Origin of the sequence: Mesorhizobium sp. M0293 (assembly GCF_040321735.1) — a bacterium.
GTDB lineage: Bacteria > Pseudomonadota > Alphaproteobacteria > Rhizobiales > Rhizobiaceae > Mesorhizobium.
Genome location: NZ_JAMYSA010000003.1, coordinates 1 through 114,827 on the forward strand (window position 1 = coordinate 1; position 114,827 = coordinate 114,827).

101 protein-coding genes, 8 pseudogenes and 1 other annotated feature are annotated in these 114,827 nt (G+C 60.2%); of the genes and pseudogenes, 62 read left to right on the forward strand and 47 right to left on the reverse strand.

What is annotated here, in order from left to right:
- The first annotated feature begins 179 nt into the window (after nt 1-179).
- From pyrH to lpxB, 11 genes are all read left to right on the forward strand, one after another.
- Entirely contained in the window at nt 180-902 is a 723-nt protein-coding gene (gene pyrH, locus NKJ06_RS01885; protein WP_082525466.1) for a UMP kinase, read from the forward strand.
- Nucleotides 903-1,005: 103 nt separating this feature from the next.
- Entirely contained in the window at nt 1,006-1,560 is a 555-nt protein-coding gene (gene frr, locus NKJ06_RS01890) for a ribosome recycling factor (RefSeq protein ID WP_013531759.1), read from the forward strand.
- A gap of 34 nt (nt 1,561-1,594) precedes the next feature.
- Nucleotides 1,595-2,329: an isoprenyl transferase gene (locus NKJ06_RS01895; protein WP_352808738.1), complete on the forward strand. Its 735-nt coding sequence runs from the start codon at nt 1,595-1,597 to the stop codon at nt 2,327-2,329.
- A complete protein-coding gene (locus NKJ06_RS01900) occupies nt 2,326-3,141 on the forward strand; it encodes a phosphatidate cytidylyltransferase (RefSeq protein ID WP_352808741.1) in 816 nt (271 codons plus the stop codon). The genes NKJ06_RS01895 and NKJ06_RS01900 overlap by 4 nt, the downstream gene beginning before the upstream one ends.
- A 103-nt stretch (nt 3,142-3,244) precedes the next feature.
- Nucleotides 3,245-4,387, forward strand: a complete 1,143-nt coding sequence (gene rseP / locus NKJ06_RS01905; RefSeq protein WP_352808743.1) for an RIP metalloprotease RseP — start codon at nt 3,245-3,247, stop codon at nt 4,385-4,387.
- Nucleotides 4,388-4,604: 217 nt separating this feature from the next.
- The gene (gene bamA, locus NKJ06_RS01910) at nt 4,605-6,971 is read left to right on the forward strand and encodes an outer membrane protein assembly factor BamA (RefSeq protein ID WP_352627786.1); all 2,367 of its coding nucleotides are present in this window, start codon (nt 4,605-4,607) and stop codon (nt 6,969-6,971) included.
- Nucleotides 6,972-7,046: 75 nt separating this feature from the next.
- A complete protein-coding gene (gene lpxD / locus NKJ06_RS01915) occupies nt 7,047-8,105 on the forward strand; it encodes a UDP-3-O-(3-hydroxymyristoyl)glucosamine N-acyltransferase (RefSeq protein WP_352627785.1) in 1,059 nt (352 codons plus the stop codon).
- A complete protein-coding gene (gene fabZ, locus NKJ06_RS01920) occupies nt 8,098-8,565 on the forward strand; it encodes a 3-hydroxyacyl-ACP dehydratase FabZ (RefSeq protein ID WP_352627784.1) in 468 nt (155 codons plus the stop codon). Before lpxD ends, fabZ begins: the two co-directional genes overlap by 8 nt.
- Nucleotides 8,566-8,578: 13 nt before the next feature.
- Nucleotides 8,579-9,412: an acyl-ACP--UDP-N-acetylglucosamine O-acyltransferase gene (gene lpxA / locus NKJ06_RS01925; RefSeq protein WP_352627783.1), complete on the forward strand. Its 834-nt coding sequence runs from the start codon at nt 8,579-8,581 to the stop codon at nt 9,410-9,412.
- Nucleotides 9,399-10,307, forward strand: coding sequence for an LpxI family protein (locus NKJ06_RS01930; RefSeq protein WP_502905580.1), 909 nt, complete (start codon nt 9,399-9,401; stop codon nt 10,305-10,307). The genes lpxA and NKJ06_RS01930 overlap by 14 nt, the downstream gene beginning before the upstream one ends.
- Entirely contained in the window at nt 10,300-11,475 is a 1,176-nt protein-coding gene (gene lpxB, locus NKJ06_RS01935; RefSeq protein WP_352627781.1) for a lipid-A-disaccharide synthase, read from the forward strand. The genes NKJ06_RS01930 and lpxB overlap by 8 nt, the downstream gene beginning before the upstream one ends.
- A 117-nt stretch (nt 11,476-11,592) precedes the next feature.
- Here the strand turns inward: lpxB and gltA are convergent, their stop codons facing one another.
- Nucleotides 11,593-12,921 carry a citrate synthase gene (gltA, locus tag NKJ06_RS01940; RefSeq protein WP_352627780.1) on the reverse strand — a complete coding sequence of 443 codons (1,329 nt, stop codon included), beginning with the start codon at nt 12,919-12,921 and terminating at the stop codon, nt 11,593-11,595.
- A 184-nt stretch (nt 12,922-13,105) separates the two neighbouring features.
- Nucleotides 13,106-14,530, reverse strand: a complete 1,425-nt coding sequence (gene gltX / locus NKJ06_RS01945; RefSeq protein ID WP_352627779.1) for a glutamate--tRNA ligase — start codon at nt 14,528-14,530, stop codon at nt 13,106-13,108.
- 102 nt (nt 14,531-14,632) lie between these two features.
- Between gltX and NKJ06_RS01950 the strand changes: the two genes are divergently transcribed.
- Nucleotides 14,633-17,092, forward strand: a complete 2,460-nt coding sequence (locus NKJ06_RS01950) for a ComEC/Rec2 family competence protein (RefSeq protein WP_352808746.1) — start codon at nt 14,633-14,635, stop codon at nt 17,090-17,092.
- On the opposite strand, the gene lexA is transcribed toward NKJ06_RS01950, so the two are convergent.
- The 4 genes from lexA to NKJ06_RS01970 all read right to left on the reverse strand — a co-directional run bounded on the left by lexA (nt 17,086) and on the right by NKJ06_RS01970 (nt 22,073).
- On the reverse strand, nt 17,086-17,838 hold the full coding sequence (lexA, locus tag NKJ06_RS01955) for a transcriptional repressor LexA (RefSeq protein ID WP_352627777.1): 753 nt from the start codon (nt 17,836-17,838) through the stop codon (nt 17,086-17,088). The two genes, NKJ06_RS01950 and lexA, sit on opposite strands and share 7 nt — an antisense overlap.
- A 445-nt stretch (nt 17,839-18,283) precedes the next feature.
- On the reverse strand, nt 18,284-19,531 hold the full coding sequence (kynU, locus tag NKJ06_RS01960; protein ID WP_352627776.1) for a kynureninase: 1,248 nt from the start codon (nt 19,529-19,531) through the stop codon (nt 18,284-18,286).
- A gap of 83 nt (nt 19,532-19,614) precedes the next feature.
- Nucleotides 19,615-20,451 (reverse strand): tryptophan 2,3-dioxygenase, encoded by an 837-nt coding sequence (kynA, locus tag NKJ06_RS01965; RefSeq protein WP_027036649.1) that lies wholly within the window; start codon nt 20,449-20,451, stop codon nt 19,615-19,617.
- Nucleotides 20,448-22,073, reverse strand: coding sequence for an AMP-binding protein (locus NKJ06_RS01970; protein ID WP_352627775.1), 1,626 nt, complete (start codon nt 22,071-22,073; stop codon nt 20,448-20,450). The genes kynA and NKJ06_RS01970 overlap by 4 nt, the downstream gene beginning before the upstream one ends.
- Nucleotides 22,074-22,388: 315 nt before the next feature.
- On the opposite strand from NKJ06_RS01970, the gene NKJ06_RS01975 reads away from it, so the two are divergent.
- Nucleotides 22,389-23,219: a hormone-sensitive lipase gene (locus NKJ06_RS01975; protein WP_352627774.1), complete on the forward strand. Its 831-nt coding sequence runs from the start codon at nt 22,389-22,391 to the stop codon at nt 23,217-23,219.
- Nucleotides 23,220-23,265: 46 nt separating this feature from the next.
- Here the strand turns inward: NKJ06_RS01975 and NKJ06_RS01980 are convergent, their stop codons facing one another.
- From NKJ06_RS01980 to NKJ06_RS02000, 5 genes are read right to left on the reverse strand one after another with little or no spacing between them, the layout of a single operon-like run.
- Nucleotides 23,266-24,471, reverse strand: coding sequence for a molybdopterin molybdotransferase MoeA (locus NKJ06_RS01980; protein ID WP_352808751.1), 1,206 nt, complete (start codon nt 24,469-24,471; stop codon nt 23,266-23,268).
- Entirely contained in the window at nt 24,471-24,953 is a 483-nt protein-coding gene (gene moaC / locus NKJ06_RS01985) for a cyclic pyranopterin monophosphate synthase MoaC (RefSeq protein WP_352627772.1), read from the reverse strand. The genes NKJ06_RS01980 and moaC overlap by 1 nt, the downstream gene beginning before the upstream one ends.
- Before the next feature lie 2 nt (nt 24,954-24,955).
- Nucleotides 24,956-25,768 (reverse strand): indole-3-glycerol phosphate synthase TrpC, encoded by an 813-nt coding sequence (trpC, locus tag NKJ06_RS01990; RefSeq protein WP_352627771.1) that lies wholly within the window; start codon nt 25,766-25,768, stop codon nt 24,956-24,958.
- Nucleotides 25,769-25,771: 3 nt separating this feature from the next.
- Nucleotides 25,772-26,782: an anthranilate phosphoribosyltransferase gene (trpD, locus tag NKJ06_RS01995; protein ID WP_352627770.1), complete on the reverse strand. Its 1,011-nt coding sequence runs from the start codon at nt 26,780-26,782 to the stop codon at nt 25,772-25,774.
- On the reverse strand, nt 26,779-28,671 hold the full coding sequence (locus tag NKJ06_RS02000) for a SurA N-terminal domain-containing protein (RefSeq protein WP_352627769.1): 1,893 nt from the start codon (nt 28,669-28,671) through the stop codon (nt 26,779-26,781). The genes trpD and NKJ06_RS02000 overlap by 4 nt, the downstream gene beginning before the upstream one ends.
- 144 nt (nt 28,672-28,815) lie before the next feature.
- Here NKJ06_RS02000 and tpiA point away from each other — a divergent pair, with 144 nt between their 5' ends.
- From tpiA to NKJ06_RS02025, 5 genes are all read left to right on the forward strand, one after another.
- Complete coding sequence (gene tpiA, locus NKJ06_RS02005) at nt 28,816-29,583, forward strand: triose-phosphate isomerase (RefSeq protein WP_352627768.1); 768 nt, start codon at nt 28,816-28,818, stop codon at nt 29,581-29,583.
- Between the two features lie 170 nt (nt 29,584-29,753).
- Nucleotides 29,754-30,221: a preprotein translocase subunit SecG gene (gene secG / locus NKJ06_RS02010; RefSeq protein WP_352627767.1), complete on the forward strand. Its 468-nt coding sequence runs from the start codon at nt 29,754-29,756 to the stop codon at nt 30,219-30,221.
- A 211-nt stretch (nt 30,222-30,432) separates the two neighbouring features.
- On the forward strand, nt 30,433-31,554 hold the full coding sequence (locus NKJ06_RS02015) for a L,D-transpeptidase (protein ID WP_352627766.1): 1,122 nt from the start codon (nt 30,433-30,435) through the stop codon (nt 31,552-31,554).
- A 216-nt stretch (nt 31,555-31,770) separates the two neighbouring features.
- On the forward strand, nt 31,771-33,408 hold the full coding sequence (gene pyrG, locus NKJ06_RS02020; RefSeq protein ID WP_352627765.1) for a CTP synthase: 1,638 nt from the start codon (nt 31,771-31,773) through the stop codon (nt 33,406-33,408).
- Between the two features lie 19 nt (nt 33,409-33,427).
- Nucleotides 33,428-33,973 carry a DUF1697 domain-containing protein gene (locus tag NKJ06_RS02025; protein WP_352627933.1) on the forward strand — a complete coding sequence of 182 codons (546 nt, stop codon included), beginning with the start codon at nt 33,428-33,430 and terminating at the stop codon, nt 33,971-33,973.
- A gap of 75 nt (nt 33,974-34,048) precedes the next feature.
- On the opposite strand, the gene NKJ06_RS02030 is transcribed toward NKJ06_RS02025, so the two are convergent.
- On the reverse strand, nt 34,049-35,506 hold the full coding sequence (locus tag NKJ06_RS02030; RefSeq protein WP_352627764.1) for an NCS1 family nucleobase:cation symporter-1: 1,458 nt from the start codon (nt 35,504-35,506) through the stop codon (nt 34,049-34,051).
- Between the two features lie 332 nt (nt 35,507-35,838).
- Between NKJ06_RS02030 and NKJ06_RS02035 the strand changes: the two genes are divergently transcribed.
- A complete protein-coding gene (locus NKJ06_RS02035; RefSeq protein WP_352627763.1) occupies nt 35,839-36,141 on the forward strand; it encodes a DUF982 domain-containing protein in 303 nt (100 codons plus the stop codon).
- 111 nt (nt 36,142-36,252) lie between these two features.
- Here the strand turns inward: NKJ06_RS02035 and NKJ06_RS02040 are convergent, their stop codons facing one another.
- From NKJ06_RS02040 to NKJ06_RS02070, 7 genes and pseudogenes are all read right to left on the reverse strand, one after another.
- Nucleotides 36,253-36,606: a YybH family protein gene (locus NKJ06_RS02040; protein WP_352627762.1), complete on the reverse strand. Its 354-nt coding sequence runs from the start codon at nt 36,604-36,606 to the stop codon at nt 36,253-36,255.
- A gap of 71 nt (nt 36,607-36,677) precedes the next feature.
- Entirely contained in the window at nt 36,678-37,421 is a 744-nt protein-coding gene (locus NKJ06_RS02045; protein WP_352627761.1) for a ribonuclease activity regulator RraA, read from the reverse strand.
- 23 nt (nt 37,422-37,444) lie between these two features.
- Nucleotides 37,445-38,608 (reverse strand): annotated as a pseudogene (locus NKJ06_RS02050) (mandelate racemase/muconate lactonizing enzyme family protein).
- A gap of 29 nt (nt 38,609-38,637) precedes the next feature.
- On the reverse strand, nt 38,638-39,735 hold the full coding sequence (locus NKJ06_RS02055) for an ABC transporter ATP-binding protein (RefSeq protein ID WP_352808757.1): 1,098 nt from the start codon (nt 39,733-39,735) through the stop codon (nt 38,638-38,640).
- A 10-nt stretch (nt 39,736-39,745) separates the two neighbouring features.
- The gene (locus NKJ06_RS02060) at nt 39,746-40,636 is read right to left on the reverse strand and encodes a carbohydrate ABC transporter permease (protein WP_352627758.1); all 891 of its coding nucleotides are present in this window, start codon (nt 40,634-40,636) and stop codon (nt 39,746-39,748) included.
- Nucleotides 40,633-41,592: a carbohydrate ABC transporter permease gene (locus tag NKJ06_RS02065; RefSeq protein ID WP_352808760.1), complete on the reverse strand. Its 960-nt coding sequence runs from the start codon at nt 41,590-41,592 to the stop codon at nt 40,633-40,635. Before NKJ06_RS02065 ends, NKJ06_RS02060 begins: the two co-directional genes overlap by 4 nt.
- A 77-nt stretch (nt 41,593-41,669) precedes the next feature.
- Nucleotides 41,670-43,148 (reverse strand): ABC transporter substrate-binding protein, encoded by a 1,479-nt coding sequence (locus tag NKJ06_RS02070; RefSeq protein WP_352627756.1) that lies wholly within the window; start codon nt 43,146-43,148, stop codon nt 41,670-41,672.
- 210 nt (nt 43,149-43,358) lie between these two features.
- Between NKJ06_RS02070 and NKJ06_RS02075 the strand changes: the two genes are divergently transcribed.
- The 6 genes and pseudogenes from NKJ06_RS02075 to NKJ06_RS02100 form a co-directional block, all read left to right on the forward strand.
- A complete protein-coding gene (locus NKJ06_RS02075) occupies nt 43,359-44,069 on the forward strand; it encodes a GntR family transcriptional regulator (protein WP_352627755.1) in 711 nt (236 codons plus the stop codon).
- A 56-nt stretch (nt 44,070-44,125) separates the two neighbouring features.
- On the forward strand, nt 44,126-45,292 hold the full coding sequence (locus tag NKJ06_RS02080) for a mandelate racemase/muconate lactonizing enzyme family protein (protein WP_352627754.1): 1,167 nt from the start codon (nt 44,126-44,128) through the stop codon (nt 45,290-45,292).
- Between the two features lie 73 nt (nt 45,293-45,365).
- A complete protein-coding gene (locus tag NKJ06_RS02085) occupies nt 45,366-46,724 on the forward strand; it encodes a mandelate racemase/muconate lactonizing enzyme family protein (protein ID WP_352627753.1) in 1,359 nt (452 codons plus the stop codon).
- A gap of 46 nt (nt 46,725-46,770) precedes the next feature.
- Nucleotides 46,771-47,097: an NIPSNAP family protein gene (locus tag NKJ06_RS02090; protein ID WP_352627752.1), complete on the forward strand. Its 327-nt coding sequence runs from the start codon at nt 46,771-46,773 to the stop codon at nt 47,095-47,097.
- An 8-nt stretch (nt 47,098-47,105) separates the two neighbouring features.
- The gene (locus tag NKJ06_RS02095) at nt 47,106-48,302 is read left to right on the forward strand and encodes a mandelate racemase/muconate lactonizing enzyme family protein (RefSeq protein WP_352627751.1); all 1,197 of its coding nucleotides are present in this window, start codon (nt 47,106-47,108) and stop codon (nt 48,300-48,302) included.
- Nucleotides 48,303-48,784: 482 nt separating this feature from the next.
- Nucleotides 48,785-48,943, forward strand: a pseudogene (locus NKJ06_RS02100) (dimethylsulfonioproprionate lyase family protein); the annotation flags it as partial.
- 122 nt (nt 48,944-49,065) lie between these two features.
- On the opposite strand, the gene NKJ06_RS02105 reads toward NKJ06_RS02100, so the two are convergent.
- Nucleotides 49,066-50,127 (reverse strand): FAD-binding oxidoreductase, encoded by a 1,062-nt coding sequence (locus NKJ06_RS02105; protein ID WP_352808764.1) that lies wholly within the window; start codon nt 50,125-50,127, stop codon nt 49,066-49,068.
- Between the two features lie 4 nt (nt 50,128-50,131).
- Entirely contained in the window at nt 50,132-51,370 is a 1,239-nt protein-coding gene (locus NKJ06_RS02110) for an aromatic ring-hydroxylating oxygenase subunit alpha (RefSeq protein ID WP_352808766.1), read from the reverse strand.
- A 157-nt stretch (nt 51,371-51,527) separates the two neighbouring features.
- Here NKJ06_RS02110 and NKJ06_RS02115 point away from each other — a divergent pair, with 157 nt between their 5' ends.
- The 4 genes from NKJ06_RS02115 (at nt 51,528) to NKJ06_RS02130 (ending at nt 55,754) form a co-directional block, all read left to right on the forward strand.
- The gene (locus tag NKJ06_RS02115) at nt 51,528-52,406 is read left to right on the forward strand and encodes a LysR substrate-binding domain-containing protein (protein WP_352808769.1); all 879 of its coding nucleotides are present in this window, start codon (nt 51,528-51,530) and stop codon (nt 52,404-52,406) included.
- A 246-nt stretch (nt 52,407-52,652) separates the two neighbouring features.
- On the forward strand, nt 52,653-54,209 hold the full coding sequence (locus tag NKJ06_RS02120) for a trimethylamine methyltransferase family protein (RefSeq protein ID WP_352808771.1): 1,557 nt from the start codon (nt 52,653-52,655) through the stop codon (nt 54,207-54,209).
- A 64-nt stretch (nt 54,210-54,273) separates the two neighbouring features.
- Nucleotides 54,274-55,014: an SDR family NAD(P)-dependent oxidoreductase gene (locus NKJ06_RS02125; protein ID WP_352808957.1), complete on the forward strand. Its 741-nt coding sequence runs from the start codon at nt 54,274-54,276 to the stop codon at nt 55,012-55,014.
- Nucleotides 55,015-55,016: 2 nt separating this feature from the next.
- The gene (locus NKJ06_RS02130) at nt 55,017-55,754 is read left to right on the forward strand and encodes an SDR family NAD(P)-dependent oxidoreductase (RefSeq protein WP_352808774.1); all 738 of its coding nucleotides are present in this window, start codon (nt 55,017-55,019) and stop codon (nt 55,752-55,754) included.
- Here NKJ06_RS02130 and NKJ06_RS02135 read toward each other — a convergent pair whose 3' ends face one another.
- The 5 genes from NKJ06_RS02135 to NKJ06_RS02155 form a co-directional block, all read right to left on the reverse strand.
- Nucleotides 55,755-56,549, reverse strand: coding sequence for an SDR family NAD(P)-dependent oxidoreductase (locus NKJ06_RS02135; protein ID WP_352808777.1), 795 nt, complete (start codon nt 56,547-56,549; stop codon nt 55,755-55,757).
- Nucleotides 56,542-57,807 (reverse strand): NAD(P)/FAD-dependent oxidoreductase, encoded by a 1,266-nt coding sequence (locus NKJ06_RS02140; RefSeq protein WP_352808780.1) that lies wholly within the window; start codon nt 57,805-57,807, stop codon nt 56,542-56,544. The genes NKJ06_RS02135 and NKJ06_RS02140 overlap by 8 nt, the downstream gene beginning before the upstream one ends.
- 71 nt (nt 57,808-57,878) lie before the next feature.
- Entirely contained in the window at nt 57,879-59,378 is a 1,500-nt protein-coding gene (locus NKJ06_RS02145; RefSeq protein ID WP_352808783.1) for an aldehyde dehydrogenase, read from the reverse strand.
- 2 nt (nt 59,379-59,380) lie between these two features.
- On the reverse strand, nt 59,381-60,286 hold the full coding sequence (locus NKJ06_RS02150) for a dihydrodipicolinate synthase family protein (protein WP_352808786.1): 906 nt from the start codon (nt 60,284-60,286) through the stop codon (nt 59,381-59,383).
- Nucleotides 60,287-60,299: 13 nt separating this feature from the next.
- A complete protein-coding gene (locus tag NKJ06_RS02155; RefSeq protein WP_352514395.1) occupies nt 60,300-61,004 on the reverse strand; it encodes a GntR family transcriptional regulator in 705 nt (234 codons plus the stop codon).
- Nucleotides 61,005-61,306: 302 nt separating this feature from the next.
- Between NKJ06_RS02155 and NKJ06_RS02160 the strand changes: the two genes are divergently transcribed.
- The 7 genes from NKJ06_RS02160 to NKJ06_RS02190 all read left to right on the forward strand — a co-directional run bounded on the left by NKJ06_RS02160 (nt 61,307) and on the right by NKJ06_RS02190 (nt 68,138).
- Entirely contained in the window at nt 61,307-62,290 is a 984-nt protein-coding gene (locus NKJ06_RS02160; RefSeq protein WP_352808789.1) for a glycine betaine ABC transporter substrate-binding protein, read from the forward strand.
- Between the two features lie 174 nt (nt 62,291-62,464).
- Complete coding sequence (locus tag NKJ06_RS02165; protein WP_352808959.1) at nt 62,465-63,349, forward strand: ABC transporter permease; 885 nt, start codon at nt 62,465-62,467, stop codon at nt 63,347-63,349.
- The gene (locus NKJ06_RS02170; protein ID WP_352808791.1) at nt 63,346-64,395 is read left to right on the forward strand and encodes a quaternary amine ABC transporter ATP-binding protein; all 1,050 of its coding nucleotides are present in this window, start codon (nt 63,346-63,348) and stop codon (nt 64,393-64,395) included. The genes NKJ06_RS02165 and NKJ06_RS02170 overlap by 4 nt, the downstream gene beginning before the upstream one ends.
- Nucleotides 64,392-65,630: a GlxA family transcriptional regulator gene (locus NKJ06_RS02175; protein ID WP_352808793.1), complete on the forward strand. Its 1,239-nt coding sequence runs from the start codon at nt 64,392-64,394 to the stop codon at nt 65,628-65,630. The genes NKJ06_RS02170 and NKJ06_RS02175 overlap by 4 nt, the downstream gene beginning before the upstream one ends.
- A gap of 89 nt (nt 65,631-65,719) precedes the next feature.
- Nucleotides 65,720-66,511 (forward strand): pyrroline-5-carboxylate reductase family protein, encoded by a 792-nt coding sequence (locus tag NKJ06_RS02180; protein ID WP_352808798.1) that lies wholly within the window; start codon nt 65,720-65,722, stop codon nt 66,509-66,511.
- A gap of 21 nt (nt 66,512-66,532) precedes the next feature.
- Nucleotides 66,533-67,174 (forward strand): dimethylsulfonioproprionate lyase family protein, encoded by a 642-nt coding sequence (locus NKJ06_RS02185; protein WP_352808800.1) that lies wholly within the window; start codon nt 66,533-66,535, stop codon nt 67,172-67,174.
- A 13-nt stretch (nt 67,175-67,187) separates the two neighbouring features.
- Complete coding sequence (locus NKJ06_RS02190) at nt 67,188-68,138, forward strand: GlxA family transcriptional regulator (protein ID WP_352808803.1); 951 nt, start codon at nt 67,188-67,190, stop codon at nt 68,136-68,138.
- Between the two features lie 267 nt (nt 68,139-68,405).
- Here the strand turns inward: NKJ06_RS02190 and dddP are convergent, their stop codons facing one another.
- The 5 genes from dddP to NKJ06_RS02215 form a co-directional block, all read right to left on the reverse strand.
- Nucleotides 68,406-69,737 carry a dimethylsulfonioproprionate lyase DddP gene (gene dddP / locus NKJ06_RS02195; protein WP_352808806.1) on the reverse strand — a complete coding sequence of 444 codons (1,332 nt, stop codon included), beginning with the start codon at nt 69,735-69,737 and terminating at the stop codon, nt 68,406-68,408.
- 12 nt (nt 69,738-69,749) lie between these two features.
- Complete coding sequence (locus tag NKJ06_RS02200) at nt 69,750-70,457, reverse strand: cobalamin B12-binding domain-containing protein (protein ID WP_352808808.1); 708 nt, start codon at nt 70,455-70,457, stop codon at nt 69,750-69,752.
- 92 nt (nt 70,458-70,549) lie between these two features.
- Complete coding sequence (locus NKJ06_RS02205; protein ID WP_352514404.1) at nt 70,550-72,199, reverse strand: ABC transporter substrate-binding protein; 1,650 nt, start codon at nt 72,197-72,199, stop codon at nt 70,550-70,552.
- Between the two features lie 59 nt (nt 72,200-72,258).
- A complete protein-coding gene (locus NKJ06_RS02210; protein WP_352808811.1) occupies nt 72,259-73,800 on the reverse strand; it encodes a trimethylamine methyltransferase family protein in 1,542 nt (513 codons plus the stop codon).
- A 257-nt stretch (nt 73,801-74,057) separates the two neighbouring features.
- Nucleotides 74,058-74,966 (reverse strand): LysR substrate-binding domain-containing protein, encoded by a 909-nt coding sequence (locus NKJ06_RS02215; protein ID WP_352808814.1) that lies wholly within the window; start codon nt 74,964-74,966, stop codon nt 74,058-74,060.
- A gap of 137 nt (nt 74,967-75,103) precedes the next feature.
- Between NKJ06_RS02215 and NKJ06_RS02220 the strand changes: the two genes are divergently transcribed.
- Nucleotides 75,104-76,459 carry an NAD(P)/FAD-dependent oxidoreductase gene (locus NKJ06_RS02220; RefSeq protein WP_352808816.1) on the forward strand — a complete coding sequence of 452 codons (1,356 nt, stop codon included), beginning with the start codon at nt 75,104-75,106 and terminating at the stop codon, nt 76,457-76,459.
- 17 nt (nt 76,460-76,476) lie between these two features.
- Entirely contained in the window at nt 76,477-77,349 is an 873-nt protein-coding gene (locus NKJ06_RS02225; RefSeq protein ID WP_352808819.1) for a dihydrodipicolinate synthase family protein, read from the forward strand.
- 655 nt (nt 77,350-78,004) lie between these two features.
- Here the strand turns inward: NKJ06_RS02225 and NKJ06_RS35765 are convergent.
- Nucleotides 78,005-78,373, reverse strand: a complete 369-nt coding sequence (locus tag NKJ06_RS35765; protein WP_502905581.1) for a hypothetical protein — start codon at nt 78,371-78,373, stop codon at nt 78,005-78,007.
- 508 nt (nt 78,374-78,881) lie between these two features.
- Between NKJ06_RS35765 and NKJ06_RS35770 the strand changes: the two genes are divergently transcribed.
- From NKJ06_RS35770 to NKJ06_RS02275, 8 genes and pseudogenes are all read left to right on the forward strand, one after another.
- Nucleotides 78,882-79,652: an IclR family transcriptional regulator gene (locus NKJ06_RS35770; protein WP_502905582.1), complete on the forward strand. Its 771-nt coding sequence runs from the start codon at nt 78,882-78,884 to the stop codon at nt 79,650-79,652.
- Nucleotides 79,653-79,974: 322 nt separating this feature from the next.
- The gene (locus NKJ06_RS02245; RefSeq protein WP_352808822.1) at nt 79,975-80,649 is read left to right on the forward strand and encodes a response regulator transcription factor; all 675 of its coding nucleotides are present in this window, start codon (nt 79,975-79,977) and stop codon (nt 80,647-80,649) included.
- Nucleotides 80,552-82,042 carry a sensor histidine kinase gene (locus NKJ06_RS02250; protein WP_352808825.1) on the forward strand — a complete coding sequence of 497 codons (1,491 nt, stop codon included), beginning with the start codon at nt 80,552-80,554 and terminating at the stop codon, nt 82,040-82,042. Before NKJ06_RS02245 ends, NKJ06_RS02250 begins: the two co-directional genes overlap by 98 nt.
- Nucleotides 82,039-83,142, forward strand: coding sequence for an ABC transporter substrate-binding protein (locus tag NKJ06_RS02255; RefSeq protein ID WP_352808828.1), 1,104 nt, complete (start codon nt 82,039-82,041; stop codon nt 83,140-83,142). Before NKJ06_RS02250 ends, NKJ06_RS02255 begins: the two co-directional genes overlap by 4 nt.
- A 210-nt stretch (nt 83,143-83,352) precedes the next feature.
- Nucleotides 83,353-84,456 (forward strand): ABC transporter substrate-binding protein, encoded by a 1,104-nt coding sequence (locus NKJ06_RS02260; RefSeq protein WP_352808831.1) that lies wholly within the window; start codon nt 83,353-83,355, stop codon nt 84,454-84,456.
- 120 nt (nt 84,457-84,576) lie between these two features.
- The gene (locus NKJ06_RS02265; protein WP_352808834.1) at nt 84,577-86,247 is read left to right on the forward strand and encodes an ABC transporter permease; all 1,671 of its coding nucleotides are present in this window, start codon (nt 84,577-84,579) and stop codon (nt 86,245-86,247) included.
- Nucleotides 86,240-87,304 carry an ABC transporter ATP-binding protein gene (locus tag NKJ06_RS02270; RefSeq protein ID WP_352808837.1) on the forward strand — a complete coding sequence of 355 codons (1,065 nt, stop codon included), beginning with the start codon at nt 86,240-86,242 and terminating at the stop codon, nt 87,302-87,304. The genes NKJ06_RS02265 and NKJ06_RS02270 overlap by 8 nt, the downstream gene beginning before the upstream one ends.
- 122 nt (nt 87,305-87,426) lie before the next feature.
- Nucleotides 87,427-87,848, forward strand: a pseudogene (locus NKJ06_RS02275) (helix-turn-helix domain-containing protein); the annotation flags it as partial.
- 105 nt (nt 87,849-87,953) lie between these two features.
- Here the strand turns inward: NKJ06_RS02275 and NKJ06_RS02280 are convergent.
- Nucleotides 87,954-89,185, reverse strand: a pseudogene (locus tag NKJ06_RS02280) (IS3 family transposase).
- Nucleotides 88,784-88,900 (reverse strand) — a sequence feature (AL1L pseudoknot). It overlaps the preceding pseudogene by 117 nt.
- Before the next feature lie 431 nt (nt 89,186-89,616).
- On the opposite strand from NKJ06_RS02280, the gene NKJ06_RS02285 reads away from it, so the two are divergent.
- Nucleotides 89,617-90,318, forward strand: coding sequence for a Crp/Fnr family transcriptional regulator (locus tag NKJ06_RS02285; RefSeq protein WP_352808839.1), 702 nt, complete (start codon nt 89,617-89,619; stop codon nt 90,316-90,318).
- A gap of 85 nt (nt 90,319-90,403) precedes the next feature.
- Nucleotides 90,404-90,649 (forward strand): hypothetical protein, encoded by a 246-nt coding sequence (locus NKJ06_RS02290; protein WP_352808841.1) that lies wholly within the window; start codon nt 90,404-90,406, stop codon nt 90,647-90,649.
- Between the two features lie 149 nt (nt 90,650-90,798).
- On the opposite strand, the gene NKJ06_RS02295 is transcribed toward NKJ06_RS02290, so the two are convergent.
- Entirely contained in the window at nt 90,799-91,002 is a 204-nt protein-coding gene (locus NKJ06_RS02295; RefSeq protein ID WP_352636240.1) for a CsbD family protein, read from the reverse strand.
- A 379-nt stretch (nt 91,003-91,381) separates the two neighbouring features.
- Between NKJ06_RS02295 and NKJ06_RS02300 the strand changes: the two are divergent.
- A pseudogene (locus NKJ06_RS02300) lies at nt 91,382-91,654 on the forward strand (low affinity iron permease family protein).
- A gap of 489 nt (nt 91,655-92,143) precedes the next feature.
- On the forward strand, nt 92,144-92,338 hold the full coding sequence (locus NKJ06_RS02305; protein ID WP_352808843.1) for a hypothetical protein: 195 nt from the start codon (nt 92,144-92,146) through the stop codon (nt 92,336-92,338).
- Between the two features lie 484 nt (nt 92,339-92,822).
- On the opposite strand, the gene NKJ06_RS02310 is transcribed toward NKJ06_RS02305, so the two are convergent.
- A complete protein-coding gene (locus NKJ06_RS02310) occupies nt 92,823-93,707 on the reverse strand; it encodes a hypothetical protein (RefSeq protein WP_352808846.1) in 885 nt (294 codons plus the stop codon).
- A gap of 392 nt (nt 93,708-94,099) precedes the next feature.
- On the opposite strand from NKJ06_RS02310, the gene xth reads away from it, so the two are divergent.
- The gene (gene xth / locus NKJ06_RS02315; RefSeq protein ID WP_352808848.1) at nt 94,100-94,897 is read left to right on the forward strand and encodes an exodeoxyribonuclease III; all 798 of its coding nucleotides are present in this window, start codon (nt 94,100-94,102) and stop codon (nt 94,895-94,897) included.
- A gap of 85 nt (nt 94,898-94,982) precedes the next feature.
- Here the strand turns inward: xth and ligD are convergent, their stop codons facing one another.
- Nucleotides 94,983-96,755 carry a DNA ligase D gene (ligD, locus tag NKJ06_RS02320; protein ID WP_352808850.1) on the reverse strand — a complete coding sequence of 591 codons (1,773 nt, stop codon included), beginning with the start codon at nt 96,753-96,755 and terminating at the stop codon, nt 94,983-94,985.
- A 432-nt stretch (nt 96,756-97,187) separates the two neighbouring features.
- On the opposite strand from ligD, the gene NKJ06_RS02325 reads away from it, so the two are divergent.
- The 4 genes from NKJ06_RS02325 to NKJ06_RS02340 all read left to right on the forward strand — a co-directional run bounded on the left by NKJ06_RS02325 (nt 97,188) and on the right by NKJ06_RS02340 (nt 99,941).
- Entirely contained in the window at nt 97,188-97,787 is a 600-nt protein-coding gene (locus tag NKJ06_RS02325) for a cupin domain-containing protein (RefSeq protein WP_352808852.1), read from the forward strand.
- A 267-nt stretch (nt 97,788-98,054) separates the two neighbouring features.
- Complete coding sequence (locus tag NKJ06_RS02330; RefSeq protein WP_352808854.1) at nt 98,055-99,299, forward strand: PRC-barrel domain-containing protein; 1,245 nt, start codon at nt 98,055-98,057, stop codon at nt 99,297-99,299.
- 151 nt (nt 99,300-99,450) lie between these two features.
- Complete coding sequence (locus tag NKJ06_RS02335; protein ID WP_352627342.1) at nt 99,451-99,639, forward strand: DUF3606 domain-containing protein; 189 nt, start codon at nt 99,451-99,453, stop codon at nt 99,637-99,639.
- A 92-nt stretch (nt 99,640-99,731) separates the two neighbouring features.
- Nucleotides 99,732-99,941, forward strand: a complete 210-nt coding sequence (locus NKJ06_RS02340) for a hypothetical protein (protein WP_352627344.1) — start codon at nt 99,732-99,734, stop codon at nt 99,939-99,941.
- Between the two features lie 257 nt (nt 99,942-100,198).
- Here NKJ06_RS02340 and NKJ06_RS02350 read toward each other — a convergent pair whose 3' ends face one another.
- The 3 genes from NKJ06_RS02350 to NKJ06_RS02360 all read right to left on the reverse strand — a co-directional run bounded on the left by NKJ06_RS02350 (nt 100,199) and on the right by NKJ06_RS02360 (nt 103,329).
- Nucleotides 100,199-101,116 carry a hypothetical protein gene (locus NKJ06_RS02350; RefSeq protein ID WP_352808857.1) on the reverse strand — a complete coding sequence of 306 codons (918 nt, stop codon included), beginning with the start codon at nt 101,114-101,116 and terminating at the stop codon, nt 100,199-100,201.
- A gap of 452 nt (nt 101,117-101,568) precedes the next feature.
- Nucleotides 101,569-102,603 (reverse strand): YihY/virulence factor BrkB family protein, encoded by a 1,035-nt coding sequence (locus NKJ06_RS02355; protein ID WP_502905583.1) that lies wholly within the window; start codon nt 102,601-102,603, stop codon nt 101,569-101,571.
- A gap of 192 nt (nt 102,604-102,795) precedes the next feature.
- Entirely contained in the window at nt 102,796-103,329 is a 534-nt protein-coding gene (locus NKJ06_RS02360; protein WP_352627347.1) for an inorganic diphosphatase, read from the reverse strand.
- A 138-nt stretch (nt 103,330-103,467) separates the two neighbouring features.
- Here NKJ06_RS02360 and NKJ06_RS02365 point away from each other — a divergent pair, with 138 nt between their 5' ends.
- Nucleotides 103,468-103,710 carry a hypothetical protein gene (locus NKJ06_RS02365; RefSeq protein ID WP_352627349.1) on the forward strand — a complete coding sequence of 81 codons (243 nt, stop codon included), beginning with the start codon at nt 103,468-103,470 and terminating at the stop codon, nt 103,708-103,710.
- A gap of 95 nt (nt 103,711-103,805) precedes the next feature.
- Entirely contained in the window at nt 103,806-104,408 is a 603-nt protein-coding gene (locus NKJ06_RS02370) for a diguanylate cyclase (RefSeq protein WP_352627350.1), read from the forward strand.
- Nucleotides 104,409-104,468: 60 nt separating this feature from the next.
- Here the strand turns inward: NKJ06_RS02370 and NKJ06_RS02375 are convergent, their stop codons facing one another.
- The 4 genes from NKJ06_RS02375 to NKJ06_RS02390 form a co-directional block, all read right to left on the reverse strand.
- Entirely contained in the window at nt 104,469-105,569 is a 1,101-nt protein-coding gene (locus NKJ06_RS02375) for a flavodoxin family protein (protein WP_352808861.1), read from the reverse strand.
- 171 nt (nt 105,570-105,740) lie between these two features.
- The gene (locus NKJ06_RS02380) at nt 105,741-107,486 is read right to left on the reverse strand and encodes a thiamine pyrophosphate-dependent enzyme (RefSeq protein ID WP_352808863.1); all 1,746 of its coding nucleotides are present in this window, start codon (nt 107,484-107,486) and stop codon (nt 105,741-105,743) included.
- 497 nt (nt 107,487-107,983) lie between these two features.
- Nucleotides 107,984-108,208 (reverse strand): hypothetical protein, encoded by a 225-nt coding sequence (locus NKJ06_RS02385; protein ID WP_352808865.1) that lies wholly within the window; start codon nt 108,206-108,208, stop codon nt 107,984-107,986.
- Between the two features lie 66 nt (nt 108,209-108,274).
- Nucleotides 108,275-108,481 (reverse strand): DNA-binding protein, encoded by a 207-nt coding sequence (locus tag NKJ06_RS02390; protein ID WP_352808867.1) that lies wholly within the window; start codon nt 108,479-108,481, stop codon nt 108,275-108,277.
- 247 nt (nt 108,482-108,728) lie between these two features.
- Between NKJ06_RS02390 and NKJ06_RS02395 the strand changes: the two are divergent.
- A pseudogene (locus NKJ06_RS02395) lies at nt 108,729-109,055 on the forward strand (ATP-dependent DNA ligase); the annotation flags it as partial.
- Nucleotides 109,056-109,280: 225 nt separating this feature from the next.
- On the opposite strand, the pseudogene NKJ06_RS02400 reads toward NKJ06_RS02395, so the two are convergent.
- Nucleotides 109,281-109,573, reverse strand: a pseudogene (locus NKJ06_RS02400) (DUF1236 domain-containing protein).
- 1,416 nt (nt 109,574-110,989) lie between these two features.
- On the opposite strand from NKJ06_RS02400, the gene NKJ06_RS02405 reads away from it, so the two are divergent.
- Nucleotides 110,990-111,154 carry a hypothetical protein gene (locus NKJ06_RS02405; protein ID WP_352808869.1) on the forward strand — a complete coding sequence of 55 codons (165 nt, stop codon included), beginning with the start codon at nt 110,990-110,992 and terminating at the stop codon, nt 111,152-111,154.
- 394 nt (nt 111,155-111,548) lie between these two features.
- Here NKJ06_RS02405 and NKJ06_RS02410 read toward each other — a convergent pair whose 3' ends face one another.
- Together NKJ06_RS02410 and NKJ06_RS02415 are read right to left on the reverse strand one after the other, a co-directional pair.
- Entirely contained in the window at nt 111,549-111,749 is a 201-nt protein-coding gene (locus NKJ06_RS02410; RefSeq protein ID WP_352808870.1) for a hypothetical protein, read from the reverse strand.
- A complete protein-coding gene (locus NKJ06_RS02415) occupies nt 111,731-111,958 on the reverse strand; it encodes a hypothetical protein (RefSeq protein WP_352808872.1) in 228 nt (75 codons plus the stop codon). The genes NKJ06_RS02410 and NKJ06_RS02415 overlap by 19 nt, the downstream gene beginning before the upstream one ends.
- Before the next feature lie 860 nt (nt 111,959-112,818).
- On the opposite strand from NKJ06_RS02415, the gene NKJ06_RS02420 reads away from it, so the two are divergent.
- The 3 genes and pseudogenes from NKJ06_RS02420 to NKJ06_RS02430 all read left to right on the forward strand — a co-directional run bounded on the left by NKJ06_RS02420 (nt 112,819) and on the right by NKJ06_RS02430 (nt 114,075).
- Nucleotides 112,819-112,998, forward strand: a complete 180-nt coding sequence (locus NKJ06_RS02420) for a hypothetical protein (RefSeq protein WP_352808874.1) — start codon at nt 112,819-112,821, stop codon at nt 112,996-112,998.
- A gap of 10 nt (nt 112,999-113,008) precedes the next feature.
- A pseudogene (locus NKJ06_RS02425) lies at nt 113,009-113,216 on the forward strand (hypothetical protein).
- A gap of 76 nt (nt 113,217-113,292) precedes the next feature.
- Nucleotides 113,293-114,075 carry a hypothetical protein gene (locus NKJ06_RS02430; RefSeq protein ID WP_352808876.1) on the forward strand — a complete coding sequence of 261 codons (783 nt, stop codon included), beginning with the start codon at nt 113,293-113,295 and terminating at the stop codon, nt 114,073-114,075.
- Nucleotides 114,076-114,147: 72 nt separating this feature from the next.
- Here NKJ06_RS02430 and NKJ06_RS02435 read toward each other — a convergent pair whose 3' ends face one another.
- Nucleotides 114,148-114,684, reverse strand: coding sequence for a GNAT family N-acetyltransferase (locus NKJ06_RS02435; RefSeq protein WP_352808878.1), 537 nt, complete (start codon nt 114,682-114,684; stop codon nt 114,148-114,150).
- Nucleotides 114,685-114,827: the final 143 nt, after the last annotated feature.

Genomic DNA, 114,827 nt, shown 5'->3' on the forward strand with positions numbered 1-114,827 from the left:
CCCGTCCCTGGGCCGGGGGGGGGGGGGGGGTGGCGCCACAACCGCCCCCCCCAGGGGGGGGGGGGCGGCGGGTGCCGCGGCGGCCCCCCTTCGTGTATCGGAACGCCATTGTTTCGGGGTGGCGCCTGCGCGAGTTGGCGGCCACCCGGAACGCGCCACATGCAAATGACGAGGACCAGATGACGGTGAAGCCCCTCTACCGACGTGTCTTGCTGAAAGCGTCGGGCGAAGCACTGATGGGCGAACAGCATTTCGGCATCGACGTTTCAGTGGTGGATCGCATCGCCGCCGATATCGCCGAGGCTCGCGCACTGGGCATCGAGGTCGGTGTCGTCATCGGCGGCGGCAACATCTTTCGCGGCGTGGCCGTTGCCTCCAAGGGCGGTGATCGCGTTACCGGCGACCACATGGGCATGCTTGCCACGGTGATCAATTCGCTGGCGCTGCGCACATCGCTGAACAAGATCGGTGTCGACGCCGTGGTGCTTTCGGCGATCGCCATGCCCGAGCTTTGCGAAAGTTTTTCGCAGCGCCAGGCGACCGCCTACATGAACCAGGGCAAGGTGGTGATATTTGCCGGCGGAACCGGCAATCCGTTCTTCACCACTGATTCGGCCGCCGCCCTTCGCGCGGCTGAAATCGGCGCCGACGCGCTGTTCAAGGGCACTCAGGTCGACGGCGTCTACTCGGCGGACCCGAAGAAAGACCCAAATGCGACACGTTTCGAGCGCATCAGTCATGGCGAAGTCATAAATCGCGGCCTTTCCATCATGGATACGGCAGCGATTGCACTTGCGCGCGAAAACAACATTCCGATAATCGTCTATTCGATCCACGAAAAAGGTGGTTTCGGCGATATTCTAAGGGGCGGCGGCCGCTGCACGGTCGTCGCGGACGATTGATCCGGGGCCTGATCCCGAAAAAGGGGAAGCCGGTTTTCGAAAATCAGGCTCGAACACGGCCCCGAAGCAGTGAACCCGCGTCAGACGGGTCGAGGAGACTAGGATGAGTGGTGAGTATGACGATCTCAAGCGGCGCATGGATGGGGCGATCGCCGCGTTCAAGCATGATCTGGCCTCGCTGCGGACCGGTCGCGCCTCCAGCAACCTGCTCGACGCGATCCAGGTGCAGGCCTATGGCACCACCATGCCGATCAATCAGGTCGCCAACGTCTCGGTGCCGGAGCCGCGCATGATCTCGGTATCAGTCTGGGACAAGTCGATGGTCGGCGCGGTCGACCGGGCAATCCGCGAATCCAATCTGGGTTTCAACCCGATCGTCGACGGCACGAACCTCAGGATTCCACTGCCTGAACTCAACGAACAGCGCCGCAAGGAACTGGTCAAGATCTCGCACACCTATGCCGAGAACGCCCGGGTCGCCGCGCGCCATGTGCGCCGCGACGGCATGGACTTTCTGAAGAAGGCGGAGAAGGACGGCGACATCAGCGAGGACGATCAGCGCAAGCGCTCCGACCAGGTCCAGAAACTTACCGACGAGACAATCAGCACCATCGACCACCTGCTTTCCGATAAGGAAGCTGAAATCATGCAGGTTTAGGGTCTTGGCCATAGGCTGACCCGAAAGCGAGAACATGACAACGCCCGCGCATGTCGCGATCATCATGGACGGAAATGGACGCTGGGCCAAGGCGCGCGGCATGCCTCGTCTTGCTGGCCATCGTGCCGGCGTCGAGGCGCTGCGCAAGACGGTGCGCGCCGCACCCGGGCTCGGTATCTCCTACCTGACCGTCTATGCTTTCTCGTCGGAGAACTGGTCGCGGCCGAAGTCCGAGGTCAGCGACCTGATGGGCCTCTTGAAAATGTTCATCCGCCGTGATCTGGCCGAATTGCACCAGAGTGGCGTGCGGGTCAGGATCATCGGCGACAGGGCAGGGCTGCAGCCCGATATCAGGGGGCTGCTCGACGAGGCCGAATCGCTGACTGCCGGAAATGAATCACTGACGTTGGTGATCGCCTTCAACTATGGCGGCCGCGACGAGATCGTGCGCACTGCGCGCAAGCTTGCATTAGCCGTGGCGCGTGGCGAACTCGACAGCGAGGCGATATCAGCCGAAAGCTTTGCCGCAGCTCTCGACACGCATGGCATTCCCGACCCGGAACTGGTCATCCGCACCAGCGGCGAACTGCGGCTGTCGAACTTCCTTCTGTGGCAGGCCGCCTATAGCGAGCTCGTCTTCCTGCCTTGCTACTGGCCCGACTTCAGCCGCGAGCACCTTGCCGAGGCCTTGCGCGAATTTGCCAGCCGCGAACGCCGTTTCGGCGGACTTGGGGCCCAGGACGTCGCTTCGCGACCGGCCGCGGGATGAGCAATCTCCGGCTGCGCGTCATTTCGGCGATCGTGCTTGCCATCATCACCCTTGGCTTGACCTGGCTCGGCGGTCTGCCGTTCCGCTTGCTGTGCGCCGTGATGGCTGTGGTGATCTTCTACGAATGGACCCGCATGTCGCGTCCGGCCGGGGCCACGGGTCTGGGTTTCCTGCCTGAAGCGCTGCTGGTTGTCTTCATTGGCGCCCTGATTGGCGGTCTTGCCGCATCCTGGCTGCTGCCGCTTGTGGTGGTCATGGTTGCCGCAACGGCGATCGCCGCCTCGGTTCGCAAAGCCGGACAATGGGATGCGAGCGGTCTTGCCTATGCCGCCGTTTCAGGCTTGTCGCTCGCCTTGCTGCGCGATGGCGACCGTTCAGGCCTCATCGCCATCCTGTTCCTGTTCGCGGTCGTCTGGGCCACCGATATTTTTGCGTATTTCGTTGGCCGTGCGGTTGGAGGCCCGAAGCTGGCCCCGTCCATCTCGCCCGGCAAGACACGCAGCGGCGCGCTCGGCGGCGCTGTGGGCGGCATTGTCGCGGGCCTAATCCTCGCCGCCGCTGCCGGTGTCGGCAATCTGGCATTGCTCGGCCTGGTGGCGCTCGTGCTGTCGATTGTCTCACAGGCTGGCGACCTGTTTGAATCCTGGGTCAAACGCCGGCACGACCGCAAGGATTCGGGTGCGCTGATCCCGGGCCATGGCGGCGTCATGGATCGTGTCGACGGGCTTGTCGCGGCGGCTTTCGCCCTATACGTCATTGGCTGGATTTCGGCGACCGCCGATCATCCGGCGCAGGGTTTGTTTCCCGTTTGAGTGGTGTCATTTCCGGTCCGATGCGCGGCGCGCCTTGGATTCGCCCGGATTGGTGTCACAGTCACTGCACACTCTGCGCCGTGGAAGAATTTGAGGGTTTGTCTTGAACGAGATTCTTCACGCGCTTTTCAGCACAGAAGGCTTTGTCCTCGGCACGCTGGTGCCGTTCCTCTTCGTGCTGACCGTGGTCGTGTTCGTCCATGAAATGGGCCATTACCTTGTCGGGCGCTGGTGCGGCATCGGCGTCAGGGCGTTCTCGATCGGCTTCGGCCCGGAACTCTTCGGCTTCAACGACAGCCACGGCACGCGCTGGAAACTGTGCGCGATACCGCTTGGCGGCTATGTCAAATTCGTCGGCGACATGAACGCCACCTCGAGCCAGCCCACGTCGGAAGAACTCGGAACGCTGACGGAGGAGGAGCGCAAGGTCGCCTTTCATACGCAGCCGATCTGGAAGCGCGCGGCGACAGTGGTGGCCGGACCGCTGTTCAATTTCCTGCTGACGATCGTCGTCTTTGCCGTGCTGTTCACCGCCTATGGCCGTTATGTCGCGGAGCCCATGGTGGCCGAGGTGACAGCCGACAGCCCGGCGGCGAAGGCCGGCATCCTGCCCGGCGATCGATTCGTCAGCGTCGACGGCAACAAGGTCGAAACCTTTGGCGACGTCCAGCGCCTGGTCTCGGGCCGCGCCGACGATATCATCACCTTCGTCATGCTGCGCGACGGCAAGGAGGTCACGGTGACCGCGGCGCCGCGGCTGATGGAACAGGAAGACGCGCTCGGCAACAAGGTCAAGGTCGCCGTGATCGGCGTCGTCAACAACAAGGAACTCGGCCAGCCGCGGCTCGTCACCTACACGCCCGTCGGGGCGGTTGCAGCGGCAGTCGAGGAAACCGGACACGTTATCCAGCGCACAGGTCAGTTCCTCCAGCGCTTTGTCGTCGGGCGGGAAGACAAATGCCAGTTGGGCGGCCCGGTGAAGATCGCCGACATGGCCGGCAAGGCGGCGAAATTGGGATTCGAATGGCTCGTACAGCTGGTTGCACTGCTGTCGGTTGGCATCGGGATTCTGAACCTTTTGCCGATTCCCCCCCTCGACGGCGGCCATCTGTTGTTCTACGGGGTGGAGGCCGTCATTCGCCGTCCGGTGTCGGAACGGATGATGGAAATGGGCTATCGGGCCGGGTTGCTTCTGGTGCTGTGCTTCATGGGGTTCGTTTTCTGGAACGATCTGTTTGGGTGCTGAAATCATGAAGAAATTTGGCTTCTGCATGGGCGATGTTGAGACGCCGTTTACCATGCACGGGGATATGAGTGACGCGAAAGCCACGCCGCAGGGTTAAGTAAATACAAATTAACCAGAAGCCTTGCGTGTAGGGAAAATCCGGTTAATACGGTAGGAGAAATTACCGCACGTCCGGTTTTCTCGCCGTGGGGACTACGAGAAAAGGTTATTAAGCCCGATGAAGGCAGCATCCAAGTTTCTGAGCGCCGCTTCCGCGGTGACCCTGTCCGCGGCTCTTGTCGTGCCAGGCGCTCTCGCAGTGCAGTTCGTTGCCACATCGGCGGCCGAAGCCGCTGTCGTCAGCAGAGTCGAAGTGAGCGGCAACCAGCGTATCGACGCTGAGACCATCCGCAATTACATCATCATCAAGCCGGGCAAGGCCTTCTCCAGCTCCGATATCGACAGTGCGGTCAAGGCGCTGTTCGGCACCGGCCTGTTCTCGGATGTACAGATCAACCAGGTCGGCTCGACGCTGGTGGTCAAGGTCGCCGAGTACCAGGTCGTCAACCAGGTGCTGTTCCAGAACAACAAGAAGCTCAAGGACAACGCCCTTGCGGCCGCGGTGCAGCTGAAGCCGCGCGGAACGTTCTCGCAGGCGACGCTCGATGCCGACGTCGAATCGGTCAAGGCTGCCTACAAACGTATTGGTCGCGACGATGTGACCGTGACCACCCAGGTCATGCAGCTTGGCGACAACCGCGTAAACGTGGTCTTCAACATTACCGAAGGCGACCGTACGCAGATCGCGGCGATCAATTTCGTCGGCAACAGCGCCTATTCGAGCCGCCGCCTGTCGGATGTGATCAATACCAAGCGCTCGTCCTGGCTCTCCTTCGTCCTGCGCGACGACGTCTATGACGACGACAAGCTGCGCGCCGACCAGGAGCTGCTGCGCCGCTTCTACTACAATCACGGCTATGCCGACTTCCAGGTTGTGTCCGCTGTCGGCGAGCTTGACAGCGCGACGAACAAGTACACGGTCACCATCACCGTCCAGGAAGGCGACCGCTACACGTTCGGTGACGTCAGCGTCGAAAGCACGATCCCGGAAGTCGACAGCAAGTCGCTGGAATCGGTGGTCGAGACCCAAAAGGGTGACGTCTACAACGCCAAGGACGTCGAGGATTCCATCATCGCGCTGACCGAGAAGGTGGCCGGTTCCGGCTATGCCTTCGCGCAGGTGACGCCTCGCGGCGACCGCAATTTCGAGAACCACACCATTTCTGTGGTCTATACGGTCGACCAGGGTACCAAGGCCTATATCGAGCGCATCGAGATCCGTGGCAACGACCGCACGCGTGACTATGTCATTCGCCGCGAGTTCGACGTCAGCGAAGGAGACGCCTTCAACCAGGTGCTCATCCAGCGTGCGAAGAAGCGCCTGGAAGCCCTCAATTACTTTGACAAAGTCGACATCTCGACGGTGCCGGGCTCGCAACCCGACCAGGTCGTGCTGGTGGTCGACGTGGTCGAGAAGTCGACCGGTGAATTCTCCGTCGGCGCCGGTTATTCGACCGGTGGCGACACGTCCGGTCCGTCGGTCGAAGGATCGATCACCGAGCGCAACTTCCTCGGTCGTGGCCAGTTCATCAAGCTGTCGGCAGGCGGCGGCAAGAATTCGCGCGACTATAGCCTGTCCTTCACCGAACCCTATTTCCTCGGACGGCGCATCGCCGCCGGCTTCGACATCTTCAAGCAGACTAGGGAATACGACAACTACGACAGCGATACCTTGGGCGCGACGGTGCGCTTTGGCCTGCCGATCACAGACAGCATCTCGACCCAGCTAGCTTACAACATCTCGCAAGAGAAATATAAGCTGGATGATGATTGCGTGACCGGTGGCGTTTACGATCCCCTTAAATGTGATGTTTCGACGGCTATCCTGGATGGCATCGAACAAAGCCCGTGGCTCAAGTCGTCGGTCAGCTTGGGGCTGATCTACAACACCATCGACGATATGAAGAACCCGCATGAAGGTATCTACGCCACCACGACGGCCGAATTTGCCGGCGTCGGCGGCGATGCCAAGTATGTGAAGGTGACTGGACGCGGCAGCATCTATCAGACGCTCTCGGAGCAATTCGATCTGGTTGGTCTCGTCTCGGCTGGCGCAGGTCATGTCCAGGGCTATGGCGGCGACGGCAGTTTGCGTATCTTTGATCAATTCCAGAGCACTGACCGCATGATCCGCGGTTTCGAATATGGCGGTATCGGTCCGGCGGACAGTGTTACGGGCGACCATCTCGGTGGAACGACGTATTTCAATGCCTCGGCTGAAGCACAGTTCCCGATGCCGGTCATTCCGGAAAGCTTCGGTCTGCGCGGTGCTGTATTCGCGGACGCTGCAACGCTCTATGGCAGCAAGATCGACACGACCGCCACCCAGACTTCGGTTGGCATGAAGCTGCGCGCTTCGGTCGGTGTCGGCCTGATGTGGGCGTCGCCGTTCGGCCCGATCCGTATCGACTATGCGATCCCGGTCAAGAAGGAAGCGTCCGACGACGTGCAGGAATTCAACTTCGGCATATCGACCCGCTTCTGATCGGCGGTTAACGATGCTCCCGGGTCTTTCAGGTCCGGGAGAAATGTTCCGACCTAGCTGGATATAGCTTCTGGAATGACCGATCCGGTGTTCTTCGCGCCATCACGCCGGTATACGGCGGGCGAAGTCGCGAATCTGACCGGCTCGCTGCTCGTCGATTCCGGCCACTCCGATATTTCGATCGGGGCGCTCGCGCCGGCCAGTGAGGGCGGTGAGAATGCGCTCGTCTTTGTCGACGGCAAGCGTAATTCCGCGCTGATGCCGTCATTGCGGGCGGCCGCGGTGCTGTGCCCGGCGGAATTTGCCGGCAAGGCGCCGGCCGGCGTTGCCGTTCTGGTTCATCCGCGTCCGCAACAGGCCTTCGCGTTTGTCGGGCGCCTGCTGTTTCCGAGGGCGGCGACGCCGGGGCCGATGACGAGTGAAACCGGTGTCTCGCCGCATGCTTATGTCGATGCGACCGCGCATGTCGAATCCGGTGCCGTCATCGAGGCCGGCGCGGTCATCGGGCCGGGGGCTTCGATCGGCAGCGGTACCGTCATCGCGCCCAGCGCCGTCATCGGACAATCCTGCCAGATCGGTCGCGACGGCTATGTCGGGCCGGGCGCCAGCATCCAGTACGCCTTGATCGGCAACCGAGTCATCATCCATGGCGGTGCCAGGATCGGCCAGGATGGCTTTGGCTTCGTCGGCGGTGCCAAGGGGCCCGAACGCGTGCCGCAGATCGGCCGCGTCGTCATTCAGGACGACGTCGAGATCGGCTCCAACACCACCGTCGATCGCGGCGCCATGTCCGACACGATCATCGGCCAGGGCACCAAGATCGACAATCTCGTGCAGATCGCCCATAACGTCCGCATCGGCCGCAATTGCATAATAGCCGGGCTTTCGGGTATTTCGGGTTCCGTGGTCGTGGGTGACAATGTCACCATGGGCGGCGGTGTCGGGCTTGCGGATCACCTGACCATCGGGTCTGGGGCCAAGCTTGCCGCCAGAAGTGGATTTATGAGCAATGTCCCTGCAGGCGAGATCTGGGGCGGTTATCCGGCACAACCAATGGCGGAAGCCATGCGGGAGATAGCCATGCTGCGCAAGCTCGCCAGGACCCGCAAACAGGGCGAGGGAGGCAATGGCTGATATGATCGCGTCGACGACGCTGGAAGCGGTCGACATCATGGGGTTGATGAAGCTCCTGCCGCACCGCTATCCGTTCCTGATGATCGATCGCATCGTCGACATCGACGGCGACGAGTCCGCCGTCGGCATCAAGAACGTGACCATAAACGAGCCGCATTTTCAGGGCCATTTCCCCGACCAGCCGGTCATGCCGGGTGTACTCATCGTCGAGGCGATGGCGCAGACGGCCGGCGCCATCTGCATCCGCAGCTTGGGCACAGAGAAGCCGTCGCTGGTCTATTTCCTGACCATCGACAACGCCAAATTCCGCAAACCGGTCGTTCCCGGCGATCAGTTGAAGATCCATGTCAAGAAAATCAAGAAACGCGGCAACCTGCTCAAATTCGCTTGTGAAGCCATGGTCGACGGCGCCAAGGCGGCCGAAGCTGAGATTTCAGCCATGATGGTCACCAGCGACTGACGAACGAATGCTTATGAAAATCAAGACATCCATCCATGCTTCCTCCGTTGTGGAGCAAGGCGCGCAAATCGGCCAAGGCGTGCGCATCGGACCGTTCTGCCACGTCGGCGCCGATGCGGTGATCGGCGATGGCGTCGAGCTGGTCAGTCATGTCTCGGTGATGGGCGCGACGTCAATCGGCGCCTCGACCAAGGTCTATCCGATGGCGACATTGGGCGCACCGCCGCAGAACACCAAGCACAAGGGCGGCCGCACCACGCTGGTCATCGGCAAGAACTGCACGATCCGCGAAGGCGTGACCATGCATCTCGGCACCGATTCCAGCCGGGGTGAGACGACGGTCGGCGACAATGGCAATTTCCTTGCTTACGCCCACATTGCCCATGATTGCGTCGTCGGCAACAACGCGACCTTCGCCAATGGCGCGACGCTGGGCGGCCATTGCGAGGTCGGCAACAACGTCTATATCGGCGGCCTGACCGCCGTGCATCAGTTCGTCCGTATCGGCGACAACGCCTTTCTGGGCGGCTGCTCGGCGATCGTCGGCGACGTCATTCCCTTTGCAATCGCGGTCGGCAACCGCGCCAGCCTGCGCGGCCTCAACATCATCGGCCTGAAGCGCTCCGGCCTGCCGAGGTCCGAAATCCTTGTGCTGCGCAAGGCTTACAGGATGATCTTCGATCGTTCCCGCACCGTTGGCGAGAACATCGAATTCGCCAAGGCGGAGTTCGCGTCGTCGCCGACCGCCATGAAGATCATCGATTTCATCACCAGTCGCGGCAAGCGGCACTATGCTGTGCCGTCGCTAAAGGGCGGCGATGGCAACGATGTCGATGACGAAGACTGAGACAGAAACAGAAGCAACTGGTCTCGTTCTCGCACCAGGCGCCAGGGTAGGCGTTATCGCCGGCGGTGGTCATCTTCCCGTGGAAGTCGCCCGGGGTCTTGAGGGGCAGCGCTATCCCCCATTCATCATCATGGTCGAAGGCGAGGTCGACCGTGGATCCGAACTCTACAGATACGAGCACGAGAGCCTTGCTCTCGAACAAATCGGCGCGCTGGCTTCGTTGCTGAAACGCCGGAAGATCACCCATCTCGTTCTGGCTGGTGAGATCAAACGCCGGCCAAAACTGACCGACATGCGGCTAAGTTTCGGCCTGCTCGCGCTGGTGCCCATGCTGGTGATGGCGCTCGCCCGTGGCGATGACGGCCTGCTGAAGATTCTGGCACGCGGTCTCGAGGCTCGCGGGGTCAAGATCGTCGGCGCCCATCAGGTCGTACCGGATCTTGTCGCTGTCGAGGGTGTCCTGACCAAGGCTGCTCCCTTGAAATCGGATCGGCGTGATATCGAGGCCGCGTACGCGGCTGCGAAAGCCATCGGCGCGCTCGACATCGGTCAGGCGGCGATCGCCATTGGCGGCCGCGCCATCGCCCTGGAGGGCATCGAGGGGACGGACGGGCTGCTCCGGCGCACGAAGGAGCTGCGCGGCCATGGCAGGCTTGCCGGCAGGACGCGTGGCGTCCTTGTCAAATGCGCTAAACCGGGTCAGGAGCTGCGAGCCGATCTGCCCTCGATTGGCCCGCAGACGATCGAGGCGGCGCATGCGGCCGGGCTGACCGGCATCGCCATCGAAGCCGGCCGATCACTGGTTCTCGAGGGTCCCGAAACCATCGCACGTGCCAATGCACTCGGTCTGTTCGTCATTGGCCTGTCTGCCGCGACGGAGCCGCACAATGGCTGACAGGGCATTGAAGATCGCCATCGTCGCCGGCGAGGAGTCCGGCGATCTGCTCGGCGCCGATATTGTCGAGGCGCTGAAACGCGCAACCGGCCGCGACATCAGGCTCATCGGTATTGGCGGACGCCATTTGCAGGCGCTAGGGCTTGCTTCCCCGTTCGATGGCAGTGAGATTGCCCTCATGGGCTTTACCGCCATCCTGCGTGATCTGCCGCGCTTGATGCGGCGCATCGGCCAGATGGCAAATCTGGTCGCCGGTGAACAGCCGGATTGTCTCATCACTATCGACAGTCCGGATTTTTCGCTGCGCGTGGCAAAGAAGGTGCGCGCCGCCAACCCTTCGATCCCGATCATCCACTATGTCTGCCCCAGCGTTTGGGCATGGCGGCCGGGCAGGGCGGTGACGATGAAGCCCTATGTCGACCATATCCTGTGCATCCTGCCCTTCGAGGTGAGAGCGCTCGACCGCCTTGGCGGTCCGCCTGGAACGTATGTCGGCCATCGCCTGACCCATGATCCGGGCGTGCTCGGCGCCGCGAAGATGCAAGGGCCTGAACGCGACCTGTCCCCCGATCGTGTCAAGACGCTGCTCGTGCTGCCGGGCTCGCGTCGCGGTGAAGTGCGCCGGCTAATCGGTGTTTTTGGCGAGACGGTGTCTGTCTTGCGCGCGCGCGGACACCGGCTGCGGCTGCTCTTGCCGACGGTGCCGCATGTCGCGGATCTGGTCAGGGCCTCGGTCGCCAGCTGGGATGAAAAGCCGGAGATCCTGCTCGAACCGGTGCGCAAATGGCAGGCTTTCGGCAAGGCCGATGCGGCGTTGATCGCGTCGGGAACGGTATCGCTGGAACTGGCGTTGTCGGGCGTGCCGATGATCTCATGCTACCGGCTGGATCCGGTCATGCGCATGGCGCAAGCCCTGATCACGGTGTGGAGCGCCGCCCTGCCCAATCTGATCGCCGACCGGACGGTCGTGCCGGAACACTACAACCAGTATGTGAGGCCGCAATATCTGGCGCGGCAGCTTGAGGCGCTATTTTCCGATACGCCCTACCGCAGCTGGCAAAAGGACGGCTTCGCCGAGGTCGCCAGGCGCATGGCGACCGATCGTCCCTCAGGTGACATCGCCGCGCAGGTGGTGATGCGGTATATCAAAAGAGCGAGTAGCGAGTAGCGAGTAGCGAGTAGCGAGTAGCGAGTAGGAAGAAGGCGGTTCTCACCGCCTCGGTCTATATAAAACTCCCTATTCGCTACTGGCTATTCGCTATTCGCTATTCGCTCTCGTCCCCTGTCACCGCTTGGCGATCGGCACGTAGTCGCGCTCCGGCGCACCGGTATAGAGCTGGCGCGGGCGGCCGATCTTCTGGCGCGGATCCTCGATCATCTCTTTCCACTGCGCGATCCAGCCGACGGTGCGGGCGACCGCGAACAGCACGGTGAACATGGTGGTGGGGAAGCCCAGCGCCTTCAACGTGATGCCGGAATAGAAGTCGACGTTCGGGTAGAGCTTTTTCTCGATGAAATAGGGATCGGTCAGCGCGATCTTTTCCAGTTCCATGGCGATGTCGAGCAGCGGATCGTCCTTGATTCCGAGTTCGCCCAGAACCTCGTGCGCCGTCTTCTGCATGATCTTGGCGCGCGGATCGTAGTTCTTGTAGACGCGGTGGCCAAAGCCCATCAACCGGAACGGGTCGTTCTTGTCCTTGGCGCGCGCGATGAACTCGGGGATGTGGTCGACATGGCCAATCTCGCCCAGCATGTTGAGCGCCGCTTCATTGGCGCCGCCATGGGCTGGCCCCCACAGGCAAGCGATGCCGGCGGCGATGCACGCGAACGGGTTGGCGCCCGAAGAGCCGGCGAGACGAACGGTCGAGGTCGAGGCGTTCTGCTCGTGATCGGCGTGCAGGATGAAGATACGCTCCATGGCGCGCGCCAGCACCGGATTGATCTTGTATTCCTCGCACGGCACGGCAAAGCACATATGCAGGAAGTTGGCGGCGAAATTCAGCTCGTTCTTCGGGTAAATGAAGGGCTGGCCGATGTGGTATTTGTAGGCCATCGCCGCGATCGTCGGCATCTTGGCGATCAGCCGCATGGAGGCAACCATGCGCTGGTAGGGGTCGGAAATGTCGGTGGAGTCGTGATAGAAGGCCGACAGAGCGCCGACCACGCCGCACATCACCGCCATTGGGTGCGCATCGCGGCGGAAACCGGTGAAGAAGCGCGACATCTGTTCGTGCACCATGGTGTGGCGCGTCACGCGGTAGTCGAAATCGTCCTTCTGGGCCTTGGTCGGCAATTCACCGTAGAGCAGGAGATAGCAAACCTCGAGGAAGTCGCCGTGTTCGGCCAACTGGTCGATCGGATAGCCGCGGTGCAAGAGGATTCCGGCGTCGCCGTCGATGAAGGTGATTTCGGACTCGCAGCTTGCCGTCGAGGTGAAGCCGGGATCGTAGGTGAAGGCGCCGGTGGTGGAGTAGAGCGAGGCGATGTCGATGACATCAGGCCCGACCGAACCGCTTCGCATCTTGAATTCATGGGTCTTGCCGGCGAATGCAAGCGTTGCCGTGGCCTCCTGGGTCTTGCCGCCCAAATCCAGTTTTTTCGCAGCTTCGGTCATTGCAAACTCCTTCTTGTTTCCTCATGCCGGCAAAGGCAAATTCTGCAAAGCGACACGTCGAAATCACCGCAATGCGCTTATTCGCCACCGCATTTCAGGAGGGTGCGTGCCAGATTGGGCCAAGGCCTAATGTTGCACTGCGAAACCCGCCTTTCAATGCCAATCTTCTTGGGCCAGTTTGCTCCTAATCGATTTGGTCTGCTATGCGCGCCAGGCTTTCCTCGCGGCCGAGCACGGCAAGCACATCGAACACGCCCGGCGAGGTGCTCTTGCCGGTCAATGCGGCGCGCAAAGGCTGGGCCACGGCGCCGAGCTTGTGGCCGCCGGCCATGGCAACCTCGCGGATCGCGGCCTCCGCTGCAGCCGCTGTCCAGTCGCTCGTAAGCCCGTTCAAAGCTTCGTGAGCGCCGCGCAGGATATTGCGGGCATCGGCATTGAGCACAAGGGCCGCCTTGTCATCGATCGGCAGTGGCCGCGTGGCGAACAGGAAGGCGGCGCCATCGACGAGTTCGACCAGCGTTTTGGCGCGCTCCTTCAGGCCCGGAAGTGCCGCCAGCAACTGCGCCTTGTTGCTGTCGTTCAGGCGCGCCGCCATCGCCGGGCCGCCTTCGAGATAGGGCAGAGTGGCGATGAAGATATCGAACAGTTCGGCGTCGCTCATGCGGCGCATATGCGCGCCGTTGATCGCCTCCAGCTTGGCGAAGTCGAATCGGGCCGCGCCCTTGTTGACATCGCCGATATCGAACCAGGAAATCATGTCCTCGATCGACATGATCTCGTCGTCGCCATGGCTCCAGCCGAGGCGCGCCAGGTAGTTCAGCAGCGCCTCGGGCAGATAACCCATGGCACGATAGGCCTCGACGCCCAGCGCGCCGTGCCGTTTCGACAGCTTGGCGCCATCGGCACCGTGAATCAGCGGGATATGCGACATGGACGGCACGTCCCAGCCCATGGCGTTGTAGATCACCGTCTGGCGGGCGGCGTTGGTCAGATGATCGTCGCCGCGAATGATATGGGTTACGCCCATGTCATGATCGTCGACGACGACGGCATGCATATAGGTCGGGTTGCCGTCCGAACGCAGGATGATGAAGTCATCGAGATCCTTGTTGGGAAAGCGCACCTCGCCCTGGACACGGTCATGGACGATGGTCTCCCCCTCGGTCGGCGCCTTGATGCGGATGGCGCCCTTGGCGCCTGCAGGCGCTTCTGAGAGGTCACGGTCACGCCAGCGGCCATCATAGCGTGGCGGCAGTCCCTTGGCTCTGGCCGCCTCGCGCATCGCCTCCAGCTCGGCTGGCGTGGCATAGCAATAATAGGCCTTGCCCATGCGCACCAGCTCCTCGGCCACCTCGCGATGGCGCGGCGCACGCTCGAACTGCGACACCGGCTCACCGTCCCAGCTGAGGCCGAGCCAGGAAAGCCCGTCGAGGATGGCAGAGGTCGCGGCTTCGTTGGAGCGTTCGCGGTCGGTGTCCTCGATGCGCAGCAGCATCGTGCCGCTCGTGTGCTTTGCGTACAGCCAGTTGAACAGCGCCGTGCGCGCGCCGCCTATATGCAGGTAGCCGGTGGGCGAGGGGGCAAAACGGGTTACGACCTTGTCGGACATGGAACTCTCGGAAAGCATCTGAAGCGGGGTGCGGTTGCGCGGACTTTCGCGCGCCCGGCGTTCATGTAGCATAGGGTGTCGAGGGCGCAAGGGGCAGACCCGATGGCTGGACGAGGCTGGGGCTCGGATCAGGGCGAGGACGCTGCCGTTGGCGTCAGCGAGCGATCCCTGTTTGCGCCTCTGCCAACTCCGCTGCCGACGCCATCGCCCCTCATGCCGGATCCCGGCAAGGCGCCGCTTCAAGCGGATGTCTCCGCCTCCGTTCCAACTGCCGAAACCGGCAGGATCGTACGCGTTCGCCGGCAAATCGGCCGGATTTCGCTGCCTCGCCTGCGCTACAGCGTGGCCGCGGCCGCAGGGCTGGAACTCGACCGTGGCGTGGCCTTCCTGCTGGTGCCGGTCTGCCTGGCGAGCGGAGCGATCGGCTATTTTTCGCTGGCGGCGGAGCCGGACTTCGCAAAGCCTGTCGCAGTCGTCATCTTGGCGGGGCTCTGTGCGCTGATCTCGCGTTCCTGGCCGAGAACCCATTTGTGCTTCATGGCGGCGCTTTTGTGTGTGCTCGGGCTGCTCGCCGCAAAGGTCGAGACATGGCGCGCCGGCACACAGATGCTGGGTTCGGAAATCTCGACGCAGGTGACCGGCCGGATCGTCTCGGTCGACCGGATGGAGAGCGGCCGCATCCGGCTGACCATCGACGTGACGTCGACTGCAAGGCCGAAACTGCGCTATGCGCCGGAGAGGGTGCGGCTTTCGACACGAAAGATCCCGGCGGACATGACCGCCGGCTCCCTGATCACTGGATATGCCAGGCTGTTGCCGCCGACCGGGCCGGTGCGGCCGGACAGCTACGACTTCTCCTTCGACAGCTATTTTGCCGGCATCGGCGGCAGCGGGTTCTTTCTCGGCAATCCAAAACTCGTCGTCACCGACGACTATATGCCGCTGGCAGCCCGCCTTTCCTCGGGGATCGAAAAAGCCCGTGAAGCCATTGCCGATCACATCAGGGGCAGCGTCGGTGGCGCCGAAGGCGAGATCGCCGCGGCGCTGATCGTCGGCGTTCGCGCCGGCATCCCCGATGAAATCAACGAAGCGATGCGGCGCACCGGCATTTACCACATCATCTCTATTTCCGGACTGCACATGGCGTTGGTCGCCGGCACCATCATGGGTTTGCTGCGCGGCGCCTTCGCCCTGTTTCCGGATTTTTCCGCGCGTCGCCCGGTCAAGAAATACGCCGCCGCCGCCGCACTTTTCTCGATCGCCGCCTATCTCATCATTTCCGGGGTCGTCGTTGCCGCCGAGCGCAGTTTCATCATGCTGGCGGTGATGCTGATTGCAGTGCTGTTCGATCGAGCGGCGCTGACGATGCGCAATCTGGCGATCTCGGCGATCGCCGTCATTGTGGTGTCGCCGCACGAGGTGGTCGGCCCGAGTTTCCAGATGTCCTTCGCCGCGACCGCCGCACTCGTCGGCGCCTACGCCGGCTGGGCGGATCATCGTGCAGGAAAGGCGAGACCACCGCCGCCAAAGCGATCGCTGCCCAGTTTCCTGACGCGAAAATTCCTGCTGGCGGCGGGCGGCCTTTCCATGACTTCCATCATCGCCGGCGGCGCCACGGCGCTGTTTGCCATTTGGCATTTTCAGCGTGTGTCGCCGCTCAGCCTGTTCGCCAATCTGGCCATCATGCCCATCGTGACAGTCGTCATGTTTCTGGCCGTCGCCAGCGCGTTGCTGATGCCGTTTGGGTTGGACTGGCCGGCCCTCTACCTGATGGGCAAGGGACTTACGCTGATGATCGCCATATCGGGCTGGATCTCCGAGCGTTCGCCTGTCGATGCGGTCGGACTGATTTCTCAGCAGTCTGTCCTGCTGGTGGCGATTGCCCTGGTCATCGCGACGATGGCGACGACATGGCTGCGGCTCGCGGCTCTTCCCTTCGCGCTTGCCGGCCTGCTGACCGTCTCGGATACGCGCACACCCGACGTGCTGATCTCGGAGGACGCAAGGCTGGTTGCGTTGCCGATCGGCGGTGGCGAACTTGCCGTCAGCCGCGCGCGCCCGAACGAATTCACCGTCGACAACTGGAAACGCGCGCTGACATCCGAAACCATCGTCATGCCGGAGGTGTTCAACGAAGGCGATGGCCAATTCGACGTCAGGGATGCCGCTGAAATGCCGCCGGGAGCGCCGTTCTATTGCACATCAGGCGTTTGTCTCGCCAGGCATCCGTCCGGTGCATTCATTGCCTATGTCGAGGATCGAAAGGACACCTGGAAAGCCTGTGGTTTCGCCGACCTGATCGTCATCAATGACGCGACGGCCTATGACGCCTGTCACAACCCACTGGTTCTCGTCATCACCAAACGGCAACTGGCTCGCAAAGGCAGTGCTGCCGTCTTCTTCGATCGCCAATCGGCGACCACGCCAGCGACAATCAGCTTCGCCGTGGACAGGCCATATCGGCCCTGGCATGTACAACGCAAATTCTCGCGTGAGGCGAGGGGACTGCCGCCCTTCCAGAGACCCGAGAAGCCAGCGGCTAAACCGCAGCCGCCTCAGTAGCGGCGGATCAAACCGACGAGCTTGCCTTGCACCTTGACCCTGTCGGGTCCGAAAATCCGGGTTTCATAGGCCGGATTGGCGGCTTCGAGAGCAATCGAGGCGCCCTTGCGGCGGAACCGCTTCAGCGTCGCTTCCTCTTCATCCACCAGCGCCACGATGATCTCGCCGGGGCTGGCCGTATCGGCATTGCGGATGATGACGGTATCGCCGTCGAAGATGCCGGCCTCGATCATCGAGTCACCCTTGACCTCCAGGGCATAGTGCTCGCCGCCCATGATCATGTCCGGCGGCACCGAGATCGAATGCGTCTGGTGCTGGATGGCATCGATCGGCACACCGGCGGCGATACGACCCATCACCGGGATCGACACGGCGGAGACCACGTCGTCGTCATTGCCGGCCGAAGGCATCCGCGAAGACGCCGGCTTGATCTGTCGGCCAACGCCGCCCTGACCGAGACTAGTCTGACCAAGACTGCCCTGGATGACGCTTGGCGAGAACTTTTTCGCCGCGTTGAGGCCGGGCGCGATCGAGTCCGGCAACCGCAGCACTTCCAGCGCGCGTGCCCGGTTGGGCAGTCGGCGAATGAAGCCGCGCTCTTCCAGAGCCGTGATCAACCGATGAATTCCGGATTTGGAGGCAAGGTCGAGCGCCTCCTTCATCTCGTCGAAGGATGGCGGAATGCCGCTTTCCTTCAGGCGTTCATGGATGAACATCAGCAGTTCGTGTTGCTTGCGTGTCAGCATGGCGGCCCCCAGGGTACCTAAAACCAGAATCAGAAAACAAACCCAGAACAAACACTATCTGTTCCAGTTGTGTTCCGCAACTGTTTAAAGTTTAATGAATTTATTAAGGGGATCGAAATTATTGGCAGCTCGCTGCCGGGCCTCGCCGACGACTGCATCCCGTCACAATGCGCTTGCCGGCATTGAAATTGTTATGGTTAATGGGCTGCCCGCCCATCCCTGGCCCAAGCTTGGCATGAGCTGCCCATGGATCCGCGACGGGGTATTCCCAGCCTTCTGTGCATTCGTCTGCCGTGAACGAAACGAAGCCAAAATGCCAACCTTGGTTAATTTGGTGATGCCAGTGCTGTCCACCAGCGGCGACCGGATTCGTGCGCTGGAAATTCGTCCCTCCGTCATCCCGCCAATAGGCAAGGGCGCGACAACAGTCGTCGGGACGGCTGCGTCAGGTAACGGCCTCCTTGACGGCGAAACGCTGGTCCTTCCATGCACCCGTGCGCAGAATGTCTTCCAGCACCTCAACCGCCAGCCACACATCCTTGTAGCCGACATAGAGTGGCGTGAAGCCGAAACGGATGGTCGATGGCGCGCGGAAGTCACCGATCACCCCCCGCTCGATCAGCGCCCGCATGATTTGATAGCCATGATCGTGAAGGAACGACACCTGGCTGCCGCGCCTGGTCGCGTCGCGGGTGCTCTCCAGCGTGAGACCATAGGCGCCGCACTTCGCTTCGACGAGCTGGATGAACAGTTCGGTCAGCGCGACGCTTTTCTTTCGCAATTCCGCCATGTCGACGTCGTTCCAGATGGCAAGCGCACCTTTGAGCGCCCGCATCGATAGGACCGGCTGCGTGCCGCACAGAAAGCGGCGGATGCCGGTGCCGGCCACATAACCCCGTTCGAAGGCAAAGGGCCGTGCATGCCCCCACCAGCCGCTGAGTGGCTGGCTGATCTCGCCATGGTGGCGCTGGGCGGCATAGATGAAGGCCGGCGCGCCCGGCCCCCCGTTGAGGTACTTGTAGGTGCAGCCGACAGCGAAATCGGCATTTGCGCGGTCGAGCTCGACCGGCAGAGCGCCCGCGGTGTGGCAGAGATCCCAGACGATCAGCGCTCCGGCCGCATGAGCCTTGCGCGTCAGCGCCGCCATGTCGCGCAGTTCACCCGATTTGTAATTGACGTGGTTGACCAGTACCACCGCGACGCTTTCGTCGATCAGTTCTTCAATGGTTGGTGCGTCGACGCCCGCGAGACGCAGCAAGGCGCCATCCCGGGTCGAGGCCACGCCTTCGGCGATGTACAGGTCGGTCGGAAAACTGTCGCCCTCGGCGACGATGGCCAACCGGCCGGGCCGCATCTCCATCGCCGCATGCAACACCTTGTAGATGTTGGTCGACGTCGTATCGCAGACGACGGTCTGGCCGGCCGCGGCTCCGATCAGGCGTCCAAGCTGATCGCCGAGTTCGATCGGCATCTCGAACCATCCGGCCGTATTCCAGGCCCGGATGAGATCCTGGGCCCATTCCTTGGTAGCCGCCTGCTGCAGCTCGCCGAAAACGGCATGCGACGCTGCCCCGAGAGAATTGCCGTCGAGATAGATCACCCCCTCCGGCAGAATGAAACGATCGCGCATGGCGCGCAGCGGATCCGTGGCATCCATCGCTTCGATCGCAGCGAGATCAGGAATTCCACCCATGGTCAGTCAATCCTCGGTTGTTCGCGAAGGGTTTTCCGCCACAAGCGCGTCCCCTCGGTATGCCTGTTCTCATTTCGATGATGTCAGAGCCGGGTGCGGACCGTCCACAGCTCCGGAAACAGCACGACCTCAAGCATCTTCTTGAGGTACGATGCACCCGACGTGCCGCCGGTGCCGCGTTTCAGGCCGATGATGCGCTCGACCGTGGTGACGTGGTTGAAGCGCCAGCGGCGGAAATAATCCTCGAAGTCGACCAGCTTCTCGGCCAGTTCGTAGAACATCCAGTAGCGCTGCGGGTCGCGGTAGATGGTCTGCCAGGCGACCAGGACCTCTTCATTCTCGGTTCGTGTCTCACGCCAGTCCGTGCGCCTGGCGTCGGCACCGATGTCGAATCCGTTGCGCGCCAAAAGCAGCAGCGCTTCGTCGTAGAGCGATGGTTCGGCCAGGATTGCCTCCAGCTTCCCGCTGAGATCCGGCCGATGCTTGTGCGGCCCGAGCATGGCGAGGTTGCGGTTGCCGGCCATGAATTCGATGGCACGATACTGCCAGGACTGGAAACCCGAAGACTGGCCGAGCGCGTCGCGGAACTCGGTGTATTCGCTGGGCGTCATCGTCCGCAGCACATCCCAGGCGTTGTTCAGCTGCTCGAAGATGCGGGCAACGCGCGACAGCATCTTGAAGCTCGGCTCGAGCCGATCGGCGCGGATGGAACGGATCGCCGCGCCGATCTCGTGCAGAGCGAGCTTCATCCAGAGTTCAGAGGTCTGGTGCTGGATGATGAACAGCATCTCGTCATGCGCCGACGACAGCGGCGTCTGGGCCTCCAGCACTTTCTCCAGGTGCAGATAGTCGCTGTAGGACATGCGCTCCTTGAACGACATCTGTGCGCCTTCGGACGCCGGATCGTAGGGCTCGCTCAATTGATTTTCTCCGTGCGCAGCCGGAAGCGCTGGATCTTGCCGGTCTGGGTCTTGGGCAGGGCGGCGATGAATTTCACCGATCGCGGGTATTTATAGGGTGCGATCGTTGCCTTGACATGGTCCTGCAGGCGCTTGGTGGTCAACGCGTCAGGCGCGACGCCCTGCACCAGCACGACATGCGCCTCGACGATCTGGCCGCGCCCGGCATCGTCCGCGCCGATCACCGCGCATTCGGCGACGTCCGGATGCGACAGCAGTGCCGCCTCGACCTCAGGCCCGGCGATGTTGTAGCCGGCGCTGACGATCATGTCGTCGGAGCGCGCGGCGAAATGAAAGAAGCCGTCTTCGTCCTGGGTGAAAGTGTCGCCGGTGAGGTTCCAGCCGTCGCGGACGTATTCCTTCTGCCTGTCATCGGCCATGTAGCGGCAGCCGGTCGGCCCGCGCACCGCCAGCCTGCCGGTCGCGCCGCGCGGCACCTCCCGCATCTCATCATCGACGATGCGCGCCTCGTAACCGCCCACCGGCTTGCCGGTCGACGCGGGCTTCATGTCGCCAAAACGGTTGGAGATGAAGATGTGCAGCATTTCGGTGGCGCCGATGCCGTCGAGAATCGGCTTGCCGGTTTTTTGCGTCCACTCCTCGAAAACCGGAGCGGGCAAGGTCTCGCCGGCCGAAACGGCGACGCGCAGCGATGACAGGTCGGCCCCTTCATCCATGGCCTTCAGCATGGCGCGGTAGGCGGTCGGCGCGGTGAAGGAGACGGTCGCCTTATAGGTCTCGATGATGTGGATCATGTTGGGCGGCGTCGCCTGTTCCAGCAGCGTCGCCGCGGCACCGAAGCGCAGCGGGAAAATGGCGAGCCCGCCAAGGCCGAAGGTGAAGGCCAGCGGCGGCGAGCCGACGAAGATGTCGTCCGGCGTTACCTGGAGGATTTCGCGGGCGTAGGCGTCGGCGATGATCAGGAGATCACGGTGGAAATGCATCGTCGCCTTCGGCACGCCTGTCGTGCCCGAGGTGAAGCCGAGAAGCGCGACATCGTCGCGGCCGGTGTCGACGGCGGTGAAGGTAACCGACTTGTCGAGAGCGGCACGGTCGAGTTCGGCATCATGGTTGGCGGTGCCGTCGAAGCCGATGACCTGTTTGAGGAACGCGCTGCCCTTGACGCAGGCGGTCATCTCATCCATCAGCCTGGTATCGCAGAGCGCGACGGTGATTTCCGCCTTGTCGACGATCTTGGCAAGCTCGCCGGCGCGCAGCATCGGCATGGTGTTGACAACCACGGCGCCGACCTTGGTGGCGGCCAGCCAGCAGGCGACCATGGCGGGGTTGTTGGCGGAGCGGATCAACACCCGGTTGCCCGGCTTGACGCCGTAATTCTCGACCAGCGCGTGGGCCAGCCTGTTCGTCCAGTCGGACAGTTCCTTGTAGGTGCGGCGGCGGCCATTGCCGATCAGCGCGGTGTGGTCACCGAGGCCCTTCTCGACCAGCCTGTCGGTCAGTTCGACGCCGGCATTGAGACGTTCGGGATAGTGAAAGCCGTCGAGCAGGAAATCCGGCCATTGCTCCGGAGGCGGCAGGTGATCGCGTGTGAATGTGTCGATATGCGCTGAAGGCCCAAGCATGTCGCCGCTATCCCGTCTGCTGCCTGGCCAGTGCGCGAGGCGTCTGGCCGGTGTGGTGGAGAAGGTGTCCTACTTTTCCCGAGGAGGCTTCTGCCAGTCGCACCTTGCTCAGACGTCGCCACTCGAAAGGGCTGATGTCTGCAGGTTTGGGGCAGCACAGCGGACCTCCCATTTTGTCGGCTGTTCGTCATGGCAGGATCGCACCAGTCGAAATTTGTTTCAAGCCTAAAATGTTTTGGCTCTGAAGCATTGACGCACGGCATTGCGCTGGCCATTGCTAGCTCAGAAGCGATGCCGTTTTGGTGGAGGGCGCAGATGTTCGAACGTCACGTTGTCGATTGGGACGATGCCTATGCCAATGGCGCGAACATCGCCGGTAGCGACCGCTGGCCGGCCGCGTGGGCTGAGCCGGCGCAAGCATTTCGTGATGCGCTCTCGGTGGAGGGCCGGGCACAGTTCGACATCGCCTATGGTGACGGGCGGCGCAATCGGCTTGATCTTTTCCTTCCCACTGCCGCGCCCAAGGGGCTGGTGGTGGTCATCCATGGCGGTTACTGGCTGGAGACCGACAAGAGTTTGTGGTCGCACCTCGCCAATGGCGCGGTCAGCAGCGGCTTTGCCGTGGCGATGCCGTCCTACACGCTGTGCCCGGACATACGCATTGCCGGTATAGTCGGGGAAATCGGCGCGGCTATCGGCAAGGCAGCGGCAATGATCGACGGGCCGCTGATGCTGACCGGACATTCGGCCGGCGGCCATCTCGCCACTCGAATGGTGACGATATCAACGCCTCTGGCGGCCGATGTGGCGCGGCGCATACGCCATGTCGTTTCGATTTCAGGCCTCCACGACCTGCGTCCGCTCATGCGCACCGGGATGAACAAGGCACTGGCAATCGACGAAGAGGAGGCGCTGGCTGAAAGTCCGGCGCTGCTGCGACCCATGGACGGCGCCCGCATCACCTGCTGGGCCGGTGGTGGCGAGCGCGCCGAGTTTCTTCGCCAGAACGCGCTGCTTGCCAACATTTGGACCGGCCTCGGCGCGGCGACCAGCACCGTCGTCGAGCCCGACCGGCATCATTTCGACATCGTCAACGGGCTTGCCGATCCGGCGCATCCGCTGACACGGGCCTTGATCTCGGAGTAACCAATTTAAATTTTCACAGCTTTATTAAAGGCTTGCCAGAACTTCTTCAGCGCAGCATCAGAACGCTGCAAGCTTCGCCTGCGGCCGCAGCGGGGGCAAACGGCGCCCGCACGATCAGTCCATTGGCGTCGGCCAGCATTCTCAGCATCGAGGAATCCTGGATGCCGAACGGCGTCGCCACCAGCGCGCCGTCATCTTCCCTGACCACGGCACGCACATAGTCCTGGCGCAGATCATTGGCCGGCATTGCGGCGCGCAATCGCGCCGGACGAATGTCCGGGCGATGATCGCGGCCACCGAGCCGCGCCAGCAGCGGCTTCAGGAACAGCTGCGAGCAGACCAGGCTTGCCACTGGGTTGCCGGGCAGGCCGATGCATCTGATGTCGCCGAGGCGGCCGAACATCAGCGGCTTGCCGGGGCGCATGGCGATCTTCCAGAAGCCGAGCGTCATGCCTTCGCCGGTCAGCACGTCATGGATCAGGTCGTGATCACCAACCGAGGCACCACCCAGCGTGACTATGACATCCGCGCCGGCAGTGACCGCCTTTTTCACCAAGGCAGCAATCGCGTCCTTGCGGTCGGCGGCTATGCCGAGATCGAGCGCGCGGGCGCCGACCGATTGTGCTGTCGCGGTAACGCCATAGGCATTGGATGAGATGATCTGGTCCGGCCCAAGTTCGCTGCCGGGCGGCAACAATTCATCGCCGGTGGCGATGATGGCGACCAGCGGCCGTTTTACCACGCTGACCCGTGGGTGGTTCGCCGATGCCGCGAGCGACAGCGCCGCCGGGTCGAGCACGCGGCCTATTTCCAGCAGAACATCGCCTTTCGAAAAGTCGAGGCCGATGCGGCGGATGTTACGCCATTCCGCCGTCGGTTCGATCACTTCGATGTCGCCGCCGCCGAGATCCCGGACATTTTCCTGGATGACGATGGTGTCGGCGCCTTCAGGCAACGGCGCGCCGGTGAAGATGCGCACGGCCTGGGCCTGGCCGACCGTGCCATCAAAGCCACGCCCGGCCGGTGCCATGCCGATCACCGAAAGTCTCGACGGCACCGAAGTCACATCGACAGCGCGGACTGCGTAGCCATCCATGGCGGAAGCGTTGAAGGGCGGCTGGGTACGCAACGCAACAAGCGGTTCCGCCAGCACGCGATCCACAGCCTCGAACAGGGGAACGCTTTCGCCGGCCAAAGGTGCCGCACCCTCGAGCAGGCGCTCGAGCGCGTCGGCGATTGGAACCAGCGCCATCAGGCGCCAGCCTTGTACGCGCCCGACTTGCCGCCGGTCTTTTCGACCAGTCGAATGCCGGAGATGACCATGGCGCGGTCCACCGCCTTGGCCATATCGTAGATGGTCAGGCAGGCGACCGAAGCGGCGGTCAGCGCTTCCATCTCCACGCCTGTCTTGCCGGTGACGCGCGCCAGTGCCGTGACCTTCAGGCCGGGCAGAGCATGGTCCGGCTCGATGTCGACGGAAACCTTGGTCAGAAGCAGCGGATGGCAGAGCGGGATCAGGTCATGCGTCTTCTTCGCCGCCATGATGCCGGCGATGCGCGCGGTGCCGAGCACGTCGCCCTTCTTGGCGTTGCCGGCGAGGATCATTTTCAAGGTCTCGGGCCGCATCGCGACAAAGCCTTCGGCGATCGCCGTGCGTGTCGTCTCCGCCTTGTCGCCGACATCGACCATGTTGGCCTCGCCCTGCGCGCCGAGATGGGTGAGGCCTGATGTCATCGTCAGATCGCCTCGGCCAAAGCCTTGCCTGTCAGCAGCAGGCGGGTCGCCGTGGTGACGTCCCGTTGCCGCATCAGGCTCTCGCCGACCAGAAAGGTGCCGATATCGCTCTTTTGCAGCCTGAGGCAATCGTCATGCGAGAAGATGCCGCTCTCGCTGATCAGCAAGCGGTCGGCCGGCACCATCGTCGCCAGCCGCACAGAGGTGTCGAGGCTGGTCTCGAATGTGCGCAGATTGCGGTTGTTGATGCCGATCAGCCGCGACGACAGCTTTAGCGCGCGCTGCGTCTCGGCCTCGTCATGCACTTCGATCAGCGCATCCATGCCGAGTTCGAACGCCGTCGATTCGAGGTCGCTGGCCAAGGCGTCGTCGACGCTGGCCATGATGATCAGGATGGCATCCGCGCCCCAGGCGCGGGCTTCGTAGACCTGATACGGGTCGAACAAGAAGTCCTTGCGCAGCGCGGGCAGGGTGACGGCGGCTCGCGCCCTGGTGAGAAATTCGGGCGCGCCCTGGAAAGACGGCGCATCGGTCAGTACCGAAAGACAGGCAGCACCGCCCCTGGCATAGGCCTGCGCCAATGCCGGAGGGTCGAAGTCGGCGCGGATCAGGCCCTTGGAGGGGCTCGCCTTCTTGATCTCGGCGATCAGCGCGAAGGCGCCGGATTTGCGCTTCGCTTCGAGTGCGGCAAGAAAGCCGCGCGGTGCGTCCGCGTCCTTCGCTCGCGCCTTGATCTCGGCGAGCGGCACGCGTGCCTTTGCGGCAGCGATCTCGTCGCGCTTATAGGCCTCGATCTTGCGAAGAATGTCAGACACGTTCTATCCGTTCGAAATCTCGACCAGCCTGTCGAGCACCTGCAGCGCCCGGCCGCTGTCGATGGCTTGCGCCGCCGTCACGATGCCGTCGCCAAGCGTCGTCGCCTTGCCGGCCACCACCAGCCCGGCACCGGCATTCATCAGCACTGTGTCGCGATAGGCACCGGCAGCCCCGCCCAGCATATCGCGCAATGCCTTGGCGTTGTAGTCCGCGTCGCCGCCGCGCAATTCATCCTTGCTGTGGCGCGCCAACCCAACCGCTTCAGGGGTCAGGGTGAAGCTGCGTATCTCGCCGCCGATCAGTTCGGCGACCTGTGTCTCGCCGGTGGTGGTGATCTCGTCATAGCCGTCGCCATGGGCAACCCAGGCATGCTCGGCGCCCAGCGCCTTCAGCGTCTCGGCCACCGGCAGGATCCATTCCGGCAGGAACACACCGACCATCTGCCGCTTGACGCCGGCCGGGTTGGAGAGGGGCCCGAGCAGGTTGAAGATGGTGCGAGTGCCGAGTTCGACGCGGGTCGGACCGACATGCTTCATCGCCGGATGGTGCGCGGGCGCGAACATGAAGCCGACGCCCGCCTCGTGGATGCAACGACCGATAAACTCGGGCGATATGTCGATCTTGACGCCGAGTGCAACCAGCACGTCGGCCGCCCCTGTCAGCGATGACAGGCCGCGATTGCCGTGTTTGGCGACCGGCACACCGCTGCCGGCAATGACGAAAGCCGACGCCGTCGAAATGTTGACGCTGTGGGAATTGTCGCCGCCCGTGCCGACGATATCGATGGCGCCGTCCGGCGCGTCGACGCGCAGCATCTTGGCGCGCATGGTGGCGACGGCGCCGGAAATCTCGCTCACCGTCTCGCCGCGTACGCGCAGCGCCATCAGGAAGCCGCCGATCTGGCCGGGAGTTGCGTCACCCGACATGATGATGTCGAAGGCCTCGCGCGCTTCCTCGAAGGAAAGCGCGCTTCCGGTCGCGACCTTGGCGATATGGGTTTTCAGCGCGCTCATCTTGTCGAGGCTTGGGCAACGGCGGCCTGGTCGATGCGAACGTCGTATTGCGTCTGCAGCTGCGCCACCAGTTGGTCGAGCAGGTCGTCAGACATGCCGGAGGTGAAGGATTTCTGCGCATCGTCCGGCACCGAACTGGCATCGGCTCCGGCGGGCTCGAACACTTCGGCGACCTTGTACAGGATCTGTCCGTCGCCGGTGGGCGAGGGGATCAGGCCGGTGCCGCCTTCGCCGACGCCGAACATCGCTGCCGCGCCTTCCTTGCCGAAATCGACATCGTCGGCCTCGCGCTTGACGCCGCGCTTGGTCTGCTTTTCCAGCTTCAGTTCGCCGGCGATGACGTCGAGCGTGGCGCCGGCCTTGAGGCGCTTTTCGAGCTCGTCAGCCTTGGCCGCAAGCCGCTTGGTCGTCTCCGCCGCCGTCCAGTCGGCGACGACTTTCTGACGAACCTCGTCCAGCGTCCGGTCACGAGCCGGCGTAATGGAGGCCACCTCATAGAAAACGAAGCCGTTGTCCGCCGTGGTCAAGGCATCGTTTTCGGTGTTGGGTTCCGCGTCGAAGACAGCCTTGATCAACTCCGGTGATTGCGGCAGGTCCTTAACGATGCTGGCGTCGGGCCTCAGGCCGCTACGGTCGATGGCGTCGATGGTGACGATCTTCAGCTTCAGCTTGGTGGCGGCGTCGGCCAGCGAACTGCCGGCGGCGCGGGCGTCTTCGTAATTGTCACGCACGTCCAGCAGGATGCGGCTTGCCTCGCCCAGCGCCAGGTCCTTGCGGATCTGATCGGACACTTCGGTCAGCGGCTTCACCACCTCTGGCTTGATCTCGGTGACGCGCAGCAGCACCGGGCCAAAGGCACCCTGCACGACCTGGCTGACTTCATTGGCATTGAGGGCGAAGGCCGCATCGGCGACAGCCTTGTCGGCGATCTTGTCCTTGGACAGCGTGCCGAGCAGCGTATCGGCCGGGGTTTTGCCTTCCGCCGTGACGAGCTTGTCGAAGGTTGCGCCTGCCTTGAGCGAATCGAGCGCGGCCTTGGCCGCATCCGGCGTCTTGAAAACAAGCTGCTCGATGGTGCGCAGTTCCGGCGTGGTGTAGCGCGCCTTGTTCTTGTTGTAGTCGTCGCTGACCTGGCTGTCGGTGACGGCGGTCGTATCCATGATGTCGACCGGTTCAAGGCGGACATAGGAGAATTTGCGGTATTCGGGCGCCGCGTATGTCTTCTTGTTGGCCTCGAAATAGGTCGAAAGCACGCTGTCGGACGGCGGCGCGATCGGCTCGACCAGTGCCTTGGGCAGCGTCAAATAGTCGATGGTGCGGTCTTCGCCGCGATAGAGCGCAACCGCCTTGAAGAAAGTGTCCGGAGCCTTGAGGCCATCCGAGACCGCCTCGACGATCTGCTGGCGCACCGCCACCTGGGCACGGTTCTTCAGATAATCCGCCGGCCGCATGCCAATCTGCTGCAGCATGTATTCGAACGTTCTGCGGTCGAACTGGCCGCCCGGGCCCTTGAAGGCCGGGTCTTCGCGCGTCAGCTCGGCCAGCCGGTCCTTGGAAAGTCCGAGGCCCAGTTTGCGTGCCTGTTCGTCGAGAACGGCACCCGAGACGAGCTGCGCCAGCACCTGGTTGTCGACACCGAGTGCCTTTGCCTGTTCGTGGCTGAGACGCTGGCCGAACTGCTGCGACATGACGGCGAGCTGGCGATCATAGGCGAGACGGTATTCGTTGATCGACACCTTGGTGCCACCAGCGGTTATGACCGAATCATGGCCGGCGAGACCGCCCATCAGCCGTCCGGAAACGCCCCAGACCAAAAAGCTGAGCACCAGCAGCACCAACAGCCCTTTCGCGACCCAGGTGCCTGCCGCGCTTCTCAATATACCAAGCATTTTTACTTCCGATTTATGCGCATTTTCGCATGCGCCGAGTCTGAAACAAGCGCAATAGCGCCCTTCCGGTCCACTGTCGATTGCTTTGTGGCCTGATTTTGGTAGTGAGGGCCAGACCCCGATGTCGCCCGGAGAAGCAAACCCATGACACCAGGAATTCGCCCGCTCGTCGCCGGCAACTGGAAAATGAACGGCACCAGCGCCTCGCTCAACGAGCTCAGGATGATCGGCAACGGTTTCATGAGTGGACTCGATGCGGAGACCGAAGCGCTGGTTTGCGTTCCCGCAACCCTGCTTGCCCACGCCGCGGAGATCCTGTCGCGCACGCCGGTGCATGCCGGCGGTGAGGATTGCCACACCAAGGAGAGCGGCGCCTATACCGGTTGCATCTCGGCGGAAATGCTTAGGGATGCCGGCGCCAGCCATGTGATCGTCGGCCATTCAGAATGCCGCGAGCAGCGCGGCGAGGATGACGCGACGGTCCAGGCCAAGGCTTCCGCCGCCTGGCGTGCCGGGCTTGTGGCCATCATTTGCATTGGCGAGACGCAGCAGCAGCGTGAAGCGGGCGCCACGCTCGACGTACTGTCGCGGCAGGTCGACGGCTCGGTGCCGCCAAGCGCCACCCCGTCCAACACCATCATTGCCTATGAGCCGGTATGGGCGATCGGCACCGGCCTGACGCCAACCGCGGCCGATGTTGCCGAAGCACACGCACATATCCGCGAAAAGCTGTCGGAAAAGCTCGGCAGCGTCGCGGCGAAGGTGCGCATTCTCTATGGCGGCTCGGTCAAGCCCTCCAACGCGGTCGAACTGCTCGGCGTCAGGAATGTCGACGGCGCGCTGGTCGGCGGCGCCAGCCTGAAGGCGGCGGATTTTCTCGCCATCGCCGAGGCTTATCGCAATATCGGTTGAAGATATTCGCCACGCTGGACGGGGCTCCCGGCGCTGGAAATCGTTGCAAAGAAGGCGTTGCTTCCCATATTCCGGCCACGGGCTTGGAAATGCCATCAAAGCATTGTATTGAGCCGCCTCCAATTCACCGGTCGTGTCCGCGGCCGGGCAAGGCCTTGCCAGGATAAACTATGGAAACCGTACTGATCGTCATCCATCTCATGGTCGTGCTCGCCCTTGTCGGCGTGGTGCTGCTGCAGCGTTCCGAAGGCGGCGGCCTTGGCATCGGTGGCGGATCCGGCTTCATGACCGCGCGCGGCGCTGCCAATGCGCTGACGCGTGCGACGGCGATCCTGGCAGCGGCCTTTTTCGCAACGTCCCTGACACTGTCGATCGTCGCCCGCTACGGCGAGAAGCCGATCGACATCCTCGACCGCGTGCCGGCGACATCGGATGGTGCCGGCAAGGGCGTGCTCAACCAATTGCCCGGCACGACCACCCCGGCGCCCGCAGGCAACGCCACGCCGACGCCGCCGTCCGGCAACGACGCCGCGGCTCCGGCGACCGCCCCGACGCCGGCACCTGCCGGTTCGACGCCGCCGGCGACCAGCGGCACCACTCCTGCCGCACCGGCGACCCCGCAGGTCCCGAACCAGTAGTCACCGGCGCCTGTAGCCGCGATATGTGGTCGTTTGAACACAGTCGCGGCAAATGCAGCACAATCACGAAGATTCAACCGGGTGAGGCGCGGCCTCCCGCTTGAGGCGTCCGCGCTAATTCGACTATAGATTGCGCGCGGCATTTCCGGCGCCCTTGGGGGGCGCTGGGCGACGCCGTGGGCAACAAGCATAGAACGATCGGATCTTCGCCATGCAGCTTCGCAGCTTCATTTTCCTGGGACTTTGCGCCGCAATCGGCATGAGTTCTCCAGCCTTCGCCGGCGCGCCGGCAAATATGGCCGCACCTTCAGTTGAGAAAACCGGCGCCATCAATGTCGCCGTCAAGAGTGATGCGTCGCAATTGAAGCTTCTGAAGAAGAAGAAAAACCCTACACCGGACGACCTCGCCCAGATCAAGAAGATCGAGGCCAAGATCGTTGCCGACAAGGAAGCAGCCAAAGCAAAGGCGCTCGAAGCCAGGAAACTGGCGATGCGCGCGGCAGCCAAGGCCAAGGCCGACACTGAACGGCAGGCGTTCCTCGCCAAGAAGGGCAAGAGCGCGGCAACCGAAGTGGCCGACGCCAAGCCGGCCAAGAAGCAGGTTGCCAAGATCGTCGAGCCAATCGAGCCAATCGAGCCGATCCAATCGGCCGAGCCGCTTCCGGCCGAAGCCATGAATGTCGCCTTGACCGGCAACAATGGCGAGCTGCGCAGCGAGGTCATCGGCCAGAAACAGCCGAGCGGCGGTGGTCTGTTCGCCGGTCTTTTCGGCGGCACCTCATCCGGCTCGTCGATGAGCTATCTTCCCGAGACGCGAGCTCTCGATCAGGTTCTCGCCAAGAAGGAAGCCAAGAAGCAATTCAAGGTGAAGCCTGAATTCGTGCCGCAAGACGTGGAATTCAGCGGCTATGACGCCGGCACCATCGTCATCGACACCAGCGCGCGGCGCCTCTACCTCGTCGAATCGTCTTCGACTGCTCGCCGCTACGCCATTGCGGTCGGCCGCGAAGGCCTGCAGTTCAAGGGCACGGTAGCGGTCGGCGATAAGCAGGAATGGCCGCGCTGGATCCCGACGCTGGACATGCAGAAACGCGAGCCGAAGCATTATGGCCAGTACAAGGACGGCATGCCCGGCGGTGGCCAGAACCCGCTCGGCGCCCGCGCCATCTACCTCTATGACGGCAAGAAGGACACGCATCTGCGCATCCACGGCACCATCGCGCCGCAGTCGATCGGAACCAGCGCCTCGAATGGCTGCTTCCGCATGATCAACGAACACGTCATGGACCTCTACAGCCGCGTCAGGGTAGGCACCAAAGTCGTCATCATCTGACGTTTTCGTCATCCTGCCGAAAGGGCCGGCTCAGCCGGCCCTTTTGTTTTTCCCTAGGCCTGATCCGGTCCCTATCGAACGGGCCGGGCTTGTTTGACCACGATCTTATCCGAAAACCGGATCTCACTTTTCGGGATCATGGTCCGAGCGCCTTCTTGGGAAAAAACCTTCGCGGCGGTTTTTTCTCTGGCGGAATCAATCCGGCCGCGTTAAGCGATGACTCCCATGGCGCGATATGTATTCATCACAGGCGGCGTGGTTTCCTCACTTGGAAAAGGCATAGCCGCAGCGGCCCTTGGGGCTCTCCTGCAGGCGCGAGGCTATCGCGCACGCATCAAAAAACTCGATCCCTACCTCAATGTCGATCCGGGCACGATGTCGCCGTATCAGCATGGCGAGGTTTTCGTTACTGACGACGGTGCGGAAACCGATCTTGATCTTGGCCATTACGAGCGCTTCACAGGCCGCTCCGCCAATCAGCAGGACAACATCACCACCGGCCGCATCTATAAGAACATCATCGAGCGCGAGCGGCGCGGCGATTATCTAGGCGCCACCGTGCAGGTCATTCCGCACGTCACCGACGAGATCAAGAATTTCGTCCTCAACGGCAATGACGACTATGATTTCGTGCTGTGCGAGATCGGCGGTACGGTCGGCGACATCGAGGCGATGCCGTTCCTGGAGGCCATTCGCCAGCTCGGCAACGACCTGCCGCGCAACAACGCCGTCTACGTCCATCTGACGCTGATGCCCTACATCCCGACGGCCGGCGAGCTGAAGACCAAGCCGACCCAGCATTCGGTCAAGGAACTGCGCGGCATCGGCATCGCGCCCGACATCCTGCTGGTCCGCGCCGACCGCGCCATTCCCAAGGAAGAGCGCAGAAAATTGTCGCTGTTCTGCAACGTGCGCGAAAGTGCCGTGATCCAGGCGCTCGACGTGCCGCATATCTACGATGTGCCGATGGCCTACCACAAGGAAGGGCTCGATTCGGAAGTGCTGGCCGCTTTCGGCATCGATCCGGCGCCGAAGCCGCGCATGGAGCCCTGGCAGGCGGTGTCCAACCGCATCCACAATCCGGAAGGCGAGGTCACCATCGCCGTGGTCGGCAAATATACCGGCCTCAAGGATGCGTACAAATCGCTGATCGAGGCTCTGTCGCATGGCGGCCTGGCCAACCACGTCAAGGTCAAGCTCGACTGGATCGAATCGGAGATCTTCGAAAAGGAGGACCCGACGCCCTGGCTGGAAAAGGTGCATGGCATCCTGGTTCCCGGTGGCTTTGGCGAACGCGGCGCGGAAGGGAAGATCCTGGCGGCGAAGTTTGCGCGTGAGCGAAAAGTGCCGTATTTCGGCATCTGCTTCGGCATGCAGATGGCCTGCATCGAAGCGGCGCGGTCGCTGGCCGGCGTCGAAGATGCATCGTCGAGCGAGTTTGGCCCGACCAAGGAGCCGGTCGTCGGCCTGATGACCGAATGGCTGAAGGGCAACATGCTGGAGAAGCGCCGCGAGACCGGCGACCTCGGCGGTACGATGCGGCTCGGTGCCTATCAGGCTGAGCTCGCCAAAGGGTCCAAGATTGCCGAGATCTATGGCGACACGCAGATTTCCGAGCGCCACCGCCACCGCTACGAGGTCAATGTCGACTACAAGGAGCGGCTCGAGGATTGCGGCCTGGTCTTCGCCGGTATGTCGCCCGACGGCGTGCTGCCGGAAACGGTCGAGTACCCCGATCATCCGTGGTTCATCGGGGTGCAGTATCACCCGGAACTGAAAAGCCGGCCGCTCGACCCGCATCCGCTGTTCGCCAGTTTCATCGAGGCGGCGGTGGAACAGAGCCGGCTGGTGTAGTTGCACAGGCCGGCGGATGATGCGGACTTATGTCTCGCTGCTCTACAGCATCACCCTGGGTGAGGGGCGACGGGTCGTCATGGCCGACCTCAAGGCGATGGCCGAAGTGCTCGGGCTGAAGAACCCGCGCACGCTGGTGGCGACCGGCAACTTGGTCTTCGAGGCGCCGGCAACGAACGTCGCCGATCTGGAACAACGGCTGGAAGTTGCCTTCGAAAAAACCTTCGGCCGCCATGTCGACATCATCGTGCGTTGTGCCGAGGACTGGCTGACGCTTGCCGCCGGCAATCCGTTCCCCGACGAATCCGCCGAGGCAGGCGACCAGGTGGCGGTGCGGGTGATGCGCCAGCCCGTGCCCGACGACGCTATCACGGCGCTCAAATCCTATGTCGGCAAGGACGAAAAGATGCAGGCCGTCGGCGGCGATATCTGGATTGTCTTCTCGCGTGCCACACCCAGTTCCCGGCTTCTGACGGCGACCAGCCACAAGCGCCTGGGTGTCGGCACCTCGCGCAACTGGAACACGGTGCGCAAACTGGCCGAGATGGTGGACAGTAGGCAGTAGGCAGTAGGCAGTAGGCAGTAGGCAGTAGTGAAGCGGTTCTCTACTCCCTAGCACCTACTGCCTACTGCCTCATTTTCAAGCCTTTGCGGTCTTGGCGCCTGCGCCCAAAGCGGCGGTGCGCAGCACATAGTAGATGATGCCGGCGATCGCCACGCCGAAGAACCAGCCATAGACGCCCCACCAGGATGGCAGCCAGTTGGTGAAGTTCGGCAGGATCGACGAGAAGATGGCGCCGATGCCGGCGGCGATGAAGGCGTTGACATGCCAACCGCCCTGGAAGCGGAACTCGCCGTCCTCGCGATAGAGCGCCTCGACGTCGACCTCACCCTTCCGGATCAGATAGTAGTCGACCATCATCACGCCGAAGATCGGCCCCATCGTCGCGCCGATGACGTTGACGAAGGAAGCGGCACTGCCTTCCCACGGTGCGAAGGGATAGAGCACGAGCGCGATGACGGCTGCGATATAGCCGCCCTTTTTGAAGTCGATCTGCCTGGGAAAGACGTTGGAGAAGTCGAAGGCCGGCGAGACGAAATTTGCCACAACGTTGATCCCGAGGGTTGCCACGGCAAAGGTCAAGGCTGCGAGCGCTGCCAGGAACCAGCTGTCGAATTTCGCCGAGATCTGGTCGGGATGCAGCAGCACTTCGCCATAGACGTCAAAGGCGGCAATGGTGGTGACACCGGCGACCAGCGAAAACAGGATGAGGTTGATCGGCAAGCCCCAGATGTTGCCCTTGCGCAGCGATGCCTTGTCCGGCGCGTAGCGGGCGAAATCGCAGAAATTGAGATAAAGCGCGGAAAAGTAGGTGACCCAGATCGCCGCCACCGCAAACAGCGACGTCCACGATCCCGGCGTGCCCGGCACGCCCGCGTCCTTGGTCTTGTCCAGCAGCACGTCCATCGGGATGTCGCTGGTGAAGGCAAATCTCCCGGATTTGACGCAGAGATAGATCGCCAGGATCAACATCATCACCCAGACCGCCGGTCCTGCCCAATCCTGGAAGCGGCGCACCGTTTCCATGCCGTTCTGGATGATCAGCAGTTGCAGCGCCCAGATGACCACGAAGCAGATCACCTCCAGGCCGGTATGGCCGAGGAAATGCGTGTTGGCGTTGAAATCGGCAAACCATTGCGAGCGGATCAAAAGCGCCACGATCGCGCCGGAGGCGGCGGCAGTCTGTGCGCCATACCAGAAGCAGGCGACCACCGCGCGCACCAGCGCCGGTATGTTGGCGCCCCAGATGCCGAAAGAGGCGCGGGCAAGCACGGGGTAGGGCACGCCGGTCTTCACGCCGGCATAGCCGACCATGTTCATCAGCGCGTAGATGACCAGCGAGCCGATGCCGATGGCGATGATGAAGTTGACGAAACCGCCGCAGAACAGAAACAGGCTGGCAGCCAGGTAGTAACCCCAGAGGCTGTGAACGTCCGACGTCCAGACGTTGAAGATCGAGAATGGTCCCCAGTTTCGAACTTTGGCCGGAGCCAGATCCTCGTTGTACAGATCAGGTGAAGCACCCTGTATTGTCATTGCAATGTCCTCCCCTTGATGACCACGCACTTTCGCGCGTTGGCCGCGCAGGTTAAGCCTGACGCGGGGGAACCGACAAGCAACCTATTTGCCGGCTTTGGCCTTAAAGATATTCAATGAGAACTGCGATTATCGACGGGCGCGATGGTGGGCCGCCTGCAACGGTGATTCGAATTCCGTCGATTTTGTCGCGAGAAACCAGGGCCGAAGGCTGACCGTTTCTTGGCCCCCAAGCTTTCTTATGCCGAATCTTCTTTTTTCTGGAACCAAACGCCCATTCGGGAGTTTGGTGGGGTTCGATCGAGCGCATTGCGGTCGACCGGGAGGAAACGATGGATCAGTTGCATTTCTTTTCGCCCGTGCGGATTTCGCGCGGGGAAGGACACCCTGTGGAAGAAATCGATAGTGTTGCCGAAGCCATGATGTTCTTGCGGAAATGGCCGACGGGACGGCGCGGTCCGGTTTATCAGTGCGCGCTGAATTGTTGCTCGGCCGCCTTGTCGGGCCAGATGTCGGCCGAGGAAGCAAGGAAAGCGTTCACTGGCTTTGCCCGCATCACGCGTCTTCTCGATGATGACATGGCGTTGCCGGTGCCCGGCGAAAGCACGGCAAGCGTGCACGCGCTGCGGCGATAGACGCCTGTTGCCTTGACTGTTTTGCAAGATCTCGCGCTGTTGCGGCGCGGTCTTGTTTTGCGATGCGCTCCGGAAATGACGGACATCCACAGTTCGGCCGGGTCAAACGCCTCAGGTGACGGAATAGCGGTCGATCACCCAAAGCCAGCTGCCATCGCTTTGCCGCCGGGCAACTTCGCTGGTGACGTCACCGCCGGGAAGACGGGTCGATGTGAGGGCAAGATCGCCGCAAATGAGCGCCGGCTGCTGCTCGCCCACGGCGAACTTTCGTCCCGACGCGGCGATTTCAAGATAGTAGCCGCGAATGGCCTCCCTGCCGCGCAGCAAGCGTCCGCCACCACAGTCGACCACCGCATCCGGTTCGAACAGGGCGGTCATGCCGTCGACGTCGCCTGCATGCTGCCGCGAAATCAGCAACGGCTCCAGTTGCTGGGGGTCGTAGACGGGCTTTGTCTCGGCGTTCATGCACCGACCTCCGCTGATCCGCGAACGAAAATCCTGCCGCAAACAGGCGCCCGTGCCCGGGTGATTCCAAGTCAATCCACCAGGCGATTGGTTTTGCGCCACTCCTCATATTCGCCGCGGGCATCATCATGCAGCGGATAGTAGCGCTGCAGTGGCGCACCCTCCAGGAGCCTCATTCGCGAGAACTCCTCCCAATCGTGATGCTTCTGCGATTCTTCGATTACCTTCGTGGCCATTGCGACGGGAAGCACCACCACCCCGTCGTCGTCGGCGACGATGATGTCGCCGGGGATCACCGTGACACCACCGCAGGCAATCGGAACGTTGACGGCGTTCGGATAGATGCTGGTTTGTACATGGTAGTTGGGCGTCCAGCCGCGCAGCCATAGGGGCAGATCGAGCTTTTCAACATTGGGCCGGTCGCGCATGCATCCATCGATGACGATGCCGGCGCCACCTCTGCCCTTGAAATACGTCGACATCATATCGCCGAAGACGCCCGAACTCATGTCGCCGCGCGCGTCGACCACGACCACATCGCCCGCCTGCGCATGATAGAGCACGTGCCGGTGCAGTTGCGTCTCCGGATCGGCATATTCGCCCTCGGTGAACAGGTCCGGCCGCTGCGGCATGAACTGCAGCGTCAGCGCCGGCCCGACGATCGACTTCCCGTGGTTCTGCGCCACCGGACCGACCATGTGCGGATTGCGGAAGCCCATATGCCCAAGCGTGCCGGCAACCGTCGCGGCGCCGATCTCCCTTAGCGCATCAATCAGGTCTTTGGGCGGCCGCGTGATGTTGGAGGTGTGCGTCATTATGGACTCCGGTTGAAATGGAACTACCAGTTGGTGACAGAACCGTCGCGGCGCTTGAGGTGAGGCGCTTCCCAGAAACGGAAACTCTCCGACTGGACCGCCGCTTCGTTGACCTCGACGCCGAGCCCCGGCAGATCGCCGACCGGATAATAGGGGCCGTCGAGCCGTGGTTGCACGGGGAAGAAGTCGGAATTGTCGAAGCCCAGCTTTTTTTCGGGCTCCCTGGTCTCGAGCCACGCGAAGTTGGGTACCGCGGACGCCAGATGCACGGTGGCGGCAGTGCACACCGGACCAAGGGGATTGTGCGGCATCAGATCCACATAGTGGGCCTCGCTCCAGCCAGCGACTTTCATCGCCTCGGTAAGCCCGCCGACATTGCAAACATCGAGCCGGTTGAACTGGTGGATACCGCGCTCGATGTAGGGCAGGAACTGCCACTTGCTGGCGAATTCCTCACCGATGGCAAAGGGGATGTCGGTCATCGTGCGCAGGGATTCGTAGGCCTCCGGTGTCTCGTCCCGTATCGGCTCCTCGAGGAAATCAAGCACGCCGCGGCCGAGCTTGTTGCAGAAGCTCGCCGCCTCTGCCACCGACAGCCGATGATGATAGTCGAGGCCGAGGACGACCTCGTCGCCCAGCGCCTCGCGCGCCTTGTTCAGCATCTTCGCGGTAGCGCCGATCGACTCGCGGGGCTCGAAGATGTCCCCGCTGTTTTGCCCGACGGGGAAGAAGCGGATCGCCTGCCATCCCTGCGCGCGCAGTTCGCTGGCTCACTCGATGGCAACATCGCCCTCGGCCTCATCTCCGGTCGAGGCGAAGGTAGGGATGCGGTCGCGCTGCTTGCCGCCTAGCAGCTCATAAACCGGAACCCCCAGCGCTTTGCCCTTGATGTCGTGCAGGGCGATGTCGATGGCGGAAATCGCCGCTTGCAGAACCCGCCCGCCTTCGAAGTACTGGCTGCGATAAACCTCCTGCCAGATCCGGCCAATCTGCATCGGGTCGCGTCCGATAAGAAACTCGCGGTAATGCTCGACCGCACCGGCCACGGCTTTCTCGCGACCGCTCAAGCCGCTCTCGCCCCAGCCGAAGATGCCCTGGTCGGTCTCGACCTTGACGAGCATCTGGTTGCGCGTTCCTATCCACACTGGATAGGGCTTGATCGCGGTGATCTTAAGCCTCGTAGTCATCCGGCCCCATCCCAAACGACCCCATCTTCTCAGTCGGCCTTGAGGGCCATTTCAGTTTCGCCGTCGAACAGATGCATCCGCTCCTGGTCGAACTCGAGCCAGATCCGCTCGTCGGGGGCGATGGCAATGTTCGGCGGCACGCTGACGTTGACGATGGCGCCGGACAGGAGCGCCTGCACGAAGGTGACGTCTCCGGTCGGCTCCACCGTGTAGGCCTTGGCCGGGACGCTGCCTGGCACCGCGCTCTTGAGGAGCTTGATCGTCGAGTGACGTGCGCCCAGCACGACTTTCCTGGTCGTTGCTCTTGCAACCTTCTGGGCGTTGCGCGGCGAGAGCTCAAGACTCCAGCCCTCCGCGCCAGTCAGAACGGTGTTGCCGTTTGCCGTGGATGCCTCCAGCGGAATGAGGCTCATTGCCGGGCTGCCGATGAAGCTGGCAACAAACATGTTCACCGGATGGGCAAAGACCTGCGCCGGTGAATCGTACTGCTGCAGCAGGCCGCCGTTCATCACCGCCATCTTGTCGGCCATGGTCACCGCTTCAAGCTGGTCGTGCGTCACGTAGATGATCGTAGCCTTGAGGTCTTGGTGGAAACGCTTGATCTCCGACCGCATCTGCACGCGCAGTTTGGCATCGAGGTTGGAGAGCGGCTCGTCCATCAGGAACACAGCGGGGTCGCGGACGAGGGCACGGCCGAGCGCCACACGCTGCTGCTGCCCGCCCGAAAGTTCGCGCGGCTTGCGCTCGAGCAGGTGCGTCATGTCGAGCACTCGCGCAGCTTCCTTGACCTTCTTGTCGATCTCGTCCCGGGGCAGTTTGCGCATCTGCAGCGGGAACGCCAGATTCTTGTAGACCGACTTTTGCGGATAGAGGGCGTAGTTCTGGAACACCATTGCGATGTCCCGGTCCTTGGGGTCGAGATCGTTGACCACTCGTTCCCCGATGACGATGTCGCCCGATGTGATCGGGATCAGCCCCGCGACGAGATTGAGCGTGGTTGTCTTGCCGCAACCTGAAGGGCCGACGAGCGCGACGAACTCGCCGTCGTTGACCGTCAGCGAAACGTCGTTGACAGCCTTGAAGCCGCCGTAGGTCTTGACGAGATCTCTGAGGACCACGTGGGCCATCGGCAACTCCCTAGTGCTTGACCGCGCCTTCTGTAAGGGCGCGTACGAAGTATCGTTGCAGGACGAGGAACAGCACCACGACGGGCACGCTCATCATGAAGCTGGCCGCCATCAGGCCTGGAAAGTCCGTGGTGTTTTCCGAGAAGAAGCGCTGGATGCCGACCGGCAGGGTCAATTGATCGTTCTTGGAGAGGAAGGTGTAGGCGTAGATGTACTCGTTCCAGGCGCCGATGAAGGAATAGATCGCGGTGGCGATGATCCCCGGCGTCGAGAGAGGCATCACGATCAGGATGAAGGCCTGGAAGCGCGTCGCTCCATCGATGCGTGCCGCCTGCTCGAGCTGCACCGGGATGTTGTCGTAGAACCCCTTCAGCAGCCAGATCGCCAGCGGCAGGCCGAAGGTGAGATAGGTGAGAACCAGGGAACCGTGCGTGTTCACCAGCCCGATCGCCCGCATTAGGATGAAGAGCGGCACGAGAAAAATCACCGCCGGGAACATGTTGCGCAGCAGCACGGCGAAGAACAGGAAGTTCCGGCCCGGAAAACTGAAGCGCGAAAACGCATAGGCCGCCGGGACAGCCACGATCACCGAGAGGATTGTCGTCATGGTCGAGACGAAAACGCTGTTCCAGAAGAAGCGCAAGAAGTCCTGGCCGACGCTGTTTTGCGGATCGAGCAGCTTCTGGTAGCTGGCGAGGGTAGGCTCGTCCGGCCACCATTGCGGCGGGAATTGCGTCGCCGCGAACCCTGACTTGATCGAGGTGATCAGCATCCAGATCATCGGCAGCGCGGTGTAAAGCAGCATGAACACGAGGAAGATGCGCCCGGCCCACCGCCATCCGTCGACGCGCATACGGCGACGGGTCCGGCCTCGAGGGGCTGTCTCGGCAATCGTGCTCATGAGCTCCCTTCTTTCCGCTCGTTGCCGCTTAACGCACGGACGTAGAAATAGCCCAGCGTCATCAGCATGAGGAACAGGAGCACCGAATAGGCCGATGCAACGCCCCAGCGCTGCCGGCCGAAAGCGAGTTCATAAATGTGCGTGATCCAGATATGCGATGCGTTCGACGGCCCGCCACCGGTCATGATCCACGGGATGATGAAGGAATTGAAGTTGGCGACAGCGAGCAGCAGGATGGTCACCGTCGAGACGTTGCGCAAGTGCGGGAAAGTGACGTGCCAGAAGCGCTGCCATGCATTGGCCCCGTCGACTTCCGCGGCGCGCAGCAACTGCTCGGGGACTGTCTGCAGGCCGGCCATCATCATGATCATGGCAAACGGAAACTCGCGCCAGATATTGACGACGATCAGTGAGGGCAGCACCGTAGAGACGTTGTCGATGAAATTCGGCGGCCGGTCGGCCAATCCGAGGCCGACCAGCACCGCGCCGATGATCCCGAAGTCCGAATGGTAGATCCACTTCCAGATATAGGAGGCGGCAACCGCGCTGATGACCCAGGGAATGATCAGGATAGCGCGCAAGACGCCGCGGCCGACAAAGTCGCGGTGAAGCGCCAGCGCGGCGCCAAACCCCAGGACAAAGGAAATAAGAGTGGATCCCAGTGTCCAGATCAAAGTGTTCCAGGTGACCTTCCAGAACACCTCGCTGGTGAGGATGGTCGTGTAGTTGTCGAAGCCGATGAAACTCTTGTCGCGCAGCTGCAGGCCAGGCGGCGTCTTGAAGAACGACAGCTCGACCGTGTAGTAGATCGGATAGGCGATGACGATGAGCATCACGGCGATCGCGGGGAGCACGTACGCGTAGTCCGCTCGATGCTTCCATATCTTCCGCGGCACGCCGGACCTACCGGGTTGCAATCTTCGGCGAGCCTCGGTCTTGCCGGTCACGATCGTCACTGTGGCGTGCCCTTATTCTTCGGAACGAACCGGCTGCACGAGCGGCGCAGCCGGTCAGATGGCAGCTCAGGCGCGGACTAGAGTCCGCCCATCAGGTCCTTCACCTTCTTGGCCGCGTCGTCCGCCGCCTGGTCGACGGTCATCGCTCCGGTCAGGGCATTCTGCAGCATATCCGGGACAATGATGTTCATGATCTCGGGGGACTGCGGCAGCGCGGGGAACGGGATGCCGTATGGCAGCATCGAGGTCGTGACATCGAGGAACTTGATGTTGTCCAGACGTTCTTTCATCCATTTGGTCTTGAAGCCGTTGAGGTTGCCCGGATTCGAGCCGGCATACGCCATCTTCAGCGACCATTCGGGGCTGGTCCACATGCAGATGATAGCCTTTGCGGCCGGCTCGTCCACCTTGCCGCCTTCGACGTATTCAGGCTTCAGGATGTGAATGTTCGAGCCGCCGAACACGACGGCGCGTTTGCCGTCGGGGCCACTCGGAATGAGGCCGTAGCGCATGTTGTCGATGACGGTCTGCGCCTTGTCCTTGTCGGTGCCCGTCGCCTTCTTCTGCAGGTCGAGCATAACGTTGTAGTCGGACGGGTGCGAGATCATCATGCCGAGCTGGCCGGCGACGAACAGGGGCTGATTGTCGGCCTGCTGGTTGGTGAGCGCCGACACCGGAACCGACTTGTCGCGAACATACATGTCGTACGAGGCTTGCAGCGCCGCCTTGCTTTGCGGGCTGTCGAGTTCGACCTTGTCATAAGTCGGGTTCGCCGCCGCTTCGTCGAAAACGCCGCCGCCATAGGCCCACAGCTGCGGCATGAAGCGATACGGCGTGTTGCCGGCGTTCTTGCGAGCCACGAGACCGTAACCCGCGATGCCGAGCTTGTCGTGGATCTGCTTGGAATACTTGACGACATCGTCCCAGGTTGCCGGAGCCTTGTCCGGATCGAGGCCCGCACGCTTGAAAATGTCGGCGTTCCAGATGAACGCCATCGTCTCGTTGTTGGTCGGGATGCCGTAGGTCACGCCCTCCCAGGTCACGGCCTTCATGGCGCCGGGCCAGAAGTCCTCGGTCGAATACCCCACATCCTCGGGTTTGAGCGGCTGCAGATAGCCCTTCGAAGCGAACTCGGTGCCACCGAGGATTTGCAGTCGGACCGCCATCGGCGCGGCATTGCCCAGGAGCGCCGTGCGGAACTTGTCTAGAAGATCGTTATAGGTGAGAGCTTGATCCTCGAGCTGGATGTTCGGATAGGTCTTGCGGAAGGTCTCGAAGAAATCCTTGTAGTATTGGCGCAGGAGGTCGGGGTCGCCCTCGAACACGCCCTGATACCAGAAAGTAAGTCGCCCCTTGTAGTCGAGCGGGGTGATCTTGGCGCAATCGGCCGCCGTGTCAAAATCCTGTGTGCCTGCGATGGAGCGCACATAGTCCGGCGACCACTTGCTTAAATCGACCGGCGGCGCGCCCAGCGCCGACGCAGACATCAGCGATACCATTAATGCAGTGGAGACAGTGCCGCGCAGGACGGCACCGCCGAGTGTAATCCTCGTCATAGGTATCCTCCAGGTTCTCTCCCATGCCGCTCAGCGTCGAGGCAAGCGGTCCTTGTTCATTTGATCGCGGGATGTCCTCTATGTATCCTCTTGATCGTTTTATACGTTTTCAGATCGCAGATTTGCTGTCAACGCGATAAATCGTACATTGTTTGTGTAAATCGTGCGTGATATCGAACAAAGTGTGTATTGACTTTAGGGGAGCCGGCTTTGGCCGAAACAAGCGATTTCAAAGCAGAGCCACCCATGGGGATTGACCCCATTGGTGCCTCAAGCGAGGGCGCCTCGCTTTATGAACTGATCCGGGAAGACATCATCGAGGGACGGCTCGCCGCCAACGAGCGGCTTGTGGTCACCGATCTCGCCCGGCGTCACGGCACCTCGACCAACCCGGTGCGCGAGGCGCTGCAGCTGCTGCGTGGGGAAGGCTTCGTCACCTTCGTGGCCAACCGCGGCGCGCGCGTCCGCCCCATAGATCAGGATTTTGTCCGCGACATCTATGAGATCGGTGTTCTGATCGAGCCAGCCCTGACGCGATGGTTCGTGAGCATGGCGACCAGCGAGGATATTGCCGAACTCGAACGTATCCAGGGCCTGATCGAGGAGAACAATTTCGCCGACACACTCCGGCACAGTGAACTGGATACCGCCTTCCACACCGTGATGTACCAGCGCCACTATAACCGCCATGCCGCCGAGCTTTGGTGGAAGCATCGCGAAGTGTTGCGAGCCGTGAGCCGACGTTTCAATTTCACGCTCGCGCGGCGGGCTGCCATCCTGCGTGAGCACCGTGAACTCATCGCGCATATAAAAGCGGGAAATGCCGACGAGGCGGGTGAACTCATTTCCCGCCATGTCGAGGGTTCCGGCCGGCACGTTCTCGAACAGATGCGTGCGCGCAATGCCGCTCGGGCCGGATAGGAGATCCGGTCCAGGACCCAGGTTGCCCCCGCTGATTTCAGGCAAAGGTAGTCGAGATGAAAATCACAAGCGTTCGGCCGTGGCTGATCAAGTCCGCTGCATCCTATTGGGGAGAGTTCCTGTTCGTCGAGGTGACAACCGACGAAGGGGTGAGCGGCTGGGGAGAGATCACCACCACCACAAGGCTCGCCAATCGGGCCCTGTGCACGATCCTGCGACAGATCGGTATCGCTGTGACCGGCGAGGATCCGGCCCGCATCGAGCACCTCTGGCACAAGATTTTCCGCAGCTTCACCTACATGGGAAGCCGCGGCGCCGCCGTCGAATGCGTGAGCGCCATCGACATTGCCCTCTGGGACATCCGGGGCAAAGTACTCGGCAAGCCGATTTACGAGTTGTTGGGCGGACCCGTCCGCGATGAGATCGTGCTCTACACTCACCCCAACCAGTCCAAATTCACCAGCAAGGAGGCTGTGGTCCGCGAAATTCGGGACATCGTTGAGTCCGGCCACACTGCGCTCAAGTTTGATCCGTTCCCCCATCAGGGCCGCATGGCGGACGGCTCGTCCCGCGAACAGCGGGACGGCTACCTTGATGGCAGCATGACTCGAAAGGACGAGCGCGAAGCCGCCGAACTCACCGCTTTGATCCGCGAAACGGCGGGGCCCGATGTCGACATCCTCATCGATGCGCACGGCCGCTTCGATGTCCCCACCGCCATTCGCCTCTGTCGCAGTCTCGAGGAAGCCGGCCAGATCGACTGGTTCGAGGAGCCTTGCCCGCCTGAGAGCCTCAACGCCCTCAAGCAGGTGCGTGAGAAGGTCGGTGCCGCTATCTCATGGGGTGAGCGCGGCCACACGAAGTGGGATTTCGTGCCGGTGCTCGAGAACAAGCTCGCTGACTACATTATGCCTGACGTTACCTGGACCGGCGGCATTACCGAACTCAAGAAGATCTCCGCCCTGTGCGAAGCCTACTACATCCCGGTCTCGCCGCATGACGCCGCGGGACCGGTCAACGTGGTTGCGGGAGCGCAGGTGATGATGACCGTTCCAAATTTCTACAAGCTCGAAACGTCGGAGTGGAACCTGGGCAAATACGATCATCTCATCGACAGACCGCTCGACGTTTCGAACGGCAGCCTCAAGCTGACGTCGAAGCCTGGTCTCGGTGTCGAGATGAACCGCGACTATCTGCAGGCCCACGAGATAGAGCTGGGCTAGCAATGCTCTGTGCCGGCCCAGCCTGTGCCGCACCAAGCCCGCCGACCAGAAAGAGGAAGAAAGAGGATAAGCCATGCCGAAAACAGGTCGAGCCGACGAGGCGCTCAACCGGGTGAACATCAACTCCAAACCGTCCGACCTGCGCATCACCGACCTGCGCGTCGCCGAGATCGTCGGCGCGCCCTTCACCTCGGCGCTTATCAAGATCTACACCAACCAGGGCATTGTCGGCTTGGGCGAAGTGCGCGATGGCGCCAGCGCAACCTATGCGCTGATGCTCAAGAGCCGGTTGCTGGGCGAGAATCCCTGTGACATCGACCGACTGTTCCGCCGCATCAAGCAATTTGGCGGCCATGGGCGGCAGGGTGGCGGTGTCTCGGCAGTCGAGATCGCGCTTTGGGACCTCGCCGGCAAGGCCTATGGCGTGCCGATCTACCAGATGCTCGGGGGGCGGTTCCGCGACAAGGTGCGGGTCTATTGCGACACCGATGCGGAGAAGCCCAGCGGCACCGAGACCGGCAAGCGGCTCAAGGCGCGGATGGATCTCGGTTTCACCTTCCTCAAGATGGACCTCGGGCTGGCGCAGATCTCCCACATCCCAGGCGCGGTGGTCGCGCCGGCCGGTGTGCTCGACGGTTTCCGCACCCATGCAAGCCGCGGCCGTGCGCGCACGCTGGACGAACGCCGGGCGCGCAATGCCGCCTATGACGCGCAGAACGTGCCGCATCCCTTCACCGGCCTTCACTTCACCGAAAAGGGCATCGACCTGCTCGATCAATATATCCACGAGGTTCGCGAGGTGATCGGCTACGAGATCCCGCTCGCCATCGACCATGTCGGCCACATCTCGCTCCAGGACGGCATCCGTCTCGCACGACGGATCGAGAAATACGCACCAGCCTGGCTCGAGGATGTGATCCCCTGGCAGTACACCGAGCAGTATCGGCAGTTGCAGCAGGCAACGTCGGTGCCGATCTGCACGGGCGAGGATATCTACCTCAAGGAAGGCTTCGAGCCGCTGCTTAACTCAGGCATCTCGGTCATCCACCCGGATTTGCTTACCGCTGGCGGCATCCTCGAGACCAAGAAGATCGGCGACGCGGCGCAAGACCATGGCGTTGCCATGGCCATCCACATGGCGGAAAGCCCGATCGCCGCGATGGCCGCCGCGCATGTCGCGGTGGCCACGGAGAACTTCATGGCGCTCGAATATCACAGCGTGGAAGTGGACTGGTGGGACGATATCGTCACCGGTCTGCCCAAGCCGCTGGTCAAGGACGGCTTCATCATGGTGCCGGACAAGCCCGGTCTCGGCATCGACGACGTCGTCGACGAAGTGATCAGCCAGCACCTGCAGCCCGGCGTCACCGGCATCTGGCAGCCGACCGATCACTGGGACGATGAATATTCCTGGGACCGCACCTGGAGCTGACTCTACACCTCTCCCTCCGAGGGAGAGGTGAACAGAAGGATCGACCATGATGTACGAACTTCGAATTTACGACTGCCTGCCGGGCCGGCTGCCGGCGCTGCTCAAGCGTTTCAACGACCATACCTTGGCGCTGTGGGATAAGCACGGCATCCGCCAGGCCGGGTTCTTCACCACGGTGGTCGGCGAAAGCAGCAATCGACTGACCTATTTCGTCGCCTGGGAATCCCTTGCCGAGCGCGAAGTGAAATGGAAGGCCTTCACCACCGATCCGGCATGGCTCAAGGTCCGCGACGAGTCCGAGCGTGATGGCCCGATCCTGGCCAATATTTCCAGCCAGTTTCTCGCGCCAACCGCCTTCTCGTCGGTGAAATAGAGGACATCATGAAGATCACCGATCTCCGGTGCGCCGTCATCGGCAAACATCCCATCGTCCGCATCGTGACCGACGAAGGCCTTCATGGCCTGGGCGAGGCGGAGTACACCAAGCCTTACCTCAAACCCTGGGTCCTGCATTTCCGCGACGCTCTGATCGGCGAGGACCCGACCGACGTCGAACGCTGCATGCTGAAGATCCGGCAGCGCGGCTCGTTCAAGCCCTATGGCGCCGCCGTCAGCGCCATCGAGCACGCGCTCTGGGACATCGCCGGCAAGGCGGCCGGCGTTCCCGTCTACAAGCTGCTCGGCGGCAAGGTGCGCGACAAGGTGCGGGTCTACAACGGCTCCATCCGTAAAAAGAGAACCGGCGACAAGCCCGAGGACTACGCGGCCGATGTCAAATGGATGATGGATCGGCCCGAAAACTTCTTCATGGTGAAGCAGGGCATCAGCTTCCACTCCAACATGAAGACGAGCGTGCCCGACTTCCACTACGGCGTTCGCCAGCCGCCGACCTATCACGGGGCGATGGACCAAGGGCAGATCAGCGAGCGCGGCATGGCGCATATGATCGAATGCGTCATCGCCATGAAGGAGGTGCTCGGCGACCAAGTCTCCCTGGCCCTGGATTGCGGCCCTGGCTGGTTTCTGCCGGACGCGATCCGCTTCGCGCAGGCAGTCGAGAAATACAATTTGATGTGGCTCGAGGACATGCTGACGGGCGACTACGTGCCATGGGTCAATCCGCAGGCTTACCGCGAACTCACGACATCCACGTCCACCCCCATCCACACGGGAGAGCAGATCTACCTGCGTCATAACTTCAAGGAACTGATCGAAACACAGGCGGTCCGCATCATCGGTCCAGACCCCGCCGATATCGGCGGCATCGCCGAGCTCAAATGGGTGGCCGAGCATGCCTACATGCACTCGATCATGATGGCGCCGCACGGCACAGCGAATGGGCTGCTGGGCCTCGGCGCACTGATCAATGTCTGCGCAACCTTGCCCGCCAATTACATCGCCTTCGAATATCCCAGCGCTTCCGACCCTTGGTGGGAGGATATCGTTATTGGCCTGCCGACGCGGATCGTGAAGGATTCGATGATCGACTTGCTCGAAGCTCCAGGATTGGGCCTCGACATCGATGCCGCAGGCGCGAAGAAGTATCTCAGGGAAGAGGATGCCGGTTTCTTCGACTGAATAAACTGTCTTCGTGTGCACTATGTGTGCAGTGAGAATTTCGATATAGCCAACTGGCTTTCCGTCGCGGTGGCGTAATCGTAAATTGGGCCTCGTTTGGACGGGAGCCTTTTGCCAAATTGGTCAGTCTTTCCAATTGGGTATTGGGTCGACTGAGATCAAAAAAGACAATGAAATTGAGATGATAGACAACAAACTTGCCATAGCCCCCATGATGGACTGGACAGATGTATGAAGAAAATCAGCTAGTTAAGTGATGATGTGTGCAAAAATCGCACACGAAAGTTCTGCTTCTCTTCTTTTTTCGTTCCCACGAAAGGGTCGCCGACAGCCCTGTTAGAACGCTCTTTTGCCGACGATATTGACCGCCCCATTGCGGACGTTCGCTGCGATATCCGGGATCTTTATTGGCCGATGCGGCGTACAATTTGCCTGGGGTTCCTGGAAGCTTTTCGAACTTTGTGGGTCGCGCCCCAGCCCGAATTGCGCATGGCGAGTTCAAGCAGGCTGGTAGGGATTGGTTTTCGCCCGGCATCGGTGGATCATTCTACAATCCGCCAGGCATCAAACACGCGATGAGATCGCTGGAGACGCCGTTGTTCGCTTTCTGGGCGCTGCTGGTGGAACAAACTCATCATTGATTGGCGTTCCGGGAGCAACCCTATGGAGCTGTTCGTCGATGCCTTGGCGCCATCCATCTTCGATTGAGCGCGGAGCGCCGCGCATCGAAGATGCACCGGATCGAGGATCGATCGAATGCTTTCTATGCGGCGACGCTCACACGACCGATCGGGCGAGAGCAGCAGGCAAGGATATAGCCATCGGCGATGTCCTCGTCCGTGATGCCGCCATTGTGCACCATGTGCACCTGCCCTTCGGTCTTGAGGACCTTGCAGGTTCCGCAGATTCCCATCGAGCATCCTGAAGGGATCACCAGGCCCGCAGAGCGTGCTGCTGCAAGAAGGGTATCAGTCTCGGCGCATTTCGCTGTAACGCCAGACGAGGCGAAGATGATCTCAGCCTGATTCTCTTCGTTTGGCACCACGTCGTCAGGTACGTCCTCGGCCTGCTCCGGCTCTGCCGCGAAGCTTTCCTGATGGTAGCGACTCATGTCGTAGCCGAGACCGGCAAGCGCCTCGCGCACGGCCCGCATGAAAGGCTCAGGTCCGCAGCAGAACACCTCGCGCTCCAGATAATCCTGCGCCATCAAGCCCAGCATGATCTGGTTGAACATTCCGCGATAGCCGGTCCAGGACCGGAAGGGATCTGCCTCTTCGACGACCCATTTCAGATCGATGCCGACGATGCGCGACGCCATAAGTTCCATCCTGTCGCGCAGAATGATGTCGGACGGGCGGCGCGCGCAGTTGATGAAAACAATGTCCGGCTCGCGCCCGGAATCGTAGAGCCAAGTGGTCATCGCCACCATCGGTGTGATGCCGGAACCGGCCGAGATGAAAAGGTATTTCTCGACCGGATGATGGACAATCGAGAATTTTCCAGTCGGCCCTATAGCCTTGATGCGCGCGCCTTTGCGCAAATTGTCGAGCATCCATCTGGTGCCGATCGACCCTTCCTGCGCCTTGACCGTGACGGTCAGGGCAGTCGGACGCGAAGGCGAAGACGATATCGTATAGGTGCGATAGGCCGGCCCGCCAGGAATTGGCAATTCCAGGGTGACGAACTGTCCCGGTTCATGATTGAACAGCGCGCCTGACGGACTCTGAAAGCTGAAGGTCACGACATTCGGCGCTTCCGGAGTACGGGTGACGCATTCCAACTCTTCTGCGTCGGTCCAGAACGCGAGGTTTTTGAATGCGCTCATCGGGTCATTCCGCTGCAACTTGACGGGGCGCAAGCGCGCGCCCAAGCCAGGCTGCATACCAGTCGACAAACTGCGTCACGCCGCTTTCCTGCGCGGGCGAATAGGGGCCAGGGATATAGGCCGGCGATAAGATTCCCAGCTGGTTGTTTTCGACAATCTCGCGGTCTTCGTCATTGGTAGCGATCCAGACCTCGGTCAGGCGCTTGAGGTCGTAGTCGACACCTTCGACCGCGTCCTTGTGCACAAGCCAGGTGGTGGTGACTTCGGTTTCAGTGGCGCCGATCGGCAACACCCGGAAGGTGAGAGAGTGGTCCGGCAGGAAGTGGTTCCATGTCGAGGGATAATGGAACATGAGGAGCGAGCCGGCGTCGGGCGGCGCAACCCGGCCAAGGTTCTTGGCGACGGCCGCCTTGCCGTCCATCGTATAGCTCACCGCCTTTTCCTGAAGCGGCATCCGCGCCACGCGGTATTGCCCGTCGCCAGCGAGTTGGAACTGCGCCGGCGCCCCGGCGCCAGCGCAACGGTCGAAATGCGCCTGAAGCTTCGCCGATACCCTCCCATCAGCCTGAACGCCAGCGACTTCGGGATCGAGCGGGAATGAGCGGCACAGCGCCGGATGATTACTGCTGCAATGATAGCATTCGCGGTTGTTCTCCCACACCAGCTTCCAATTGCCTTTTTCGATGATGGTCGACGTGTACGCGACTTTGGAATCCGTAAGGTCGTGGATTTCGAGATATGGCTGAGCCATCTGGGCGAAAGCATCGAAATCAGGATGAGTGGTGGACAGGCAGACGTAGATCAGGCCGTCGAAATTGCGAAGATTGACGGGCTTCAAACCATGTTTTGAGGCATTGAAATCCGGGCCCATGTCATTCGCCCAGATCAGCTTGCCATCGAGCTCATAGGTCCACTGGTGATAGGGACAAACGAGCTTGGCCACCTGGCCTTCGCGCGCCTTGCAGATCAGCGACCCGCGATGCCGGCAGGAATTATGAAAGGCGCGGATTTCGCCATCGCGGCCTCGAACCACGATCACCTCGTAGGCACCCACGCGCATCGTTACATAGCTACCAGCTTTGGCAAGCTGGCACGCGGGGGCTGCGTAGAGCCATTCCTGGTAGAAGATGTGCTCGAGGTCGAGCTGGTAAATCGTCGGCGATGTGTAGAACGGCTGTTCGAGCGCATAGCCCGAGACGCGACGTGCTAGCAACTCTTGGATGGTCGGCGAGGCGGCGTTCATGCGGAAATTCCATGGATAGCAGGCTTATGTGAAATGAAATTTTCTGGCTTGAACGCCTTTTGCGCAACAGCAGTAATTTTCAGCACGAGTTAGTTCATCTAATGTCTTGCACGCCGCGAGCTCCCATGAGCCAACAAGCGGTTCCGAAGGGGTTGTGATGCCAAGACCGTACGATCTCTCCTCGGTGACCGCTCTCATCTGCTTCGAGGCGGCTGCCCGAAATGCAAGTTTCAAGAATGCCGCTCAGGAATTGAACGTGACACCCGCGGCCATCAGCCACCAAATCAAGGCGCTTGAGGGTGACCTGGGATGCAGCCTGTTCCTGCGCAGGAGCCGCGGTGTCCAGTTGACCGAGAAAGGGGCGTTCTTGTTCGTTGCGGTGCAACGCGGCCTTGAGACGATTTCCGACGCCGTTGGTCACATGCGTGATGGGCCGGAAGCCGCAGACGTGACCATCCGGATAACGACGGCCGTCAGTTCGCTGTGGCTTACACCGAAGATTTCTACCTTCTGGAAAAGCCATCCCACCATCACTGTCTCACAGATCGTCAGCGACGTGCCTGGAGCAGCCATCCGTTGCGATCTAAGTATTCAATACGGCGATGCGCAGGAGAATCTCGAAGAGTGCCACAAACTCTTTCACGATCGCATCGTCGCGCTGGGAACGCCAAAATTCGCCGCTGAGCATGGCATTGGCCGAGTGGAGGATCTGCTCAAGGCACCTTTGATTCATACGAATAACGAGGAAACCGACTGGGAGAACTGGCCGGATTGGTTTCAAGCGCTTGGACACACCATCCCAAAGGGCCGAAGGTTTTCAGTCAACAACTACATGATTGCCCTCCAGGCCGCTCAGGATGATATCGGGGCGGTGTTGGGTTGGGATGGATTGGTCAAAAGTCTGATGGATCAGGGACGGCTGGTCGCACTTGTGCCCGACAATATTCCATCGCCCAGGGCATTTTATCTAAAAATCCATCCCAGGGCAGGCCCGAAAGCCCGGCTCTTCGCGGACTGGCTCGTAAAGAGCACATAGCGGTTTACCAAAAATGTTTCTGCGCGGGACCGAGAAAGGCTAGCGCTACGTGGTGCCATCCGCGCGCACTTGCGTTGAGTGATAATGCTCCCGATGGCTGCCGAGCCCACAAAGGGTCGGGCTCGCGCTAGTTGAGCTAAACGTCGGTGTGGCAGACTTGCATGTCGCATTCGGCATGTTCAGTTCCGTTTTGTGTAAGGCTCGGTGGCCAACGAGTGTCAGTGTGCAGCCATTCGGGGATTTGACATGAGCAACACCGCAACGTCAGGCAGAACAAGATCAGGAGGTCGTGCAGCGCGACAAATCCTGCGTACAACCCCCGACTTTCAAATGCTGCCCGGTTTGACCCGTGGGATCCCCGTCTGTGAGGTTATGGATGGATCCCAAGTCGAGAAGATCGACAATGCGTCCATGCACATCCTCGAAAACATCGGCGTGCTTTTTCGCGATCCGATCGCGCTGGACGATTGGAAACGCGCCGGCGCCAAGGTCGAGGGAGAGATGGTCTACCTCGACCGTGGATTGGTGCGTGAACTCATTTCCACCATCCCGTCGGATTTCACCTACCACGCGAGAAACCCCGCCAACAATGTCCGTCTCGGCGGACGGCATTCGGTCTTTGTCCCGATGACGGGCGCCCCCTATCTGCGCGACCTGGATGATGTTCGGCGCAATCCCATGCTCGAAGACCTGGCGATGTTCCACAAGCTGAGCCACATGATGCCCGCTCTGCATTCGTCGGCTCATCACATCGTGGAACCTTATGATCATCCGATCAGCCAGCGGCATCTTCGCATTACCTATTCGTCGATGAAACATTCCGACAAGATGTTCATGGGAATGACGACGAGCGCCAAGAATGCCGAAGATGTGATGGATATGTGTGCGATCCTCTTCGGCGAAGATTTCATGGAGACGCATCCCGTCACTACCGGCAACTGCAACGGAAATTCCCCGCTGGTCTGGGATGAGGTCATGCTGGGTGCAATGCGGGCGTTCTGCCGGCGCAATCAACCGGTGCTGTGCTCTCCGTTCGTGCTCGGCGGCGCCAACACGCCAGCCTCCGTGCCTGCGACCGTCGCACAGCTTAACGCCGAGGCACTCTCGGCGCTGGCGTACACCCAAGTCATCCGCAAGGGGACGCCGGCGATCTATGGCCACTACCTGTCGACCGTCAGCATGAAATCCGGCGCCCCGATGGCAGGCACGCCCGAGATCTCCCTAATGAACTTCATGATAGGGCAAATGGCGCGCCATTATAACCTGCCATGGCGCACATCGAGCCATCTCGGTGGGGCCAAGACCTTCGATGCGCAAGCCGGCTATGAAAGCGCAACGACGATGTCGGCGGTCCTGCATTCGGGCGCGAACTACATCTGGCATTCTGCGGGTTGGAATGAGGCGGGGATGCACTGCTCGGTCGCAAAATTCGTCGTAGACGCGGAGCAATGCGCCATGGCCTATCGAATGGCCGAGGGACCTAAATGGGACGATTTCGATCAGGCGCTAACCGCGATTCCCGATGTCGGACCGGGCGGGCACTATCTGGGCCATCCTCACACATTGGAGAATTTTCAAAAAGCGTACTTCATGCCCGAACTCTTTGACAACAACTCGGTCGAGCAATGGCAGGCGGAAGGCGCCCTCGACACCACGAAACGCGCCCTGAACCACGCTCGCCGGCTGCTGTCGGAGTACCAAGAACCCAAGCTCGACGAGGCCAAGGACGAGGCGCTGCGGGACTACATCGCTCGTCGCGAGCAGGAAATCCCGGCAGCCGATGAACTCAATCAAAGCTACTAGTTTTCTGATGGCTGGCGAGTGTCTGCGTTGAAACGACAATGCAAGAGCGGCTGAACTGTTGCTCATGAAGAAAAGGAAGGCTGTGATGAAGGGTAAAGTAGCGTTAGTGACCGGCGCGTCAGGCGGTATCGGGTCGGCGGTTGTGCGCGCCCTTCGCGCGCGCGGTGTGAAAGTCGCGGTCGCCGATCGAGATGTCTCGGCGGTCGAAGCCGACGCCCATTTTCCGGGCGATCTCCGCGACGCCGCCTATTCCGGCGCACTTCCAGAAGCTGTCGCCAAAGCCCTCGGCGGCCTTGATATCGTCGTCAACAATGCAGGCGTCATCACGCGTGGCAAAGTCACTGAAACGACAGACGCAGACTGGTCGCTGTCCCTAGGTGTCAATGTCGAGGCGCCGTTCCGCATCAGCCGCGCCGCGATTCCGCTTATTGCCAAAGCCGGCGGAGGCGCGATCGTCAACATCTCTTCCTGCTGGGGCGTACGACCCGGCCCGAACCATGCGGTCTATTGCATGACGAAGGCGGCCATCGCATCGCTGACGCAATGCATGGCAATCGATCACGCGCCGCAGGGCATCCGGATCAACGCCGTTTGCCCCAATGAAGTGAACACGCCGATGCTGCGCACCGGCTTCTCGATCCGCGGCCTTGACCCGGATACTGCAGTTGGAGAGCTAAACAAGACCGTACCGATTGGCCGCATCGCCGAACCGGAAGACATTGCCGATGTGGTGGTCTTCCTCGCATCCAACGAGGCGCGCTACGTCTGCGGCGCGCTTGTTGAAGTGAACGGAGCGAAGTTCTGAGTATGGGCCGCTTCATCGGGAAGGTGGCGCTCGTCACCGGCGGACGCAGCGGCATCGGTCGCGCCATTGCGCTTCGCCTGAGAGAGGACGGCGCGCGCGTGTTCACCGCACAGCGAGGCGATCATGCCGAGTTCGAAGCGATGACCGCCGACTTCGCCGACGGCGGAGCCCCTGAGGCAATTATCGACGACGTCGTCGGTCGCGCCGGGCGCCTCGACGTGCTGGTCAACAATGCCGGCATGATGCAGGAAGCCCGCGTCGAAGACATGTCGCTCGCCGACTGGGAGCGAACCTTGCGCATCAATCTGACCGCGCCGTTTCTGCTGATCAAGGCAGCCCTGCCGCACCTTCGCGCCGTGAAGGGTAGCATCGTCAACGTTGGCTCGATAGAAGGTCTCGGCTCCAACCCGAAGCACGCCGCTTACTGCGCGTCGAAGGCTGGTCTGCATGGGCTGACCCGTGCCGTGGCGGTCGATCACGGCGGGGAGGGCATTCGTTGCAATGCAGTGGCGCCGGGCTGGATAGACACCGACCTCAATGTTGATTTCATCAACAGCATGCCCCACCCGGTCGCCTTTCGCCGCGACATCGCCCGAATTCATGCCGTCGGGCGCACCGGCAAGCCGGAAGAGGTTGCAGCCTTGGTCGCCTGGCTGGCCTCCGAAGAGGCGGCCTTTGTCACTGGACAAGTCTGGACAGTGGACGGCGGCCGGATGGCGAAGCTCAGTCTGCCACAGTGATTAGCGGGCGCCGAGCGTTGCGCCGCCGTCGATGACGATGTTTTCCATGGTTATGTGGCGGCTACGGCTCGAAAGCAGGAACAGGACGAGATCGCAAACGTCCTCCACCTCGGCCATGCGGCCGAGCGGGATGCCAAGGCGGTAGCGTGTCGGGTCACCCTTCAAGACGCCTTCTCGACTGCCTGTTGTCGTCTGAAAATGTTGCTGCATTTCGGTGTTCGTTGAGCCCGGCGACACGATGTTGCAGCGAACGTCATATTCGGCCAGCTCCAATCCAAGACACTTCATCGCATGGATGATGCCGGCCTTCGAGGCCGGGTAGGAGCCGAGCCCCATGCGCGCCGCAGTGCCTGAATTCGACCCCAATGTTACGATGCTGCCCGCATGTCGCGATGCCATATGCCGCGCGACCGGAAGCGTGACTTCCAGTGTGGAGATCAGATTGAGATCGATAACCCGACGCAGGCTTTCAGGGTCGCAATGCAGCAGACTGCCTGTCTCCAGCATACCGGCGGCATTCACCAACCCTATGATATTGGGATCGGTATCGATCCAGGTCGCCAGTCGAGCACCAAAGGCTCGCGCGTCGCGAAGATCAAGAGCTTCGGCAACCAACCCGGGTGCGGCGTCGCCCACACCCGCAGCGAGCGCCTCAAGCTTCTCTTGAGACCGTCCTACCGCGATCACTCTTTTGCCCTCGCGCAAGGCTGCCAGAGCGATCGCCTTGCCGATACCCTGGGTCGCGCCGGTGACGATGATCGTGCCTGTTCTCTGCATCGGATTGGTTTTATTCATCGCGCGCTTTCCATTCCTTCCAACGCAGCAAGAAGTTGGCGCCAATCTGGCGAAACGGTTGCGGTGGTAGTTTCTTAGGGCGCGCTTGGGCCGTAAAATAGTCCGTGACAATGCTGGTCTGTCCGCAGGCCAGTTCGGCTGCGCCAATGCCGGTCAAGGTTCCGCGCGTCGTTCCAAGACCGTTCTGGACGCAGCCGGAATAGACGCCGTCGTCGACCTGGCGCATCACGGCAACGCCGTTGAGCGTCAAGCATAGGTGTCCGGACCACGCATACTCCATGGTCATGCCCGCGAGGCTCGGGAAGCGCTGATCAAATTTGCGCTGCATGACTCTGGCGGCGCGCTGGAGGTCGGCTTGCGTCGCCTCGCAGTTCGGCCTCAGCACTGCGCAGGTGCGTGTCACGACTCGGTTTCCGCCCTGGCCGAGGTCGATGCGACGCACGGTGGTGCCCATGGGATCGGAAGGTGTAACCCCCCAGCGTGGCTGGCCGCCGAGGCTTTTGAGCGCTTCAGCATCCAGTTCGGGTGTCATCACGGCGAACAGAAATATCTGCATTAGCCGGTCTTGCTCGAAACCGAAGCTCTCCAGATGGCCGTTGACGGTCAGGATCACACGCGGGGTGCTCACCGAGCCGGTTGGCGCAATCACGCGCCAGCATCCGCTCTCGCGCACGAAGCCAATGACCGGGCTGTTCTCGAAGATGGTGACGCCTTTGCTCACGAGACCAGCACCGAGACCGCGGACGTATCCGGCCGGCTGCAGCATCACCGTACCGGGCGTGTAAAGCCCGGAAACGTAATGCGACGAGCCGGTGACCTCACGCATGGCCCGTTCGCCGAGCAGTTCGCTCGGCTCGCCGAGCTTTGTCAGGTGGCTGGCGTAGCTCCTGTTGTGTTCATCTGCAGCGGCGCTCGCTGCACCGTTGATCTTGCCAGCTGGGTCAAAGAAGTTCCGGTCTATGCCGTATTCTTCGACGGCATCGCCTGCATAGGCGATGGCGTGGCGATTGAGCCCGATCATTGCGCGGTCGTCGCCGTCGCCGGAATAATTGTCAGACTGCACTTCGTGCGGCAGGTCGATCATGAATCCTGAATTACGCCCGGTGCCCCCCTCGGCCAGTCGCCCGGCTTCGAGAACAGTGATACGCGCTCCCGGCTGCAACTCTGTCAGCCGCCTTGCCGCTGACAGGCCGGCGAAACCACCGCCGATGATGACGAAATCGGCGGTGCTGTCGCCCTCTATTCGCGGGAGCGACACCTGTGGTCCAAGGATGGCGTTCCAGGCCGCCGGTCCTAGACGTACCGGCAAGCGCCGCGCGGAGTATGAGCTCAATCCACAGCCTCGTCGGCGTCGTCGGTAAGGTCGACCCAGATGGTCTTGATACGAGTGTACTGATCGTGCGCGTGAATGCCATTGTCACGGCCACCGAAGCCAGATGACTTGAACCCCCCGAAGGGTGTCGTGATGTCGCCTTCGCCGAACGAGTTGACAGTCACGGTGCCTGCTCGAATGGCCCGGGCGCCGCGCAACGCGCGCTTGACGTTGCTGGTGAAGATCGATGCAGCCAGGCCGTATTCCGTGTCGTTGGCCAGCGCGATCGCCTCCTCGAAGCTGGCAACCGTGAGTACCGAAAGTACCGGGCCGAACACCTCCTCGCGAACGATCCTGGAGCTCGTGTCTGTGACGTCGATGATCGTGGGTTCGACAAAGCCGTCCTTGGCCTTGCCGCCGAGAAGCACTTTTTGCCCCTTCTCAAAATAGGAACATACCTTATCGAAGTGCGCCTTCGAGACCAACGCGCCGACGCGATTTTCCGGATTGAGCGGATCGCCCATCGGCCATTCCCGAGCGTGCGCCACCACCCGTTTCATCAACTCGTCTTTGATGCCGCGCTGGACGATAAGACGTGAGGCCGCGCTACAGTTTTCGCCCATGTTCCAGAACGCGCCGTTGACAATGTGGGCGGCGACACGGTCGAGATTCTCGGCATCGTCGAGAACCACGGCCGGATTTTTGCCACCCATCTCGAGGGTCACCTCCTTGAGATTGGAGTCGGCCGAATATTGAGGGAATCGCCGTCCTGTCGCGGTCGAGCCGGTGAAGGACACCATGTCTACATCCATATGGCGTCCGAGAGGTTCACCAACTTCGGCGCCGCCACCTGGCAGCACATTAAATACACCGGCGGGTACGCCCGCTTCCATCGCGAATTCGGCAATTCGCAGTGCGGTCAGCGTCGTTTCCTTGGCCGGCTTGACGATGACGGAATTGCCTGCCGCAAGTGCCGGACCGATCTTCCACGCCAGCATCAGCAGTGGGAAGTTCCAGGGCAGGACGAGGCCCACGACGCCGATCGGCTCCCGAACGATCATTGCAATATGGTTGTCGGAGGTTGGAGACACCTGATCGTAGATCTTGTCGATAAGCTCCGCATGCCACTGCAAGCAGTGGATCGTCTCGGGCACGTCGACGTTCTCGCAGTCATAGATTGTCTTGCCGCTGTCGAGGCTTTCGAGAACCGCGAGTTCGCGGGCGTTGCGCTTTATAAGCTTGGCCATGCGGAGCAGAATCTGCTTGCGTGCTGTCGGATGCAGGCGCGACCAGCGACCGTCCTCAAAGGCGTCTCGTGCTTTCTGGACGGCGAAGTCCACGTCCTCGGCGGCGCATGCCGCGACCTTGCCAAGGACTTTTCCAGTCGCCGGATTGGTCGTATCGAAGGTTTTTCCGGAGATCGCGGGCCGAAAGCTGCCGTCTATGAAGGCCTGGGTCGGGAACTCGATCTTGGCGGCAAGCGCTGCATATTCTTCGTGTGTGAGAAGATTGCCCATTGTCATGCCTCCGCCTGGATTTTCGAGATCGTCCGCTTCAGTACCTGGACGACCTGTTCGAGCTCGCGCATATCATCCCTGTTCAGCGCCCGCAGGGGCGGCCTGGGCGGGCCGGCTTTGAAGCCGGCCATCTCGCAGCCATACTTGATGCACTGAATGAACTTGCCGCCTTGTTCAAGCACGCGCATCAGTGGCAGCATGGCCGACATAATGCGTCGGCCCTTGGCAAAGTCACCGTCGATTGCGCAAGCCTTGTAAAGCGCGATGTGTTCTTTCGGCAAAAAGTTAGAGCCGCCGCAGACCCAGCTGCGCGCGCCCCATGCGAAGAATTCAAGCGCCTGGTCGTCCATCCCGCACGACATCTGAATATGCGGATAGTCTCGCGCCAGAAGATGGACGCGGTTGATGTCGCCGGAACTTTCCTTGATGGCGCAGAAATTCCGGCTCCGCCCCACCCTGTCGAGAAACTCTTCGCCCATGTTGATGCCCATGCGGCCGGGATAGTTGTAGAGCATGATCGGAAGGTCGGCCGCGCGGTCGATGGCAAGCGCATTCAAAGCATTCTCGCGTTCCGTTGGGACCGAATAGGGAGGCGAGCCGATCAGGATGGCAGAGGCGCCGATACTCGCTGCGGTGTCGGCCATCGTGATCGAATCGGGTAAGCGGATCGCGCCGGTGCCGATGATCAGTTCTACCCGATCTCCGATGACCTCCTTGGTAAGCTTGGCCATCTCGATCCGTTCATCCATGGTCTGGGCGTAGTATTCGCCGGTCGATCCGCCATTGATGATGCCTTGGACACCAGATTCGATCAGATGCTCGACCATCATGACAAAACCATCCCGATCAATCGAACCGTCGTCGTGATGCGGAGTGATGACAGGTGTGTAAATACCCTCGAACTTCATAATTCCCTCACTTTCACTCGGCGACGGGTGCGCGACCCAAAGGAATCTGGATGCTGGGCACGCGGACAAAACTCTCGATTTCTGTTCGAGACAATTCCCAGTGCGCAATCGCTAGGGCGGCGGAGCCGTCAGAATCGGCAGCCTCGATCAACTCGATGAATTCATCGTGCTGGTCGGCGGCTATGGCGCGCTGCGCTGCCAGTGCCGGATTGCGCGGATTGTAGAAGGTCATGCCGATGCGGGTGTGGTCGATCAGCAGCCGCCGCAGGCTTGGTATCAGAAAATCATTGTCAGCCATCTCGCCAATCACCGCATGGAAGCGTTCGTTCATAAGGGCTCTACCTGCGGTGTCTCCATCGCGGATGGCGGCACGAAAGAGCAACTGGATATCCTTCAGTCGCATCACTTGTGCCGGCTTGGCATTCTCCGCAGCCAGCCGCGAAACAGCCGAATAGATCATCGGTGCGGCAACGAAGAAGTTGCGCAACGTCTTGTGCGTCATCGGGGCAACTTGAGCTCCGCGATTTTCGTGCAAGACGAGATAACCTTCTCCGGCCAGCTGGCGCAGCACTTCGCGAAGCGGCGGGCGCGAGATTGAATAGGCATCGGCCAGTTGCGTCTCGTCGACGTAAAGACCGGGTTCCAGGTCTTGAGTCAAAATTCGCCGCCGCAGCGCATCCAGGCAGATCGCTTTCCTGCTCCGATTGTCCTCTTCCATAGCCCTCGCTCCCGATCGCCTCGACGCGAACCTTAGTGAAGGTTCTTTGTAGCGGTATAAAATACATATTGTCTACAGCTTCGTTTTGTGTTTTTTAGCGCAGGTAAGATCGCCAAGACGGGCGACTGGGAACTGGGGCCGATCATCCTGCTGCGATTCCAGCTGGCGACCATTAGCCACGTTGTGATCATCAAATTGCAGTGTGCTAACGCTCTATACCAGCAAGACGAGAGTGCGTTAGAATATATCCAAGAGCATTCTTGTCGGATTGCTACATTCATGTCACTGCAGAGGAGAATAAAGTGAAGAATATACTTCTTTCAACGGTCGCCATCGCTGCAACATGTTTTGCTGGGTCAGCTTATGCAGATTGTGGCGATGTTTCATTGGGTGAGTTTAGCTGGCAATCCAGCCAGGCCATGACGAATGTCGATCAGGTGATTTTGCAGACAGGCTATGGCTGCAACGCGACCGTCGTAGCCGGTGATACCGTCCCAACCATCACCGCAATGATTGAAAAGGGCCAACCGGATATCGCCTCTGAGGCGACACCGAGTCTGCTTGGAGCAGTCTACACGGATGGGGAAAAGGAAGGCCGGATCAGCCAGGTTGGCACGGCAATCAGCGACGGTCAGGTTTCGGGTTGGTACATTCCGGAATATTTCGCCAAGACGCATACGGACATTAAGACAGTCGAGGATGCCATGAAGCATCCAGAACTGTTCCCCTCGAGCGAGGACTCGTCGAAGGGCGCTGTCATCCAGGGCCCGCAAGGCTGGGGCGACACCGTTGTCACCGCTCAGCTCTTCAAGGCTCTAAATAACCCCAACTTCGTCATGGTGCCGACCGGATCGGCCGCTGCTCTCGATGGTGCTATTTCGAAGGCATATGAGCAGAAGCAGGGCTTTATCACCCAATACTGGGCGCCTACCTCCCTTCTCGTCAAATACCCAATGGTGCGCCTCGAGATGGCACACGATGAAGCTGAATGGGCACGCTGCACCTCCAAGCAGGACTGCCCAGACCCGAAGCCGAACTATTGGAAGCAGGCCGAGATGGTCACGTTGGCAAGCAAGTCGTTTTCGGATCGCGCCGATGCGGCTGTCAAAGACTACTTGGCCAAGCGCAGCTGGAACCAGGCAGAAGTTAGCAGGGTGATGGCTTGGATGACCGATAACCAGGCAAACGGTGCCGATGGTGCCAAGTGGTTCCTGAAGAACATGCCGGAAGTTTGGGAGAAGTGGGTTCCCGCCGAGGTCGCAGCGAAGGTCAAGGCCGCTCTTTAAAACCTGAGACTACCGGAAGGCCCCAGCGACTTCGGGGCCTCCCGGATCGCAGGCGTCGTCCCATGGACCAAAATGCCCTTTGCCCGTGCGATGGACAAGGCGGAACTTAAATTCGCCGCCGCCGATCCGGCATGCACGGTTTTGGCGCAAGGTGGCGCAGAAGGGGGAATAGAGATGGATTGGCTGTTCAAGTTCCCTCAGGTAAGTCCCGAGGCTCTTCTCGCTATCAAGCGCGGCATCGACGGTTCTCTCAAAGCGCTGACTCGCCTGTATGGCCAGTCTATCGAGAACTCTTTCTATCCACTGCAGCGCATACTGACTTTCTTTGAGAACGTCATGACAGGTGCGCCGTGGCCTCTTATCATTTTGGTGCTCGCCGGCATCGCTTGGTTTGCGTCCCATAAAGGGAGCGTGGTCGCGGGAGTGGTCGGCACGCTGATCGCTATCGGTCTACTGGGCCTCTGGCACGATGCGATGCTGACGATCTCGCTTGTTTTCGCCGCGACGATCTTCTCCATCGGTATCGGCATTCCCCTGGGCATCATGATGAACCGCTTGGAGCGTTTCGGCGGCGTCCTTAAGACACTCCTCGACGTCATGCAGACCATGCCACCCTTCGTTTACCTCATTCCCGTTGTCATGCTGCTCGGCATCGGCCGCGTGCCCGGTTTCATTGCCGTCGTTATCTATGCCATCCCGCCGATCATCCGCCTCACCGACCTTGGCATCCGGCTTGTCGATAAGGAAGTGCTCGAGGCGGCCGACGCCTATGGCTGCTCACGTTCCCAGAAGCTTTGGAAGGTTCAGTTTCCACTCGCGATGCCCACCATCATGGCCGGTATCAACCAGACCATCATGATGGCGCTGGGTATGGTGGTCATCGCCTCTATGATCGGCGTGCAAGGCCTTGGGCTCAACGTGCTTCAGGCCATCGCCAACCAGTATTTCACACAGGGAATATTCAATGGCTTCGCTATTGTCGGCATCGCCATCATCTTCGACAGGATCAGCCAGGCATATGGTCAGCGGCTGCAGAAGCACCGAGGCGGCGCGGCATGAGCAGCAATGAAACTTCGATCGAGATTCGTGATCTCTACAAGATATTCGGGCCTTCGCCTCGGCAGTACGTCGATTCGATTAAGAACGGTCTGACAAAGACCGAACTGAGCAAAGTCCATGGGCATATTCTGGGCCTGAACAATATCAATATCTCAATGCCGGGAGGTAAGATCCAGGTTGTCATGGGCCTTTCGGGGTCAGGGAAGTCGACTCTGATCCGCCACGTCAACCGGCTGATCGAACCAACCTCCGGTTCCATACTTGTTAACGGGCGCAACGTCCTGGACATGCCGGAAACGGAGCTGCGTGAGTTTCGGCGCAACCACACGGGCATGGTTTTCCAGCGGTTTGGCCTGCTGCCGCACCGCAGCGTCATCGACAACGTGACGTTCGGGCTGGAAGTGCGCGGGATGGATAAGGCCAAAAGCCGCGAGATCGGCATGCGCTGGATCGAACGGGTCGGTCTCAATGGGTTTGAAGCGCGCTATCCCAATGAGTTGTCGGGCGGTATGCAGCAGCGGGTCGGACTCGCTCGCGCCCTGAGCAACGACGCCTCCATTCTGCTGATGGATGAAGCCTACTCGGCTCTTGATCCGCTGATCCGAACCGACATGCAGAAGATGTTGCTGGAACTGCAAAAGGAACTGAAAAAGACCGTGGTGTTCATAACTCACGACCTCGACGAGGCACTTCGGCTTGGCGATTCGATCGCGATTCTACGTGACGGGGAGATCATCCAACAAGGTGACAGCCAGCGTATTCTAATTCACCCCGCCGACGACTACATCAAGCGCTTCATCAAGGATGTGAACCGCGCGCGTTACCTGAAGGTTGACGCGGTGATGGAGGCGCTCGGACAATCCGACACCGGTTCAATGCCAAAGTTGAAGTCCGGTACCACGCTCGAGGTCGCCGCCGGAGAACTGACGAGTTCATCCTTCGATACGGCTATCATCATTGATGACAGTGATCGCCCTATAGGAGCGGTTTCCCTACGCCTGATCACGGCAGCCATCTCATCGGAAGGCGAGGCGGAGGTGAAATGACCGGGATCCGCCATCCGATTGTCGGGGGCAATACGTCAGACAATAAGCTCGGGAAGCTATCCGACGCCGCCATTGCCGGCAGGGAGACAAGAGCTTCAGCCGGCACAAGGCAGCACGCTCAGCAAGCCAGGATCGAGCAGCCTGATTACAATCTTGTGCGTCAAAAGTCCCTCGAACCAGGCTTGGCACGATCGCAGACGCCCCAACGTTTTTTGTTCGCTTTGGTTGATGACTTCACGCATTTCGCGTTTTCATGCGCGAGCGAGCCGCTTCGTCTGGCCAATCTTGTGAGCGGAAAGCAACTCTACACATGGTCGCTTGCCTCGGCGGACGGAGCATCAGCTAAAAGCTCCAACGGTTTCGAGACCAAGGTGCATCACAGGTTCGATAGGCTTCCGGCTTGTGACATGCTGTTCGTGCTCTCTGGAATAGACATGCAGCACAAAGATATCCGCCTGCTGGTCTCGGCAGTAAGACGGGAGCGCGCCCGCGGCGTGCAAATCGGGGCCTTGTGCTCGGGTGCACACATCCTGGCCCGGGCCGGCCTTCTGGACGGTGCGCGCGCGGCAATCCATTGGGAGTACCATGACAGTTTCCGCCAGGAATTTCCCCAAGTAGACTTGGTCCGCAGCGTATTCGTCGCGGACGAAAGGTGCATCACCGCGTCAGGCGGCACTGCTGCCACGGATTTGATGCTTCACCTGATTGAGAGGAAGCATGGCCGAGATCTCTCGATCGCCGTGGCCGAGCAAATGGTTTACAGCGGCGTTCGCACCGCCAACTCTGTACAGGGCTTCTCGCTACAGGCGCGCAGCGGCATCCGAAGCAGGCATTTGATCGAGGCCATTCAGATCATGCGCGAGCGAATCGAGGAGCCGCCGTCTGCCGCTGAGATCGCCCGCCGCATCGGAATCACGCCTAGACAAGTGCAGCGTCTCTTCGAGAGGTACCTCCAAACGACACCCAAGAAGTATTTCTTGGAAATCCGGCTCGAGCGCGCGCGACATTTGATCCTGCAGACGGAAACCGCTGTAACGGAAGTTGCCTTCGCTTGCGGGTTTGCGAGCCACGGTCATTTTTCCAGGCTGTACAAAGCCACCTATGGGGAATCGCCGTTTGCGCACAGGCAGGGAGGGCGGCTTGTCCGTCGTCAGGAATGGCCGATAACGCGCAGCCGGGAAGTATCTGAAGAGTCCAGTCGGCACGGCCTCCAAAGGCAGTTTTCCGGTATCTGATCAGCTTGCTCCACAGCAACCAACCTTGGCGTGGCTCGCTAGAAGATTCCGACGCTCGACATCTGTAGGCCGGAGAGGGAGATTTGCACGTGAGCATCGAAGCGCGCATAGGCATCATTGGCGGCAATGGCTGGCTCGGGAGCGCCATAGCGCAAGCAGCTGTTTCCAGCGGGTCGATTGATCCGACCCGCTTGACGTTATCTGGACGATCAGATCGCCTCGTGGACATTCCCGGTACAATGTGGACCCATGACAACAAAGAGTTGGTCGAACGTTCAGACGTAGTAGTTCTTTCGGTTCGCCCAGATCAATTTCCAGGAGTGCTCATTGATGCCCGCGGCAAGCTGGTGGTGTCCGTAATGGCCGGCATTTCGGCGCAGACGATTGCTGACGGCACGAATACGCACGAGATCGTCCGGTCCATTCCCAATGCTGCCGCCGCGGTCCGCCGGTCGTTTACCCCGTGGTTTGCAACGGCTTCGGTCTCGGCTGAAAACAAGAGCGTGGTCCACCAGCTGTTTGAGGCTTGCGGGGAGTCCGCCGAGGTACCGCTTGAATTCCACGTCGACTATTGTGCGGGTATGACAGGCACCGGTGCGGCTTTTCCAGCTCTGCTTGCCGAAGCGCTCGTAGCACATGCCGTCAGCCAAGGGCTTCCGCCCGATTTTGCCAAACGCGCCGCCAAAGGTTTGGTGGCCGGTGCCAGCCAGCTGTTTGCTAGCGGCGATGTCGACCCGGCAGACATCGTCAAAGAAATGATCGACTATCGCGGCCTCACCGCCGCGGCGTTGCAAGCCATGCTGGATGGAGGGTTCAACCATGTCGTGGCAAGCGGACTGGAGGCCGCCGCCGCTAAGGCTGCGACAATCATTCGTAATTGAAGCACGAGGAGAAATCAGGATTTGGAAAGCCGATCGACATTGCTGGAAACGTTCGTGGCGGCCCTCGATGCGGCGTTTGCAGTTGCCCCCATGGAGGCGGAAGCGGAAGCCTCAGTCGCCCGAATTTTTGAAGCACTTCGCGTAGCGGGCACAAGCGGCACCGTACAAGGCACGCGAATCCCGGTTTGCCGGCATCTTGGAAATGCCTATTCCTTTGGGCGGTCAGGATCAGCGCAGCTCGCTCGCGTCACGGATGCATTTGCTGCGTTAGAGCCAAATCTGAAATGGGCTGTGCGGCCAGCAAGCGGGCCTTTTGCCAGCGAGAACTGGTCGACTGGTCACGCAAACTCGATGATCATCGGGCAAGGAGGTCTCGAGCAACGCAAGGACGTCGCCATCGGCGCTTCGCTGCTCGCCCCCGATGTTCGATACCCTGATCACAATCACGGGCCTGAAGAAGTGTACCTCATCTTGTCACCAGGCCGTTTCCAGCACGGCAATTCGGGTTGGTTCGAGCCGGGTGTCGGTGGGACACTCTACAACGAACCGAACATCCGGCACGCTATGGCGTCAGACAACGCTCCATTGCTGGCTTTCTGGTGCCTATGGGTCGGCAGCCAGCCCCCTGCTGACCTTGGCGGACCGGTTAAGTCGTCGGAATAGAGATACTTATCGCATGACCAAGAGATTTGCATTTTTGCTGGTTCGGGATTTCACGCTTTCGCCCCTCTCGCTGTTCATCGACACACTGCGTCTGGCAGGCGATGAAGGGGACAGGAGCCGTCGGGTCGAATTCGACTGGCAGATCATCGGCGATCATGGCCTGCCGATCAGGGCGAGTTGCGGCGTCGAATTGCTCCCTGGCAAAACCTCGGGCAGACCCGAGGATTTCGACAACATTGTCGTGGTCGGGGGCCTTCTCGACAAAAGCCGCGGACTAAGCTCCGATGGTGAGCAGTTTCTTCTTCGCGCTGCCGAGAAGAAAATACCGTTGACCGCGCTCTGCACCGGAAGTTTCGTCCTTGCCCGATATGGCTTGCTGGATGGATACAAAGCAACCGTAAGCTGGTTCCATATCACGAATTTTCGGACGTCATTTCCCCAAGTCAACGCAAACGCCGACACTCTTTATTCGGTCGATCGTGATCGCGCGACCTGCGCTGGAGGGACGGGCGCGGCCGATCTGGCAGGTTTCTTCGTTTCCCAATTGATCGGCCAGAAGGCCGCGGAGAAGGCGGCCAAGATCCTCGTCCTTGACCGTATCCGCAGCACCCGCGATGTCCAACCACTTGGCGATCTATTTCCAAATGCATCGAGCCGGGTGGTAAGACGAGCTTTGCTGTTGATGGAGAGCAATCTGGAAGAGAAAATGTCTGTCACAGACATAGCCGGTCGGGTCGGTTGCTCCCGGCGGAAATTGGAGAGGCTCTTTGCGGCTGAACTCGAGCTGAGCCCGATGGCGTCCTACCTTGCCCTGAGGGTGCACTGCTCTAAATCCTTGCTTGAAAATAGCGATCTGCAGATTGGCGAAATCGCGTCCAAATGTGGCTTCACGAACGCCGGACATTTCAGTCGCGTTTTCCGCCAGCACACCGGCGTTAGGCCGACTACGATCAGGAGCGGCTGATTTGTTGCCTGCTTTGACAGAGGCCGTGAGTAACCGTGACGGGCCAAGCACAAGACCGCCCGTGCGGCTGGCTTAGGGCACCTCGTGAGGCGCCTGGAGAACGGCGGCGTGACTGTCCCGGTCGTGCCGACAAGCGGGATACCCATAGTCAATCCGCCATCAAGGGTTCGATCGTCGCCTGTCATGGGGTTGGTCGTCGAATAGCAGGAGGGCGATGCTTCGGCCGCCAAACTCACCGACATCGAAACCAGACCTGGAGACAGCGGCTCAACTGATCAATGCAGCGTCGAAAGGACACCTCGTGAGCTTCTCGTACCCGTCCTCGGTTATCAGGACCTGCTCTTCGAGTTTTACGCCTTCACGGCCCCCGACGGCACCAATATAAGCCTCTACGCACAATGTCATGCCTGGCTCGAGGATGTAGTCGAACGCTCCCGGAATGAAATCTTGAGGGTAATAGATCGCAGGATATTCGTCACACAGCCCGATACCATGCATCATGACCCCGTATCGTTGATCTACGAATTCTTCAGGTAGTTTGTGGCCGCGCTGGGTGAGCTCAGTGAAGGCGATGCCTGGCCGCAAAAGTTCCATGTTGGTCGTTATGTGCTCAAGAGCTATGGCGTGAAGTCTGCGTTGTTCATCGCTGGGGCGCCCATCACCGCAAAACCACGTTCGCGAAAAGTCTGCGCACATACCATATGGTCCCACCATATCGGTATCGAAGGCAACCAGATCTCCTGCCGCTATCCTTCGGGGTCCTGCTTCCTGCATCCAGGGATTTGTCCTCGGGCCAGAAGTGAGTATTCGTGTCTCGATCCATTCGCCTCCGCGCGCGATGTTTTCTGCATGGAGAACTGACCACAATTCAGTTTCTGCAATACCTGGTCGCAAAAGCTGGCGCATTTTCGCAACCGCGATTTCGCACGTTGCCAGGGAGCAGCGCATGGCATTGATCTCGTCGATACCCTTTACAGCCCTTGCATGCTCCATGAGTTGCATACCGTTGCAGATCTCGATGCCGGCGGCGTCCAGTGCGCGCAAGCCGGGGATCTCGATCTTATCGACTGCAAGGCGGCGGTTCTTGCCCCCATGCGTTCGCAACAACTCATCAATTTGCCCTGCAAAACTCTTGGCAACGGCTTCCTCCTGATCGCCAGCCGCGAAATAGTAGAAGCCCGCACCGTCCATGCGAATCTCGTTCACCAATAGCAGATGCTCCGAAAGGTGCCCGCAGCGATGGAGGTCCCAAAGAACAACATAGCCATCTGCTGAAACAAAAACGGCCCGTGACGGATTGTGCGTGATCCAAAGATGCATGTTCGAGGAGTCAGTTGCATATCGGATGTTCAGTGGATCGAAGCATAGCACGCCGGCGTAGTCCCGCTTGCGTAGCTGGCTCACGATCCGTTGGAGGCGCGTGCTTCTCATCCGATCGAGGGTGGGAGCCGAGAGACCCAATGCAGCCCACTCGGCAAACGCGATGTCCGTCGGTCCTATTTCGACACGATCATTGTCGTCGATGCTCCCATCAGGCCTTCGCGCGATCTCTCCCCTAGTAGGATCGATTTTGTGACTGATGATCGAAAACGAGGACATGTTGGCGAAGTCTCATGGGTTCGGCAACGAATGCCTGTGCCTGTGCTTGCGCTTCATGAAATCCTTGGCCGTCTCGACCGCTACCGCCGCATCGCGGCAATAGGCGTCGGCGCCGACGGCCTTGCCGAATTCCTCGTTGAGCGGCGCGCCGCCAACCAGCACGACATAGTCGTCGCGAATGCCCTTTTCCTTCATCGTGTCGATAACGACCTTCATATAGGGCATGGTCGTGGTCAGCAGCGCCGACATGCCGATGATGTCGGGCTGATGCTCTTCAATCGCTGCCAGATATTTCTCGACCGCATTGTTGATGCCGAGGTCGATGACGTCGAAGCCAGCGCCCTCCATCATCATGCCGACCAGGTTCTTGCCGATGTCGTGGATGTCGCCCTTGACGGTGCCGATCACCATCTTGCCCTGCTTCGGCGCGCCGGTGGCGGCGAGCAGTGGGCGCAGGATGAACATGCCGGCCTTCATCGCGTTGGCGGAGAGCAGCACTTCGGGAACGAACAGGATGCCGTCGCGAAAATCCTCGCCGACGATGCGCATGCCTTCGACCAGTGCCTCGGTCAGCACCTTGTAAGGCACCCAGCCACGCTTGATCAGGATGTTGGTGCCTTCCTCGATCTCTTCCTTCAACCCGTCATAGAGGTCGTCGTGCATCTGCTGCACCAACTCGTCGTCGGAAAGCTCGGAAAGGATGATCTCGTCGTCGGCCATGTCGGGTCGCCTCACGCATAGTTCAAAGGAGGTCGGCACCCCATGCTCGATGGCGCACCGACCAGGCTTCCGGTTGGAGCCTTGGGAGTCTGCTAGGCTGCCAGCCAGACTTTCTGCAAATCCATCTGGAAAGTCTGATGGATTGCATAATTCTGAACTTTTTTGTTCATGTGACCAAAGAGGCTTTGCCAGAACGGCTGGATGATGACCCCAGAATCCTGCAGCACGTCTTCGATGTCCTGCATCAGTTCCTTCCGCTTGGCGGCGTCGCTGACCGAGAACGCCTTTTTGAGCTTGGCATCGAAGTCGGCGTTTGCGTACGCAGTCTCATTCCACGCCTCGCCAGTGCGATAAGCCAGCGCCAGGACCTGCACCCCGAGCGGTCGCATGTACCAAACGGTCAGCGAATAGGGATACTTCGCCCAGTCGTTCCAGAAAGTCGAACCCGGAAGCACCGTGCGCTTGACCTTGATGCCGGCCTCTCGAAGCTGCGCCGCAATGGCGTCACCGGTGTTTTTCTGCCAGTCTTCGTCGATCGAAATTAGTTCATGCTCGAAGTCGGCATGTCCGGATTCAGCAATGAGTTTCTTCGCGCCCTCGACGTCCCGGCTCTTCTTGGGCAAGGCATAATATTCCGGATGGATCGGCGCGACGTGATGGTTTTCGCCGACCGTTCCCCGTCCTGCATAGCCGAGTTGAAGGATGGTGTTGTTGTCGACCGCCATCTGCAGCGCATTACGGACCTTCTTGTCGTCATAGGGTTTGTTGGCCGTGTTGGTGCGGCACACCAGCGTCGTTGCGGTGGCGACCTCCGATTTGACCACGTCCATCTTGTCCAGAATGTCGATGAAGTCAGCCGGTGTCTCCATATTCACATCGATCTCACCGGAGTCGAAGGCTGCCACCGTTGCCTGGAAGTCGGTGCCATAATCGATGAATTGCACTCCATCCAGCAGAGCTTCGCCGCCCCACCATTTGCCATTCTCCCGCCGCTTGACTTCAGCCTTGCTGCCGACCGCGTAGGATACCAGTTCGAAGGCGCCCGTTCCGATCGGCTTTGCGACCGGGTCGGCGCCGCCGGCATCGAAACTGCGATGGACGATCAGTCCAGGGTAGTCGGTGAAATTCGCGATGATGGCGATGTCCGGGTCGCTCAGCTTGAGCTTGACGGTATGGTCATCGACCTTGACGATCGCTCCATCTCTCGCCTTGCCGGTCTTGGTATCGATCAGTCCCCCGACGCGCGCGGCCATCGAATTGCCGGAGACGCCCTTCTCGCACCAGCGGGTGATGTTGAGGACTACGTCATCGGCGTCGAAAGCGTCGCCATTGTTCCAGGTCACGCCCTTCCGGACATGGAAGACATATTCGGTGGCATCCTCATTGACCTCCCAGCTTTCCAGCAGGACAGGTTCAAATGTGAATTCATGTGTGTAGCGAACCAGCGGTTCGAGCCAGCAGCGAGAAATGTTGGCAAGTTCAACCCAGTCATAGGTACGTGGGTCTTTCTGCGCCTTGACCGGCATGGACACGCGCAGAGTCCCGCCCTTCTTCGGCTCGGCCGCGCGTGCGGGCTGCGGCAATGCCACGCCGATCAAGCCGTAGGCCATCGCAGCCGAGGCGCCGAACGTGCTTGCAAGCGCGAGAAACTCGCGCCGGTCCATTTGTCCGGCTTTGACGTCGCTCGCCATCTTTTCGATGGCAGCCGGAACGTGATTCCCATTGCTTCTGAACAGTCCCATTTTCTTCTCCCTTGTTAGTGTTTCCCGGATATTGATCGCGTGGGTTCTTGGGCGGATGCCTAGGCGAGGCTTGGCGAGATTTCCTCCTGGCGATGCGCCACGAATGCATCGAGTTCCTCGCGCACGGCTGGATCCATCTGCGGCTGCTCGTAACTCGCGATGATCGATGTCGCTTTCTCACGGCAGCGCTGCGCCATATCCTTGGAGCCTTTGACCTTCCACTGCTCATAGCTGAGGTAATCGAGGATCTCAGGCGCGAAGAATGCGTCCTTAAAGCGCTTGAGCGTGAAGGAATCTCCGAGATAGTGGCCGCCGGGGCCGATGCGCCGCACTGCCTCGAGAGCGTCGTCGAAATGCTCGAACGAAATCCCCCGCGCGTATTTTTCGATCAGCAGGTTCTGTTCGGCATCGGCGACAAACTTCGCCATGCAGCATACGAGGCCGGCCTCATCCCAGCCGCCCGCGTGCATCATCAGGTTCGCGCCTGCGCTCGCCCCCGACATGTAAGCGATCGCCGACTCGTATCCGGACTGAGCATCAAAGGTCTTGGCGGACGACTGGGATGCAGTCGTGCGCCACGGCAAACCATACCGCCTTGCCATCTGGCCGATGACGGCGTTGATCAAAGTGACTTCGGGCATGCCGGACATCGGGGCGCCGCTGCGCATCGACACCGAGACTGAATATTGCCCATAGATCATTTTGGCGCCGGGCCTGACCAATTGGGTGTAGGCGAGGGCTGCGAGTGCCTCGGCGTTCAACTGGGCGATTGTAGCCGGGATGTCGGCAGGGGTGTTTGCGGCGCCGAGCACAAAAGGCGACAGCAGGACGACCTGGTTTGCCTCGACGAAAGCGCGGAGCCCTTCCAGCATGGTCGAATCCCAGACCAGCGGCGAGTTTCCCGATACGTGACCGAGCATCACCGCATTCTGATCCATAAAGGCCTTGCCGTGAACGATCTGCCCCATGGCGATCGAGTCCTCGGCTCGCTGTTTCCCGGTCGTCAGACCGAAGAAGGGCATGTTCGTTTCCACCAGGCTCGAATGGTTGATGTGCAGATGGCGCCATGGAACGGCGATGTCGGTCGGCTCACAGGTGAACCCGCCGGCGATATGGAACCCCGGCAGCATCTGGGTCAGCCGGTTCATGTCCCGTAGATCCTCGATAGTGGATGCGCGTCGCACACCCTGAAGGTCCCGGACGTTTGGCGCGCCTTGCATGGCGCCGAAGGTCATTGTGTCTGGCGCGATCTCGAAACGCTGTGACGGATCGCGAGATGTCATCTCAAAACGGGATGGCGCCTTGGAGATGAGATGCATCAGCATCTCGCCATCGAGGCGCACACGTTGGCCTTGGACGTCGGCGCCCGCCTCCTTCCATTGCCGGATCGCTGTTTCATCGCGGAATTCGATTCCGATCTCGCGCAAGATCGCCAACGAAGCCTGGTGAATGCGCTCAAGCTGCTCAGCCGTGACGGCCTCCACTGGCCGAATGCCGTACCTGATGGTCGAGACGCGAGGCCTCTTCTCTGCTTCCCGGGCGGCTACGACCGACGCGCGTCCTCCGCGGCGCCGGATTGCGGGAGTATCAGTGTCCATCATCACGTTTTCCCAGAGGGCGCAGAGGTCGCCGTCAAAAGAGCCTTTTGCGGTCCGCCTACGGAACGCGGCCTGCTCATTGACGTTGATGATAGGGTTCGGCGAACGCCCTGAGGACTCGCAAAAGGTTTCGCTGGCGTTAAACTCAGTTTATACCTGGGTCGACGGCGCAGCGTACCGGTTACCGGGTAAGGACAGCCCGAAAGGCGACCCAGCGGGGGTATGTGCGGGGGCACCGAGGCAGGGGCGCCGGTAGCCGTCTAAGGGCGCAGTTCCTTCGACTGAGCGAGGAACCAGTCCACAAGAACCTTGCACCTCTTGTTTTTGCCGGCATCTTCATTTGACAAGAGGAAGAAGGCGCGGTCGGTCTTGATCTCGGTCGCGATGGGCCGAACCAGCTGGCGGTTGTTGAGCAGGTGTTGGGCGGTCAGGGACCATCCCAATGCGATTCCTTCGCCGGCAAGAGCTGCTTGAAGCGTCAGCTGATAGTCATTGAATACAATGTTAGGCTTTGTCTCGTTGGCATCTCCGCCTGCAAGCGCGACCCATTCCGGCCAGCTCATTCGCTTGCGAAAGGCATCGGACGAATGAATGAGCTGGTGTCGAACCAATTCATCGACGCTCTTTGGAGCGGCATGCGCCAGAAGATATGCGGGGGAGCAGACGGGAAAAATGATCTCGTCGCATACGAACCAACTATTCGTACTGTCAAAATCCCGTGGCCGCACCCATACGGTGACGTCCACTTCGTGATCGGGCTCGATATCCCGATCGGTGGCGACAACCTTGATCATCACGTCCGGATGTTCTTCCTGGAAATGATAGAGTTGAGGCGCAAGCCAATGTGCGGCGAGGGATGTAGACGCAGCAAAAGTGATGTACTTCTTTCCGCGATCGGAGATGGTCTCAAGCCGCTGTTCCAGACGGCGGAAACTGGTGCGCACCTCATCGTAGAGTTGCCTGCCAGTCTCCGTCAGCTGCACGCCTCGATTATCACGGGCAAAGAGCGTGGTTCCGCAATGCTTCTCGAACGACTTGATCGAGTGCGAGACGCTCGGTTGCGTCACGTTGAGTTCGCTGGCTGCGTTTTTGAAACTCAGGGTTCGGGCAGCCGCTTCGAAGACAAAAAGCGAATGCGTCGAGGGCACCAGGTTACGAAGCTTTGACATGAAGCAGGTCTATATCAGACGCTATATTTTCCGTCTACGAGATACCCGCCAAGCGGTCTATTCAAACAGGGAAACAATGCGACCGCCGATTGTTGCCAAGCCTTCGTCATCGGTCGCCTGAACCCAGCGAGTTGGCAGTGAATTCGTTCAACCAAACAATCACGAAAGAGCGCAAAGTCGTTCAGCCGCCCCATCCCGAACCGACTATGTCCGGCTGGTACACTACGGCAGGACCGGAGTTGGCGCTGGTGCCGCAAGAAGGCGACGTTGCGTGTGACTGCCTGGTGATTGGCGGCGGCTGGATGGGGCTGCACGCGGCCCGCCGATTTGCCGAACTCAACCCGCAGTCTTCGGTTGTCCTGGTAGACGCCGGCCGCATTGGGAACAATGCATCCGGACGGTGCATGGGTTTCGTCATCGATCTCGCGCACAATCCTCGGAAGCGCGATTTCGTCGAAGACGTCAAAGGGAACAATGAAGAGCTGTTCGTTAACCTGGACGGCATCGCCTACATCCGAAGCGCCGTCGAGGAGTATGGGGTCGATTGCGACTGGGACGCGCAGGGAAAATACCACAGCGCCGCGACCGCTCACGGTGTGGAGGACCTGCACCGCTTTTCGGAGGCGCTGGATAAGCTTGGGCAGAATTACAGCTGGGTCGAGACCCCGGAAATCCAGGCGATCACCGGCAGTAAGCACTACATTAAAGCCTTGCATCATCCCGGCACCGTCTTGGTCCAGCCTGCGAAGTATCTCAAGAACGCGACAAGAAACCTGCCCGCGAACGTCACCGTTCACGAAAACACCCCCATAGTGGCGGTGCAGTTCGGTGCGCCGAAGCACATCTGCGAAACCCCCGCCGGAACGATCAGGGCCTCGAAGGTCATCATCTGCGCGTCAGGCTATCTGACCAAGTTTGGTTTCTTCGACAACTGCGCCATACCGCTCTACACATTTGCAAGCATGACTCGACAGCTGACGCCGAGCGAGCTTGCGCGGGTGGGAAACAAGAACGCCTACGGACTTATTCCAGCCAACAGCTTCGGTACGACGGTTCGTCGCACGATCGACAACCGGCTTTTCCTTCGCAACGTCTATTCCTATGCGACGGACTTCAAGACCACCACGCAGGACGTGATGAGGGCCCGGGTGCAGCAGCAGATCGCGCTCGATCGGCGGTGGCCGGAGCTCTCCTCGATCGGCTTCGAGGCCAGCTGGGGCGGCCTTTTAACCCTCGCGCAAAATGGTGGAATGGTCTTCGGCGAGTTGGCGGAGAAGGTCTACGGCGCCGCATTCTGCAACGGAACAGGCGTCGCGCGAGGAGCGGCTTTTGGCAAGGCCGTAGCCGATCTGGCGTCAGGGAGATCATCGCCGGTAGTCGACATCCTGAAGACGCGCGCACGTCCCAGCAAGCCGTATCCCAGGCCTGTCACAGCGATAGGCGTTCGCATCCTAACCGCGGTCCGTTTCCGACAGGCCGGCGCTGAAGTCTAGATACAACGAGAGAGATCATGGCGGACCTGAAGGGCATAAATCTAGCGATGCAGACACCATTCGATGAGAATGGCGCGATCAACTACGAGGTTTTCGAGGAGCTGATCGAGAAGTATGTCGCTGCGGGCGTTCACGGGTTGGTGCTTGGCTCAGGGACCGGGCAACACCCCTATCTTACCGAGGCTGAGTGCAACCTCCTTTACGAAGTCGGCACAAAGCGAATAGCTCGCCGCTGCAACGTCATTTGCCAGACCTCCGCTTTGAATATGGACGAAGTCGTCAGAAGGTCGCGTCACGCGGAATCGATCGGTGCCGACGCACTGATGATCCTACCTCCCTACTTCGAAGGGCCAGGTGACGAGAATGGAATCTTCGATTTCTACAAGGCAATCGACGACTCGGTCGGCGTGGACATCGTCGGCTACAACATTCCGCAGGCCACCGGCATTTCCGTTTCACCCCGGCTGTTTGAGCGTCTGAGCCAGTTGAGGAATTTCAATTATATCAAGGACAGCGCCGGCGATCTCACCGTGCACCAGGAATATCTTCAGACCGAAGGCGCTGTTTTGAACGGGTGTGATACAACGACCATTTATGCTCTCATGGCCGGCGCGCGAGGCGTTATCTGGGGGGCGGCAAACTACATGCCGAGCGAGGCTGTCCAGTTGTACGACTTGCTGATGGCAAGAAATTATGAACAAGCCTTCGCGCTCTGGCAGAGGATCCTGCCGTCGTTGCTTTTCATTTGGCGGGCACCCTACACGCCGTCCGTTGTAAGGGCGGCACAATTGCGTGGCTATGGAACCGGCAATGTCCGCAGGCCGCTTTCGAAGCTTTCTTCTGACCAGGAAGCGGCGCTCCTGCATGCGCTTGAGCCCTTGTTAGCTTAGGAGCTGGCAATCGCCAAGTTTGACCTTCAGACCTGACGTAAGCCCGTCCCTCTGGATAGGCAGGGCGCGGATCAATTCGGCCGGCAGCGCGCCGCTCGCGGCGCCCGTGGGTCACTGAGTACGATACGGGAAAACTTCTGATTTGGCCCACGAGCAAACCAACAAATCAACGTTCCTTCTACATCCTCTCGCGCCTGCCATAACCATTGATTTCGGTATTCAAAGGCGGGGAGGGCGGTCCTGTGCCTGTGCCTGTGCCTGTGCCTGTGCCTGTGCATTGTCTCCTATTCCGGCCCAGTCGACAATCGAGCTCCAAGCATTGTGTCGCCTCGCTGGCTACTCCGGAGTAGCCCTAGACCAACCGCTTTCGTGTGCACTATGTGTGCAATGAGAACTTAGATATAGCCGGGTGGTCTTCCGTTGAGGCGGAATAATCGTAAATTGGGCTACATTGGGGCGGGTGTGTCAGGCCAAATTGCTCAGTCGTTCCAACCGGGTATTGGACGGACTGAGACAGAAAAACGATAATGAAATTAGTATGTTAGGACACAAAGTTGCCGCTGCGCTTATGATGGAATGGACGGATAGATAAGTAATATCAAATAGTTGTTGGCGACTGTGTGCAAAAATCGCACACGAAAGTTCTGCTTCTCTTCTATTTTCGTTCCCACGACGGAGCCGCCGGCAGCCCTTTCCGGACGCTCTTCTGCCGACAACATTCACCACTGCAATTCGGATATTCGCTGGGATATCCGTGAACCGCATTGTCCGCCGCGGACCGGCGGACCCAAACTGTCTCTGATGCAAAGTAGAGTCGCGCTCGCCTCAGGGCGATGCCCGAGTTACCGCAGGTCTTGGCGGTCTCGGTGCCGGCGCCGGCCGCGACCTGTTCGCCGGCGGACACATTACGGTTCTCGAAGGTGTATTTGTCGACGTAGTTGGGGTCGAACTTGTTCCACCACTGGGTGGCATAGAAGAAGTTGGCGTAGAAACCGATCAGCACCAGCAGAGCGAGGCCAACCACCGCCTTCCGGATCCAGCCGCGCTGCGTATACCAACGCCCTGCCCAATAGGAACGGCCACAGGATCACGCCGATGGCGAGGCCGATGCCGCGGCCGATCCATTGGAAGATGCGGGTGAAGAAATTCACGATCAGATCAAGCATGGCTCACATCACCCCTCGGTCAGTCAGGCCATAAGGGCGCGTGCGAAACGCCACCTTGTCCTTCAAATATGTGGTTTTCAGAACGTCGCGCTGGATAGACCATCCTTCCCAGTTTTGGAGCCGCATGGTTATCGGCACACGATACCTCGCTTAGCCACTTCGCACGCGACCGGCAATTCCGGGTGGGCAGTAAGCTCTATTTCCCTCGATCGAGTAGGATTTTCACCTACCGACAGGATAATACGCAGAACGAGGAAATGGCACTTTGTCTTTCTCCGGGGGGAGGTACTCTATGGCTGAACTCCAGCACGAGGTTCGCAGCGTTCACCATGGTGAGCAAGCCGGGGACGTGACGAGGGCCTGACAATGCAACAAAGCTTTGGCGTTCGAAGGAACAAACGAGTGAATCATCAAGCGATAGAGCAAGGTGACACAAGAGCGGGAGGGGTCGAAGCTGTCGATCGCGCGCTTTCGATCCTCGGGTGCTTCACAGAGCATGACGAGGGTTTAAGCCTGGCCGAGATATCGTCTAGAACAGGCCTCTACAAGAGCACGGTCCTTCGGTTAACGGAATCCCTTGTCCGGGGTGGCTACATTGTTCGCATGTCGGACAAGCGCTTTGCTATCGGCCCTATGCCGATGATATTGGGCTCATTCTACCGTCGTCGTTTTAAGATAGAGGCATTCGTTCGGCCTCTCCTTTTGAGCCTAGTTGAACAGGCGGGTGAAAGCGCATCTTTTTTTCGAAAGGAGGGAAATCACGGAATTTGCCTATTTCGCGCAGACTGTCGCCATTTGATCCGGGATCAAATCCGAGAGGGCGATGTGCTTTCGCTTGACCATCACGCAGCTGGCCAAGTGCTTGCTCGGTTCAGTACCGCTAAGCCTAGGACGCGAACAGCTCTTATGGCGAAGATTCCGTTTATATCGCTCGGGAAGGGAGATTCCGAAACAGCTGCGATGGCCGTACCGGTTTTTTCAGGCAGCGAGGGCATGATCGGAGCGTTGGCTGTTTCTGGGCCGCTGACCAGATTTACGCCGGAAAAGTTGGTCAGCATCAGACCGCTTTTGCTGGATTTTGGCGAACGTCTATCGATATCCCTTGCGAGTAGCCAGTATTTACAAGCGCGCTCATAGAATGGTCGTCACTAGCGCGCGTTGAGCCCAAGGCAGGGGAGCAGCAGTTGGGGCGGATTGGTGGCCTTCTTGCCTTTGGCCCGGTTAAGCGTGATGACAAGGCAGCATTTTGTCGTCACGACAATCCGGGATCCTGTCTCGCCTGATACGCATCGTCGGCTGACAGTGTACGCGCAGATCAATATGAACGCAGACCACCTGGCGCAGCCAGTCGTTCGGATGATTGGAAGCTTGAACAGAAGATTTCCGCAGATGATGTCAAGCGCCTCTCCGCAAAGAGGTGACGCTTGATAGGCGGCTGCTTCCGTGCAAATGCTCCGCCATGCGAATTCTCCTCGTCGAAGACACGCGCGACGTTGGCGAGGCGATCAGCCGCCGCTTCGAAACGATTGGCCATGCAGTCGATTGGGAGACGGACGGCCGAGTTGCCGCAGAAATCCTCGATTTCACCTGCTACGATCTCGTCATCCTCGACGTCATGCTGCCCAGCCTCGACGGGTTCGAAATCGTTCGAAGGCTCCGGCAGGCAAGGAATACGACCCCGGTTCTGATGTTGACGGCCCGTTCCGAGATAGAGGACCGCGTTGGCGCGCTCGATCTCGGCGCCGACGACTATCTGGTCAAACCGTTCGATTTCCGCGAATTGGAAGCGCGCGCCCGTGTTCTGCTGCGGCGGAAAAGCGGCGAGGCGACCAACATCGTCCAGTGCGGCGATGTCGTGCTCGACCGAGCCAGCCGCTCGGTCCGGGTAGGCAGGCGCGAGGTGCAATTGAAACGACGCGAAATGACGTTGCTTGAGATACTGGCGTCGCGGCCAGGCCGCGTCTTCAGCAAGGATGAACTTATCGATCAGCTTTTTGGGTTTGACGAGCCGGTCAATCAGAACGCGATCGAACTTTATGTCGGGCGGCTGCGCAAGAAGCTGGAAGGCGCCAAGGCGCAGATCGTCACCGTGCGGGGCGTGGGATATCAGCTGGCTTCCGATGATACCGGCTGAGCGTTCCCTTTTCACGCGCCTGGCGGTCCGTATCTCGCTGCTGTTGGGCCTGGGCACGGCACTTCTGGTGAGTGCGGCGTGGTACTACGCACGAACCGCCGCCGATGACGCTTATGACCGGCTTCTGCTTGGTGCGGCCATCCAGATGGCAGACAGCCTTACGGTCGAATCCGGTTCGCTTAACGTCAACTTGCCGGTATCGGCGTTTGAGCTCCTGGGCCTCGCCAGCCGCGACCGCATCTTCTATCGCGTCATCGACCCGTCCGGCACGACACTGACAGGCTATGCCGATCTGCAAGCAGATGTTGATCTGGCAGCAATACATGATGTCCCGGTATTGGAATCGGCGCATTATCGCGGCGAACCGGTCCGCATAGCGGTGGTGGCGCGCGCTCTGTCAGATCCCGCCGTATCCGGTTGGGCGCATGTCATCGTTGGGCAGACCACGGAAGCGCGCCGTGCGCTCGCGGGGGAACTGACGCTCAGGGCGACCGTCCTGCTGGTGATCATGAGCATATTGGCATTGGCTGGAGCGATGATTGCCATTCGCTACTCGCTGCAACCTGTCAAGCATCTCGGAGCGACGCTCCGCCGTCGCGATCCGCAAGACCTGACGCCGGTAACGGTTGTCGTCCCGCGGGAATTGCGGCCTTTCGTTACATCCATTAATCATTTCATGAGTCGGCTCGACGAGCGTGTGAAACTCCTGCAGCGTTTCATTGCCGACGCGGCGCATCAGATCAGGACGCCGCTGACGGCGCTGACGGCGCAGCTCGATTTGTTGAGCCAGGCCAAGCTCGACAAGTCGAGCCGCCAGCATCTCGATCGCGTGCAGCAGCGCGCCGGCGAACTCGCACGCCTGACCAACCAGCTGCTCAGCCACGCCATGGTCATCCATCGTGCCGATTCCGTGCAGCTTCAGCCGAACAATTTGGCAGATGTCGCGCGGCGCGCTTTCCGTGCGGCGGTTCCGATAACTATCGATCCGGACATCATAGCCTCTTTCGAGGCGCCTGACGACGAACCGGTCGTACTTGCGGACGCCGTCAGCCTACGTGAAGCGATCGTCAATATCATCGACAATGCCCTGCGCCACGGAGTGATGTCGCGCCTTGAGGTCCGGGTACGCCGCGATGGTACGCGCGCCCATGTCGAGGTCGAAGATGATGGACCGGGCATTCCGTCGGGCGAGTGGGAACGGGTCACGCAGCGCTTCGAAACGTCCAAATCTCACGAAGGCAGTGCAGGTCTGGGTTTCGCCATCGCGTCGGAGGTGGCGGCGGCTCACGGGGGCGCGCTGACCTTCCGCGAGAAAAGCGAGGATGGCGGGAAGCGCACGCAAGGGTTCACCGTCACCTTGACGTTGCCCATAGCCAGAGAGAAGGCAGGATGATAGCGATAGCATTGCGGGCATTCGCTTTAGTGGCTGCAATCCTTTTGTGCGTCGATCAGGCGGCAAGAGCTGCTGAAGGAAGCAGTGCATTTTTCGCTTCGCCACAGCCGGAGAAGGATCGACTGTCGATCCACGCCGCGACCGATCTGGCGGCGATGGAACCCCTGATCCGGGACTTTCAGTCCGTTTTCCCCAACGTTGCAGTCGACTATGTTGAATATGTCACCAACGACTTGCAAAAGAGTGCCAGCGAAGCCTGTCGGACGGGCGCGGTGCTGGGCGACATCTTGTTGTCGCCGTCGGTCGACCAACTCGTGAAGCTCGCCAATGACGGCTGCGCGGCGCCGCACGTGTCGGCGGAACCCGCGCATGTCGCCGACTGGGCAAACTGGCGCGACGAAGTATTCGGCTTTACCTACGAACCGGCCGTCTTCGTCTACAACGCCCGCCTCGTGCCGTCCGGCGACGTACCGCGCACCCACATCGAACTCGCCGATCTTCTCAGGCGGCGGATCGATTTCTATCGCGGACGGGTCGGAACGTTCGACATCCGACTTTCGGGCATCGGCTACCTATTGGCGTTCAGTGATGCGCGGCAGACGACGGCGGTCTACGGTCGGCTTCTGGAAAGCATGAGCCGAGCAGAAACGGTGGTGCGTTGTTGCACTGCGGAGACCCTTCAGGACGTTGCAAACGGAAGTCTATATATAGGCTACAATATGATCGGGTCATACGCCTACGCGGCGGCCAGGGGCAATTCCGACTTGAGGGTCGTTGTCCCGCGGGACTATGCGCTGATACTCAGTCGTGGCGCGCTCATTCCGAAGACGGCACCGAATATGGACGTTGCCAAACGATTTCTCGACTACCTTCTGTCAGCCCGGGGCCAGAAAGTCGCCAGGGATAGCGCCTTCTTCTTTGCCGAGAACGGGCAGTTGCCTGAGGGAGCGGACGGCCCGGAAACACTTGGCGAGTCAGGTATCGCGCGCGCCATACACATCGGCCCTGCGTTACTTGCCGTACAGGACGAGGCGCTGCGCCGCCGCTTCATCGAGGATTGGAGCAAGTCCATGATCGATGCGCAGGGCCAGCGACCGTGACGCGCAGGATGCCGCCCCAAAATCTCAACAATCCGGCAATACGTCGATGTGGCCGATCCGGCTGTCGTCGAGAATCTGATCATGACCGTCGGGCCTGGTCGGCTGAGCAAACCGCGACATCGCCGTGACAGGTTGGTGACAGGTCAGGATGATACTCGCCTTTTGTGCCCGGAGGAGGTACGATTTAGGCGACTTTGGAGGAGACCCCCTATGAAAAATCGTCTTGCGACGATGACGGCCGTGCTTTCGCTGTCAGCCGCTTTCGCAACGCTTGCCGCCGCTGCCGAGATCCCCGCCGGTTATCCGGACAACTACAAGGATCTGGTGGCCGCTGCCACCGAAGAAGGCCACCTCAGCATCTATTCGACGACCGACGCGGCACTGGTCCAGCCCCTGCTCAAGGACTTCGAAGCAGCATTCCCCGGCATTGCCGTCGAATACTCCGACCTCAATTCCACCGAACTCTACAATCGCGTCATTGCCGAAACCGCTTCGGGCCAAGGCACGGCGGATGTCGCATGGTCTTCCGCGCCGGATCTGCAGATCAAACTTGCCGCAGACGGCTATGCGCAGGAATACAAATCCGTGGAGGCGGCTCACGTTCCGGCCTGGGCGTCCTACAAGGACATGATCTATGGTATTACCGCCGACCCGGTGACTTTCGTATACAACAAGCGTCTCGTGCCTGAAGGCGATGTTCCCACAAGCCACGCCGACCTGCTCAAGCTGATGACCGGCAAGACCGCCGATTACGACGGCAAGATCGCGTCCTACGATCCGGAAAAGTCCGGTGTCGGCTTCTATTTCTACAACCAGGACGCCAAGATCTGGACCGATTCCTGGGCGCTTAACAAGGCTTTCGGCAAGGCCCATATCAAGCTCTACAGCTCCGCCGGCTCGATGATCGAGAAGGTCACGTCTGGCGAACATTCCATCGCCTATGGCATCTTCGGCTCCTATGGCCTCGCCAAACATGCCAAGGACGAGAACCTTGGTGTGATAATCCCCAAGGATTATGTTTTGGTGACCACCCGCGCCACGGTCATTCCGGCGGAAGCCAAGGATCCCAATGCCGCGAAACTATTCGTCGACTATCTGCTGTCGGCGCGCGCGCAGAAGCTGATCGCCGACGACATCAAGCTCTATGCCGTTCGTGATGACATTGAAGGGGCAACCACGCTGGCGTCCATAAAGGCCGCTGCCGGCGAAAACGTTCACCCGATTGCGCTCGACGACAAGCTGCTCGAAGGCCTGGACGAGACGACACGGCTGGCTTTCCTCAACGAGTGGCAGAAAGCCATGAAGGGCGAATAATCACCCGATTGGGAGTGCCGCCACAGTCGACTCTTCCGCTTTTCTTGCTGTTAAGAATCATCGGAACGGCGCGCTTGCGCTCTTGCTAGCGGACGGCCCCCGGCTTTGTTCGAGGCGATCATGCCCTTCCGTATCTTTCGTGTCAGCACCAACCTTCTCGCCATCCTGGTGGTGCTGGCACCGGTCACCCTGATCATCTATCAGAGCTTTCTGTCCGCCCCGTTCTTCCAGAAGACCGCGCACCTGTCGCTGAAGGCCTATAGCTTTATCCTTGCGGATGCGGATTTCTGGCTGGCGCTAACGACTTCGCTCAAGCTCGCGGTGGGGATGACGGTGATCGCCGTTCCAGTGGGAATCCTGCTCGCGTTCATCATCGTGCGTACCGACGTGCCGGGCAAGCGCTGGCTGGAGCCGATCATCCTCATCCCGGTGTTCATGTCGGCGGTGGTGCTGGCCTTCGGCTATGTGATGACGTTGGGACCAGTCGGCTTCGTCTCGCTGGCGGTCAAGTCGGTGATTGGCTACGTGCCCTGGAATGTCTATTCGGTGACATCGATCGCGATCATCGCCGGGCTCACTCATGTCCCGCATGTCTATCTCTATGCATCGGCGGCGCTGCGCAACGTCGGCGCCGACCTCGAAGAGGCGGCACGCATCGCCGGCGCCGGCCCTTGGCGCGTCGCCGCCAGCGTGTCGCTGCCCATGGTAATGCCGGTGGTGCTTTATGCGGCGGTTCTGGTGTTCTTCCTCGGTTTCGAACTTTTCGGCCTGCCACTGGTGCTTGGCGATCCGGAAGGGGTGTTGGTTCTCGCCACCTATCTCTACAAGCTCACCAACAAGCTCGGGGTTCCTTCCTACCAGTTGATGGCCGTGGTGGTGGTGGCGATCATCATGATAGCGCTTCCGCTGGTGGTGCTGCAGCGCTACATGCTGCGCAACGCCAGCCGCTATGTGTCTATCAAGGGCAAGGGCAGCCGGCACAACCCCATCCGGCTGGGCGCACTTCGCTGGCCGGCCTTCGCGCTAGTGGTGGCCTGGTTCGCGGCCACGGTGATCATACCGGTGGGGGGCGTGGCAATTCGCTCGCTGGTGACAAGCTGGGGCGTTGGGGTGAACATCTTCGAGGTGCTGACGTTGGATCACTATCGCGATCTCGCTGACTATCCGAATGTCGTCAGCGCCATTGTCAACACGGTCGGTGTTGCGGTCATCGGCGGCGCAGCTTCGATCGCGGCCTATACTGCCGTGGCACTCGCCGGTCACCGCTCGAACGCACCCCTGACCAAAGTTGTCGACTACGTGGCCATGATACCGCGGGCGATGCCGGGCATTGTGGCTGGCCTGGCGATGCTATGGATCTTTCTGTTCTTCAAGCCGATCGCGCCCCTGCGTGCCACGATGATCTCGGTGTGGCTCGCCTATACCATTGTCTGGTTCGCCTATGGCATGCGGCTGATTTCCGGAACACTCCTGCAGATCGGCAAGGAACTCGAGGAAGCCGGACGATCAGTTGGCGCCAGCGAAGGCCGGGTCGCAAGGGACATCACGCTGCCGCTCATCCGTGGCGGGATGTTCTCGGCCTGGCTGCTGATCTTCCTGATCTTCGCGCGTGAGTATTCGACGGGCGTCTATCTGCTCGGACCGGGAACCGAAGTGATCGGCTCGCTCATGGTTTCCCTGTGGGGCACCGGCGCGATCGATCTGGTCTCGGCTCTCGCCGTCATCAACACCGCCATTATCGTGACCGGTCTTGCCCTCGCGATGCGCTTTGGAGTCCGCCTCAATGACTGACATCATCATAGACGGCCTACGCCTCAGTTACGGCACCCTCGAGATCCTGAAAGGTGTGTCCTTCTCGGTCGAACCGGGCCAGATCGTCGCCTTGCTCGGTGCCTCCGGGTCCGGCAAGACGACGCTCTTGCGAGCGGTCGCTGGTCTGGAAACACCCAACCGCGGCAAGATACTGCTCGGTGACAAGGCGCTTTTCGATGCCGGGCAGAACATCAATCTGGCGCCGGAAACGCGCGGTCTCGGGCTGGTATTCCAGTCCTATGCGCTATGGCCGCATCGGACGGTGTCCGAGAATGTGGGTTATCCCCTGAAGCTACGCAAAGTGTCCCAGGCAGATGTTGCGAGCCGCGTCCAGAGGGCTTTGGACGGCATCGGCCTCGGCAAACTGGGCGAGCGCTATCCGCATCAGCTCTCCGGCGGACAGCAGCAGCGCGTGGCGCTGGCCCGTGCGCTGGTCTATGAGCCGAACGTGATTCTGCTCGATGAGCCGCTGTCCAATCTGGACGCCAAGCTACGTGAAGAAGCGCGGATCTGGCTGCGCCGCCTCATCACCAATCTCGGGCTATCGGCGCTGTGCGTCACCCATGATCAGGTGGAAGCGATGGCGCTCGCCGACCGCATCCTGCTGCTCAATGGCGGCCAGATCGAACAGGACGGAACGCCCAAGCAAATCTACAACAAGCCGAAGAGCCTGTTTGCAGCAGAGTTCATGGGCGCCAGCAATCGGCTTGACGGCGTGGTCACCGCCATCAACGGCAACCGTGCGGAAATTGTCGCGAACGGCATCCATCTTGTGGGCAGTGCTCAGCAGGAGCTGACCGTCGGCGCCAAAGTCACCGCACTCGTCCGGCTTGAGCGGGTGACGTGGTCCGGGGAGGACGGCCCCGGACGTATCGCCATGGCCTGCGTCGAGAGCCTTTTCCTTGGCGATCGGCATGAAGTCATTTTCGAAAGCAATGACCTGACCATCCGAACCTATTCCCGGGACGCCGTTCCGTCCGGCCAATACCATGTCGAGTTCCCGTTCGAGGATCTGATGGTCTTCGCGGCGGAATGAGGGAGCCGAGCTCTGGGCCCGACCAGGTAATCTGCTGCGGGCATTGACTAGAGTGGTTCAGATTTTGACTGAATCTGTGGGATTCCCGTCGGAGTTATTTTGTGATTCAAGATGCTGGCTGGATCGGAGGCCAGCATCTCACGACGGCTCCCATTTCAAACGATCTTCGTGAGCGTGTTGTTGGAGCAATCGAGGCCGGCGAGAGTTGCCGTTCGGTAGCGGCTCGTTTTGGCATTGCGGTCTCGCCGGCGGTTAAGTGGTCGCAGCGCTATCGGGCGAATGGGTCCGTGGCGCCGGGTAGATGGGCGGCCACCGCAAGCGCGTTCTGGAGCGCACCGGGCGTTCATCGTGGAGCGGATCAACCAGACGCCGCATCTGTCGCTACACGGCCTGAAGGACGAACTTGCGGCACGTGGTGTGAAGGTCTCGCACGACACGGTATGGCACTTCCTGCGGCCTGCGGCGCGAGGGGTTGCGGTTCAAAAAAACGCTGTTCGTCCTTGAGCAGGCTCGCGCCGACGTCGCGCGGCGACGGCAGCGCTGGGCGAGGCAATGCGCAATAATAGAACTTGCTAAATGCATTGCCTTTGACAACCCGCCACAGCTAGGTTGAACCGCCCCGGGTTTTCCGGAGGCCGTTTCGTTTGAGTCACGCGGCTATGGCTGGTTCATCCAACATGGCGTAGTAGCGTTCCTCGGCTTCGGCCGGCGGGATGTTGCCTATGGGCTCCAGCAGCCGGCGATTGTTGAACCAGTCGACCCATTCGAGCGTGGCGAACTCGACGGTCTCGAATGAGCGCCAGGCTCCGCGCCGATGGATCACCTCGGCCTTGTAAAGACCGTTGATCGTTTCGGCGAGAGCATTGTCGTAAGAGTCGCCGACACTGCCCACCGAAGGTTCGACGCCGGCCTCCACCAGGCGCTCGGTGTATCTGATAGAGACGTATTGGCTGCCTCTATCGCTGTGATGGATGAGCCCGCCTCCCTGCACGGGCCGCCGATCATGGAGAGCCTGTAACAGAGCGTCCAGAACGAAGCTGGCATGCGCCGTCCGGCTCACCCGCCAGCCGACGATCCTTCGCGCATAGGTGTCGATGACAAAGGCGACTAGACGAAGCCCGTCCAGGTCGCGACGTAGGTGAAGTCGGAGACCCACAGCATGTTCGGCGCCGGGGCATGGAACTGGCGATTGACGTGATCGAGAGGGCATGGTGCCGCTTTGTCGCTCACCGTGGTGCGGATCGGCTTGCCGCGGAGGATGCCTTCGAGGCCCATGGCCTTCATCAGGCGGGCAATCGTGCAGCGGGCGACGTCAAAGCCCTCGCGTTGCAACTGCCGCCAGACCTTGTGAACGCCGTAGACGCGGAAGTTAGCCTCGAACACGCGTCGGACCTCATCCTTCAAAGTCTCATCCCGCTTCACCCGAGCCGACAGCCGGGAGGGATCGATGCGCTTGACGACATGGTCGTGGTAGGTCGACGGGGCGATCGGCAGCACCTTGCAGATCGGCTCGACCCCATGCGCCTGGCGGTGATCGTCGATGAACGCGATCATGGCTTGAACCGGCGGTCGAGCTCCGCCTGGACAAAATACGCGGAAGCCTTGCGAAGGATCTCGTTGGCCTGGCGAAGCTCGCGGTTCTCGCGTTCCAAAGCCTTGAGTTTCGTCGCCACATCCGTAGGCACACCGGCTCGCACGCCACTGTCGCGCTCGGCCTTCTTCACCCACCTCGTGCAGCGTCTGCGCCGTGCAGCCGATCTTGGCGGCGATCGACGAGACCGCCGCCCACCGCGAGGCATGCTCGCCTTCGTGATCCAGAACCAGCCGCACCGCAAGGGCTCGGACCTCGGGAGAGAACTTGTTGGTCGTCTTGCTTGTCACGGCTCCACCTTCTCAGGAGTTGGAGCCTCCGATCAACCCGGAGCGGTTCACTGCAGAGTTACCGCCTCTTTGGGCGCTCCACGCCTCATAGCCCCATAAACCTCCCGTCCGTCGAACTCGGTGCAACGTCGGTATCAGGCTCAAATGGAGGCCGCCAAATTATTAGGAGATGGTCCTAAATAATGGAGTCGTTTCCGGGACACAGGCTCGATTGGGTCATTAAAGCGGGCAGTTCTCTCCGGCTCGCAACGAGATGCCGCTATCCGCGTAGAGTCCGCCGAGCCCCCACGACAATTCCTCGCCAGCGCAATACGCCGACGGATCTTTTGCCAATCACGCATTTGAAGCCTATGCTCTCGTTATCGGCCGCCAGCACTTCGGACGCAGCCGACAGTAAGAGGAACGTGCTCTTGCCCGTCAGGGAGAGAGCCATGCCCCAATCCCTTCTTCGCAACCATGTATTGAAGACCCTCTCCCCGGAGGATTTCGCGCTCTTACAGCCGTCCATACATCACGTCGAACTGGGCATCAAAGCCCAGCTTGAAGTCTCATATCAGCCGATCGAGCGTGTGTATTTTCCTGAGATGGGCATCGCGTCGGTGGTCGCCACGATGACCGGTGGGCGGCAAAGCGAAGTCGGCATCGTCGGCCACGACGGCATGACAGGGGTTGCCGTTATCCTCGGCCAGGACAGGTCTCCCAATGAAACTTATATCCAGGTCGCAGGTAATGGCTGGATCCTCCCGGTTGAAAACCTTCGCTCTGCGATTGCAGAGAGCCAATCCCTTCGCGAGTCACTGCTTCGCTACGCCCACGCCTTCCTCGTCCAGTCGTCCCGGACGGCACTGGTCAACGGCCATTCGAAAATCGAGGAGCGGTTGGCCCGCTGGTTGCTGATGGTCCAAGACCGCGTCGAAGGAAATAGGATCTACCTGACGCATGAATTTCTGGCGACCATGCTTGGCGCTCGGCGTCCCGGGGTTACCACCGCGCTCCAAATGCTTGAATATCGGGGGCTGGTTCACGCCAAGCGCGGCGAGATCACGATTGTTGACCGCGTTGGAATGATCCAACTCACACATGGTGCTTACGGCGAGGAGGAGCAAAGTCATTTCGGTCTGGCATCCGCCTGATTGTTCGGGATCGGACAAAACCTTGAAGGCCACCGAATTCATGCTGTAAATCGTGTTGGTCAGGGTTTCAGGGAGGAAATTCTCGATGACCAACACTTTTCACACCGTCACGGTTGAAAGGGCGGCCGAGGCCTATGTCCTTTCCAGGGGCAAGGCTCGGTTCTTGTCCATCGCACAGGCAATCCGCGCCATCCGAACACTCATGCCAGCATGCAGGGCTACCGACGGCGAGTTGGAGGAGCTATTGGCGGTGGCATCCTTCATTCACGGTATACCCGTCGCTTTCGATGCAAAAACAGCCGATGGCGTAGAAACACGGCTCCATTCGTAGGCCAAGACCGCAGGGGTCTTCTCACACCTGCATCCTGACTACGAGGGCCAGCAGCGGCAGCGTAGCTGCGACTGGAAGCCGACGTTCGATCGCTGAAAGTAACGAAAAGGGCGCGGACCGCGCCCTTTAATTGATCAGCTCAAGTTGCCCTACCAGCCTTGTCGGGCATACCAGTCGTCGACGTCTCGACGCACGCGATCCTTCTCAATGCCGTAGCGCTCCTGGATTTTGCCTTCGAGTTGATCGCGCTTGCCGGCGATACGGTCGAGATCATCATCAGTGAGCTTGCCCCACTGTTCCTTGACCTTACCTTTGACCTGCTTCCAGTTTCCTTCGACCCGGTTCCAGTCCATGGTGGCGACCTCCTTCGTTTCTCCCGTGGAAAAACGGTTGTATGGCCGTTGAGGTTCCGCTCCACCAGAAACAATCCGAGACGCTGGCCGGCGCCCGGTGGGGGGCATAGGACCTAAGTCCATCGTAAAAACGCAATGGTCCTACCCACAACGTTGCAGGGAACATGCCTAGTCCAAGGTGTTGTTCTCCGGAAAAATTTGGAGAAATCAGATGGATGGAGTTTTAGTCAAGCGCGCTGATTGCTCTCAACGGTCTTGGCAAAGCGTTCGCTGACTTTTCCCGGGTTCGTAGAGGCAGGCTTGCAATGGCGGGATTGGAACGAACCAATTCCTTTTCCTTGCGGCCGACTTTCTTTCCCGGCCGCCGGGTTTCTATGTGATGCTCATAGCCATGGTGCTTTGCACTGCGCTTGTACCTTTCGGCCTGACAAACGTGGTTACCTACGCCCTTTCGGTTGCGGCCATAGTAATCACCGGGGTTGTGCTCCTACAAGGTTATCGCGACTCCGCTGCGATACACGCCAACTCGACGAGATCATCGTTGCACTGAGGAAACCAGAATGATGTTGTTGGGTTGGAGCACGCCGACCCGCAGGAGATCACGGAAAAGCTTGTGGAACTCGAAGAAGAAGCGGCCCAAACGTTACAATAGATGGAAATGATGGCCAACGACGTTAGGCGGGAGCTTAGGTAGGCCGCTGACCGTGATCGCGGAGACATGTCGCGCGGCGCCGGCCGAGAGCGGCCGCGTCCAGGAATAAGCCGGGCAGGGGCCTCAGCGGCCGTCGACGCATTGGGTCAAGCCTGTCTGAATCCGGCGTGTGAAGGATTTGCACGGCGAGATTTGCGCCAATGCCTCGCTGCAGGACTGGACATTGAGAGAGATTCGTAGCCGGGACGAGGGTTGATGGTTTCGGCACGCCTTTCGCGACCGGTGATTGGCAACAGGTGGCAACTGGGCCACGCCTTGTTCAAGGAAAGCCGCGGGCTATTGCCGAGGCTTGCGATCGGTACGCAACCGTACATGGTATTGAACCCAGGATCTGACGGATTACAATCCCAATGTCACCGGGCAAGGATACTGGGGCATCGGTGATTGAGAGATGGTTGCGCTCCCGCCCTTAGATGGGAGGTTTGCATCATGGACCAGGGTCTTGAAGCTTGCCGCGTGTCGGCGCTCGATAGCGACATCCTGCGAAGCGCTTTCCATAAAGCGATCATCGAGGAGAATATCCCTGAAGCTCGATGGCAGGAATTTGCTTCGCTAATGATCCGTGAATTCACCGGCGTGGCGATGGTCGATCCCGACTTGCTGGATTGGATTGTGAGGAAGTAGGCGACAACTGAAAGAAAATACAGTTGCCGGAAGGGCGATTGCGGAGGGCAGAGCTCCATCCTGGCGGCGCTCCAAACGCCGCGTTGTGTCGGTCGGATGGGCAAGGGCTGCACGTTCTGATCGACGCAAATATGGTGATACCGCACTGAACGGAACATTAGCAGTCTCTAAAGGTTGTTGCCTGGCGGTAGGGTGATGCCCTCCATCACCCCTGGCGAAGATCGGCTTTGGTTCCCAGCTGTTCGTAACGAGCCCTGTCGGCCCTGGCCCCACTATCCAATCGTCCGGCGCTGTCGTGCCGACAAATCTCGACGATCCCCGCTTGTGTAGCACGGAGGCTTATCGGATGTGGGGCCCTTGTCGCTCCTACTCGTGCGCGCCCGATATCGGCCGAGGCGCGGCTGCCTGTTTAGCGCAGTCAGCCGTTCCAAAGGTTCGGCGACGCCAGTAATTCACCAATACAAAACGAATGCGAGCGCGGTATCTATCCCGCGCGACTTCGCCTCCTCCGCTCTCTACTGCGGGCATTTCGACGAGCTAGTCTAAGTTCAGCAAGGGTTGGTCTCCACCAGCCTCTGAAGCGTTCGGTCGGCCCGGCGGCTGACCGAACAGGCCATGTGCTCACGAGTTCGGCCAGGGTTGCCGAACGCCACTTGCCCCAAACGAAGTCGCCACTCGCAGGCATGGCATGGGGATAGAAGGCGGCTGCGTCTGATAGCTCAACGAGCTCACCGGAAATTTCAGTGAAGACGACTATCCCGTACTGCACGGTTGCGAAAGCGCGGCCCAAAGTAGGTAGATCCTGAACTGGCAACGGATAGCGATGGCGCCGGCGTTCACCAGCCCGCTGTTGTGCGGCTCTATGGGCTTCCGTGTTTCTGGTGGCCGCAAGTCGCCGTTTCCTTTCCTCCGGTTCGGCGTGCTGCGCAGCCCGTTCGATGTTTGGCCATCGACGCCGGAGCGCTTCATAAGAGCGGAATGGAACTCTCCAGGCCCGCAACGCATCGTCCCAGCTCGCCCACGGGACAGCACGCAGTTCTTCAAGCACCGTCCTGGAGTAGGGCGTGCGAACGCGCAGATCGTCCGCGATTTCCAGATACCGGCTCGATATTGGGTCGAAGGCGAAGGCATCTCGTCCCTTGCTGTCGTCATGGGGCGCCCGCATCGCCGCCTCTTGCTCCAGCCACCGGTCGATCCGCCGGGCCGCGGTCTTGCCGGGCACGAACCAGCTCTTGCGCTCGTCGCTCCATCTGGCACGCGGAAAAGCTTGCTGAAATCGCTCGACCGCCATTCGATCGTACGAAAAGCCGGCTTCGGCACCAATTGCATCCTGTTTGTGCGGCGCAGGAGGAACGTTGGAGTCCGTCATTGTGCATCAACCGAGTTCGCTGCATGGAACGCGGCGCTGGGCCAAAGGTTCATCAGCCTGGCAAGTCCGCAGGAATATGGCGCCTGAAAGATGCCAATGCTCAAGACGTGTGTGAAACTTTCCCCACGCTCGGCAGTTAAGCAGGGTCCGAGAGGATCAACGATGTCGAAATCAGACGAGAGAGCGGCTAAAGCCGAGCGGCCGAAAAAGGCTCGTTCGCGTCCCATAAAAGGGGAGGACGCAGAGGTGAGACATGTCATCGAGACACATGATCTGTCACCAGCGCAGGCGCGGGAGTTAGTACGTCGCTACGGAAATGACTGGCGAAAGATTGACGAGGCCGCCAAGTCCTACAAAGACCACTGAGGATCAACAGTCTGTTGAGAACTCGGATGATCCGCATGGCAACCTTCAACTTGAACGGCGTGAACGGTCGCCTGCCCGTCCTCGTCAAGTGGCTCGGTCAGACCGACTATGACATCGTGTGCCTTCAGGAATTGAAGACCTCGGACGAGAAATTTCCCGTCGAAGCCATCAGGAACGCCGGCTACGGCGCCATCTGGCACGGGCAAAAGTCCTACAATGGTGTGGCAATACTCGCCCGGGGGAGGGAGCCGGTGGAACGTCGACGCGGCCTGCCAGGCGATCCCGACGACACCCACAGCCGGTATATCGAGGCCGAGGTGGATGGGCTTGTGATTGGCTGCCTCTATCTGCCCAATGGCAATCCTGCGCCCGGCCCGAAATTCGACTATAAGCTCCGTTGGTTCGACCGTCTGATCAGCTATGGCCAGCTACTGCTCAGGGAAGGTGTCACAAGCGTTCTTTGCGGCGACTACAATGTCGTGCCAACGCCGATTGATGCCGTGGTACCAAGACGTTGGCTAGGCGACGCAGTCTACTTTCCGGAGAGCCGTCAAGCCTACGCCGAAATGGTTGGTAACGGCTGGATCGATGCCATTCGCCGTATCCATCCCGAGAAAGGCATCTACACCTATTGGAACTTCTCCTACCAGGGAGGTTTTGATCGGAGTTCCGGCCTGCGGATGGACCATCTCCTCGTCAGCCCATCACTTTCGACCAGGCTACGGAATGCCGGCGTCGACGCTGACTTGCGAGGTTGGGAAAAGCCGAGTGATCATGCGCCAGCCTGGATCGAGCTCGACCTCTCCGGCCGGTCGTTGACATGACCTGTTGTTCAGCGGGGATCGCCAGGCGTCTTCGCCAAAGCGCGAATAAATTCCCTGAGGGAACCTCGTCTCATACCCTTCATGCTCATGCTGCTTTTCTGGCGGCTGCCCTGAACGGACGGTCGACGGTGAAGGCATCTGGACGGATGGCAGCCTCAACCTGGCTCCAGGTCACCGGATGCGCGATTGGGAAACCGGGTCGCGCCCGTGGGGAGAAGGCGCCGACCGCAGTGTTGCCGCGCCCATGGCGAAGATCGGCCATGAAGAGGCGGCCCCTTCGAGCTGCCGGCGCGGCAGACAGCAGATAACGATCAGAATGCGCTTCAGCAAGCCGCTTGGCGAAGGACCGGGCAAGGAACCGGGCGTCGTCGTGTGTGATCTTCGTCTCGAGTGGGGCCATCAAGTGAATGCCCTTGCCGCCGGTCAGCTTTGGCCAGCTCTCCAGCCCTGCCGCTTCCAGGAAATCGCGAAGCGCCAGGGCGGTCTCGATCACGTCACCCCACTCGACGCCCTCGCCGGGATCCAGGTCCAGAACAATGCGATCGGCATGTTCGATATCGTCAACAGTGGCGTTCCAGGGGTGCAGTTCTACAGCATCCATCTCCACCAACCCCAGCAAGCCGGCAAGGTCGTCCACCCACACGCGCACACCTTCGCCACCCTCGCGCTTTTGAATGCACAACTGATGCACGGCTGCTGGGATCTCCGGCAGCCCACCCTTGTGGTAAAAGGTTGCGCCATGAGCATGGCGGACCAGCTTCAGCGGTCGACACCCGAGATGGACGAGGGCGTGATCACCAACCCTCTTCCAATAGCGCGCAAGCTCTTCCTTGGAGGGCGAGACCGCATCGGGCAGAAGTTGCAGGATGTTCTCGCTGGAAAAACCATGTTCTCGGGCTGGCCCGCGTCGCTTTGATGGGGCTGGAGGCTTGGCCGGGATCGGCACGAGGTCTTCTCGCAGCCCCTTGAACACTGCCTCGCGCAGCAAGCCGCGATCAGTGATGCCGCTGAATTCAACTTCAGCCAGAAGGTCGGGTCTGACCCACGTCGCCTTGGGCTTCACGATGGGCTCTGACAGAGGCGACTTGCTGATGATCAGCGCATCAAGCCGCTCGCGAACACGTTTTGCCGCGCTGAGCGTGAAGCCGCTCCGGGCCTTCCCGGCATAGAGCAGTCGGTCGCCCTCGCGACGGCCTATGTAGAGCGATGCGATCCGGCGCGGGTGAGCGCCCAGCTTTTCGACGAAAGCGATGATGGGGAAGGTGTCGCTCTTAGTGCACTTCACTTTGAGCCAGCTGGTCTGGACGCCTGAGCGGTAGGCAGCATCGGTGCGCTTGGAGACAATCCCCTCCAGCCCCATCCGGCAAGCATGTTCAAACACGTCCGTGCCGCTCACCTCCAGATGCTCGGCGTAGGTCAGTGTCGGCGCAGCGTTCTCCAGCAGCTTCTCCAGGGCCGCCTTGCGCTTCACCAGTGGCTGCTGTCGGAGATCGCGCCCGTTGAGGTGCAGCAGGTCGAACGCGTAGAAGATGAGCCTGGGCGAATTGGGATTGCCCAGCTCCCGTTCCAGGGCTTGGTAATCCGGCAGGCCGGTGTCGCCGAGAACGACAGCCTCGCCGTCGATGATCGCCGCCTTCACCGGCAAACCCGCCGCCGCTTGAACAATTCGTCTGTATCGACGCGACCAGTCGTAGCCGCGCCGCGTGAAGGCTCGCGCTGTGCGGTTCTCAATGATCAGCTCGGTGCGGTATCCGTCATACTTGATTTCGTGAAGCCATTGGCTGCCTTCGGGCGCGTTCGCGGCAAGCGTCGGCGATTGAAACTCAACGAAAGAGAGCCCGTCCGCGGTCTTACTCATGCACCCTCCGAACGGCGATTCAAGGCGCGGAGCAGCAATAGGTTCCGGGTATTTTAGCAAAATTGCATGTTGGCGGTTTGTGTAGCCGTTGGATTTCCCACCAATGATCTAGCCACGCACAATGCAGGCGGGCACCCGACCGCGCCTTGCCAGCTGGCAACCTCAAGGCGCTTGGCGCAAACCACGAAACCTTCAGCACGTATGCTGGCGGCCACCTCGTGGAACGAAATTCGATTGCGGGACATGTTAACCGTGAGGCGGGATGATCGTCGCTCCCGAAAAGTGAAGCGTTTTTCTGACATCGCGACTTGGACCAAGGCCATCCGGCAAAAGGAACAAAGTGCGGTGCCGCTGGTTGAGATTTGTCGAGACCAGAGCGGAGGCAGTCCTCACTGCTCTGTCTGGCTCCTACAATCCAGCGCGAGGATAGCCGTGGGTATTCTTGAAAGCGTGAAGAAGGCGGCCGAGCTGGCGACGGGTATTGGCCGACCGAGAACGCAAGAGCTCGCCGAACTGGTGAGGTTGAAAAAACCACTCGAATTTCGGTTCAAGGACGATGGCCTCGTGCCGAACCATCCGTTCTGGCCATTTGTCGTCTATCGTGGCGCCGTTAAGCCGCTGGAGCAATTCGACGTCGCGGCTGTGCTGGAAGAGCTTTTCGAGGCGAATGGCTGGCGTGACAGTTGGCGTGACGGCATCTATCACTACCTTCATTACCATTCCCGCATACACGAGGTGCTTGGGGTTGCGCGCGGAACCGGCAGGGTTCGGTTCGGAGGCAAAAGGGGCCGGATATTATCCTTGAAGGCTGGCGACGTGGCCGTTCTTCCGGCGGGCACCGGACACCAATGCCTCTACGAGAGTGATGACTTCCTGGTGGTCGGTGCCTATCCGGCATCGGGCACTTATGACGAATGCACGACAGCCCAGGAACATGAGCGGGCATTGCGAACGATTCCCAGAGTTGGCCGTCCACGGAAGGATCCGGTCTATGGAAGCAAAGGCCCGCTGCTGTCAGTATGGAAAAAATGAGGACGAAATGCGCTACGTTGAGACGCGCACGAGCGACGCTGTAGAGGTGCCGCATCGAAGGTCGTTCCGGGCCAGCGGCCCCTGCCGCGCGTGCACATTCCGTGATCTTGCACCCGCAGAGTACTGCAGACCTCGCGCTTTTGCATGTCACCGCACAGCGACACAGGAACTAGAGCCCGGGTGACAACGTTTTGAAGGCAGCATACGCCGCGTTGATGTCGTCGGAGACGAGCGGCGTGCATTAGTCAGGCAAAAGGAGAGACTTACATGTTTCGCAATCTTTTAGCCACGACAGCGCTTGCGATGCTGACCGCCACGGGCGTTTATGCGCAGCAGGCTACGACGCCGAAACCCGCGCAGGCACCCGCTACGGAGGCGCCGTCTTCGCAGGTAACGCGCACTGACGGCAGTTTGGTGACCAACATCATCGGTGAAACAGTCTATAATGGAACCGGCGATGATGCCGAAAACATCGGCAAGGTTAGCGATATTGTCTTTGACACCAATGGTCGGGCGAAATCCGTCGTTATTGGCGTCGGCGGCTTCCTTGGGCTCGGCACCAAGGAAGTTGCTTTCGATTATGGCAAGCTTCAATGGGCCGAGAAGAACGGCGATCGTTGGCTCGTCGCCCAGACCACCAAGGATGATCTGAAGGGCCAGCCAGACTTCGACCGTGTGGCTTTGGAGCCTGCTGCAGCGAATAAAACTCCGCCTTCGACGTCGACCGATACGACGCAGAGCGTGCCGGTGGCTATGCCAGTTCTTGCAACCGCCATCACAGGGAAAACAGTCTACAATGGAACCAGCAACGACGCCCAGAACATCGGCGATGTGAACGATATTGTTCTAGCCAAGGACGGCAAGGCGAAGTCGCTCATTCTCGGAGTCGGTGGCTTCCTCGGGATTGGCGAAAAGGACGTCGCCTACGATTTCGAGAAGGCGCAGTGGGCTGAAAAGAACGGCTCGCGCTTTGTGGTCGCACAGACCACGAAGGAAGAGCTGGAGGCACAGCCAAGTTTCGACCGCAAAGCCTATGATCCAGCGCCGGCGACCACCGCATCCAATGAAGTTGCGCCGGCCCCCACCGCTACTGTGCCGGCAGCGCCGTCCACCGACTCCGCCCAGAAAGCGCCGGCGCCCGCCGACCAGACCACAACCGGGTCTATCGACAAATCGACGTTGACCGAATCGCCGATAGGAGAGATTCGGGTCGAAGATTTCGTTGGAACGACCGTCTACGGCGCCAACGACGTCAATGTGGGCGAGATCGGCGACGTCGTGCTGAATGGGGACAAGACGGTCGATGCGGTCATCATCGACGTCGGTGGTTTTCTCGGTGTCGGCGAGAAAGAGGTAGCGGTCGGCATGGACAATCTCAAGTTCATGACCGACAAGAACGGCAGGCGTTACCTGTACACGACGTTCACCAAGGAGCAGCTCGAGGCTCAAGCGGCCTATGATAAAGGCACCTATGTGCAAAAACGCGACGAACAGCGCATGATCTTGCGCTAACCCGTCAAAGCCCGCATCGGCAACGATGCGGGCTTTGTCGTATCAGAAGTTCCCAGCGGCCGACCAAGTCCGCGAAGCAACTAAGGGTCTGGCGGCGCGTTGAGTTCGGGAACTTTATCGAGGGGACAGAACCTTCAAGGGAGACGCCGAGATGGCCGACGATAAGAGCAAGCGGGATTTTCGCGACAGAGACAGGCTGGCGGGCGACGAGGAGTATGAGGTTGGTTATGTCGCCAGCAAGTTCGGCCTCACCATCCCGCAGGTCCGCGAACTTGTTGCCAAGCATGGGAACGACCGTGAAACACTTGAGCGCGAGGCAAAGGCGCTTGGCACGCGATAGCGCGAGACCAACAGGCCAAGGGCAGGTTGCCCCAGTTATGAATCAGATCGCGCGCGCCCGGTTGGCCCTGTGCATTTTGGGAGGTTCTTCTGATGTCCGTCCAGTGTCGCGTTTCGGTCGACGATAGCCAATTCATCGACAATATTACATTTCAGGTGGTGCCACGTATCGGCGAGAGCATTTCGATGTCGCTCCACGGAGCCTCCGCCAATCTGCGCGTTTCGCGGGTGTTGCACTTACCTGAAGGTGAATCCCCCGACGGTTCGCTCATTGTCTTGGAACTCACCAGCAAGATTCTCTGATTGTGCAGTGACCGAGACTCGCGTTCACGATTCAGATTCCTCTGCACCGGTGATCAACTTGCCACTCTGCTTTCTTGCTTGGCGGTCCCATATCGCTCCGGGATACGCCCCAGCAGCTGGTCGCGATTGCCCGTCAATTCGACAAAGATCTCGTCAGTGAGGACGCCTCATTGCTCCTTGGGATCATCTCATTGGTTCGACCGGCGGTGAATTGACCCGTGAGGCCAAGCCTGCCGCCGGCCGATGCGATCCAAACTTCAACGGGTCAGAATGAGAGCCTCCTCGTCGTCGCGCTGCTTGCCACCGAACGCTGCTGCAACGCTCGCTATGAAGGCGCCGATAACCATCGACAATGCGCCTATAAGCGCGAAGGATGCAGTGGCTTTCCTTGCTGTATCGGCCGCCTGCTTGGCCTTGACCTTGGCGTCGTCGACTTTGGCGATCACCGCATCCACTCGGGTCTTCGCATCGGCGTCCGACAGGCCTGTGCGGGCGGCGACGAGTTGCGCCAGATAGGCCTTGTCCTCAGGCGATACTTCGCCATTTGCCGCCCCCGCTAACAGGATGCGCGTTGCTTGTTCCGTAGCGGTGGGGCTGCTCTGTTCATTGGCCGGCGCTGCGGCGGGGTTCGCCGACCGGAATAGAGAATCTACAAAATAGCCGGTCCAGGTGCCAGAAGATGGGGCATCTGTCGCGGCCGCACTGGCAGCTGCCGTCGTTGCCCCCATCGCGGCGCCTGACGCCACTGAGGATGCAGCCTGCACACCCGTGCCCAGCGCCGCTGCAAGAGCCGAGCCGAGCACGCCGGCAACAAGCAACGTTGCCAGCGCCCACGCAAGAAAACCGTGTGCAGTGTCACGAAAATAGACTTCGTCGGTGTGGACATTTACCCACTTGGTGCGCAGCCGACCGGTGAGATAGCCGCCTACGCCCGCTGATAGCCATTGAACGATGACAAGCCAGGCAGCCGCCGAAACCGCGAAGGTTGTGGTCGAAGCGCTCGATCCAGTCCAAGGCGAAACCATGGTCAGTCCTAGACCGGAGCCGACCAGCATCAGAATAACCGTCAGCGTCGAGGCCGCGAATGCGCCCGCGACGATCGGCCCCCAGCTGACAGCCGATGAGGATGATTCAGAGACCGGCGTGATGTCTGTCGATGAAAGCACGGTTGCCATCTTCGCCCCCTACCGCGCAAAAAGCATAATCAGAATGATGATTGGGATCGGAACCCCGAGCAACCATAGCAAAATACCTCGGCCCATATCGACCTCCTTTAAGGTGCTGAGACGAAGTAACAATTCTCCATGAAGGCTTTCGTTCCAGAGCTACCGCTGTGCATGATGCGGCAGCTCTTCTGAGGGGCCACGATGCGAGACTGTCCAGGCACGGAACTTACTCGACTGGCGGCAAGCCGCGCGTTGTCGTAACTTGTCCCTCCGATGACGTGCGCAAGTTTACTCCGCGCCTGCCTCCTGCCTCGCATCGCGCCGCATTTGACAGCCGGATCCCTCGCGATCATTCTGGCTGTTGCCGCCCTGCGCCGGCAGAACCCCTTCAGCCGTAAAAGCTCCGGCGCCTGCAGAACCTGCCCCGACGTCGGCTCTCGCGCCTGCACCAGCTCCATATCTTACTGGCGGCGGCGACCCAGCATAAGAATGGTCATCAATGCACTCACGCACGCCATGGCTATCAGAGCGACAACGCCAGAAGCGTTGACGTCTTGGTCTGCCTGCAATGGCACGACGTTTTTTGCGGGCAAAGCGTTATGAGCCACCGGAGCCAGATCGGACCTACTGCCGTGACGAACAGAATAGGCGCGAGTGAACTCCGCACCGAGCAGAAAAATTTGCGACGAGTAGTAAACCCAGAGTAGTATGACGAGGAGTCCACCAGCGGCTCCGTACGAAGACGCGATCGCGCTCGTGCCGATATACCAGCCAATCAGCGACTTTCCGAGCGTGAACAAGGCGGCGGTCACTACAGCACCAATCCCGACATCGCGCCATTCCAGGGTTCGATCGGGCAAAACTTTGTAGATAGCAGCGAACATCACTGAGATCAGGACGAACGAAACGACGGCGTTGATCACCCCGAGGACGATTGTGCCGAACGGCAGCTGAGCGTTTATGATGTTACCCAGCGCCGAGATCGCTGCGCTCGCTACAAGAGATACGAGCAACATAAAACCAAGTGCGGCGACCAAACCTAGACTTGCCGCACGTGCTCGTACCAGACGCGACAACGACATGCCCTGCGGCTCGACCCTCCATATTATGTTCAAAGACTGCTGCATTTCGCCAAATACACCGGAAGCGGTCACGAACAACGTGACCATGCCAATGACCGCCGCCCAAGCCCCGGATGGCTTGCCAGATGCGCTCTCGAGCGCGGTCTGAAGGAGACCTGCGCTTTCTGGACCCATCAGCCCCGAGATCTGCGCAGACAAAGCTAGTTGTGCAGCCTCATGGCCGAAAGCGAGACCTGCGATAGCGATCACAATCAGCAGGATTGGAGCCAGCGACGTGGTGGCGTAAAAAGCCATTGCAGCGCCATGACTAAGGGCATTGTCGTTGACAAAGCCAACTATGCATTCTCGGGCCAAATTCCAGGCATCTGCTATCGTGGATGGCATTTGAAGGCTGTGAGTTGCGATGGCGTCCACTTAGCAATGCTCGAAAACTTCCGATGTTCCGATGGGCGAGCATCAGGTCCGTTTTTGACGGTGGCCCACTCAACGAGGCCGGGCTTGTCACGTTCATAGGGCGCCGCTGCGGCGGACCAGCTCGGCGACAAAAGCATGAGCGGTCCGTCCAAAATCAGGCCCCGTCAATTTCGTGAATGATAGCTGTCCTTCTCAATCTCGAGCGGCAAAGGCCTTCATACCTTTCTTGATGGCCCTGCGAGCTTCGTCGGCATTCTGCCATCCCTCGAACTTGACAGTCTTGCCCGTCCCAAGCGCCGACGACAGAAAGAACCATTCGATTTCGCGCCGCAGTTTGTCGGGAACATGATCCGCCGCGACCGCTTCGTCAGTAGCATCCGCCCTGTGGGGACAGAAGATATAGCGATCGTTGCGCAACACCTCGCCGCCCACGTCCTTCTGCTTGACGCGCAATGCGCCAAGCAAATTGCATTTGATGACCACGCCAGGGGCAGTAGCGGCCTGATGAATGACAAGCCCATCGAGAGGATCTCCATCTTCACCTAACGTTGAGGGGATGAAGCCCCAGTCGTAGGGGTAGATCATTCCAACCGGCAGAGGACGGACGTAGCCGAAAACCTGCCCTTCCGGCTCGAAAGCCAATTTCGCCGTCGCGCCACGCGGACTTTCGATTACCACTCTGATGAGGCCCTTCGTGGTTGTTGGTAGCTTTAGATAATTAGGCATCAAGAGCCTCTCTCTTTCGGTTCGATTGCAACGCTCGAGGGGAAGCAACCACCGCCTTGTGTCGCCGACTTGGCACGCGATGGAACTTCAGAACGCGAAGAATGTTCCGAGGACTTGAGGCTGTTGAGGAGGTTAGGCATGACAAAGGCTGCCCTGCACGTACTGAAAGGCGTGGGCTATTTGATCTCAACGGTGAGCGTGATTCTGCTAGCCATCGTAAGTTGGTCGAGCGCTTCAAACAGTCCTGTGCTTACTGCCTGTTTGCTCGGCGGCGGCGCGTCATCCATTGTTGGGATGTTCTGCCGTTGGCTGACATACGAAATTGAGAAGCGCCGAGAGGACACGCAACAAGACGGAACAGGTTATCCTCGCTGGCGTTAGTTCGCCGGCGCAAGAGAAGCCCGCCTGTCATGGTCGTCACTCCCCTTTGAGTTGGCTCACAACGGGGTGAACTCGGCTGTTCCGGAGATTCAAGGATGCTGTCTGATCCGACCGTGCTGATTCTGATGTATTTCGTGCTGCCGCTATGGCTCATCGCAGGGTTTGCCGATTGGCTGTGCCACCGCGCCTCGCACATCGAATCGACCACCGGTGCCAAGGAATCGCTCATTCATCTGCTGATGTTTGTCGAAGTCGGTATACCGTTGCTGGCGGCGATGTTTCTGGAAGTCAATGCGTTGATTATCGCAACGATGCTGGCGGCTTTCGTTGCGCATGAGGCAACGGCCATGTGGGACGTCAGTTATGCGACCACGGCCCGAACCGTTTCGCCCGTTGAGCAGCACGTGCACAGCTTTCTGGAGATGATTCCGCTGATTGGAATTGTCAGCGTGGTCTCGCTTCACTGGGGGCAATTTCGGGCGTTGTTCGGTTTCGGAGAAGAACCTGCTCGGTTCGAGTTTGCCTGGAAACCCGAGCCACTGCCCGTGAGTTATATTGCGACGATTATGATCCTCGTTCTTTTGTTCGAGTTGCTCCCTTACCTGGAGGAATTTGTTCGCGGCCTTCACGCCAACGGGTGGAGACTGATTCCCTACAAGGCGCGCCGCGCCAAATCGGGATCTTCAACAAGGCGCTAATTCATTTCAAGCAATTCATTTGCTTTGAGCCACCCCTGCAAAAGCTACCGGATTGGCCAACTATTTTTCTCTCGGCTCCGCGAAATCGCTGCCAGCTATGAAAAGACTGCCTTGGCGCTGGGCGTTGACGGCCTGAGCCAGCGTTCTTGCAGCATTTCGGACCTCGTCTTGAATGTCTTTGTCCGCGTCCAGCTCAAGATGGCTCGTGGCGTAGGGCTTCCAATAGCCAATATAGCGGTCAACCTCTGCCAGTGGACCGGCCGGCGCCAGTTTCATGAATCGCAACCAATCCGATATCGAATGTCGGACATTCTCCACACCATCGACGTCACCATGAACGACCACAGAGAAGAATCGGCCTTGCAGGTGGCGCGGATAGTTCCACCCGGCCATTTCGATCGCCTTCGCTTCATCTGCGTGTTTGCCGTGGGTGGCTGTCGGGTCCGGATTTCCCCCGTCCGCGCAGACCAGGCGATCCATCATCAGCTTCAGGGGGGAGGTTACTTGATACCAATTGACCGGAGTGACGATCATGATCCCATGCGCCGCAACCCACATCGGATAGATTTCAGCCATCCAGTCCTGCGTTTGACCGAGTGAGTGGTTTGGATAGCAAGAACACGGCCAATGGCACAGCGGAGCCGCAGTCGAGAAACATGCCTTACAGGGATGGATCTTGCGCCCGTATTCCGAAGCGAGGCGGGATAGGTCCAATATCTCAATTTCGAAATCGCCTTCGCTCAGGATCGCGTCCCGGGACAGTTCGACCAGCCGGTAGCTCTTCGACATTTCCCCAGGACAGGTATGCTCGCTGCGCGAGGACGCATTGATCAGCAATATCAGAGGCTTTTTGGAAGGGGCGTCATGACTTGCCTGCGCGGCTTGAATGGCATCGCGCGCCGCTAACCAGTCTACCGAAAGCTCGTAGTCAGGATCGGTAAATCCCTTTCCGGCTTTCCTGGTGATTGGGCTCTTACGGGACTCGGCATAAGCCTGCCACGCGACTTCGGCAATCTTAGACAATTCGGGGTCGAGGCCGCGAAATGCCGGATCTTCAAACTGGCCCAGATATCGTGTTTTGAATTCTTCTTCTTCTAGCTTGGGACTTGGCATGCCTTTGCGCGGCAAAGGTGCGTTAGGTTGTTGACCGGACGTTTTCATCGAGAACCAGAACCTTTTGAACGCCGTTAGCAGACACGGAGGAAAACGCGCTGGAAGGGTTATGGTTCGCGCCCACCGGTCGCCGAGCGTCCAAAAGACGTCAGGCTGTTAGCGGCGGCCGTCGGGCGATGCGCCCACGTCGGAAATGAGCGGTGACGTGCGTCCATTCGGTCAGCCCATCATCGTCTTCAGAGGCTCCTGGGCGAGGTTTGTTTCTATCTCCTGTCGACCCGGTGTTTCTTTCAGCGCGGTGCGCATGTTCTTGCGGTACTCCTCTGGCATGCGCGGCGGCAGCATGGGCTCATAGGCGTCAACGACCGCCTCAATGATCACCGGACCTTCGGCTGCGAAAGCTGCGTCCAGAACTCCCTCAACATCCTCGGGCCGGGTAACGCTGTAGCCGATCCCACCCATCGCCTGTGCGGCCATGGCGAAATCGATTGGCTGCAGTTCGCAGGCAAATTGCGGGTTGCCGAGAAACATCATCTGTTCCCACGCGATCTGGTTGAGCATATTATTCTTGATCACCAGAAGCTTGAGCGGAATCTTGTAGCGCACCGCCGTCGAAAATTCGCCAAGCTGCATGGCGAGGCCGCCGTCGCCAACCACTGCGAAAACCGGTCGGCCCGGAAAGGCAATGCCGGCCGCGATCGCATATGGCAATCCGCAGGCCATGGATGCCAGCGAGCCGGAGACGGCGAAGTCCTGACCCGCCTTGATATCGATGTGGCGGGCGGCAAGTTCGGTATTCTGGCCCGAGTCGGTGGCAAGGATGGCGTTTGCTGGCATGCGGTCGCCGAAGGCCTTCACCACGCGTTGCGGCTTGAGCGGTACGTCGTCCTTGCTTTCTGCTTCGGCCATCATGCCGCGCCAGCGCCGTACACTTTGCTGCGCCTGTTCGAGAAATGACCTGTCCGTTTTCTGCGTCAACCTTTCATTGAGCAATTGCAGCGTGACGGCTGCATCGCCGACGAGGCCAGCCTCGACGGGATGGCGCAGACCTATGCGCTGTGCATTTCGGTCGACCTGAACCCCGCGCGCTTTGCCTGGCTTAGGGTAATATTCAATGTAGGGAAAGGTCGAGCCGACGATCAGCAGCGCCTCGCATTGCTCCATTATTTCCTGGGAGGCCAGCGTACCCAATATTCCGATGCCGCCGACGACGTTCGGATGTTCGTCTGGCAGCACGGCTTTGCCCAGGAGGGCCTTGGCAACGGGCGCAGCGAGCAGCTTCGCGGTTTTCTCGAGTTCCGCCTTGGCATTGAGAGCGCCACGCCCGGCAAGGATCGCCACTTTCGAGGCTGCATTGAGAATGTTTGCCGCGAGATCGAGTTGGGCTTCTTCGGGTTGCTTGCTGCCTTCGAACCACCGGTTAGGCGTGTGCCTTGGAAGATTGCGCGGTGAGCGCTTCGCCGATGTCTGTTCCTGCACGTCGCTCGCTATCGAAAGATGAGAAACGCCGCGCCCGGCAAGCGCGGAGCGGCAGGCCAGGCCGGCAACGTTTTCCATGTGCGCCGCATCGGCGACATGAGCGTTGAAGACGCTGACGTCGTTGAAGACGCGGGTCAGATCGACATCCTGCTGCGTGAAGGTCTCGATCAGGTCATGGAACTGCATTCCGGTTACGGCGAGGACCGGCACCTGATCGAGCTTGGCGTCGTAGAGGCCGGTCAGCAGATGGGTGCCGCCCGGTCCGGAAGTGGCGAGACAGACACCGAGCTTGCCGGTCCATTTTGCATAGGCCGTCGCCATGAACGCCGCCGACTCCTCGTGCCGCACCTGAACAAAACGGATTTTGTCCTGTCTGGTGCGCAGCGCCTCCATGATCCCGTTGATGCCGTCTCCTGGAAGACCGAAGATCACGCGCACATCCCATGCGATCAGCGTGTCGACAAGTATATCGGCAGTGTTGGGCATCGTAACCTCCTCTCGTGTTGATGTGCTTAGCTTGGCCGGCTCTTGCGGCGAACGGCGCTTCGCTTCCAGCCGTTCGAACGCACAGGCGTGGACACCTCGCTACCAATGGCCCGAACGGTGGACGGGCCGGGTTGTTCCATAACGGCAAGCAATCGCGACGGGGTCTCGCTCACTGGATCCGGAATTGCTTCTCGGCGTCCGAGCTTAAGAGCAGCTCCGAGCCGATAGTCCCACTCCCACCTATCGATTGCGACGTGGAGCCAGAAATCGGGATCGTTCAATCCCTTTTTGGGAACCTGTGGCATGTCAAGCAGATATGAGGATGCAAACTGGCTCCCTGGAGGGGACTGCTTGACAGCCGCAACCATCCGCCAAGTTTCGGGCTCGCTGGCGGGCTTCCATCTGGCGCGATAAACTGACCCTGCAGACATAAGGGATTTAACATGACACGCGCACTATCGATATGCTTGCCACACTCAACGCGGGGATGGCGGTAATCATAACGCTTGGCGGCGGTGCGGCCGGCTGGAACAAGCTTCACGAACAAGGGGCGAGTCGGATTCGTCGGGATTGTAGTCGGTCTGCTTATGGGGTTTCTGGTGGCGGCTGCCGTCTGCGGAACCTTGGCAACCCTGATCCTGATCGAGAACCACCTTCGGAATCTTGTGGCTGAAGCCGCCGAACTGCGGCGCACTTGCAAGGTTTGAAGGCGGAAAATGCAAGCCGGCTCCCCTGGGAGGGCTTGAACGAAATCGCCGTAAGCAAAACCCGCCATGGCGCAGTGGCGGTCACTTGGTCGGCCTAGCCTTCTCATCTTTTGGCGGTGGCGCCTTCGCCGCCTTCTTGGTCGGTATCGGAGAGGCACCCTCTCTTGGGTGGGCTTCCCTAATCACCTTCTTCAACACGTGGTCAAAAGCTTGCTCTGACTGGTCGGTTTCGCGTTCGCGGGCTGATTCCTGGAAGTTGTCAATTTGAGGCTTTTCTCTTGCGCTCATCGCAGTTTCCTACGACGTCGATTGAAATTAGATCCTGAGCTACGCTTTAATATTCGGAGCCGGCGGCTTCAACGTCGTCTGCAGCTGCAGTCTCTCGATCGCGGCGATTGGTGCATGCGTTTGAAGTTCGTCGCGCCCTTTGATGCCGACCTTGGTTGAGAAGCCTCCCCGAGGGCGCGGGTTGGATTCACGAGGTGAAGTTTGACGGGTACCGTTCGCAGCTCATTATCGATGAAGACGGCACCCGATTTTCCCACGCACGGGCCACGACTGGACGGCGAAATATCGCGACTTAGGGACGGAGGCCAAGAGTGCCTTGGCGCCGAAAGCGCTATCGTCGACCGGCAAGATCATCGTGCTGAACGAGGCGGGACTGTCGGACTTCGGCGAACTGCGCAAGGTGCGGCAGCATGATCTCTATTTCGTCGCCTTCGATCTGCTCCACCTGATTGGCCACGATCTGCGCGACGTGGCGCTGGAGGAGCGGCGCGAGATCCTGGCCAGCATGATCGACCCCGGGCGTATCCAGTTCAGCGAGGCGCTGCCGGTCGCCCAAGTCGATTTATCACTTTTCGAACAGGCCGGCCTCGAAGGCATTGTGTCGAAGCGCCGCGACAGCAAATACCATAGTGGACCGGCGCTATGTTGGCAGCGCCTTCATCGCCTTGAACCGGGAAATGCCCGACCGGCTGCGGAAATGCGTCCAAGAAACCCAGGGACGGCGCCCAAGGGCATGAGGCGGCCGACGATGCAACGAGCCCGCCGCCCATGTGGCGGCGGGCTTCAGCCGAAAGATTGGTCAGTCGTAAACCTTGATGATCTTGCGAGTGCCTGGATCCACGAGAACCGTCCGATTGTCGATCACGACATAGCGGTATTTGACGTTGGGCACTTAATGCAACTCGACTGTGTCGGGCAGCGTGCCGATATTGAGTTCCACGCCGGGAACCTTCACCGATGCCAACGGCTGCTTCTTCACATATGGATGACCGTATCCTGTTCGGGCGTGATGATCACGTCCTGAGCAGCGACCGCGCCGACACCAGCGAAGAGCAACAACGCCGCAGCGGCGCCCGAAAGATGCATTCTCATGATTTTCTCCTCTTGCGGCCGGCGCACCACGACATCGTCCAAGCCGACCTCCAAACCGAACTTGGGGCAACGTCAAACGTTCCGGGTTGAGGCTTCGGTCGGGCGGGGGGCAGGACTTAAGTCTGAGCCTAAAACGCAATGGTCTTACCCATAATGTAGCGTGGAACAGCTTGCTTCCAAGGTTATTGTTTCTCCGGAAAGTTCGGAGAAAACAGATGGATAGAAGTGTTAGGCCAGGCTCGCTGGTTGCTCGCACCGCTGTTCGCGACCGCCGTCACCTTTCTGATAGGATTCGCGCTTGGCTGACATATTTGCAGATCGGCGCAGCTACGTCCTTTCCTGTGCTGATAGGGTTCACGGGCCGCACCGCGGTTAGCGAATCCTCAATTTGTAACGGCGCGAGGCCTGCCTTTTCCGGCCGCGCGCCTTAAGAGTTGGTACCACTAGAGTCTGTGTAACACTGGGAGGCTTTCTATGGATCGGCGATCCTTCTTGACAGCAATGTTTGGCATTGCAGGGGCAGCGGCCTTTGCAAGCGCGGTTCGGCCTATCGACGCAGTGGCAGGTGTTCCAGGGGCCAAAAGCGGCATTCTCGATGAACTCGACGGGCCAGACTCACCGACCTTCGATGACGAAGGTACTCAGGCGGAAGTGGAGCCGGTCTACCATCGGCGCTACCACGACCCAGATTACGACCCAGATTACGACCCAGATTACGACCCAGATTACGGCCACTATCGCCGCCGCCACCGCCGCCGGCGGGGCTGGAGAAGGGTCTGCCGTAGTTACTGGCGACATGGTCGCCGGCGCGTCCGGTGCTACCGCAGGCGGGCCGGGATCGTGTTTCGGTTCTAGTAGTCTAGCCCGTGGATTCTTGCGATTGGGGCTCGACCCGACGGCATCTCCTCGCGGCTGCCGACCAGAGCTAGTTCCCAGGGGCTGGGCAGGGACCGTCGCCTCGCAAATGGGGCGGCGGGCCCTCCATCGCAGGGGTATGGAACATTAGCTATCTCTAAAAGTTTCTCGCTTGCGGCAGGAGATGCTCATCCCATCTCTGCCGAAGATCGGGATACGCACCACCCGATCGGCCCGCGCTCTCCCACAGAGGCGCGGGCTTGGCCTGTACAGCCGCGGAGCGACCTCGGCCGTTCGTCACGCGTTAGCTAATATAGATGAGCCCGCGTCATCCAATTGATGGATGAAATTCAACATGGGTCGGTGCTCCTTTGATGCATGGCGCGCAAGACGACTCTCGTAGCTATTGCTATCCTCGCGATCAGCTCGGCTATGTCGAAGCCAAGGACCGTAAGGTCGAAACTGCGAACCTCAGGACGTACGCCAATTCGAAAGCGCTGGCATGGGGAGAACGCCCGCTGCACGAGATGCCGAACTACGGCTCCCGCATCGGGTGTGATCATGGCGCTGGTCAAACTCAATCGGTTGGACGAGTCGCGGTCGGCGGCGCGGCGGCTGATGGAGGCGTTCCCGACCTACACGCTCACCCTGCAGAGACAGATCAACCCGTGGCTGGAGAAGGTGTTTGCCGAGCGTTACGTCGCGGCGCTGGGCGTGCCGGAGTGATCGTCGCGGTTGTCGCCAGCAAAAGTCTCAATGGCCTCATTGCGGCATGGCCAGCAGCGGCGGGTTCCGGTCAGCGCATCCGCCGGCATGCTCAGTTGCCGGCGAGGGCCTCCCGCCAAATCGTGTTTCCGCCATCAATGGCAATGTGTAGGGCTCCGGATTTGCCGACGGCCACCGGCTGACCGGCTTCATAGAGATGGCGCCACGGTGAGGGCCGACAATCCGCGCCAACGATAACGACATTGAGGTGCCTGCCCTGCGGTCAGAATAGATGTTCCCTGCGTGTCGATGGAATTGCTGATCGAATTGATGCCCATTTTTAGGCGTCTCCAGATTCAGCCGTGATCACTGGCCGGCTGACCGGCACGAGGCTATCGTCGGCTCATGCTGCGTGTCACGGGCCTCCCGCCATCGAGCCCACGCCCACCATAACGAGCGCGTCGACGTCAATCTCGCCATTGATGACTATTGTCTCGTCGTGCCGTCGAACCTTGAGTTTGGACGGGTTTTCCGCCGCCTGCCTTTCGAGTTCCTCTATCACCCCGGCGATAGCCTTCGCCTCGAGGGGTTGCCCTTTCATAACGCTGGCACCCATTTCCAGAACACTCCTTCCTTTCGCTCGGGATAATGCTTGAACTCGCATTCGAAGCGACGCCCATAAGATGCGGCGGCCGCGAGCGCCTCGCCGGAGGGCGGATTCATCCCGGTACGCGGCCCGAACCAATCCTCCAAGAGATCATCAGGCACATAGGCACCGATCCTGAGTGGCAGGTGTTGAAGCACCAAATCCATATCCGCTGGCATAAGTCCGGTCCGTGAATCTGCCTCTGTCATCAACCTCAACCCTTGGAGGCTAGGAGTGTTCCCGATCAGCGTCGGACAACAGATGCCGGCTCGTTCCGGTCGCGCTTCTCCCGCCGGCGCTACCAACTGGCTCCTCGCCAGTTGAGGGTCGGTTATAGCTGCCCCTCCGGCCCTGACAGGAAAGCTGAGATGTCGAAGCTTCAGCGATCTTGGTAGGGACCGGAGAACCCAAGGAGGTCCTCCTGCGAGAACCTAAGAGGCAACACATAGTTTAGCGAACGGATGATCATCCGCTGTTGGTCGAGTTCTTGTAGGTAGGTGATTATCGCAGGCCGCTTGCGCTTCGAGCTGCTGCTTGGTGAGCGCTTTCCCTTCTTGTCCGTCATGAACAACTTGACGTTGTCCATGCCAAGCGCGCCCCCCTTCTCACCAATGCCCAAGAACCTCGCCGACATCAATAATGACAACGTCGACCTTCTTTTCGCCGTTTAGCACTACGTCGCCGATCTCACCGACAGGATGGGGTCAGCTTGGCGTGCGGTGCAGCTTGGTCTTGCTGCCATTCAACCGCCCTCTCACGATTTGGAGGCATGCCCGGCTTTGCCCTTGCGCTTGGTCGACGCCATGCCGTGCCCTTGCCCGCCGGCGCACGCGTGGCGATGCCCAAGCGATCGTTTCAGGAAACGCACTCGCCCATTCCCCGATGTACGTCATCACCAGTTCCACTGTGCGAACCCTACCCAACCCGGGCAGCTCCTTGGCCAGTCTCTCATCAAACTTGATCGGCGAATGGAGGAAGAGGTCGCACTTCGCGGAACAATCGACCATGCTGTCGGTTCTTCTCCAGAAGGAGTTCAGCCATGAGCAAGAAGTTGCCGCCGGTCCCGGCCGAAAATCGGAGTCCCAAGGGCGTCGGCGAACACAAGTCGGTTCGGCTTGATGAGCCGGGCAAGCGCCAGGCTTCCAACCCCGAGAAGCAGGGTCAGCAAGGCAATATCAACGTCAACACAACCCATCAGATCAATCAGCAAGATCGTTGAGGTGCGAGAGATGTCCACGTCCAAGAAAACGCCCGCGAGCATCCGGCAGGGCGGCCCCGGTGCTTCGCACGAGAACGCCAAGGCTCCGCTCGAGATCAACAAGCCGCTCGCGGATTCGGACCAGCGCAAGCGCAGGAGGCGGCGGCGAGCGTGACAGCCACCATACACATGACGCAGAAAAGAAAGGTGGTGGCAGCAGGCCTGCCCACCAAGGTTGAGGAGAATTGAAGGGCGGTCGGAAGGCTCTGAGTTGCATCTCCGTCTGGGATCGCTAACTCACCGCGCTACCAACTCATGAAATTGCTCGCGTACTTCCCCGCGCTCATTCCGGCTGAACCTTCGATCGCGGACAAAGAGTCCTCGCTTGTCATAGTATTTGGCCAACACGTCTATCAGGACCAAGACCAAGGAGCGGATCGACCCCCGACCATGGGCGGACCGGAACAGATTGAATGGGAGGCGTGGTTCGAGATTTTTGACGCCCGCCGACTGGCACTTGTAGTGGCTGATGACAGGCCTGGCGTGGATGTCGACTTTACGAGAGACCTCGACGTCACGGCGCCGGAGATCGATCAACTGCTCTTTCCTGGTGGCTATTTCAAGGAGTTCATTTTCTTCCACGAGGTCTCAAGAACACTGATACTCACCGACACGTTCATTAACATCGAATTGGACCTTGCCGAGCCATGGCGAACGACCGTCAAGCTTGCCGAATGTATCATCCCAACGGCCAAATATTCTTCGGCATGCGCCTGCCGCTACTCGTCCAGCGACGTAAGGCGAACGCGGGGATCGGAAATCCAATCATGGCGACCGCGGCGGATCGTGCTCAACCACGGCCGCTGCTTTGATACGGATGCTGACAATGTCGTCGGAAGGGTCTTCGGAGCATCGAGCCGACCCCCGGCCAGCCTCGGTCACGTCACTACCGTTCATTCGCAGCGCGACTCATTAGCTGACTTTCAGCCACTCGGCCTAATCGATGCTTCTCTGCTCTTCATTCAGAGGACTTCTACCGCAAGCCCTGACCCGGATCAGCCATCGCGGCCGAGGCGCGCTTTCCCGTCATTGCATTGATGTGCGTCAAGGCCTCCGTCTGCCTCGCAGCTACCGTCCGCTACTGCTATGAATGCGAGCCCGCCGATCCAGTCACAATGCCTTCCTCATCCTCAACAGTGGCACGCCCGCTCCGCCTCTGCTGTCGACGACTTCTTCAACCGCCTCAAAGCCGCAGGCCCGATAGAGCGGTTCGCCGGCCATCGTTGCCATAAGCTCGACACTTGTGAAGCCCTCGCCGCGGGCGGCATCCTCGCACAGCGTGAGGACGAGACGACCCACGCCTCGGCGAATGAAGCTGGGATGCGTATACATGGCACGCACGCGCGCAGCGTCTTTCGTCGGATCAAGCAGCGCTGCATCGCGCCCAGGTGAACGGTCGCCGCCGTAGAGGGTTGCGCGCCGACTCCATCCGCCGCAACCGGCCAAGACGCCATTTTGCTCGACAATGAAATATGTTCCATCATCGACGAGTTGCGTATCGAGCCCCATGATCGATCGGCTCGAAGCGATCTGTTCCTCTGTGAGAAACGGCTTCTGAAGCTCGCCGATGGCTGCATTCATCAGTACAGCCAGCGCCGGCATATCGGCACGTGTCGCCAACCGGTGCTCAAGGCCGATCTTCGGCATTCTTCGGCATGTCCAGTGCAAACCGCTTTGAAGTTAGCACAGATCGTCACGATGATGGGAAAAAACCTAAGGCATAGCCGGGTCGAAGTTTCGCTCTTCGCCGCCATCTGGCCACACGGCGAGAGGCGACGTCGGAAGCAGGC

Bases quoted from the DNA above. Each gene is read 5' to 3' on its own strand.
- kynU (WP_352627776.1), bottom strand. From the start codon at position 19,531: ATGGGTGGAATTCCTGATCTCGCTGCGATCGAAGCGATGGATGCCACG.
- NKJ06_RS02215 (WP_352808814.1), bottom strand. From the start codon at position 74,966: ATGTCAAAGCTTCGTAACCTGGTGCCCTCGACGCATTCGCTTTTTGTC.
- pyrG (WP_352627765.1), top strand. From the start codon at position 31,771: ATGACTCCCATGGCGCGATATGTATTCATCACAGGCGGCGTGGTTTCC.
- tpiA (WP_352627768.1), top strand. From the start codon at position 28,816: ATGACACCAGGAATTCGCCCGCTCGTCGCCGGCAACTGGAAAATGAAC.
- NKJ06_RS02350 (WP_352808857.1), bottom strand. From the start codon at position 101,116: ATGGCAACCGTGCTTTCATCGACAGACATCACGCCGGTCTCTGAATCA.
- NKJ06_RS02045 (WP_352627761.1), bottom strand. From the start codon at position 37,421: ATGACGCACACCTCCAACATCACGCGGCCGCCCAAAGACCTGATTGAT.
- fabZ (WP_352627784.1), top strand. From the start codon at position 8,098: ATGGCTGATATGATCGCGTCGACGACGCTGGAAGCGGTCGACATCATG.
- NKJ06_RS02360 (WP_352627347.1), bottom strand. From the start codon at position 103,329: ATGCCTAATTATCTAAAGCTACCAACAACCACGAAGGGCCTCATCAGA.
- NKJ06_RS02310 (WP_352808846.1), bottom strand. From the start codon at position 93,707: ATGACGGACTCCAACGTTCCTCCTGCGCCGCACAAACAGGATGCAATT.
- NKJ06_RS02145 (WP_352808783.1), bottom strand. From the start codon at position 59,378: ATGGGCAATCTTCTCACACACGAAGAATATGCAGCGCTTGCCGCCAAG.
- NKJ06_RS02130 (WP_352808774.1), top strand. From the start codon at position 55,017: ATGGGCCGCTTCATCGGGAAGGTGGCGCTCGTCACCGGCGGACGCAGC.
- NKJ06_RS02335 (WP_352627342.1), top strand. From the start codon at position 99,451: ATGGCCGACGATAAGAGCAAGCGGGATTTTCGCGACAGAGACAGGCTG.
- NKJ06_RS02375 (WP_352808861.1), bottom strand. From the start codon at position 105,569: ATGAAAACGTCCGGTCAACAACCTAACGCACCTTTGCCGCGCAAAGGC.
- dddP (WP_352808806.1), bottom strand. From the start codon at position 69,737: ATGTCCTCGTTTTCGATCATCAGTCACAAAATCGATCCTACTAGGGGA.
- NKJ06_RS02340 (WP_352627344.1), top strand. From the start codon at position 99,732: ATGTCCGTCCAGTGTCGCGTTTCGGTCGACGATAGCCAATTCATCGAC.
- secG (WP_352627767.1), top strand. From the start codon at position 29,754: ATGGAAACCGTACTGATCGTCATCCATCTCATGGTCGTGCTCGCCCTT.
- NKJ06_RS02410 (WP_352808870.1), bottom strand. From the start codon at position 111,749: ATGGGTGCCAGCGTTATGAAAGGGCAACCCCTCGAGGCGAAGGCTATC.
- NKJ06_RS02080 (WP_352627754.1), top strand. From the start codon at position 44,126: ATGAAAATCACAAGCGTTCGGCCGTGGCTGATCAAGTCCGCTGCATCC.
- xth (WP_352808848.1), top strand. From the start codon at position 94,100: ATGATCCGCATGGCAACCTTCAACTTGAACGGCGTGAACGGTCGCCTG.
- NKJ06_RS02170 (WP_352808791.1), top strand. From the start codon at position 63,346: ATGAGCAGCAATGAAACTTCGATCGAGATTCGTGATCTCTACAAGATA.
- NKJ06_RS02015 (WP_352627766.1), top strand. From the start codon at position 30,433: ATGCAGCTTCGCAGCTTCATTTTCCTGGGACTTTGCGCCGCAATCGGC.
- moaC (WP_352627772.1), bottom strand. From the start codon at position 24,953: ATGACATCAGGCCTCACCCATCTCGGCGCGCAGGGCGAGGCCAACATG.
- NKJ06_RS01930 (WP_502905580.1), top strand. From the start codon at position 9,399: ATGACGAAGACTGAGACAGAAACAGAAGCAACTGGTCTCGTTCTCGCA.
- NKJ06_RS01970 (WP_352627775.1), bottom strand. From the start codon at position 22,073: ATGCTTGGGCCTTCAGCGCATATCGACACATTCACACGCGATCACCTG.
- lpxA (WP_352627783.1), top strand. From the start codon at position 8,579: ATGAAAATCAAGACATCCATCCATGCTTCCTCCGTTGTGGAGCAAGGC.
- NKJ06_RS01975 (WP_352627774.1), top strand. From the start codon at position 22,389: ATGTTCGAACGTCACGTTGTCGATTGGGACGATGCCTATGCCAATGGC.
- NKJ06_RS02285 (WP_352808839.1), top strand. From the start codon at position 89,617: ATGCCCCAATCCCTTCTTCGCAACCATGTATTGAAGACCCTCTCCCCG.
- NKJ06_RS02365 (WP_352627349.1), top strand. From the start codon at position 103,468: ATGACAAAGGCTGCCCTGCACGTACTGAAAGGCGTGGGCTATTTGATC.
- NKJ06_RS02290 (WP_352808841.1), top strand. From the start codon at position 90,404: ATGACCAACACTTTTCACACCGTCACGGTTGAAAGGGCGGCCGAGGCC.
- lpxD (WP_352627785.1), top strand. From the start codon at position 7,047: ATGACCGATCCGGTGTTCTTCGCGCCATCACGCCGGTATACGGCGGGC.
- NKJ06_RS01980 (WP_352808751.1), bottom strand. From the start codon at position 24,471: ATGGCGCTGGTTCCAATCGCCGACGCGCTCGAGCGCCTGCTCGAGGGT.
- NKJ06_RS02305 (WP_352808843.1), top strand. From the start codon at position 92,144: ATGGACCAGGGTCTTGAAGCTTGCCGCGTGTCGGCGCTCGATAGCGAC.
- NKJ06_RS02200 (WP_352808808.1), bottom strand. From the start codon at position 70,457: ATGGCCGACGACGAGATCATCCTTTCCGAGCTTTCCGACGACGAGTTG.
- NKJ06_RS02205 (WP_352514404.1), bottom strand. From the start codon at position 72,199: ATGGGACTGTTCAGAAGCAATGGGAATCACGTTCCGGCTGCCATCGAA.
- NKJ06_RS02095 (WP_352627751.1), top strand. From the start codon at position 47,106: ATGAAGATCACCGATCTCCGGTGCGCCGTCATCGGCAAACATCCCATC.
- NKJ06_RS02105 (WP_352808764.1), bottom strand. From the start codon at position 50,127: ATGAGCGCATTCAAAAACCTCGCGTTCTGGACCGACGCAGAAGAGTTG.
- gltX (WP_352627779.1), bottom strand. From the start codon at position 14,530: ATGTCCGACAAGGTCGTAACCCGTTTTGCCCCCTCGCCCACCGGCTAC.
- NKJ06_RS02090 (WP_352627752.1), top strand. From the start codon at position 46,771: ATGATGTACGAACTTCGAATTTACGACTGCCTGCCGGGCCGGCTGCCG.
- NKJ06_RS02155 (WP_352514395.1), bottom strand. From the start codon at position 61,004: ATGGAAGAGGACAATCGGAGCAGGAAAGCGATCTGCCTGGATGCGCTG.
- NKJ06_RS35770 (WP_502905582.1), top strand. From the start codon at position 78,882: ATGCAACAAAGCTTTGGCGTTCGAAGGAACAAACGAGTGAATCATCAA.
- NKJ06_RS02025 (WP_352627933.1), top strand. From the start codon at position 33,428: ATGCGGACTTATGTCTCGCTGCTCTACAGCATCACCCTGGGTGAGGGG.
- NKJ06_RS02435 (WP_352808878.1), bottom strand. From the start codon at position 114,684: ATGCCGAAGATCGGCCTTGAGCACCGGTTGGCGACACGTGCCGATATG.
- NKJ06_RS02040 (WP_352627762.1), bottom strand. From the start codon at position 36,606: ATGAACGCCGAGACAAAGCCCGTCTACGACCCCCAGCAACTGGAGCCG.
- NKJ06_RS02085 (WP_352627753.1), top strand. From the start codon at position 45,366: ATGCCGAAAACAGGTCGAGCCGACGAGGCGCTCAACCGGGTGAACATC.
- NKJ06_RS02070 (WP_352627756.1), bottom strand. From the start codon at position 43,148: ATGACGAGGATTACACTCGGCGGTGCCGTCCTGCGCGGCACTGTCTCC.
- NKJ06_RS02030 (WP_352627764.1), bottom strand. From the start codon at position 35,506: ATGACAATACAGGGTGCTTCACCTGATCTGTACAACGAGGATCTGGCT.
- NKJ06_RS02120 (WP_352808771.1), top strand. From the start codon at position 52,653: ATGAGCAACACCGCAACGTCAGGCAGAACAAGATCAGGAGGTCGTGCA.
- NKJ06_RS02245 (WP_352808822.1), top strand. From the start codon at position 79,975: ATGCGAATTCTCCTCGTCGAAGACACGCGCGACGTTGGCGAGGCGATC.
- bamA (WP_352627786.1), top strand. From the start codon at position 4,605: ATGAAGGCAGCATCCAAGTTTCTGAGCGCCGCTTCCGCGGTGACCCTG.
- gltA (WP_352627780.1), bottom strand. From the start codon at position 12,921: ATGACCGAAGCTGCGAAAAAACTGGATTTGGGCGGCAAGACCCAGGAG.
- NKJ06_RS02060 (WP_352627758.1), bottom strand. From the start codon at position 40,636: ATGAGCACGATTGCCGAGACAGCCCCTCGAGGCCGGACCCGTCGCCGT.
- NKJ06_RS02330 (WP_352808854.1), top strand. From the start codon at position 98,055: ATGTTTCGCAATCTTTTAGCCACGACAGCGCTTGCGATGCTGACCGCC.
- NKJ06_RS02415 (WP_352808872.1), bottom strand. From the start codon at position 111,958: ATGCCAGCGGATATGGATTTGGTGCTTCAACACCTGCCACTCAGGATC.
- lpxB (WP_352627781.1), top strand. From the start codon at position 10,300: ATGGCTGACAGGGCATTGAAGATCGCCATCGTCGCCGGCGAGGAGTCC.
- NKJ06_RS02370 (WP_352627350.1), top strand. From the start codon at position 103,806: ATGCTGTCTGATCCGACCGTGCTGATTCTGATGTATTTCGTGCTGCCG.
- NKJ06_RS02295 (WP_352636240.1), bottom strand. From the start codon at position 91,002: ATGGACTGGAACCGGGTCGAAGGAAACTGGAAGCAGGTCAAAGGTAAG.
- NKJ06_RS02125 (WP_352808957.1), top strand. From the start codon at position 54,274: ATGAAGAAAAGGAAGGCTGTGATGAAGGGTAAAGTAGCGTTAGTGACC.
- NKJ06_RS02250 (WP_352808825.1), top strand. From the start codon at position 80,552: ATGTCGGGCGGCTGCGCAAGAAGCTGGAAGGCGCCAAGGCGCAGATCG.
- NKJ06_RS02115 (WP_352808769.1), top strand. From the start codon at position 51,528: ATGCCAAGACCGTACGATCTCTCCTCGGTGACCGCTCTCATCTGCTTC.
- NKJ06_RS02390 (WP_352808867.1), bottom strand. From the start codon at position 108,481: ATGAGCGCAAGAGAAAAGCCTCAAATTGACAACTTCCAGGAATCAGCC.
- NKJ06_RS02110 (WP_352808766.1), bottom strand. From the start codon at position 51,370: ATGAACGCCGCCTCGCCGACCATCCAAGAGTTGCTAGCACGTCGCGTC.
- NKJ06_RS02165 (WP_352808959.1), top strand. From the start codon at position 62,465: ATGGATTGGCTGTTCAAGTTCCCTCAGGTAAGTCCCGAGGCTCTTCTC.
- NKJ06_RS02430 (WP_352808876.1), top strand. From the start codon at position 113,293: ATGAAATTGCTCGCGTACTTCCCCGCGCTCATTCCGGCTGAACCTTCG.
- NKJ06_RS02380 (WP_352808863.1), bottom strand. From the start codon at position 107,486: ATGCCCAACACTGCCGATATACTTGTCGACACGCTGATCGCATGGGAT.
- NKJ06_RS02265 (WP_352808834.1), top strand. From the start codon at position 84,577: ATGCCCTTCCGTATCTTTCGTGTCAGCACCAACCTTCTCGCCATCCTG.
- trpD (WP_352627770.1), bottom strand. From the start codon at position 26,782: ATGAGCGCGCTGAAAACCCATATCGCCAAGGTCGCGACCGGAAGCGCG.
- frr (WP_013531759.1), top strand. From the start codon at position 1,006: ATGAGTGGTGAGTATGACGATCTCAAGCGGCGCATGGATGGGGCGATC.
- NKJ06_RS02225 (WP_352808819.1), top strand. From the start codon at position 76,477: ATGGCGGACCTGAAGGGCATAAATCTAGCGATGCAGACACCATTCGAT.
- NKJ06_RS02270 (WP_352808837.1), top strand. From the start codon at position 86,240: ATGACTGACATCATCATAGACGGCCTACGCCTCAGTTACGGCACCCTC.
- NKJ06_RS01900 (WP_352808741.1), top strand. From the start codon at position 2,326: ATGAGCAATCTCCGGCTGCGCGTCATTTCGGCGATCGTGCTTGCCATC.
- pyrH (WP_082525466.1), top strand. From the start codon at position 180: ATGACGGTGAAGCCCCTCTACCGACGTGTCTTGCTGAAAGCGTCGGGC.
- ligD (WP_352808850.1), bottom strand. From the start codon at position 96,755: ATGAGTAAGACCGCGGACGGGCTCTCTTTCGTTGAGTTTCAATCGCCG.
- NKJ06_RS02150 (WP_352808786.1), bottom strand. From the start codon at position 60,286: ATGAAGTTCGAGGGTATTTACACACCTGTCATCACTCCGCATCACGAC.
- NKJ06_RS02405 (WP_352808869.1), top strand. From the start codon at position 110,990: ATGGCGCTGGTCAAACTCAATCGGTTGGACGAGTCGCGGTCGGCGGCG.
- NKJ06_RS02420 (WP_352808874.1), top strand. From the start codon at position 112,819: ATGAGCAAGAAGTTGCCGCCGGTCCCGGCCGAAAATCGGAGTCCCAAG.
- lexA (WP_352627777.1), bottom strand. From the start codon at position 17,838: ATGCTGACACGCAAGCAACACGAACTGCTGATGTTCATCCATGAACGC.
- NKJ06_RS02210 (WP_352808811.1), bottom strand. From the start codon at position 73,800: ATGATGGACACTGATACTCCCGCAATCCGGCGCCGCGGAGGACGCGCG.
- NKJ06_RS01895 (WP_352808738.1), top strand. From the start codon at position 1,595: ATGACAACGCCCGCGCATGTCGCGATCATCATGGACGGAAATGGACGC.
- NKJ06_RS02035 (WP_352627763.1), top strand. From the start codon at position 35,839: ATGGATCAGTTGCATTTCTTTTCGCCCGTGCGGATTTCGCGCGGGGAA.
- NKJ06_RS02190 (WP_352808803.1), top strand. From the start codon at position 67,188: ATGACCAAGAGATTTGCATTTTTGCTGGTTCGGGATTTCACGCTTTCG.
- NKJ06_RS02055 (WP_352808757.1), bottom strand. From the start codon at position 39,735: ATGGCCCACGTGGTCCTCAGAGATCTCGTCAAGACCTACGGCGGCTTC.
- NKJ06_RS02000 (WP_352627769.1), bottom strand. From the start codon at position 28,671: ATGCTTGGTATATTGAGAAGCGCGGCAGGCACCTGGGTCGCGAAAGGG.
- NKJ06_RS02260 (WP_352808831.1), top strand. From the start codon at position 83,353: ATGAAAAATCGTCTTGCGACGATGACGGCCGTGCTTTCGCTGTCAGCC.
- NKJ06_RS02175 (WP_352808793.1), top strand. From the start codon at position 64,392: ATGACCGGGATCCGCCATCCGATTGTCGGGGGCAATACGTCAGACAAT.
- NKJ06_RS02255 (WP_352808828.1), top strand. From the start codon at position 82,039: ATGATAGCGATAGCATTGCGGGCATTCGCTTTAGTGGCTGCAATCCTT.
- NKJ06_RS01950 (WP_352808746.1), top strand. From the start codon at position 14,633: ATGGCTGGACGAGGCTGGGGCTCGGATCAGGGCGAGGACGCTGCCGTT.
- NKJ06_RS02135 (WP_352808777.1), bottom strand. From the start codon at position 56,549: ATGAATAAAACCAATCCGATGCAGAGAACAGGCACGATCATCGTCACC.